Source organism: Burkholderia sp. BCC1972 (genome assembly GCF_905339605.1).
Classification (GTDB): domain Bacteria; phylum Pseudomonadota; class Gammaproteobacteria; order Burkholderiales; family Burkholderiaceae; genus Burkholderia.
Window position 1 is genome coordinate 110,951 of record NZ_CAJPGH010000007.1, and the last position, 112,214, is coordinate 223,164.

Annotated in this window: 106 protein-coding genes and 2 pseudogenes (2 of these 108 running past the window's edge); 52 read left to right on the forward strand and 56 right to left on the reverse strand. The window is 68.9% G+C overall.

From position 1 onward, the window contains the following. The 6 genes from U5798_RS13140 to U5798_RS13165 all read left to right on the forward strand — a co-directional run. On the forward strand, positions 1-208 hold the end of the coding sequence (locus U5798_RS13140; RefSeq protein ID WP_322082270.1) for a TonB family protein. 626 nt of this gene lie to the left of the window's left edge; only the last 208 of its 834 coding nucleotides appear in the window; the start codon falls outside the window, past its left edge; the stop codon is at positions 206-208. Between the two features lie 41 nt (positions 209-249). Then, positions 250-966, forward strand: a complete 717-nt coding sequence (locus U5798_RS13145) for a MotA/TolQ/ExbB proton channel family protein (RefSeq protein WP_124451391.1) — start codon at positions 250-252, stop codon at positions 964-966. After that, entirely contained in the window at positions 966-1,376 is a 411-nt protein-coding gene (locus tag U5798_RS13150; RefSeq protein ID WP_124451389.1) for an ExbD/TolR family protein, read from the forward strand. Before U5798_RS13145 ends, U5798_RS13150 begins: the two co-directional genes overlap by 1 nt. Positions 1,377-1,411: 35 nt before the next feature. Then, positions 1,412-2,476 (forward strand): ABC transporter substrate-binding protein, encoded by a 1,065-nt coding sequence (locus U5798_RS13155; protein WP_322082271.1) that lies wholly within the window; start codon positions 1,412-1,414, stop codon positions 2,474-2,476. After that, entirely contained in the window at positions 2,473-3,690 is a 1,218-nt protein-coding gene (locus U5798_RS13160; RefSeq protein WP_322082272.1) for an MFS transporter, read from the forward strand. Before U5798_RS13155 ends, U5798_RS13160 begins: the two co-directional genes overlap by 4 nt. A gap of 192 nt (positions 3,691-3,882) precedes the next feature. Beyond that, positions 3,883-6,198, forward strand: coding sequence for a TonB-dependent receptor (locus U5798_RS13165; protein ID WP_322082273.1), 2,316 nt, complete (start codon positions 3,883-3,885; stop codon positions 6,196-6,198). Positions 6,199-6,265: 67 nt separating this feature from the next. Here the strand turns inward: U5798_RS13165 and U5798_RS13170 are convergent, their stop codons facing one another. Then, positions 6,266-7,285 carry an NAD(P)-dependent alcohol dehydrogenase gene (locus U5798_RS13170; protein WP_322082274.1) on the reverse strand — a complete coding sequence of 340 codons (1,020 nt, stop codon included), beginning with the start codon at positions 7,283-7,285 and terminating at the stop codon, positions 6,266-6,268. A 126-nt stretch (positions 7,286-7,411) separates the two neighbouring features. Here U5798_RS13170 and U5798_RS13175 point away from each other — a divergent pair, with 126 nt between their 5' ends. Then, positions 7,412-8,341, forward strand: a complete 930-nt coding sequence (locus tag U5798_RS13175) for a LysR family transcriptional regulator (RefSeq protein WP_322082275.1) — start codon at positions 7,412-7,414, stop codon at positions 8,339-8,341. 211 nt (positions 8,342-8,552) lie between these two features. Here U5798_RS13175 and U5798_RS13180 read toward each other — a convergent pair whose 3' ends face one another. Then, entirely contained in the window at positions 8,553-8,756 is a 204-nt protein-coding gene (locus tag U5798_RS13180; RefSeq protein WP_322082276.1) for a hypothetical protein, read from the reverse strand. Between the two features lie 488 nt (positions 8,757-9,244). Here U5798_RS13180 and U5798_RS13185 point away from each other — a divergent pair, with 488 nt between their 5' ends. From U5798_RS13185 to U5798_RS13210, 6 genes are all read left to right on the forward strand, one after another. Further along, positions 9,245-9,964, forward strand: coding sequence for an SDR family oxidoreductase (locus U5798_RS13185; protein WP_124451373.1), 720 nt, complete (start codon positions 9,245-9,247; stop codon positions 9,962-9,964). Positions 9,965-10,100: 136 nt separating this feature from the next. After that, complete coding sequence (locus U5798_RS13190) at positions 10,101-12,059, forward strand: arylsulfatase (protein WP_322082277.1); 1,959 nt, start codon at positions 10,101-10,103, stop codon at positions 12,057-12,059. A 16-nt stretch (positions 12,060-12,075) separates the two neighbouring features. Then, positions 12,076-13,125 (forward strand): formylglycine-generating enzyme family protein, encoded by a 1,050-nt coding sequence (locus tag U5798_RS13195; RefSeq protein WP_322082278.1) that lies wholly within the window; start codon positions 12,076-12,078, stop codon positions 13,123-13,125. Between the two features lie 11 nt (positions 13,126-13,136). Next, on the forward strand, positions 13,137-13,934 hold the full coding sequence (locus U5798_RS13200; protein WP_415859495.1) for a MetQ/NlpA family lipoprotein: 798 nt from the start codon (positions 13,137-13,139) through the stop codon (positions 13,932-13,934). Next, complete coding sequence (locus U5798_RS13205) at positions 13,928-14,914, forward strand: YkgJ family cysteine cluster protein (RefSeq protein ID WP_322082280.1); 987 nt, start codon at positions 13,928-13,930, stop codon at positions 14,912-14,914. Before U5798_RS13200 ends, U5798_RS13205 begins: the two co-directional genes overlap by 7 nt. 78 nt (positions 14,915-14,992) lie before the next feature. After that, positions 14,993-15,319 carry an antibiotic biosynthesis monooxygenase family protein gene (locus tag U5798_RS13210; protein ID WP_124451363.1) on the forward strand — a complete coding sequence of 109 codons (327 nt, stop codon included), beginning with the start codon at positions 14,993-14,995 and terminating at the stop codon, positions 15,317-15,319. A 10-nt stretch (positions 15,320-15,329) separates the two neighbouring features. On the opposite strand, the gene U5798_RS13215 is transcribed toward U5798_RS13210, so the two are convergent. Both U5798_RS13215 and U5798_RS13220 read right to left on the reverse strand, forming a co-directional pair. Beyond that, the gene (locus tag U5798_RS13215; protein WP_322082281.1) at positions 15,330-16,196 is read right to left on the reverse strand and encodes a hypothetical protein; all 867 of its coding nucleotides are present in this window, start codon (positions 16,194-16,196) and stop codon (positions 15,330-15,332) included. A gap of 154 nt (positions 16,197-16,350) precedes the next feature. Further along, a complete protein-coding gene (locus U5798_RS13220) occupies positions 16,351-17,283 on the reverse strand; it encodes a LysR family transcriptional regulator (protein ID WP_124451359.1) in 933 nt (310 codons plus the stop codon). Between the two features lie 206 nt (positions 17,284-17,489). On the opposite strand from U5798_RS13220, the gene U5798_RS13225 reads away from it, so the two are divergent. The 4 genes from U5798_RS13225 to pdeR all read left to right on the forward strand — a co-directional run bounded on the left by U5798_RS13225 (position 17,490) and on the right by pdeR (position 25,978). Then, positions 17,490-18,263, forward strand: coding sequence for a putative hydro-lyase (locus U5798_RS13225; protein WP_322082282.1), 774 nt, complete (start codon positions 17,490-17,492; stop codon positions 18,261-18,263). 82 nt (positions 18,264-18,345) lie between these two features. Next, positions 18,346-19,644, forward strand: a complete 1,299-nt coding sequence (locus U5798_RS13230; protein ID WP_322082283.1) for an MFS transporter — start codon at positions 18,346-18,348, stop codon at positions 19,642-19,644. A 129-nt stretch (positions 19,645-19,773) separates the two neighbouring features. Next, the gene (locus tag U5798_RS13235; protein ID WP_322082284.1) at positions 19,774-23,412 is read left to right on the forward strand and encodes a hydantoinase B/oxoprolinase family protein; all 3,639 of its coding nucleotides are present in this window, start codon (positions 19,774-19,776) and stop codon (positions 23,410-23,412) included. A gap of 562 nt (positions 23,413-23,974) precedes the next feature. Then, positions 23,975-25,978 carry a cyclic di-GMP phosphodiesterase gene (gene pdeR / locus U5798_RS13240; RefSeq protein ID WP_322082285.1) on the forward strand — a complete coding sequence of 668 codons (2,004 nt, stop codon included), beginning with the start codon at positions 23,975-23,977 and terminating at the stop codon, positions 25,976-25,978. A gap of 48 nt (positions 25,979-26,026) precedes the next feature. On the opposite strand, the gene U5798_RS13245 is transcribed toward pdeR, so the two are convergent. Then, positions 26,027-26,890, reverse strand: a complete 864-nt coding sequence (locus U5798_RS13245; RefSeq protein WP_124451348.1) for a crotonase/enoyl-CoA hydratase family protein — start codon at positions 26,888-26,890, stop codon at positions 26,027-26,029. Between the two features lie 402 nt (positions 26,891-27,292). On the opposite strand from U5798_RS13245, the gene U5798_RS13250 reads away from it, so the two are divergent. Further along, positions 27,293-29,263, forward strand: a complete 1,971-nt coding sequence (locus tag U5798_RS13250) for an APC family permease (protein ID WP_124451346.1) — start codon at positions 27,293-27,295, stop codon at positions 29,261-29,263. Between the two features lie 29 nt (positions 29,264-29,292). Further along, positions 29,293-29,817 carry an OmpA family protein gene (locus U5798_RS13255; RefSeq protein WP_415859496.1) on the forward strand — a complete coding sequence of 175 codons (525 nt, stop codon included), beginning with the start codon at positions 29,293-29,295 and terminating at the stop codon, positions 29,815-29,817. A gap of 112 nt (positions 29,818-29,929) precedes the next feature. Here the strand turns inward: U5798_RS13255 and U5798_RS13260 are convergent, their stop codons facing one another. Genes U5798_RS13260 through U5798_RS13270 form a run of 3 tightly spaced genes read right to left on the reverse strand, consistent with a single transcriptional unit; the run spans position 29,930 to position 30,442 of the window. Then, positions 29,930-30,088, reverse strand: a complete 159-nt coding sequence (locus U5798_RS13260; RefSeq protein ID WP_322082286.1) for a hypothetical protein — start codon at positions 30,086-30,088, stop codon at positions 29,930-29,932. A 43-nt stretch (positions 30,089-30,131) separates the two neighbouring features. Continuing rightward, positions 30,132-30,257: a hypothetical protein gene (locus tag U5798_RS13265; RefSeq protein WP_322082287.1), complete on the reverse strand. Its 126-nt coding sequence runs from the start codon at positions 30,255-30,257 to the stop codon at positions 30,132-30,134. After that, positions 30,254-30,442, reverse strand: a complete 189-nt coding sequence (locus U5798_RS13270; RefSeq protein ID WP_124451344.1) for a hypothetical protein — start codon at positions 30,440-30,442, stop codon at positions 30,254-30,256. The genes U5798_RS13265 and U5798_RS13270 overlap by 4 nt, the downstream gene beginning before the upstream one ends. A gap of 294 nt (positions 30,443-30,736) precedes the next feature. Between U5798_RS13270 and U5798_RS13275 the strand changes: the two genes are divergently transcribed. Further along, a complete protein-coding gene (locus U5798_RS13275; protein WP_322082288.1) occupies positions 30,737-32,638 on the forward strand; it encodes a DUF3857 and transglutaminase domain-containing protein in 1,902 nt (633 codons plus the stop codon). 69 nt (positions 32,639-32,707) lie between these two features. Next, on the forward strand, positions 32,708-32,878 hold the full coding sequence (locus U5798_RS13280; RefSeq protein WP_185658156.1) for a hypothetical protein: 171 nt from the start codon (positions 32,708-32,710) through the stop codon (positions 32,876-32,878). Between the two features lie 21 nt (positions 32,879-32,899). Here U5798_RS13280 and U5798_RS13285 read toward each other — a convergent pair whose 3' ends face one another. Then, a complete protein-coding gene (locus U5798_RS13285) occupies positions 32,900-33,949 on the reverse strand; it encodes an AraC family transcriptional regulator (protein ID WP_124451340.1) in 1,050 nt (349 codons plus the stop codon). A 70-nt stretch (positions 33,950-34,019) separates the two neighbouring features. Here U5798_RS13285 and U5798_RS13290 point away from each other — a divergent pair, with 70 nt between their 5' ends. Continuing rightward, a complete protein-coding gene (locus U5798_RS13290) occupies positions 34,020-35,222 on the forward strand; it encodes an MFS transporter (RefSeq protein ID WP_322082289.1) in 1,203 nt (400 codons plus the stop codon). Between the two features lie 53 nt (positions 35,223-35,275). Here the strand turns inward: U5798_RS13290 and U5798_RS13295 are convergent. Further along, positions 35,276-36,154: pseudogene (locus U5798_RS13295) on the reverse strand (aldo/keto reductase family oxidoreductase). Between the two features lie 101 nt (positions 36,155-36,255). Here U5798_RS13295 and U5798_RS13300 point away from each other — a divergent pair. Beyond that, positions 36,256-37,155, forward strand: coding sequence for a LysR family transcriptional regulator (locus U5798_RS13300; protein WP_322082290.1), 900 nt, complete (start codon positions 36,256-36,258; stop codon positions 37,153-37,155). Positions 37,156-37,187: 32 nt separating this feature from the next. On the opposite strand, the gene U5798_RS13305 is transcribed toward U5798_RS13300, so the two are convergent. The 4 genes from U5798_RS13305 to U5798_RS13320 form a co-directional block, all read right to left on the reverse strand. Continuing rightward, a complete protein-coding gene (locus tag U5798_RS13305) occupies positions 37,188-38,033 on the reverse strand; it encodes a helix-turn-helix transcriptional regulator (RefSeq protein ID WP_322082291.1) in 846 nt (281 codons plus the stop codon). 48 nt (positions 38,034-38,081) lie between these two features. Next, entirely contained in the window at positions 38,082-38,639 is a 558-nt protein-coding gene (locus tag U5798_RS13310; protein WP_322082292.1) for a carboxymuconolactone decarboxylase family protein, read from the reverse strand. A gap of 117 nt (positions 38,640-38,756) precedes the next feature. Continuing rightward, positions 38,757-39,518, reverse strand: a complete 762-nt coding sequence (locus tag U5798_RS13315; RefSeq protein ID WP_322082293.1) for an isocitrate lyase/phosphoenolpyruvate mutase family protein — start codon at positions 39,516-39,518, stop codon at positions 38,757-38,759. Positions 39,519-39,653: 135 nt separating this feature from the next. After that, positions 39,654-40,121: a MarR family transcriptional regulator gene (locus U5798_RS13320; protein ID WP_322082294.1), complete on the reverse strand. Its 468-nt coding sequence runs from the start codon at positions 40,119-40,121 to the stop codon at positions 39,654-39,656. 81 nt (positions 40,122-40,202) lie between these two features. On the opposite strand from U5798_RS13320, the gene U5798_RS13325 reads away from it, so the two are divergent. Both U5798_RS13325 and U5798_RS13330 read left to right on the forward strand, forming a co-directional pair. Next, the gene (locus tag U5798_RS13325; protein WP_124451325.1) at positions 40,203-40,571 is read left to right on the forward strand and encodes a YciI family protein; all 369 of its coding nucleotides are present in this window, start codon (positions 40,203-40,205) and stop codon (positions 40,569-40,571) included. A 99-nt stretch (positions 40,572-40,670) separates the two neighbouring features. Beyond that, on the forward strand, positions 40,671-41,288 hold the full coding sequence (locus tag U5798_RS13330; RefSeq protein WP_322082295.1) for a glutathione S-transferase family protein: 618 nt from the start codon (positions 40,671-40,673) through the stop codon (positions 41,286-41,288). 37 nt (positions 41,289-41,325) lie between these two features. Here the strand turns inward: U5798_RS13330 and U5798_RS13335 are convergent, their stop codons facing one another. From U5798_RS13335 to U5798_RS13350, 4 genes are all read right to left on the reverse strand, one after another. Beyond that, positions 41,326-42,048 (reverse strand): HAD-IA family hydrolase, encoded by a 723-nt coding sequence (locus tag U5798_RS13335; protein ID WP_322082296.1) that lies wholly within the window; start codon positions 42,046-42,048, stop codon positions 41,326-41,328. Between the two features lie 23 nt (positions 42,049-42,071). Beyond that, a complete protein-coding gene (locus U5798_RS13340; protein WP_124451321.1) occupies positions 42,072-43,043 on the reverse strand; it encodes an ornithine cyclodeaminase family protein in 972 nt (323 codons plus the stop codon). A gap of 108 nt (positions 43,044-43,151) precedes the next feature. Next, positions 43,152-44,282 carry a DSD1 family PLP-dependent enzyme gene (locus U5798_RS13345; RefSeq protein WP_322082297.1) on the reverse strand — a complete coding sequence of 377 codons (1,131 nt, stop codon included), beginning with the start codon at positions 44,280-44,282 and terminating at the stop codon, positions 43,152-43,154. A 129-nt stretch (positions 44,283-44,411) separates the two neighbouring features. Then, positions 44,412-45,371, reverse strand: coding sequence for a LysR substrate-binding domain-containing protein (locus U5798_RS13350; protein WP_322082298.1), 960 nt, complete (start codon positions 45,369-45,371; stop codon positions 44,412-44,414). A gap of 579 nt (positions 45,372-45,950) precedes the next feature. Between U5798_RS13350 and U5798_RS13355 the strand changes: the two genes are divergently transcribed. From U5798_RS13355 to U5798_RS13375, 5 genes and pseudogenes are all read left to right on the forward strand, one after another. Next, the gene (locus tag U5798_RS13355) at positions 45,951-46,409 is read left to right on the forward strand and encodes an NUDIX hydrolase (RefSeq protein WP_185658155.1); all 459 of its coding nucleotides are present in this window, start codon (positions 45,951-45,953) and stop codon (positions 46,407-46,409) included. A gap of 192 nt (positions 46,410-46,601) precedes the next feature. Further along, positions 46,602-46,814: pseudogene (locus U5798_RS13360) on the forward strand (transcriptional regulator); the annotation flags it as partial. 261 nt (positions 46,815-47,075) lie between these two features. After that, positions 47,076-47,666, forward strand: a complete 591-nt coding sequence (locus U5798_RS13365; protein ID WP_322082299.1) for a DUF2760 domain-containing protein — start codon at positions 47,076-47,078, stop codon at positions 47,664-47,666. After that, entirely contained in the window at positions 47,663-49,504 is a 1,842-nt protein-coding gene (locus U5798_RS13370) for an Hsp70 family protein (RefSeq protein ID WP_124451312.1), read from the forward strand. Before U5798_RS13365 ends, U5798_RS13370 begins: the two co-directional genes overlap by 4 nt. 5 nt (positions 49,505-49,509) lie before the next feature. Then, the gene (locus tag U5798_RS13375; protein ID WP_322082300.1) at positions 49,510-52,254 is read left to right on the forward strand and encodes an Hsp70 family protein; all 2,745 of its coding nucleotides are present in this window, start codon (positions 49,510-49,512) and stop codon (positions 52,252-52,254) included. Between the two features lie 85 nt (positions 52,255-52,339). On the opposite strand, the gene ctlX is transcribed toward U5798_RS13375, so the two are convergent. Both ctlX and U5798_RS13385 read right to left on the reverse strand, forming a co-directional pair. Then, positions 52,340-53,341, reverse strand: a complete 1,002-nt coding sequence (gene ctlX, locus U5798_RS13380; protein ID WP_322082301.1) for a citrulline utilization hydrolase CtlX — start codon at positions 53,339-53,341, stop codon at positions 52,340-52,342. Between the two features lie 59 nt (positions 53,342-53,400). Beyond that, positions 53,401-54,480: an ornithine cyclodeaminase gene (locus U5798_RS13385; RefSeq protein ID WP_322082302.1), complete on the reverse strand. Its 1,080-nt coding sequence runs from the start codon at positions 54,478-54,480 to the stop codon at positions 53,401-53,403. Between the two features lie 294 nt (positions 54,481-54,774). Here U5798_RS13385 and U5798_RS13390 point away from each other — a divergent pair, with 294 nt between their 5' ends. Next, entirely contained in the window at positions 54,775-55,206 is a 432-nt protein-coding gene (locus U5798_RS13390) for an Lrp/AsnC family transcriptional regulator (RefSeq protein WP_059237585.1), read from the forward strand. A 35-nt stretch (positions 55,207-55,241) separates the two neighbouring features. Here the strand turns inward: U5798_RS13390 and U5798_RS13395 are convergent, their stop codons facing one another. The 4 genes from U5798_RS13395 to U5798_RS13410 are packed head-to-tail and all read right to left on the reverse strand — an operon-like array spanning position 55,242 to position 58,841. Further along, positions 55,242-55,835 carry a peroxidase-related enzyme gene (locus U5798_RS13395; protein ID WP_124451303.1) on the reverse strand — a complete coding sequence of 198 codons (594 nt, stop codon included), beginning with the start codon at positions 55,833-55,835 and terminating at the stop codon, positions 55,242-55,244. After that, positions 55,832-56,362 carry a hypothetical protein gene (locus tag U5798_RS13400; protein WP_322082303.1) on the reverse strand — a complete coding sequence of 177 codons (531 nt, stop codon included), beginning with the start codon at positions 56,360-56,362 and terminating at the stop codon, positions 55,832-55,834. Before U5798_RS13400 ends, U5798_RS13395 begins: the two co-directional genes overlap by 4 nt. A gap of 44 nt (positions 56,363-56,406) precedes the next feature. Then, the gene (locus U5798_RS13405) at positions 56,407-57,831 is read right to left on the reverse strand and encodes an NAD(P)/FAD-dependent oxidoreductase (RefSeq protein WP_322082304.1); all 1,425 of its coding nucleotides are present in this window, start codon (positions 57,829-57,831) and stop codon (positions 56,407-56,409) included. Next, positions 57,828-58,841, reverse strand: a complete 1,014-nt coding sequence (locus tag U5798_RS13410) for a LysR family transcriptional regulator (RefSeq protein WP_322082305.1) — start codon at positions 58,839-58,841, stop codon at positions 57,828-57,830. The genes U5798_RS13405 and U5798_RS13410 overlap by 4 nt, the downstream gene beginning before the upstream one ends. Before the next feature lie 60 nt (positions 58,842-58,901). Between U5798_RS13410 and U5798_RS13415 the strand changes: the two genes are divergently transcribed. The 5 genes from U5798_RS13415 to U5798_RS13435 are packed head-to-tail and all read left to right on the forward strand — an operon-like array spanning position 58,902 to position 63,871. After that, positions 58,902-59,183 (forward strand): hypothetical protein, encoded by a 282-nt coding sequence (locus U5798_RS13415; protein ID WP_322082306.1) that lies wholly within the window; start codon positions 58,902-58,904, stop codon positions 59,181-59,183. A gap of 13 nt (positions 59,184-59,196) precedes the next feature. Beyond that, positions 59,197-60,390: an ABC transporter substrate-binding protein gene (locus tag U5798_RS13420; protein ID WP_124451295.1), complete on the forward strand. Its 1,194-nt coding sequence runs from the start codon at positions 59,197-59,199 to the stop codon at positions 60,388-60,390. A gap of 39 nt (positions 60,391-60,429) precedes the next feature. Beyond that, entirely contained in the window at positions 60,430-62,241 is a 1,812-nt protein-coding gene (locus U5798_RS13425; RefSeq protein WP_322082367.1) for an ABC transporter permease, read from the forward strand. A gap of 11 nt (positions 62,242-62,252) precedes the next feature. Further along, positions 62,253-63,110, forward strand: coding sequence for an ABC transporter ATP-binding protein (locus U5798_RS13430; RefSeq protein ID WP_322082307.1), 858 nt, complete (start codon positions 62,253-62,255; stop codon positions 63,108-63,110). Next, complete coding sequence (locus U5798_RS13435; RefSeq protein WP_322082308.1) at positions 63,107-63,871, forward strand: ABC transporter ATP-binding protein; 765 nt, start codon at positions 63,107-63,109, stop codon at positions 63,869-63,871. Before U5798_RS13430 ends, U5798_RS13435 begins: the two co-directional genes overlap by 4 nt. A gap of 21 nt (positions 63,872-63,892) precedes the next feature. Here U5798_RS13435 and U5798_RS13440 read toward each other — a convergent pair whose 3' ends face one another. Beyond that, positions 63,893-65,314 carry a sensor histidine kinase gene (locus tag U5798_RS13440; protein WP_322082309.1) on the reverse strand — a complete coding sequence of 474 codons (1,422 nt, stop codon included), beginning with the start codon at positions 65,312-65,314 and terminating at the stop codon, positions 63,893-63,895. After that, positions 65,301-65,966, reverse strand: coding sequence for a response regulator transcription factor (locus U5798_RS13445; RefSeq protein ID WP_124451285.1), 666 nt, complete (start codon positions 65,964-65,966; stop codon positions 65,301-65,303). Before U5798_RS13445 ends, U5798_RS13440 begins: the two co-directional genes overlap by 14 nt. 47 nt (positions 65,967-66,013) lie before the next feature. Between U5798_RS13445 and U5798_RS13450 the strand changes: the two genes are divergently transcribed. From U5798_RS13450 to U5798_RS13460, 3 genes are all read left to right on the forward strand, one after another. Beyond that, on the forward strand, positions 66,014-66,208 hold the full coding sequence (locus tag U5798_RS13450; protein ID WP_124451283.1) for a hypothetical protein: 195 nt from the start codon (positions 66,014-66,016) through the stop codon (positions 66,206-66,208). Further along, complete coding sequence (locus U5798_RS13455) at positions 66,205-67,221, forward strand: ABC transporter substrate-binding protein (protein ID WP_322082310.1); 1,017 nt, start codon at positions 66,205-66,207, stop codon at positions 67,219-67,221. Before U5798_RS13450 ends, U5798_RS13455 begins: the two co-directional genes overlap by 4 nt. A gap of 112 nt (positions 67,222-67,333) precedes the next feature. Next, the gene (locus U5798_RS13460) at positions 67,334-68,644 is read left to right on the forward strand and encodes an MFS transporter (RefSeq protein ID WP_124451279.1); all 1,311 of its coding nucleotides are present in this window, start codon (positions 67,334-67,336) and stop codon (positions 68,642-68,644) included. 12 nt (positions 68,645-68,656) lie between these two features. Here the strand turns inward: U5798_RS13460 and U5798_RS13465 are convergent, their stop codons facing one another. Then, positions 68,657-69,334, reverse strand: coding sequence for a hypothetical protein (locus U5798_RS13465; protein ID WP_322082311.1), 678 nt, complete (start codon positions 69,332-69,334; stop codon positions 68,657-68,659). Between the two features lie 220 nt (positions 69,335-69,554). Between U5798_RS13465 and U5798_RS13470 the strand changes: the two genes are divergently transcribed. Beyond that, positions 69,555-69,746: a hypothetical protein gene (locus U5798_RS13470; RefSeq protein ID WP_409364420.1), complete on the forward strand. Its 192-nt coding sequence runs from the start codon at positions 69,555-69,557 to the stop codon at positions 69,744-69,746. Positions 69,747-69,791: 45 nt separating this feature from the next. On the opposite strand, the gene U5798_RS13475 is transcribed toward U5798_RS13470, so the two are convergent. Beyond that, on the reverse strand, positions 69,792-71,585 hold the full coding sequence (locus U5798_RS13475; protein ID WP_322082312.1) for a sensor histidine kinase: 1,794 nt from the start codon (positions 71,583-71,585) through the stop codon (positions 69,792-69,794). After that, the gene (locus U5798_RS13480; protein ID WP_124451273.1) at positions 71,582-72,229 is read right to left on the reverse strand and encodes a response regulator transcription factor; all 648 of its coding nucleotides are present in this window, start codon (positions 72,227-72,229) and stop codon (positions 71,582-71,584) included. The genes U5798_RS13475 and U5798_RS13480 overlap by 4 nt, the downstream gene beginning before the upstream one ends. Positions 72,230-72,538: 309 nt before the next feature. Here U5798_RS13480 and U5798_RS13485 point away from each other — a divergent pair, with 309 nt between their 5' ends. Together U5798_RS13485 and U5798_RS13490 are read left to right on the forward strand one after the other, a co-directional pair. After that, on the forward strand, positions 72,539-72,991 hold the full coding sequence (locus tag U5798_RS13485; RefSeq protein ID WP_124451271.1) for a hypothetical protein: 453 nt from the start codon (positions 72,539-72,541) through the stop codon (positions 72,989-72,991). Between the two features lie 102 nt (positions 72,992-73,093). After that, a complete protein-coding gene (locus tag U5798_RS13490; RefSeq protein ID WP_322082313.1) occupies positions 73,094-75,112 on the forward strand; it encodes an LssY C-terminal domain-containing protein in 2,019 nt (672 codons plus the stop codon). A 15-nt stretch (positions 75,113-75,127) separates the two neighbouring features. Here U5798_RS13490 and U5798_RS13495 read toward each other — a convergent pair whose 3' ends face one another. The 5 genes from U5798_RS13495 to U5798_RS13515 all read right to left on the reverse strand — a co-directional run bounded on the left by U5798_RS13495 (position 75,128) and on the right by U5798_RS13515 (position 80,946). Beyond that, the gene (locus U5798_RS13495) at positions 75,128-75,457 is read right to left on the reverse strand and encodes a transcriptional regulator (protein WP_322082314.1); all 330 of its coding nucleotides are present in this window, start codon (positions 75,455-75,457) and stop codon (positions 75,128-75,130) included. After that, entirely contained in the window at positions 75,454-75,786 is a 333-nt protein-coding gene (locus U5798_RS13500; protein WP_322082315.1) for a type II toxin-antitoxin system RelE/ParE family toxin, read from the reverse strand. Before U5798_RS13500 ends, U5798_RS13495 begins: the two co-directional genes overlap by 4 nt. 294 nt (positions 75,787-76,080) lie before the next feature. Continuing rightward, the gene (locus tag U5798_RS13505) at positions 76,081-76,635 is read right to left on the reverse strand and encodes a protein tyrosine phosphatase (RefSeq protein ID WP_124451265.1); all 555 of its coding nucleotides are present in this window, start codon (positions 76,633-76,635) and stop codon (positions 76,081-76,083) included. A 158-nt stretch (positions 76,636-76,793) separates the two neighbouring features. Further along, positions 76,794-79,244, reverse strand: coding sequence for a flavin-containing monooxygenase (locus tag U5798_RS13510; RefSeq protein ID WP_322082316.1), 2,451 nt, complete (start codon positions 79,242-79,244; stop codon positions 76,794-76,796). Then, positions 79,231-80,946, reverse strand: coding sequence for a choline dehydrogenase (locus U5798_RS13515; protein ID WP_322082317.1), 1,716 nt, complete (start codon positions 80,944-80,946; stop codon positions 79,231-79,233). The genes U5798_RS13510 and U5798_RS13515 overlap by 14 nt, the downstream gene beginning before the upstream one ends. 263 nt (positions 80,947-81,209) lie before the next feature. On the opposite strand from U5798_RS13515, the gene U5798_RS13520 reads away from it, so the two are divergent. Next, on the forward strand, positions 81,210-82,241 hold the full coding sequence (locus U5798_RS13520; protein ID WP_322082318.1) for an AraC family transcriptional regulator: 1,032 nt from the start codon (positions 81,210-81,212) through the stop codon (positions 82,239-82,241). A 55-nt stretch (positions 82,242-82,296) separates the two neighbouring features. Continuing rightward, positions 82,297-82,806 carry an N-acetyltransferase gene (locus tag U5798_RS13525; protein ID WP_322082319.1) on the forward strand — a complete coding sequence of 170 codons (510 nt, stop codon included), beginning with the start codon at positions 82,297-82,299 and terminating at the stop codon, positions 82,804-82,806. 20 nt (positions 82,807-82,826) lie between these two features. Here the strand turns inward: U5798_RS13525 and U5798_RS13530 are convergent, their stop codons facing one another. From U5798_RS13530 to U5798_RS13540, 3 genes are all read right to left on the reverse strand, one after another. Beyond that, positions 82,827-83,780: a leucyl aminopeptidase gene (locus tag U5798_RS13530; protein ID WP_124451255.1), complete on the reverse strand. Its 954-nt coding sequence runs from the start codon at positions 83,778-83,780 to the stop codon at positions 82,827-82,829. A gap of 58 nt (positions 83,781-83,838) precedes the next feature. Then, positions 83,839-83,961, reverse strand: coding sequence for a hypothetical protein (locus tag U5798_RS13535; protein WP_006766865.1), 123 nt, complete (start codon positions 83,959-83,961; stop codon positions 83,839-83,841). A gap of 364 nt (positions 83,962-84,325) precedes the next feature. After that, on the reverse strand, positions 84,326-84,781 hold the full coding sequence (locus U5798_RS13540; protein WP_322082320.1) for an Lrp/AsnC family transcriptional regulator: 456 nt from the start codon (positions 84,779-84,781) through the stop codon (positions 84,326-84,328). Positions 84,782-84,898: 117 nt separating this feature from the next. On the opposite strand from U5798_RS13540, the gene U5798_RS13545 reads away from it, so the two are divergent. Further along, a complete protein-coding gene (locus U5798_RS13545) occupies positions 84,899-85,444 on the forward strand; it encodes an RBBP9/YdeN family alpha/beta hydrolase (RefSeq protein WP_322082321.1) in 546 nt (181 codons plus the stop codon). Between the two features lie 174 nt (positions 85,445-85,618). Beyond that, entirely contained in the window at positions 85,619-86,866 is a 1,248-nt protein-coding gene (locus U5798_RS13550; protein WP_322082322.1) for a YbfB/YjiJ family MFS transporter, read from the forward strand. Between the two features lie 11 nt (positions 86,867-86,877). Here U5798_RS13550 and hpaC read toward each other — a convergent pair whose 3' ends face one another. Then, positions 86,878-87,423 carry a 4-hydroxyphenylacetate 3-monooxygenase, reductase component gene (gene hpaC / locus U5798_RS13555; protein ID WP_322082323.1) on the reverse strand — a complete coding sequence of 182 codons (546 nt, stop codon included), beginning with the start codon at positions 87,421-87,423 and terminating at the stop codon, positions 86,878-86,880. Between the two features lie 354 nt (positions 87,424-87,777). Between hpaC and U5798_RS13560 the strand changes: the two genes are divergently transcribed. Then, on the forward strand, positions 87,778-88,413 hold the full coding sequence (locus U5798_RS13560; RefSeq protein ID WP_124451247.1) for a response regulator transcription factor: 636 nt from the start codon (positions 87,778-87,780) through the stop codon (positions 88,411-88,413). Between the two features lie 13 nt (positions 88,414-88,426). Here the strand turns inward: U5798_RS13560 and U5798_RS13565 are convergent, their stop codons facing one another. The 5 genes from U5798_RS13565 to U5798_RS13585 all read right to left on the reverse strand — a co-directional run bounded on the left by U5798_RS13565 (position 88,427) and on the right by U5798_RS13585 (position 92,590). Further along, positions 88,427-89,170, reverse strand: coding sequence for an SDR family NAD(P)-dependent oxidoreductase (locus U5798_RS13565; protein WP_124451245.1), 744 nt, complete (start codon positions 89,168-89,170; stop codon positions 88,427-88,429). A 59-nt stretch (positions 89,171-89,229) separates the two neighbouring features. After that, the gene (locus tag U5798_RS13570; RefSeq protein WP_322082324.1) at positions 89,230-90,354 is read right to left on the reverse strand and encodes an amidase; all 1,125 of its coding nucleotides are present in this window, start codon (positions 90,352-90,354) and stop codon (positions 89,230-89,232) included. Positions 90,355-90,385: 31 nt separating this feature from the next. Beyond that, entirely contained in the window at positions 90,386-90,907 is a 522-nt protein-coding gene (locus U5798_RS13575; RefSeq protein WP_124451242.1) for a nuclear transport factor 2 family protein, read from the reverse strand. 8 nt (positions 90,908-90,915) lie between these two features. Then, positions 90,916-91,293 carry a hypothetical protein gene (locus U5798_RS13580; RefSeq protein WP_124451240.1) on the reverse strand — a complete coding sequence of 126 codons (378 nt, stop codon included), beginning with the start codon at positions 91,291-91,293 and terminating at the stop codon, positions 90,916-90,918. Between the two features lie 103 nt (positions 91,294-91,396). Next, the gene (locus U5798_RS13585; RefSeq protein WP_322082325.1) at positions 91,397-92,590 is read right to left on the reverse strand and encodes an acyl-CoA dehydrogenase family protein; all 1,194 of its coding nucleotides are present in this window, start codon (positions 92,588-92,590) and stop codon (positions 91,397-91,399) included. Between the two features lie 147 nt (positions 92,591-92,737). On the opposite strand from U5798_RS13585, the gene U5798_RS13590 reads away from it, so the two are divergent. After that, positions 92,738-94,291, forward strand: coding sequence for a sensor histidine kinase (locus U5798_RS13590; protein ID WP_322082326.1), 1,554 nt, complete (start codon positions 92,738-92,740; stop codon positions 94,289-94,291). A gap of 44 nt (positions 94,292-94,335) precedes the next feature. On the opposite strand, the gene U5798_RS13595 is transcribed toward U5798_RS13590, so the two are convergent. From U5798_RS13595 to U5798_RS13605, 3 genes are all read right to left on the reverse strand, one after another. Continuing rightward, positions 94,336-94,722, reverse strand: a complete 387-nt coding sequence (locus U5798_RS13595; RefSeq protein ID WP_322082327.1) for a 2-hydroxymuconate tautomerase family protein — start codon at positions 94,720-94,722, stop codon at positions 94,336-94,338. A 67-nt stretch (positions 94,723-94,789) separates the two neighbouring features. Continuing rightward, on the reverse strand, positions 94,790-95,290 hold the full coding sequence (locus U5798_RS13600) for an aromatic-ring-hydroxylating dioxygenase subunit beta (RefSeq protein ID WP_322082328.1): 501 nt from the start codon (positions 95,288-95,290) through the stop codon (positions 94,790-94,792). After that, positions 95,290-96,573 (reverse strand): aromatic ring-hydroxylating dioxygenase subunit alpha, encoded by a 1,284-nt coding sequence (locus tag U5798_RS13605; protein ID WP_322082329.1) that lies wholly within the window; start codon positions 96,571-96,573, stop codon positions 95,290-95,292. Before U5798_RS13605 ends, U5798_RS13600 begins: the two co-directional genes overlap by 1 nt. Before the next feature lie 139 nt (positions 96,574-96,712). Here U5798_RS13605 and U5798_RS13610 point away from each other — a divergent pair, with 139 nt between their 5' ends. Continuing rightward, positions 96,713-97,633 (forward strand): LysR family transcriptional regulator, encoded by a 921-nt coding sequence (locus U5798_RS13610; protein WP_322082330.1) that lies wholly within the window; start codon positions 96,713-96,715, stop codon positions 97,631-97,633. Positions 97,634-97,657: 24 nt separating this feature from the next. Here the strand turns inward: U5798_RS13610 and U5798_RS13615 are convergent, their stop codons facing one another. After that, complete coding sequence (locus tag U5798_RS13615; RefSeq protein ID WP_124451226.1) at positions 97,658-98,647, reverse strand: PDR/VanB family oxidoreductase; 990 nt, start codon at positions 98,645-98,647, stop codon at positions 97,658-97,660. Between the two features lie 151 nt (positions 98,648-98,798). Next, positions 98,799-100,196: an MFS transporter gene (locus U5798_RS13620; RefSeq protein ID WP_322082331.1), complete on the reverse strand. Its 1,398-nt coding sequence runs from the start codon at positions 100,194-100,196 to the stop codon at positions 98,799-98,801. Between the two features lie 410 nt (positions 100,197-100,606). Between U5798_RS13620 and U5798_RS13625 the strand changes: the two genes are divergently transcribed. Then, a complete protein-coding gene (locus U5798_RS13625) occupies positions 100,607-101,725 on the forward strand; it encodes a porin (protein ID WP_322082332.1) in 1,119 nt (372 codons plus the stop codon). A gap of 44 nt (positions 101,726-101,769) precedes the next feature. On the opposite strand, the gene U5798_RS13630 is transcribed toward U5798_RS13625, so the two are convergent. Both U5798_RS13630 and U5798_RS13635 read right to left on the reverse strand, forming a co-directional pair. Further along, entirely contained in the window at positions 101,770-102,807 is a 1,038-nt protein-coding gene (locus U5798_RS13630; RefSeq protein ID WP_322082333.1) for a LysR family transcriptional regulator, read from the reverse strand. After that, positions 102,804-103,772, reverse strand: coding sequence for an AraC family transcriptional regulator (locus U5798_RS13635; RefSeq protein ID WP_322082334.1), 969 nt, complete (start codon positions 103,770-103,772; stop codon positions 102,804-102,806). Before U5798_RS13635 ends, U5798_RS13630 begins: the two co-directional genes overlap by 4 nt. A gap of 149 nt (positions 103,773-103,921) precedes the next feature. On the opposite strand from U5798_RS13635, the gene U5798_RS13640 reads away from it, so the two are divergent. Then, a complete protein-coding gene (locus tag U5798_RS13640; RefSeq protein ID WP_322082335.1) occupies positions 103,922-105,028 on the forward strand; it encodes an NAD/NADP-dependent octopine/nopaline dehydrogenase family protein in 1,107 nt (368 codons plus the stop codon). Then, positions 105,025-106,035: a 3-hydroxybutyryl-CoA dehydrogenase gene (locus tag U5798_RS13645; protein WP_322082336.1), complete on the forward strand. Its 1,011-nt coding sequence runs from the start codon at positions 105,025-105,027 to the stop codon at positions 106,033-106,035. The genes U5798_RS13640 and U5798_RS13645 overlap by 4 nt, the downstream gene beginning before the upstream one ends. A gap of 11 nt (positions 106,036-106,046) precedes the next feature. On the opposite strand, the gene U5798_RS13650 is transcribed toward U5798_RS13645, so the two are convergent. The 6 genes from U5798_RS13650 to U5798_RS13675 all read right to left on the reverse strand — a co-directional run. After that, complete coding sequence (locus U5798_RS13650; RefSeq protein WP_322082337.1) at positions 106,047-107,387, reverse strand: MFS transporter; 1,341 nt, start codon at positions 107,385-107,387, stop codon at positions 106,047-106,049. Positions 107,388-107,551: 164 nt separating this feature from the next. Next, positions 107,552-108,598, reverse strand: coding sequence for an ABC transporter substrate-binding protein (locus U5798_RS13655; protein ID WP_322082338.1), 1,047 nt, complete (start codon positions 108,596-108,598; stop codon positions 107,552-107,554). Continuing rightward, the gene (locus U5798_RS13660; protein ID WP_124451207.1) at positions 108,595-109,746 is read right to left on the reverse strand and encodes an NAD(P)/FAD-dependent oxidoreductase; all 1,152 of its coding nucleotides are present in this window, start codon (positions 109,744-109,746) and stop codon (positions 108,595-108,597) included. Before U5798_RS13660 ends, U5798_RS13655 begins: the two co-directional genes overlap by 4 nt. Next, positions 109,739-111,172 carry an NAD(P)/FAD-dependent oxidoreductase gene (locus U5798_RS13665; RefSeq protein WP_322082339.1) on the reverse strand — a complete coding sequence of 478 codons (1,434 nt, stop codon included), beginning with the start codon at positions 111,170-111,172 and terminating at the stop codon, positions 109,739-109,741. Before U5798_RS13665 ends, U5798_RS13660 begins: the two co-directional genes overlap by 8 nt. Continuing rightward, a complete protein-coding gene (locus U5798_RS13670; protein WP_322082340.1) occupies positions 111,169-111,516 on the reverse strand; it encodes a (2Fe-2S)-binding protein in 348 nt (115 codons plus the stop codon). Before U5798_RS13670 ends, U5798_RS13665 begins: the two co-directional genes overlap by 4 nt. After that, a protein-coding gene (locus U5798_RS13675) for an ABC transporter permease (RefSeq protein WP_124451201.1) crosses the window boundary here: on the reverse strand, positions 111,516-112,214 show its 3' portion. Its footprint extends 96 nt past the window's final position; the window shows 699 of its 795 coding nt (coding positions 97-795); its start codon lies off the right edge, out of view; it ends in the stop codon at positions 111,516-111,518. Before U5798_RS13675 ends, U5798_RS13670 begins: the two co-directional genes overlap by 1 nt.

Below are 112,214 nucleotides of genomic sequence, written 5' to 3' on the forward strand. Positions count from 1 at the left end.
GGGCTGGGAAGGGCGCGTCGTGCTGCGCGTGCACGTGCTCGCGAACGGCACGCCCGATGCCGTCGACGTCCGCACGAGCAGCGGCCGCCGCGTGCTCGACAACGCGGCGGTGGCCGCCGTGAAGCGCTGGACGTTCGTGCCGGCGAAGCGCGGCGACGAAGCCGTCGACGGCTGGGTCAACGTGCCGATCGATTTCAAGCTGGGCTGACCCGCCGGGCCGCCCGCCACATTTTTCAAGGAACTCACATCATGAACGGTATCCCGACCACCTTCATCGTCCAGGGCGCGCTCTGGCTGCTCGTCGTTTTCTCCGTCGTCACGTGGACGCTGATCGTCGTGAAGGCGATCCAGAGCCTGCGCTCGAGCGCGCGCAACCGGCGTTACGTCAGCGCGTTCTGGGCCGCGAACAGCTTCCACGACGCGGCCGCGCTCGACGGCGCGAACAGCCCGGTGGGCGAACTCGCCGCGACGGGCTTCGACGCGCTGCGGCGCGCCGACGAGAGCAGCGCGCACGATCTCGAACACAGCTGGAGCCGCCACGACCTGCTCGAACGCCATCTGCGGCAGCAGATCCACAACGCGCGCCGGCGTGAGGAAGCGGGGCTCGCGGTACTCGCGTCGATCGGCAGCACCGCGCCGTTCGTCGGCCTGTTCGGCACCGTGTTCGGCATCATCCACGCGCTGACCGCGATCACGCACAGCGCATCGGCGAGCATCGACGTCGTCGCGGGGCCGATCGGCGAGGCGCTCGTCGCGACCGGGATCGGCATCGCGGTCGCGGTGCCGGCCGTGCTCGCGTACAACTTCTTCGTGCGCCGCGTGAAGGCTGCATCGGCCGATCTCGACGCGTTCGCGACTGATTTCGTCACGCTCGCGCAGAAGGCCGGCTTCCGCGTGCCGGCTGCCGTGCCCGCTGCCGCACCGGCACGCCGTGCCGGCGACACCCGTCAGGAGGCCTTCGCATAATGGCTTTCTCGTCCTCTTCCGACAACGACGACGTGCTCAGCGAAATCAACATCACGCCGCTCGTCGACGTGATGCTCGTGCTGCTCGTCGCCTTCATCGTCACCGCGCCGCTGCTGAACAACGCGGTGCACGTGAACCTGCCGAACACCGTCGCCACCGCGCCGGCCGACCGCAAGCCGAACGTGACCGTGAGCGTCGACGCGAAGGGCGTCGTGTATCTCGACAAGCGCGCGGTCGCGCTCGCCACGGTGCCGGCCGAGCTGGCCGCGCTGAAAGCGGGCCGGCCCGACGTCGCACTCGATCTGCAGGCCGACGAGCACGTACCGTACGGCACCGTCGCGAAACTGATGGCCGCGATCGAGCACGCCGGCATCACGCGCCTGTCGGTGCTGACCGCGCCGCGCGGCTGACGCGCCTTTCACGACTTCTTCTTGCGAACGCATCCATGAGCACCACGGCTTCACACAACGTTCAGTCGATCTGGTACACGCGCTGTCCGGTGCCGACGCCGCTCGGCATCGCCGCGCATCTCGGCTGGCTGGACAGCGAATTCGCCGACGACGGCATCACCGTGCGCGCGCTGCAGGAAAGCCAGCACGCGGCGCTGCATCACGCGCACGTCGATCATTCGCTCGACAACGCGTTCCGGCAGGGCGGCAGCATTCCCGCGCTGTGGGCACGCGCGGCCGGCGCCGACACGCGGGTGGTCGCGCTGACCTGGGTCGACGAGGCGCAGGCGATCGTCGCGCTGCCGGAAGCCGGCCTGACGCGGCCGAAGGACCTGCGCGGGCGCCGCGTCGGCCTGCCGCGGCGCGACGGCGAGCGCATCGACATCTTCCGCGCGGCCGCGCTGCGCGGCTTCGTCAGCGCGCTGTCGCTCGACGGGCTCGGCCCCGGCGATGTCGAATGGATCGACGTCCCGGCATCGAACCTGCGCGCGCCGGTGTCGACGCCAGCGACGCGCGACGCGGCGTTCAGCCATCCCGCGAGCCTGTCGAGCCGGCGGCTCTATGCGGCCGAGGCGGCCGCGCTCGTGCGCGGCGACGTCGATGCGATCTACGTGAAGGGTTCGCTCGGGCTGGAAACCGCGCACCTGATCGGCGCGCAGCCGGTCGTCGACATCGGCTTTCATCCCGATCCGCAGATCCGCATCAACAACGGCTCGCCGCGGCCGCTGACCGTCAATGCGTCGACGCTCGAGCGCCATCCGGACATCGTCAGCCGCTTCCTTGCGCGCGTGACCGACGTCGAAGGCTGGGCGCGCGAGCACGAGCAGGAAGTGCTCGGCTATCTCGGCCGCGAGACGGGCTCGGGCCACGACTGGCTGCGGCTTGCGTACGGCGCCGACGTGCACCGGCGGCTGCGTACGGATCTCGACGAAGCGTCGATCGCCGCGCTCGACGATTTCAAGCGCTTCCTGGTCGACTGGCGGTTCCTGCCGGCCGATTTCGACGTGCGTGCGTGGATCGACCGGCGCGCGCTCGACGGCATCGCGACGCTGTCGCGGTGAGTACGCCGGCGCGCGTCGCCGACGCATGGCGGCGCGAGCGCTTCACCGGCGGCTTCATGCTGCTCGCGCTCGCCAGCGGCACGACGATCAGCATGGCGCAGCTCGCGACGACGCTGTATGCGCTCGCGCTCGGCGTCGACAGCGCGCGGCTCGGCATCATCGCCGCGATGGAGCCGCTCGGCATCGCGCTGATGACGTTGCCGGCCGGGCTGCTGGTCGCGCGCTACGGCGCCCGGCGCGTGTACTTCGTCGCGAGCATGGGGCCGATGCTGCTCAATCTCGTCGTGCCGTTCACCGGCGCATGGCCGCTGATCGCGCTCACGCAGGCGCTGATCGGGCTGTGCATCCCGTTCCGGATCGTCTCGATCAACGGTGTGTTCCTCGCGCGTCTCGAGCGGATCGGCCTCGCCCGCGCAGGCTGGTATCGCGCGGCCATGTCGGTCGGAACGGGCATGGCCGGGCCATGGCTCGCGAGCTGGCTGATCGGCGCGCATGGCGCGGTCGCGACGTTCTGCGCGGCGTCGGCGAGCTTCGCGGGCATGGCGTGGTTCAGCCGGGTGCTGCTCGGCGACGCGCAGCCGCCGCCGCGCGGCGCGCAATCCGAAACCGGTGGCCTGCGTGCGTTGCTCGCGCTTGCCTGGAGCCGCGATGTGCGCGAGAAGCTTGCGCTGGAAGCCGTGAACAGCGCGACGCGCTTGCTCGCCGGCACCTATACGGTCGTGCTCGCCATCCAGTCGCTCCGGTTGTCGCAATCGGGCGCCGTCGCGCTGCTGACGCTGCAGGGCGTCGTCGCGGTGATTGCGCTGTTCGGGCTCGGGCATGCGGCGCAGCGGATGACGGCGCGCCGCTGCCATGCCTTCAGCCTCGCGGGCGGCGTGGCCGGGCTGCTCGCGCTCGGCCTTGCGCATGACGCGTGGACCGTCGGCGCAGGGCTCGCCGCGCTGTGTGCCGGGTCGTCGCTGCTGCATCTGGTCAACATGCAGCATCTCGGCCGCCACCCGGCCGACAAGAGCCAGGTGTCGAGCCTCTACAACCTCGCGTCGATGACCGGTGCGTTCTGCGGCCCGCTGGCCGGCAGTGCGCTCGTGCCGATCGTCGGGTTGCAGGCCGTGTTTCTGTGCTGGCTGCCCGTCGTCGTGCTGGTTGCGCTCGCGCTGCGGATCGCTCATCGGCGTCGTGAGGCAACGCAGCAGATGCCTGTAAAGCTGTCCTGACGATTTTCGGCACCGGTGTTGCGTGACAAGCAGTTTGCTTCCCTTCACAGATGCGCATGCAGCAACACCGGCATCGCATGCGCGCCGGAAGGCCCGTACGACGGGCTCGTCGATGCTGGCATCCGAATTGCAAGAGAGAACCCGTGCGCAGATCGCACGTGCGTTCAACCGATCAAACAGGATGACTCATCGATGTTCAGAAAAAAACTCATCGTCACCACGCTGGGGGGACTGCTGACGGGCGGCGCCGTATCGTTGCCGGCGTGGGCAGAGGACGGCGCAGCGACGGCGGCGGTACCGGACGCGAAGCCGGCGCAACAGGCACCGGACGACGCAGCCGCGGCTGCGACGAAGCCGGCACGGGCGAACCGCGGCGCGGCCATCCGCGAAACGAACCTCGGCACGGTGACCGTGACGGCGCGCCGGCGCAAGGAGAGCATCCAGGACGTGCCGGTCGCGGTGAGCGCGTTGAGCGGCGATGCGATCAAGAACAACGAACTGCGCGTGATCAACGACGTGACGAAGTACGTACCGAACTTCACCGGGCAATCGACCGAGGGCCGCGAACGGCCGCGCTGGTTCCTGCGCGGGGTCGGCAGCAACGATCCGTCGGACCTGTCGCTGAGTCCGATCGGCGTGTACTTCGACGACGTGTACATCAACAGCGTGTTCGGGCAGGGCTTTCCGCTGTTCGACCTCGATCGCATCGAAGTGCTGCGCGGGCCGCAGGGCACGCTGTGGGGCAAGAATACCGTCGGCGGCGCGCTCAGCATCACGTCGCAGAAGCCGACCTTCGACGTGAGCGGCTACGGCAAGCTCGGGCTCGGCCAGTACAACAGCCGGCTCGCGGAAGCCGCGATCGGCGGCCCGATCGGCAAGAACGACGTGCTGGCCGCGCGCGTGTCGGTGTATCACGAGAATGCCGACAGCTTCTACACGAACACCGTTCAGCACGGGCGCTTCGGCGGCTTCCACGACAACGCGGTGCGCTTCCAGGTGCTGGCGGTGCCGACGTCGGACACCGACTTCCTGTTCAACATCCACGGCCGCAACTACACGGGCGGCGGCAATGCGTGGCACGCGCAAGGCGCGGGACGCGGCGGCGCGAACCAGTTCGGCTTCGTCGGGGCGAGCGATCCGTACACGGTGTCGCTCAATGCGCCGTCGAGCGATCACATCTCGTCGTGGGGCACGTCGCTGACCGCGCACTGGCGCATCAACCCGGCGGTGTCGCTGACGTCGATCACCGCGTTCGAAGGGCTGCATCGCTGGTACCAGGACGACGAGGACTATTCGCCGTTCGATGCGGCGCGTTCGCATGACCGCCTGTCGAGCCGCCAGTTCTCGCAGGAATTCCGGCTCGAATCGCCGCAGAGCGACCGCCTGAGCTGGCTGGTCGGCACGCACCTGTTTACCGAGCAACTGGCCGAGCAGGGCGCCGGCGGCGGGCTACCGGGTTCGCCGTCGCCCGCGTACTACCACCTGACGGACCTCACGCAGCACACGCAGAGCGCGGCGATCTTCGGCAGCGTGAAGTACCGGTTCACCGATCGCTTCAACGTGACGGGCGGGCTGCGCTATACGATCGAGCGCAAGACCATCAACCTGACCGGGCTGCAGGATACCGGCAACGTGACGTTCAGCGATCCGAACAGCTGGTGGGTGCCGTCGTCGGTGTCGTCGCCGCTCGCGGTCAGCGCGCGGCAGAACCAGACGAACACGTGGCGCGCGCCGACCTGGGATCTCACGCCCGAATATGCGCTCAGCAACAACGTGCGCGCGTATTTCCGCTACGCACGCGGGTTCCGTTCGGGCGGCTACAACGGCAATGCGTATACGCAAAGCACGCTGTCGACCGTGTCGCCGGAGTACCTGACCGATTACGAAGCCGGCATCAAGAGCGAATGGTTCGACAAGCGGCTGATCGTCAACGCGAGCGTGTTCCACTACGACTATCGCGACATCCAGGTGTTCGCGCTCGCGCCGAACCCGTTGGGCGGGCCGCCGGTGTCGACGCTGTCGAATGCGGGGCAGGGGCGCGCGGACGGCTTCGAGCTGGAGCTGAAGGCGCAGCCGGTCAACAGCCTGTACCTGTTCGCGAACCTCGGGATGCTGAACACGCGCTACACCGAGTTCCGCTACGTGCCGACGGCCGTCGGCAACTCGTTCGCGCGTTCGCCGCACACGACGCTGAATGCGGGCTTCGACTATCGCGTGCCGGTGTCGTTCGGCACGCTGACGGCCGGCGGCGACGTGAACTACCGCAGCCACGAGTACTTCAGCGCGACGCGCCAGACGATGCCGCAGCTGTGGCAAGGCGGCTATACGGTGCTGAACGCGCACGTGTCGTACACGACGCCGAACCAGAAGTACATCGTGACGGGCTACGTGACGAACCTGACGAACAAGGTCTACAAGAAGCTCGAGCTGCTGCCGTCGTACGGCGCGTATCCGGCGCTGTACGGCGATCCGCGCACGGTCGGGATCACGCTCACCGCGAAGATCTGACGCGTGAGGCATGCCGCGGCACCGGCGTGGGACGGGCCGGTGCCGCGGCAGCCGATTCGGTCGGCGGCTATTGCGCGACGCGAATCACGACCTTCCCGAAATGCTGCCCCGACTGCAGGTGCGCATACGCCTGCGGTGCTTCGTCGAAGCCGAACGCGCGATCGACCACCGGCTTGATCCGCTTCGCCTCGACGAGCCTGACGACGTCGTCGAGCATCGCACGACTGCCGACCATCAGCCCGTGCAGCTGGCGGATGCCGCCGATCAGCGACAGCAGCCCCAGTTCCGGCCCGCTGAAACTGCTGAGGCCGCCGATCACCGACACGATGCCGCCCATCCTGGTCGCCGCGACCGAGCGCGGCAGCGTATCGCGTCCGCCGACTTCGACGACCAGATCCGCGCCCACGCCACCGGTGAGCCGCAGCACCTCGTGCTGCCACTCGGGCGTGGTGCGATAGTTGATCGTTGCGTCCGCACCGAGTGCGCGGGCGCGTTCCAGCTTCGCGTCGCTCGACGAGGTCACGATCGTGCGCAGCCCGGCCGCATGCGCGAGCTGCAGCGCGATGATCGACACACCGCCGGTGCCGAGCAGCACGACGGTCGCGCCCGGCCCCAGCCCGCCATCGACGAACAGCGCGTTCCACGCGGTGACGCCCGCGCACGACAGCGTTGCTGCTTCGTCGTAGTCGAGATGCGCGGGAATCGCGGCCAGCGCGGCTTCGTCCGACACGAAGCGTTCGGCGAGCACGCCGTCGAATTGCGCGCCGGGCGAACCCGATACCTTGTGCGGCGTCGGCGGCCCGTCGATCCAGTGCGGGAAGTAGGTGTTGATCACACGGTCGCCCGGCTTGAAGCGCGTGACGTCGCGGCCGGTTTCGACGACTTCGCCGGCGCCGTCGGCGACCGGAATCAGCGCTTCCTTGCCGATACCGAGATAGTCGCCGCGCGCGAACATCAGGTCGCGATAGTTCAACGCGGCCGAATGGATCCTCACGACGACGTCGGTCGGCCCGACCGCGCGCTGCGTCGCGTCGACGCGCCGGAGCCCGGCAATGCCGTCGCCCGGTTTCACTTGCCATGCATGCATGTCCGCTCCTTTTCGAGATAGTCAGGACTATCATAGTGTTGCGTGAGGGGACGCATTGGCGAGAATTCGGCCAACGATTGTCGCCGGCGCGGACACAAGCCAGTCATCCCACCGGAGCGGAATTGCATGGACGAGCGGTTGAGGGGCGTCGCCGAATTCGTCGACGTCGTGGAGTCGGGCAGCTTCGCGGCGGCGGCGCTGCGTCTCGGCATGACACGCTCGGCGGTCGCGAAGATCGTCGCGCGGCTCGAACAGCGTCTCGGCGCGCGGCTGCTGCAGCGCACGACGCGCCAGCTCGGGCTGACCGACGAAGGGCTCGTTTATTTCGAGCAATGCCGGCGGCTGCTGGCCGAACTCGGCGAGACGGAGGCCGCGCTCGACGCGGGGCGCCGCGAGCCGGCCGGGCGCGTGCGGATCAGCGTGCCCGTGCTGTTCGGGCGCCAATGCGTGGCGCCCGTCGTGCGGCGTCTCGTCGAGCGGCATCCGCGGCTCGAAATCGACCTGTCGTTCAGCGATCGCGTGGCCGACCTGGTGAACGACGGCTTCGACATCGCGGTGCGGATCGGTGAATTGGCCGACACGAGCGCGCTCGTCGGCCGGAAGCTGGGCGTGCAGCGGATGGGCATTTGCGCATCGCCCGCGTATCTGGCGCGTCACGGGCGGCCGTCGGGGCTCGACGAACTCGCGTCGCACGTCGGCATCGCGTATTCGCGCGGCGGGCAGCCGACGCCGTGGCGGGTCATCGGCGCGGACGGCGGCGTGCGCGAGCATCGCGCGGCCGGCCGGCTGCGGTTCGACGACCTGCAGGCGATCGCCGACGCCGCCGCCTCCGGCGCAGGCCTCGCGTGGCTGCCGTGCTGGCTGATGGCGCCGTATGTGCGCGACGGCCGCCTCGCGCTCGTGATGGACAGCAACAGCGTGTCGGGTGCCGAGGTGTATGCAGTGCGGCCGGCGTCACGCCATGTGCCGTCGAAGGTGCGGGTGGTCATCGATGCGCTGATGGACGAGATTCCGGGCATGCTGGCGTCGGACGATGCGAACGGCGAGCGCGGATGACGGCGACCGATTCCCCGGCCACGACGCGACAACCCGGCTGGCTGCGGATCGCGTCGCGGCGGGCCGATCGACGGGGCTGCGACGACGGTGAATCGACGGCGGTGGTTGGATGCGTTTCACGACGCCGCGGCCCACTCGGGCGGGGCTGTGCGTTTTGCGCATGGTTGAAGAAATGCCCGTCAACATGCAACGGGATTTTTTGCGCGAGCGACTAGCGCTTGCGTCGCCTCGGATCGATACCGTTTTGTTCGAGCAGCTTGCGCAGCCGCGAGTTGTCGATCCAAAGCGTAGCGAATGCGGCCACCGTCATCAGGGTGGGGAACCATTCGCCTGTCGCGCTGATGATCGCCCAACCTACGGCCGTGACAATCAGTGCCGTGACGATGAGAAGCAATCGGTCTGCAAGCCACTTCATTGCGCACCCCTCAACGCGATCATGTTTGCATGGAGGACTGTGGAAAAACTCGGACATTTCGACATCTGGATTTTCTCGGGATAAGTCGCAAAATTCTTACATATCCCTTTCTCCGGGTCGATCGGTAACTCCAGCAGGTTGTCGCGCAGACCGATCGAGTTTCGATCGCGTGATTGTGCCGGTGATGCCCCGCCAATCGTGGCGGGTAGCGTTGATGCTGGCATGTCGACCGGTTGCGGCAACCTCCGCGATTGTCGCAATCGGAGTAGTTTTGCAGATCTGTTTAACTGCCTTGAGACCTTTCCTGACGTTTTCAGGACAAGGATGGCGAGGGTATGGCGCACGTTGCAGCGACCGCTCGACGCAACGCCGCCGACGACCATACGCGTTTCGCGTCACTGCGGCACAATCGGCCGGAGCACGCGCGCGCCGGGTGACCCCAGGCGCGTCGCGCCGTTTCCTCCGGATTCCTCGTCAAAGGCATGCCCATGTCATCCCGCACTTTTCTCGTCACCGGCGCATCGCGCGGCATCGGCCTCGCGATCAGCGCCACGCTCGCGCAACGCGGCCATCGCGTCATCGGTCTCGCGCGACATGCGCAGGGCATCGACTTCCCCGGCGAATTGCTGGCGTGCGATCTTGCCGACATCGAACAGACGGCCGCGACGCTCGCGCGGATCGGCGAGCGGCACGATGTCGACGGCATCGTCAACAATGCAGGCATCGTGTTGCCGCAACCGCTCGGCAAGATCGATTTCCAGTCGCTGCAGACCGTGTTCGATCTCAACGTGCGGGCTGCGATCCAGGTCACGCAGCACTTCGCCGATACGATGAAGGCGCGCGGCTACGGGCGCATCGTCAACATCTGCAGCCGGGCGATTTTCGGCAGCCTCGATCGCACCGCGTATTCCGCCGCGAAGAACGCGCTGGTCGGCTGCACGCGCACGTGGGCGCTCGAACTGGCCGAACACGGCGTGACCGTCAACGCGGTGGCGCCGGGGCCGATCGAGACGGAACTGTTCCGCCAGACGCGGCCGGTCGGCAGCGAAGCCGAGCGCATGGTGCTCGCGACGATTCCCGCACGCCGGCTCGGCACGGCCGCCGACGTCGCGGCGGCGATCGCCTTCTTCCTGTCCGACGAAGCCGGCTTCGTCACGGGGCAGGTGCTGTCGGTGGACGGCGGCGGCAGCCTCGGCGGGCGCAGCTGACGCACGGCGGCGCGCTGCGCGCCGAGCGGTGCGCAGCGCATATTCCCGCATCCCGTTAGCATGTGACGAATCCGACTTTGGGCGCCGCGCGGGCGACGCTAAGATCGCCGATCCCGTAGATCGAGCGTCAACAAGAATGAAAAAGTCCGCTTCGCCGTTGCATGCTTTCCGTTTCCGTGTCGTCTGCGCCGCGATTGCCGGCGCGGTGTCGCTCGCCTCGTGCGGCGGCGTCGACAGCGATTCGCCGCCGCCGCAGGCCAATACGACGCCGCCGCAGGCCGCGAAACGCCCGAACATCCTGTACATCATGGCCGACGACCTCGGCTATTCCGACATCCATGCATTCGGCGGCGAAATCAACACGCCGAACCTCGACGCGCTCGTCGCATCGGGCCGCATCCTGTCGAACCACCACACGGGCACCGTCTGCGCGATCACGCGCGCGATGCTGGTGTCCGGCACCGATCACCATCTGGTCGGCGAAGGCACGATGGGCGTGCCGACCGACGAGCGGCGCGGGCTGCCCGGCTACGAGGGCTACCTGAACGATCGCGCGCTGTCGTTCGCACAACTATTGAAGGATGCGGGCTATCACACGTATATCGCGGGCAAGTGGCACATCGGCTCGGGGATCGTCGGCAGCGCGACGGGCAGCGGGCAGACGCCGGACCAGTGGGGTTTCGAGCGCAGCTACGTGCTGCTCGGCGGCGCGGCGACGAACCACTTCGCGCACGAGCCGGCCGGCTCGTCGAACTACACGGAAGACGGCCGCTACGTGCAGCCTGGCCAGCCCGGGCAGCCGGGCGGTACGGGCGGCAGCCCGGCCGTGTTCTATTCGACCGACTTCTACACACAGAAGCTGATCTCGTACATCGATTCGAACCAGCGCGACGGCAAGCCGTTCTTCGCATACGCGGCGTACACCTCGCCGCACTGGCCGCTGCAGGTGCCCGAACCCTGGCTGCACAAGTACGCGGGCGTGTACGACGCCGGCTACGACGCGATCCGCAACGCGCGGATCGCGCGGCAGAAGGCGCTCGGCCTGATTCCCGCCGACTTCAAGCCGTTCGACGGCCTGCCCGAGACGACGGCCGCGTCGCCCGCGACCGCGAACAACGGCACCGCGAACGCGAAGTACATCAGCGCCGTGCATACGGCCGCGGACGGCTACAGCGACTACGGCCCCGGCAAGGTCGACAAGCTGTGGGCGAGCCTGTCGCCGGCCGAGCGCCGTGCGCAGGCGCGCTACATGGAGATCTACGCGGGGATGGTCGAGAACCTCGACTACAACATCGGCCTGCTGATCCAGCACCTGAAGGACATCGGGGAATACGACAACACGTTCATCATGTTCCAGTCGGACAACGGCGCGGAAGGCTGGCCGATCGACGGCGGCGCGGACCCGACGGCGACCGATACCGCGAACGGGCAGGACCCGATCTATTCGACGCTCGGCACCGACAACGGCAAGCAGAACGCGCAGCGTTTGCAGTACGGGCTGCGCTGGGCCGAAGTGAGCGCGTCGCCGTTCCGGCTCACGAAGGGCTATTCGGCCGAAGGCGGCGTGTCGACGCCGACGATCGTGCGGCTGCCGGGCCAGTCGCAGCAGTTGCCGACGCTGCGCGCATTCACGCACGTGACCGACAACACGGCGACGTTCCTCGCGGTCGCGGGCGTCACGCCGCCGTCGCAGCCGGCGCCGCCGCTCGTCAACACGCTGACGGGCGTCGACCAGAACAAGGGCAAGGTGATTTACAACAACCGCTACGTGTATCCGGTCACGGGCCAGTCGCTGCTGCCGGTGCTCACGGGCTCCGCGACGGGTGAAGTGCACACGACGCCGTTCGGCGACGAAGCGTACGGGCGCGCTTACCTGCGCAGCGCGGACGGCCGCTGGAAGGCATTGTGGACCGAGCCGCCGCTCGGGCCGCTCGACGGTCACTGGCAGCTGTACGACCTCGCGTCGGATCGCGGCGAGACGACCGACGTGTCCGCGCAGAATCCGTCGGTGATCGGCACGCTCGTCGACCAGTGGAAGACCTACATGAGCAACGTCGGCGGCGTCGAGCCGCTGCGTCCGCGCGGCTATTACTGATCGCGGGGACGACACGATGCGGTTCCGCTTCTGGACGACCGGCGCGGCGCTTGCCGCCACGCTGTTCGCCGCCGCATTCGCGGTGGGCTATGCGAATTCGGCGGCGCCGCCAGGCGGCGCATTCGACGACCTGAATCGCGGCCGCGCGCTTGCGCCGCTCGGTTCGGAACGCCAGTGCGAACGTTATTCCGGACTGCCGGCGAAGTGGCGCGACGACCCGCAGGCGGGGATGGTGCACCTGCGCGGCGGCGCGTTCGTGTTCGGCAGCACGCGCGGCTATGCGGACGAGCGTCCGGTCGGCGACGGCCGCACGCGCGTCGGCGGCTTCTGGATCGACCAGACCGACGTGACGATTGCGCAGTTCGCCGCGTTCGTGCAGGCGACCGGCTACGTGACCGAGGCCGAGCAGCAGGGCGGCGCGGCGGTGTTCCACGTGCCGACGCGCGACGAGATGAACGCGCGCGACCTCGCATGGTGGTCGTGGGTGAAGGGCGCGTCGTGGCGTCATCCGCGCGGGCCGGGCAGCGACGTCGAAGGGCTCGGCAACCTGCCCGTCACGCTCGTCACGCAGCGCGACGCGCTCGCGTATGCGCGCTGGCTTGGCCGTGACCTGCCGACCGAGGCGGAATGGGAATACGCGGGCAAGGCCGGCCGCGACGATGCATCGCTCGATGCGGCGCCGCGCGATGCGCGGGGCAAGCCGGCCGCGAATTACTGGCAGGGTGCGTTTCCGGTGCTCGACACGGCCGAGGACGGTCATGCGGGGCTCGCGCCCGTCGGCTGCTACGCGGCGAACGGCTTCCGGCTCTACGACATGATCGGCAATGCGTGGGAATGGACGAAGGACGCGTACACGGGCCCGCATCAGTCGCACACGAACGGCGACACGGCGGCCGTCGCGCCGCCGACGCGCCGTCACGATACGCCGATGGTCATCAAGGGCGGCTCGTTCCTGTGCTCGCGCGATTACTGCGTACGCTACCGCGCGTCGTCGCGCGAGCAGCAGGAAGCCGATCTCGGTGCGTCGCATATCGGCTTTCGCACGATTCTGAGGGATGCTTCATGACGAAGGGCTTCGTGCGATTCGCTTCCGTGTGGTTGCTGGCTGCGTGCGGTGTCGTGCATCAGGGCGCGGCCGTTGCGGCCGAAACCGTTGCACCGGCGGTGCGCGTCGGCGTCACGCGCGGCGTGCATGCGCAGATCCTGGACGAAGTGAAGCGGGTCGCCGCCACGCGAGGACTGGGTATCGACGTCGTCGAATTCGACGATGCATCGCGTATCGACGCGGCGCTTGCCGACGGCCGGATCGACGCGGCCAGCTTCGAGGACGCGCAACAGCTTGCCGCGACCCGCGCGCAGAAGCGCTACGCCTTGTCCGAAGTCGCGCCGACCGTCACGCTGCCGATGGCGTTTTATTCGCGCAAGCTGACAAGCCTGAGCGCGTTGCAACCGGGCGCGACGGTCGCGATTCCCGCCGATCCGCGCGGCATGGCACGCGCGCTCGTGCTGCTGCAGAACGACACGCTGGTGACGCTGCGCGAAAAGGCCGGCCTGCACGCAACGCTGCGCGACGTGACCGGCAACCGGCTCGGGTTGAAACTCGTCGCGCTGCGCCGTGATCGTCTGTATGCGGCGCTCGATACGGCCGCGTTCGTCGCGATCGACAGCGACGATGCCGCACGCGCCGGGCTGCAGCCTGCGCGCGACAGCATCAGCCTCGAGGATGCGCGCTCGCCGTATGCGAACGTGCTGACGGTGCGCGACGCCGATCGCGCGAAGCCGTGGGTCACGCAGCTTGTCGCCGCGTATCACTCGGACGACGTCGCGCGTTTCATCCTCACGCGCTACCAGGATTCGGTGCGGCGGCCGTGGTAGATAGCTACCTGCTTGCATGCAGCGCATGCGGACGCTGCTGCAACAGCCCCCCGACGCTGTCGTTGCGCGAATTGCTCCGGCATCGGCATCGCTTCGTCGGTGCGCTGACGATCCGCCGCGTGCCGAAGCGGCGGATCGGCGAGCGCTGGAGCGCGGGCGGACGCGAGCACGTACTCGATGCCGACGATGTCGCGGCAGCCGATGCGCTGGCCGACCGGCTGTTCCATCGGATCGGCGGTGCGAATGGCGAATGGATCGCGCTGACGCTGCAGGGCTACGACTATCCGTCGCTCGACCGTTGCGCGGCGCTGGCCGACGACGGCCGCTGCAGCGTGCATGCGAACAAACCGTCGATCTGCAGCGCGGTGCCGCTCGATCCGATGCTGCCGGACCGGTTGCAGTCGCGCGTGCTCGCTGCGCGGCGCGACGATGCGGGATGGCTCGGCGCGAACTGCATCGTCGAAGCGGGGCGTGCGCCATCTTCTGTTGAATCGTCATTCCCGATTCCGATGGTAACGGCCGGACAGGTCGCGGACCGTGCGGCGCTCGACGCCCATCGTCATGCGCTCGCGTTCGAGCGTGCGGTGTGGCGCGATGCCGTGTTCGCGTCGTTGACCGATGACGGGCAGGACGTGCGTCACGCGCTGTCGCGGCTCGCACCGGGCGGCTACCTGACCGTGTCGATCGTGCCCGTGCTGCTGGCCGTCGCGTCGATTTCCGCGCATCGCCGCGCGCTGTGTATCGACTTCATCGACGCGCAGCTTGCATTGATCGGCGCAAACATAGAAGCGGCGCTCGCACGCCGACGTACCGACGACCGGCCCGCGACGCACGAGCTGCGCGGCTTCGCGCAGGCGCTCGAGCGCGCACGACTCGCGCTCGCGGCGATGCCGTCGCCTGCAGCCGGCGCGCATGCAGATGCACTGCGAATCGACGCATGGCTCGACGACCGGCTCGCCGCCGATCCGCGCGCCGCATAACGACCGTCGCATGACGATCGCGGCACGCCGCGCGTGCCGTACACTTGCGCTCTTTCAACCGTCTTCGATGGAGCGTGCATGTACGCGTCGACCTTCATTTTCCGTGCCGGGCAATACGACGACGAATTCCACCGTCTCGACCGGCAGATCGCCGACATGGCGCGCGCGACGCCCGGCTATCTCGGCGAGGAAACGTGGGAGAACGCCGAAGCGGGGCTGATCCAGAACGTCTACTACTGGGAATCCGAGGCGGCGCTGCAGCAGTTGATGCAGCATCCCGCGCATCTCGAAGCGAAAGCGAAGCACGCGCGCTGGCTGGACGGCTATCGCGTCGTGATTTCGAAGGTGCTCCGCGAGTACGGCGACGGCAAGCTGACGCAGCCGCATGCGGGGCAATCGGCGTGAGTGTCGGCGGTTAAGCGGTCGCTCCGGTTTCACCCGGCGTGGCCGATTCGCTTCCCGCGCGCGCCCAGACCGGAAACGTCGCATTCCGGATCGACGTCTGCGCGTCGATGACCTTGCGGTGATCGATGCCGGGCAGGTCGAGCAGCCGGTCGACCGCCGCCTTCGCGCCTTCGGCGTCCTGCGGGAATCCGCACGCGAGCTGCTCGTTCGCGTCGAACAGGAGCCACCAGACATCCGACACGAACGGCCCCTGGTCGTTGGTTTCGATCACGACGGCACCGAGGTCGGACAGCGCGATCCCGTGCGTTGCACCGGTCTGGTCGGTCGATTCGATGCGTGTGCCGGTCGCCGTCACGGTCCAGCCGCTTTGCCGGCCGGGCGGGCGGCCCGGTGACGGTGCGATATCGGGTTGTACCGGGCGGCGCGTGCTTGCCGCTTCGATAGCGACCATCGCTTCGGCCGCAACACGTTCCTTCCGTTGGCGCCCGTCGATCCACGGCAACACGGCGCCGCCAATCATCGCCGCGATCCACAGGTAGTACCCGGCGCCGAACGTGCTGATCTTTTCGTAGTTCGCGTCGGTCGGTATCGTGTGCCACCCGATCGCAAAGGCCACGGCCGCGGCGAGCAGCGCGGATACGGTGCGGTTCGGCCTGATCAGCGCGACGACGAACAGCGGATTGCCGAGCCACGCGAACTGGAGGTCGAGGATCGCGAGCGGCCCGAGCGCGAGCACCATGTAGCCGCGCCACCAGCTCACCGCGCCGGCCGCATTCGGCGGTTCGGCCGCGACGGGCAGCAGCAGCGACGCGACATACAGCGCGACGATCACGGCGCGCGCAAGGTTCAGGCGGGTGGAAGCGGAGCGGATCTGCATGTTGCCTTCTGTCGAGCACGGGCATGCGAAGCGATGAATGCCGGACGGCCGCGCCGTCATTCACGATGCGTGGCGCGAAGGTGCCCACGCGCCGAAGGCGATTGTGGGCGATTCCCGGCGCGATGTCGAACGCGCGTCGATCCGCGCGGCACCGTCAAAGCGCTTCGACCAGCAACCGCTTGCTCTTTTCGCAGTACTCGTGACACGCGGCCCGCGCGGCGATCGACGCGCCGTGCACGAACCGCGGCGCGTCCGCGCGCCGCGACATCGACACGACGATCGACGGCGGCGACGGCTGCAGCGGCAACTCGACCACTTCGCCGCTTTCGATCAGCGCATCGACGAACAGCACCGGAATCGCGGCGACGCCGAAACCGTCGCGCACCAGCTGGACGATCACCGAGATCGACGGCGAGCCGGTGATGCGTGTTTCCGACAGCGGCACGCCGTGCGCATGCGCGAGCGCGCGGACGATGTCTTCCAGCGCGCGATGCGGCGCGGTGCCGCGCCCGTACGTGAGGATCGGCTGGCGCAGCACCTGCCGCGCGAGGCCGGTGCGCGTGTTCGGCAGCAGCCCCGCGCGCGCGATCCAGCGCACCGGGTAGTTCGCGAGCGCGTCGCACACGACCGACGCCTCGTCGCTGCCCTCGACGCGGATGATCAGGTCGAGCTCGCCGGCCATCAGCCGGCGCTGCAGCACGACGCTCACGTCGACGGTCAGGTCGATTTCCAGCTGCGGATAGTCGGCCGCCAGCCGCCGCATGTAGTGCGGCAGCCAGCTGTGCACGACGGTTTCGATCACGCCGAGCCGCAGCTTGCCGCGCAGCGCGCTCTCGCCGGACGCGGCGGCCTGCAGCTCCTGCGTCGCCTCGACCACGGCCTTCGCATAGCCGAGCAGGTACTCGCCGTTCGGCGTGAGCCGGAATTCGCGACTGTCGCGATCGACGAGCACCGTCTGCAATTCGTCTTCGAGCGCCTTCAGGCGCTGCGAGATCGCGGCCGGCGTCGCGTGCAGCGCGGCCGCCGTCGTCCGGAAATTGCGCAGCTTCGCGAGCGTGACGAAGGTTTCTAGAAAACGCGTGTTCATGGCGGATCGGGCGAGCAGTGGATGCGCAGCTTGCCGGCGACGAAAAATGAACGGGACCGGGGAAAACCCGCGGATCCGTTAAGAAATTCTATACAACAGACGCAAAAAAACTCGTTGGCGTCAAAATTTTTTCCTTTCTATTCTTCGCCATATCCGATGACACACCACCGTCATCCCGACGACATCCCGATCTGCGACGACTCATCATGACGCCTTCCGAATTCCGCCAGTCCGTGCGCCGCGGCGCGTTCCGGGGCCCGACCGCCGGTCATTGCGGCCCGTTCGCGCAAGCGAACCTCGCGATCCTGCCCGACGCGTACGCGCACGATTTCCTGCGTTTCTGCCAGGCGAACCCGAAGGCCTGCCCGCTGCTGGGCGTCGGCGAACCGGGCGCGTTCCGGATCGACGCGCTCGGCGAGGATCTCGACATCCGCACCGACGTGCCGAGCTACAACGTATACAGGGACGGGCGCCTGACCGAGCGCGTCGAGTCGCTCGAAGCGCTGTGGCGCGACGATTTCGTCGTATTTGCAATCGGCTGCTCGTTCTCGTTCGAGGACATGCTCAGCCGCGAAGGCATCGGGCTGCGCCACGTCGAGGAGGGTCGCAACGTGCCGATGTACCGCACGTCGATCGCGAATCGCCGCGCGGGCATCTTCGGCGGCCAGCTGGTCGTGTCGATGCGGCCGATGCGCGGCGCCGACGCGATCCGCGCGGTGCAGATCACGAGCCGGTTTCCGGGCGTGCACGGCGCGCCGATCCATATCGGCCACCCGCGGGAACTCGGCATCGCCGACCTGAATGCGCCCGAATTCGGCGACGCCGTGACGATCCGCGACGGCGAGCTGCCGGTGTTCTGGGCGTGCGGCGTGACGCCGCAAACCGCGCTGATGGACGCGAAGCTGCCGATCGCGATCGCGCACACGCCCGGCCACATGCTGATGACCGACATCACGAACGCGTCGCTGGCCGTATTCTGAATTCCGGGCCGGCAGACGGCCACGCAAGACACACCGCACGCACGATCGCCATTCGAACGCGCATAACGACAGGAGCACCACCATGGAAAGCAAGACCCTCGCGGCACCCGCCGCCGAGCCCGCGAGCCGAGCGAGCAGCGGCCTGTTCTCGTGGTACGCCGATGCGCAGCCGCGCGAGCGCCGCGCATTCTGGAGCTGCAAGGTCGGCTACATGCTCGACGGGATGGACACGCAGATGCTGTCGTTCGTGATCCCGACGCTCGTCGCGACGTGGGGCATCTCGCTCGCGGACGCGGGCTTCATCGGCACGGTCACGCTGCTCGCATCGGCGCTCGGCGGCTGGATCGCCGGCATCCTGTCCGACCGGATCGGCCGCGTGCGCACGCTGCAGCTCACGGTGCTGTGGTTCGCGGTGTTCACCGCGTTGTGCGGGCTCGCGCAGAACTACCACCAGCTGCTCGCGGCGCGCGCGCTGATGGGTTTCGGCTTCGGCGGCGAATGGACAGCCGGCGCGGTGCTGATCGGCGAAGTGATCCGCGCGCGCGATCGCGGCAGGGCGGTCGGCCTCGTGCAGTCGGGCTGGGCGATCGGCTGGGGGCTGTGCGCGCTGCTGTACGCACTGCTGTTCTCGGTGCTGCCGGCCGAGCAGGCGTGGCGCGCACTGTTCCTCGTCGGCCTCGCACCCGCGCTGCTGGTCGTCGCGATCCGCCGCTACGTGAAGGAGCCGGACGTCTACGAGAAGGAGAAGGCCGCGCAGGCAAAAGTGGCCGATGCGCCGCGCCTGACCGAGATCTTCGCGCCGAAGCTGATCACGACGACGCTGCGCGCGGCGCTGCTGACGACCGGCGCGCAGGGCGGCTACTACGCGATCACGACGTGGCTGCCGACCTTCCTGAAGACCGAGCGGCACCTCACGGTGATGGGCACCGGCGGCTATCTCGCGATGATCATCATCGGTTCGTGGGTCGGCTACCTGACGAGCGCGTACCTGACCGATCGACTCGGCCGCAAGCCGAACTTCATCCTGTTCGCGGTCGGCTCGATGGTAATCGCATTCGCCTACACGTCGCTGAACCTGACCAACGCGTCGATGCTGTGGCTCGGCTTCCCGCTCGGGTTCTTCGCATCGGGCATCTTCTCCGGGATGGGCGCGTTCCTCACCGAACTGTTCCCGACCCGCGTGCGCGGTTCCGGCCAGGGCTTCTGCTACAACGTGGGCCGCGCGATCGGTGCGCTGTTCCCGTTCCTGATCGGCGCACTGTCGAAGCAGTACGGGCTCGGCACGAGCATCGGCATCTTCGCGGTCGCCGCCTACGGCGTGGTGATCGTCGCCGCGCTGACGCTGCCCGAGACCCGCGGCCGCGAACTCGACGCCGCCTGACCGACGGCAGCGGCGGGCCGGCCGGCCCGGCGTTTTTCTTCCCCTTTCATCGAGACCGTGACACGGCGTGCGACGCGCGCCGTGCGGCGGCGCTCGTCCCTCGATTCAACGACGCCTCGACCCGACATCATGACTGACCGACACCTTTCCCCCGTTCCCTCCGACGCCGCGCGCTGGCAATTCTGGATCGACCGCGGCGGCACGTTCACCGACATCGTCGCGCGCCGGCCCGACGGCACGCTCGTCACGCACAAGCTCCTGTCGGAGAACCCCGAGCAGTACCGCGACGCGGCCGTGGCCGGCATCCGCCACCTGCTCGGCCTCGCGGCAGGCGAGGCGATCACGCCCGCGCACGTCGACATGGTGAAGATGGGCACGACGGTGGCGACCAACGCGCTGCTCGAACGCAAGGGCGAACGCACCGCGCTCGCGACGACGCGCGGCTTTCGCGACGTGCTGCGTATCGCGTACCAGAACCGGCCGCGCCTGTTCGATCTCGACATCGTGCTGCCCGATGCGTTGTACGAGACCGTCGTCGAGATCGACGAGCGCGTCGGCGCGCATGGCGACGTCGTCGTGCCGCTCGATGTTCAGGGTGCCGAAGCGTCGCTGCGCCGTGTGTTCGACAGCGGCGTGCGCGCGCTCGCGATCGTGCTGATCCACGGCTACCGCTACACCGCGCACGAACATGCGCTGGCCGAACTCGCGCGCCGCATCGGCTTCACGCAGGTGTCGGTGTCGCACGAAGTGTCGCCGCTGATGAAGATGGTGTCGCGCGGCGATACGACCGTCGTCGACGCGTACCTGTCGCCGATCCTGCGCCGCTACGTCGAGCAGGTCGCGCACGAGATGCCGGGCGTGAACCTGCAGTTCATGCAAAGCAGCGGCGGGCTGACGCGCGCCGACGCGTTCCAGGGCAAGGATGCGATCCTGTCGGGCCCGGCCGGCGGCATCGTCGGGATGGTGCGTGCTGCGCGTGCGGCCGGCTTCGGCCAGGTGATCGGCTTCGACATGGGCGGCACGTCGACGGACGTGTCGCACTACAACGGCGAGTTCGAGCGCGAGTTCGAGACGCAGGTGGCCGGCGTGCGGATGCGTGCGCCGATGATGAGCATCCATACGGTCGCGGCGGGCGGCGGGTCGGTGCTCGGCTTCGACGGTGCACGGCTGCGCGTCGGGCCCGAATCGGCCGGCGCGAACCCGGGGCCGGCCGCGTACCGGCGCGGCGGCCCGCTGACGGTCACCGACTGCAACGTGATGCTCGGCAAGATCCAGCCCGACCATTTCCCGCGCGTGTTCGGCCCCCATGCGGACGAACCGCTCGACCGCGACGGCGTGGTCGCGAAGTTCGCGGCGCTCGCCGACGAGATCCACGCGGCGACGGGGCGGCGCGAGACGCCCGAGACGCTGGCCGAAGGCTTCCTGGACATCGCGATCGGCAGCATGGCGAACGCGATCAAGAAGATCTCCGTGCAGCGCGGCCACGACGTGTCGCGCTACGTGCTGACGACGTTCGGCGGCGCGGGCGGCCAGCACGCGTGCGGCGTGGCCGATGCGCTCGGGATGACGCAGGTGTTCGCGCATCCGCTCGCGGGCGTGCTGTCCGCCTACGGGATGGGCCTTGCCGACCAGACCGCGATGCGCGAGCGCGCGGTCGAGGCCGTGCTGTCCGACGCGTCGTTGCCGGCGCTGAATGCGGCGCTCGACCGGCTGGCCGACGAGGCCGTCGGCGCGCTGCTCGAACAGGGCGTGCCGCCGGAGCGGATCGCGACCGAGCGGCGCGTGCACCTGCGCTACCAGGGCACCGACTCGGCGCTCGACGTGCCGGCCGGCAGCGTCGACGCGATGCAGCAGGCATTCGAGGCCGCCTACCGGCAGCGCTACGCGTTCCTGATGCCCGGCACGCCGCTCGTCGCCGAGCTCGCGTCGGTCGAGGCGATCGGCCGCTCCGACGCGCCGGTCGACATCGCGCCGCTCGCACCGCGCGGGGCGGGCGCGGCGCCGCAAGCGCACGCGGCCGTGCGCTTCTATTCGGGCGGCCAATGGCACGACGCGGCGCTGGTCGTGCGCGACACGCTGCTTGCCGGCGACGCGATCGACGGCCCGGCGATCGTCGCGGAGAAGAACGGCACGACCGTCGTCGAACCCGGCTGGCGCGCCGACATGACCGCGCAAGGCAACCTCGTGCTGACGCGCACGACGCCGCTGCCGACGCGCCGCTCGCTCGGCACCGACGCGGACCCGGTGCGGCTCGAGATCTTCAACAACCTGTTCATGTCGATCGCCGAGCAGATGGGGCTGCGGCTGCAGAACACCGCGTACTCGGTGAACATCAAGGAGCGGCTCGACTTCTCGTGCGCGATCTTCGACGGCGACGGCAACCTGATCGCGAACGCGCCGCACATGCCCGTGCACCTCGGCTCGATGGGCGAAAGCATCCGCACGGTGATCGAGCGCAACCGCGGCCGCATGCGCGACGGCGACGTCTTCATGCTGAACGACCCGTATCACGGCGGCACGCACCTGCCGGACGTGACGGTCATCACGCCGGTATTTGCCGACGGCTCGGACACGCCGCTGTTCTACGTCGGCTCGCGCGGCCACCACGCGGACATCGGCGGCACGACGCCGGGCTCGATGCCGCCCGATTCGACCCATATCGACGAGGAGGGCGTGCTGATCGACAACTGGCAGCTCGTGTCGGCCGGCGTGCTGCGCGATGCCGACACGCGCGCGCTGCTCGCGTCGGGCCGCTACCCGGCGCGCAACGTCGAGCAGAACATGGCCGACCTGCGCGCGCAGGTCGCCGCGAACCAGAAGGGCGTCGACGAACTGCGCCGGATGGTGGCGCAGTTCGGCCGCGACGTCGTGCTCGCATTCATGGGCCATGTGCAGGACAACGCCGAGGAAGCGGTACGGCGCGTGATCGGCGCGCTGCAGGACGGCGCGTACCGTTACCCGCTCGACAACGGCGCGGAGATTCGCGTCGCGATCCGCGTCGACCGCGCGGCGCGGCGTGCGGAAATCGATTTCACCGGCACGTCCGCGCAGCTCGACAACAACTTCAACGCGCCGAAGGCCGTCTGCATGGCCGCCGTGCTGTACGTGTTCCGCACGCTGGTCGGCGACGACATCCCGCTGAACGCCGGCTGCCTGAAGCCGCTGACGGTCATCGTGCCGGCGCGCTCGATGCTGAACCCCGAGTATCCGGCGGCCGTCGTGTCGGGCAACGTCGAAACGTCGTCGGCGATCACCAACGCGCTGTACGGCGCGCTCGGCTGCGTCGCGTCGAGCCAGGGAACGATGAATAACTTCACATTCGGCAACGCTCGCTACCAGTACTACGAGACGATCGCGGGCGGCAGCGGCGCGGGTGACGGTTTCGCGGGCGTCGGCGCGGTGCAGACGCACATGACGAATTCGCGGCTGACCGATCCGGAGGTGCTCGAATGGCGCTACCCGGTGCGGCTCGATTCGCACCGGATCCGCGCCGGGTCGGGCGGCAGCGGGCGCTGGCGCGGCGGCGACGGCGCGGTGCGGCGGATCCGCTTCCTCGAGCCGATGACCGCGTCGATCCTGTCGAACAACCGGATCCACGCGCCGTTCGGCGCGGCGGGCGGCGGCGCCGGCGCGCTCGGCCGCAACACGATCGAGCGGGCCGACGGCACGGTCGAGGCGCTCGACCATATCGGCCGCGCGCAGATGGCGCCGGGCGACGTGTTCGTCGTCGAGACGCCGGGCGGCGGCGGCTACGGCGTGGCGGGCTGACCGCTGCAACCGGCGCGGAGGCCCGCGCCGGTTGCACGGGAAACATTGCAACGGACTGTGGAATAAAACAACGAATTAACGCACAAACGGAATCAAAAATGACCGAGATCCGGATCGTCGGAACGTGATCCGACCCTGTCCGGACGGCACCGGGAGCACCCTCGTCCCGATCGCTCGGAACCGACCGCAAACCCACGACCACAAAGGCGCTCAGCCGATTCCGCCGATGCCGTTCCACACGGCGCGTCCGGTCTTTTACTTGCCGCCAATCATGAAAAATCCGGCTTGCCAATCGAGTCCCGATTCCTTGACACTCCGCTCTAAATGTGAGTGCCAATCTTCATCGTCATTTGATAAGATGGCTCTCATCATTCGTTAGGCAGAACCTGCGCGCATCGCGCGCGAACGCCGGGTCGCATTAGCTGGAAACAAGTACGGGACGAGGACTGTTGTCACGGCAATCGCGGCTGCCCTGCCGGGCACGCACACTGTACGTGCCCGGCAGGGCGGGTGGCCTTCTCCTCCGTCTAAACTGTGCGTTTTTTCTGGATCGGGGCGCTCCATGGATGACGAAAACGATAGCGCGGTACTCGAGGCGCACGTCGGTACGCGCAGCCCCTGCTGGCGTCTCCGCAGCGACAGCAATGCGCTCGAGCTGGCCGCCGTGCGCGGCCTGACCAACGTCGCCATTGCGCTGACGGGCGAGCAGGCCGCACGCATCCGGGCGCTGACAGGCGTCACGTCGCACCTCGTGCTCGACATCGTGCTGTTCGGCAGTCCGGTCAGCCTCCATCTCGTCGGCAGGAAGGTCAACACGACAGACTGGGCCGGCACGGCCTCGGCCTATTCCGATACGGTGTCCGTCGCGGGCGACCTCTCGCACGGGCTCGCGTTCGCCGAGCAGGTCGTGTCCGAGGTGAATTCGCTCGTCGTGATCCTCGACCGCAACGGGATGGTGCAGCGCTTCAACCGCCTGTGCGAGGAAGTGACGGGCAAGCGCGAGGTCGACGTGATTGGCCGCAGCGCGTTCGAGCTGTTCATGAGCCCCGAGCAGGGCGCGCAGTCGCGCACCAACATCACGGGCTTTTTCGCGAGCAACCAGTCGTACGCGGTCGAGCGCTACATCAACACGGTCAACGGGCCGCGCCTGTTCCAGTTCCGCAACAAGTTCGTGCAGAGCGGCAGCGGCATCGAAGAGCAGTTCCTGATCTGCTCGGGCATCGACATCACCGAGGAGCGCAACGCGCAGCATCGGCTCATCGAGCTCGCGAACACCGACGTGCTCACCGGGCTGCCGAACCGCCATGCGATCAGCGAGCGGATCCGCGCGGCGATCGACGCGGAGAGCCCCGACACGCGCGGCCAGGTCGGCATCCTGTTCCTCGACCTCGACAACTTCAAGCGCGTCAACGACCACTACGGGCACATCACCGGCGACCGCCTGCTGCAGGACGTGTCGGCGATCATCAGCGGCTGCCTGCCGTCCGGCGCGACGCTCGCGCGGCTCGGCGGCGACGAGTTCCTCGTGCTGTTCGAGCACGGCACGCGGCCGTTGCTCGAAGCGACCGCGCAGATCATCCTCGAACGGCTGCGCACGCCGATCCACCTCGGGCTGATGGAGGTGTACACGAGCTGCTCGATCGGCATCGCGATGTATCCGCAGCACGGCGATTCGCTGGAGACGCTGATCCGCAGCGCCGACACCGCGATGTACGTCGCGAAGGAAGAGGGCAAGCATACGTACCGCGTGTTCTCGCTGGAGATGAACCAGAAGGTCGCGAAGTACATGTGGCTCGACACGAACTTGCGCAAGGCGCTCGAGGAAGAGCAGTTCGTGCTGCACTACCAGCCGGTCGTCGACATCGCGACGGGCGACGTGCACGGCGTCGAGGCGCTGATCCGCTGGCAGTCGCCCGATCGCGGGCTCGTCGCGCCGGTCGAGTTCATCCGTTTCGCGGAGGAGTCGGGGCTGATCGCGCCGCTCGGGCGCTGGGTGATGCGCACCGCGGCCGCGCAGGCCGCCGCGTGGAAGGCGAAGGGGCTCGGCATCCGGATCGCGGTGAACCTGTCCGCGCGGCAGTTGCAGGACATGAACATCGTCCACCAGTTCGCATCGATTCTCGACGGCGCGGGGCTGAAGCCCGGCCTGCTCGACATCGAGCTGACCGAGAGCTGCTTCATCGAGGACGAGGAGGCGGCGATCGGGCTGATGCGGCAGTTCCGCCAGCTCGGCGCGGAGATCCACCTCGACGATTTCGGCACCGGCTATTCGTCGCTGTCGCAGCTGTCGCGCCTGCCGCTCGATGCGATCAAGCTCGACCGCACCTTCATCACGGGCATCGACCGCAACCCGCGCTCGCAGGCGCTGGTGCGTTCGGTCGTGTCGCTCGCGAAGGCGCTGAATTTCGCGGTGATCGCCGAAGGCGTCGAAACGCATGCGGAAGCCGATTTCCTCAAGCAGCTCGACGTCGATCACGCGCAGGGCTACTACTACGCGCGGCCGATGCCGGCGCAGGCGTTCGAGGCGTGGCTCGCGGAGACGAGGAAGCTCAGGCTGATCGCCTGAGCCTCGTGCCCGCCCAGGCGCCGCCGGCACGCGGTGGCGCCTGTTCCGTTACACCGTGCGCAGCTTCGACACGCGCCGGTTCTGCAGCATCACCAGGCGTTCCATGTACGCGAGGTCCTTCGGCTCGATCGTGAACGCCGCATGGACCCACGCTTCCGTGATGTCCATCAGCTCCGAGCGCGACAGCTGGAACACCCGCTCGCGGGCGCGCAGCATTGCACGGATGCCGTTCAGCTTGGGCTTCGCCACGTCGATGAAGGTCCGCGTTGCCAGATACGCATCACCGGCGTCGAACGTCTCGTCGATCAGCCCCTGGTCTTCGTACCACTCGGCCGCATGCGCTTCGCCGGTCGCGATCAGCGATTCCGCGAGGCCGCGGTTCGTCTTGCGCGCGACCAGCGAATAGCCGCCCATGCCCGGGAACAGGTTGAACGCGATCTCGGGAAACCCGAGTTTCACGCCCTTCTGCGCGAGCACGTAGTGATGCGCGAGCGCGGCCTCGAAGCCACCGCCGAGCGCGCTGCCTTCGACCATCGCGATCGAGATCGCACCGGTGCCGAAGCCCGTGTAGATCTCGTACACGCCGTCGATGCACGAGCGCGCGTAGGCCATCAGCTGGTCGCGCCGGCCGCTGCGGATCGCGTCGACGAAGAAGCTCAGGTCGCCGCCGACGTTGAACAGCTCGGGGACGAGCGAGCCCGTCACCCAGAAGTCGAACGTGAGGCCCGAGTCGCGTGCGACGCGCGCGAGATGGATGATGTCGGTAACGAGTTGTTGGTTGAAGCACGGCCGCGGCTCCGATCGCAGCATCATCCACATGACATTACGGCCTTCTTCGTAAAAGGCGGTCAGTTGCGACAGTTCGCCGGCTTCGTAAAACGGGCGGCACGCCGGATGGGATTGGAGTTGCATGGTATGTCCTCGTGAGATGTGGTTTTTGAAAACCATCGCGCCCGGTGTCATGCAGGGAATCGGGTTGCCCGCAGGGCGCCGGGCGCGAGGCATCGCCATTGTTGCGCGCGCACAAAAGACGAACTGCGGGGAACAACGCACGACCGGGACGCGGGCAGCGATTGCGTTCAGGCGGACGGGACGGGCAGGACGCACGGCCGGCGGCGGGTTCGCCGGCTCGCGCCCGCGTGTTCAAACGGGCGTTCCGGCGCGTGGCCGCCGGCGCCATGCGCTTACACGCTGAAAGCGGCGCCGTGCCGTCGGCCGCGGCTTATGGAATGTGCGGACTGGCGCCGCGCGCGTGCGTCGATTAGCTTTAAAGGATCACGCCGCGCGTGGCGCCCGGCGTTCCGGGAGGGGACCATGACCGCATTCCAGAAGGTGTGGCAGCTGCTGGTCGGCAAGCCGCTGGATCCGCTCGATCCGCGCACGCGGCATGCGATCGCCGTGACGCCGCTGCTGGCCTGGGTCGGGCTCGGCGCCGATGGCTTGTCGTCGTCGTGCTACGGCCCGGAAGAGGCGTTTCTCGCGCTCGGCCAGCACCATGCGCTCGCGCTGTTCCTCGCGCTGGCGACGGCCGCCACCGTGTTCATCATCGCAATCGGCTACAACCAGGTGATCGAGCTGTTCCCGACGGGCGGCGGCGGCTACCGCGTCGCGACCTCGCTGCTCGGGTCGAAGCCGGGTCTGGTATCGGGCGCCGCGCTGCTGGTCGACTACGTGCTGACGGTTGCGACGTCGCTCGCGAGCGGCGTCGACGCGTTCTTCAGCCTGCTGCCGGTCAGTGCGCAGGCGTTCAAGCTCACGACCGAAATCGTGCTGATCCTGATGATGACGGGGCTCAACTTCCGCGGGATGCGCGAGTCGATCATGGTGCTGCTGCCGATCTTCATCGGCTTCGTGATCCTACACTTCGGGCTGATCGTGTATGGCGTCGCCGCGCACGGCAGCAGCCTCGCGATGGTCGTGCCCGACGCCGTGCACGAGGCGCACGGGATGTCGCAGTCGCTCGGCCTGTTCGTGATGCTCGCGTTGCTGATGCGCGCGTTCTCGCTCGGCGGCGGCACCTATACGGGCCTGGAGGCCGTATCGAACAACGTGAACATGCTCGCCGATCCGCGCGTGCCGAACGGCAAGGTGACGATGTGGTACATGTCGACGTCGCTCGCGTTCACGGCCGGCGGCATCATCCTGCTGTACATGCTGTGGCACGCGCGGCCCGTCGAAGGCCAGACGCTCAACGCGGTCGTGTTCGGCAGCGTGATCGACCATCTCGGGCTCGGTTCGGCGTTCGCGCGCCACGCGCTGCTCGCGGCCGTGCTCGCGTTCGAGGCCGGGCTGCTGCTGGTCGGCGCGCAGACGGGCTTCCTCGACGGCCCGGCCGTGCTGTCGAACATGGCGTCGGATTCGTGGGTGCCGCGCCATTTCCGCGACCTGTCGACGCGCCTCGTGCGGCAGAACGGCATCATCGTCGTCGGCCTGTCGAGCCTGCTGATCCTGCTGTGGACGCACGGCAACGTCGACGTGCTCGTCGTGCTGTACAGCATCAACGTGTTCCTCACGTTCAGCATGTCGCTGCTCGGGCTGTGCACGTACTGGTGGCGCCACCGCAGCGAGCGCGGCTGGTTCAAGCACTTCTTTCTCTCCGCGCTCGGGCTGAGCGTGACGGCGACGGTGCTCGTCATCACGCTGGTCGAGAAGTTCACGGCGGGCGGCTGGCTCACGGTGCTCGTGACGAGCGCGGTGATCGCGCTGTGCTTCATGATCAACCGCCACTATGCGGATACGCGCACGCAGCTCGCGAAGGAGGACGCGCTGTTCTCCGGGAAGCCGCCGGAAGTGGACGAGGCCACCGCGCCGGGCAAGCCCGATCCGTCGCAGCCGACGGCCGTGCTGCTGGTCGGCAAGCATCGCGGCGCGAGCATGCATGCGCTGCTGTGGGTCAACCGGCTGTTTCCCGGCCACTTCCGCAACGTGATCTTCCTCGCGGTCGGTGAAGTCGATGCGAAGGCGTACGACGGGCACGAACATCTCGAACGGCTGCGGCACGCGATCACCGAATCGCTCGACTACTATGTCGCGCACTGCCGTCGCAACGGCATCGCGGCCGACTACCGGATCGCATTCGGCACGAACCCCGTCGTCGAGTTCATGAATCTTGCGTCGTCAACGCTCGACGACTATCCGAACGCGGTGTGCTTCGCGAGCAAGCTGATCTTCCGGCGCGTGAACTTCCTGACCGCGTGGCTGCACAACCAGACGCCGGTCGAACTGCAGGCGCGGCTGCACGTCGAGGGCAAGCAGATGGTGCTGCTGCCGATGAACGTCGGGTAGCGGTGCGGGCGAAGCGACGTCGTGGATCGATGACGAACCTCGCGAAGCTGCCGCGCGCGTCGGGCGATGCGTACGTGTTCGTTCACGTGATGGACGATTCGGCATCGAACAAGCGCACGCTCGTCTACGAGGAAGTCGTGGAGGTGAAGCCGATGCAGACGGGGCAGGTGAAGGTGCTCGATGCTGGTGCGCTGCAGAAGGGGCTGGCCGCGACGGGCAAGATCGCGCTGTACGGCACCTACTTCGACACCGACAAGGCGCAGGTGAAGCCCGAGTCGAATGCGCAGCTCGACGAGATGGCGAAGCTGCTGGCCGCGAACCCGGCGCTGAAGGGCTACATCGTCGGGCACACCGACAACCAGGGGCAGCTCGCGCACAACGTCGACCTGTCGCAGAAGCGCGCGGAGGCCGTCACGCAGGCGCTCGCGACGACGTACCGCGTCGCGCCGGCACGCCTGGTCGCGAAGGGCGTCGCATCGCTGCCGCCGGTCGCGTCCAATGCCGACGACGCGGGCCGCGCACAGAACCGCCGCGTCGAACTCGTGCAGCAGTAATTCTCGACGTCAGCCGGATGCCCGCGTCGCCACGCGGGCGTCGCTCGATCGGGACGGCGTGCGTCGCACGATTCGACCGACGAATTGCCGGGTGCGTGCCGAGCCCGCGCGATCACGGGCGGTGGTGCGGATGCGAGCGCGCCGAGCGCCGCGAGGCGCGGTGGATCAGCCGGTCGCGCGTGCGGTCGCGGCTGCGCTGGATCGAGAAGAACAGCACCGCGAACACGAGGACCGCGAGCAGTACGAAGGTCTGGACGATACCGTTTCCCATGTTGCCTCCGGCACGGTAGGGACGGGAAATGCGCAACCGGCCGTCAGCCGGCGGGCATCGCGACGCCGGCGAGCGGCGTCGCGATGAAGCGCCTGGCCAGCGCATGCGGCGTGGCGCGTTCGGCGCGGCGATCGTTTCCGACCCCGTACGAATGACGGATTGCCGTCACGTCAGCATCGGCACGGCTTCGACCAGCAGGAGACCGATCAGCGCGCCGATCGCGGCGCCGATGAGTCTCGGGTGCCACCGTTCGAGATGCAGCTTCGTCAGCAGCGCGCCGAACAGGATCACGCCCAGCAGCGTGAACAGCACCACGAGGAAGCCGGTTTCGAAATCGCTGTTGATCACCGCCATGATGCCTCCTTGCCCATGTCGGGCGCGCCGCGTTCGTCGAGACGGCGCTTGTCCTGGCGAGGTCGCGATGCAATGCGTGCCTGTCTTGATTATAGGTTGCGCCAGGCCGTCGATCGCGCGTGGCCGAGGCGCTTCGCGGCGCCGCCGTGCCGCATCGCCGCGCGTGGCTTGACGCTCGCCGGTGCGTCACCCACACTGGGTTGCAAGGCGGTGCGCGACTGGCTCGCGTGAGCGTCGCGCGGCGCGGATCGTCCGTGCCGGTGTGTTGCCGCCGTGTTCCGAGACGAGTGCGACGTGGTGCGTTTTCTTTCCCGATCGGCCGGTTTTGCGTTTGCGTGCGCCGTTGCATTCGGCGTTGTTGCGGCCGTGCGGCCGGCCGCGGCCGACACGGTCGATGCGGGCGGCGAAGCGCCCGTCACGCTCGTCAGCGACGTCCACGAATTCGTGATCCAGCACGACGGCTCGCTCGACGAGCACGACGATTCGACGCTGCGCGCGAACAACGCGAACGGCATCGACGCCGTCGCGCAGCGCTACGTGTGGTTCGACAAGAATCTCGAGAAGGTCGACCTGCTCGCGGCCGAGACGATCGATCGCGACGGCGTCGCGCATCCGGTCGGCGCGGACGGTATCCGCGACGTGCAGGAGCCGCGCTCGGCCGGCGCGCCGACCTTCCAGGACGGGCTGTTGCGCACCGTCGTGTTTCCCGGCGTCGAAGCCGGGTCGAGCACGCGCGTCGCGTTTCGCAAGACGCGCACGAAGCCCGTCAACCGCGGCTACTTCGGCTACTACGTCGAGCCGTCGCGCGAGCCCGTCGACAGCCAGCGGCTGATCTTCGACGTGCCGGCCGACATGCCGCTGCATGCGGATGCGCGCGGCTACGTCGCGCTGCCGCCGGTCACGGAGAACGGCCGCACGCGCTACGAATTCGACTACCGGCACGGCCCGTACGACCGCATCGAGAGCGGCGCGGTGGGCTACCCGACCTACGGCGACCGGCTCGTCGTCTCGACGCTGCCCGACTATGCCGCGTTCGCCGCGCGCTACCGCAACGCGGCCGTCGACCCGAGCGTGAGCGATCCGGCCGTCGTGCAACTGGCGCGCGCGCTCACCGCCGATGCCGCCGATCCGCGCGACAAGGCGCGCATCCTGTACGACTGGGTGCAGGCGAACGTGCGCTACGTCGGGCTGTTCCTCGGCGAAACGGCTGCCGCGCCGCATCGCGCGACGGACATCCTGCGCAACCGCTACGGCGACTGCAAGGACCATGTCGCGCTGTTCGGCGCGCTGCTCGCGGCGGTCGGCATCCGCAGCGAACCGGTGCTGATCAATCTCGGCTCCGTGTACACGCTGCCGTCGGTGCCCGGTTACGGCGGCGGCGCGATCAACCATGCGATTACGTGGCTGCCCGATCTCGCGCTATACGCGGATACGACGACGGCCGGCATCGCGTTCGGCTACCTGCCGCCGATCGTGATGGATCGCCCGGCGCTGCTGATCGACACGGGCGTGCTGTCGCGCACGCCGGCCACGCAGCCGCGCGGCCGCATCGCGCGGGTCGAGATCGACGCCGCGCAGCCGGGCGCCGCGCGCTTTCATGCGTACGTCGAGGACAGCGGCTGGACGGCCGAACTCGAACGCAACCTGTTTCGCCGCGCACCGCACGACCGCATCGAGCAGCTTGCGACCGAACGCCTGCGGCAAAGCGGCTTGCGCGGCCGCGCGCAACTGTCGACCAGCGACCGGCGCGTGACCGACGGGCCGTTCGACGTGACGGTCGCCGGCACGCTCGATCATTTTGTGTGGCCGGACGGCACGACCGCGCTGCCCGCGCTGTCGAGCCTCACGGGCGGGATCGCGACGCAGGTCGAGGGCTGGCTGGCCGAGCCCGTGCGCACGCAGCCGTGGGGCTGCCTGGGCGGCACGTTCGACGAGACCGGCCAGATCGCGCTGCCGGCCGGGGTCGTCGTGACCGACCTGCCGGCCGACGCGGCCGTGCACGACCGCTTCGTCGACTTCACATCGCATTACGTGTTCGACGCGGCTGCGCGCGTCGTGCAGGTCACGCGGCGGATGAAGGCGGATTTCGGCCGCCAGGTGTGTACGGCCGACGAATTCACCGCGCTGCGCGCGTCGCTCGAGCGCATCGAACGCGACACGCAGGCGCAGATCGTCGTGCGCGCGAACGGGCGTTGAGCGGGGCGGGCACGGCATTCGCTACGCACGGGCGAACGGCCGGAACCGGCCGACGTGCAGGAGGACATCATGACGGAACGGGATCACGAGATCGCCGAACTCTCGAAGGAATTGCTGGGCCGGATCGTGCAGGGCACGGTCGCTACCGGTGCGGCCGTGAACGCGCAACAGTGCGCGGCGCTTGCCGTGCAGTGCGCAACGGCGCTGGTCGACGCGCTCGAGGCACACAGCGGCCGTTGAGCGCTGAAGGAGCGCCGGGCGTTACGCTTCGGCGCGCACCTCGCCGTCCGCGCGCACCGCGCCCGGCGGCTTGCCGACCACGCGCTTGAACGCACGGCTGAACGCGGCCAGCGAACCGTAGCCGAGCCGGTACGCGACGGCTTCGATCGTCTCGTGGTCGCGCGCGATCCACTGCGCGGCGAGCCGCATCCGCAGCTCGGTCAGGTAGCGTACGGGCGTCATGCCGGTCGCCGCGAGAAACCGTTCGGCGAACACCGAGCGCGACACACCCGCTTCGGTCGCGAGTTCCGCGACGCTCCAGTTGCGGCCCGGGTCGCGATGCAGCGCGACGATTGCGCGGCCGAGCTTCGGCTCGCGCAGCGCCTGCACCCAGCCCGTCGCGTCGCCGCATCCGCATTCGACCCAGCCGCGCACGATGAATGCCGCGACCACATCCGCGAGCCGCGCGAGGATGCCCGCGAAGCCCGCGCGCGCCGTGCACGCTTCGCGCTCCATCGCGTCGAGCATCGGGCGGATTTCCGGGTAGCGCGCAAGCAGCGTGCCGACGTGCATGAACTCCGGCATCGTGCCGACCAGCGGCTGCATGCCGCCGAGATCGAGTTCCATGCACGCGCTGAAGATCAGCGCATCGCCGGCGCCCGGCTCCGTCGTCGCGCAACCGGCCGGCGACGCGCCGGCCGATGCCACCGACGCGACCGTATCGCAGATCTTCGCGATCTCGAAGCCGTTGATCTCGCGGCACGGCACATCCGGATCGGACACCAGCGCGTGCATGCCGCCGTGGGGCAACAGGATCGCGTCGCCGGCCTCGAGCCGCATCGTGTCGCCCGACGCGTCGCGCAGCAGCACGGGCCCGCGCACGATGAAATGGAACTGCGCGCGGCCCGTTCCGTGGCCGAAATTCAGCCCGAACGGCCGTGCCACCTGGATGCGGCGGTACTGGACGCCGCTCAGGCGCATCCCCAGCAGCAACTCGCTGACGAGGTCGTGCGTGTCGGGAATCGGGGGCAGAAGCGGCTCGGACATAGCGAGATTCGGACGAACGATCAATAACGACGGATTGTATGTCATAGACCGTCCTGCCGCTGTTCCTTACGATACGCTCTCATCAGTACTTTCCCTAACCGACACGGAACCCCGCATGAATCCCGGAATCTCCTCGGCCGCCTCGACGGCGGCCCCCCGCGAACCGGCCTGGGGCGCGGTATTCGCGATGACGCTCGGCGTGTTCGGGCTCGTCACGGCCGAATTCCTGCCGGCGAGCCTGCTGACGCCGATGGCCGACAGCCTCGGCGTGACCGAAGGCGTGGCCGGGCAGGCCGTCACGGCCACCGCGACGGTCGCGCTCGTCACGAGCCTGCTGATCTCGGCGCTGACGCGCACGATCGACCGGCGGCGCGTGCTGCTCGTGTTCTCGGTGCTGCTCGTCGCGTCGAACCTGGCGGTCGCGTTCGCGCCGAACCTGGCCATGCTGCTGGTCGGCCGCGTCGTGCTCGGCATCGCGCTCGGCGGCTTCTGGACGATGGCAACGGCCACCGCGATGCGGCTCGTGCCGACGGCGATGGTGCCGCGCGCGCTATCGATCATCTTCAGCGGCGTGGCCGTCGCGACGATTGCGTCCGCGCCGCTGGGCAGCTACTTCGGCCACCTGATCGGCTGGCGCAATGTGTTCCTGATCGCGGCCGTGCTGGGCGGCATCGCGTTCGTGTCGCAGATCCTCACGCTGCCGTCGATGCCGCCGAGCGGCACGACGCGCCTGCGCACGCTGATCGACGTGCTGCGCCGGCCGACCGTCGGCCTCGGGATGTTCGCGACGATCCTCGTGTTCACCGGGCATTTCGCGTTCTTCACGTATCTGCGGCCGTTCCTCGAGCAGGTGGCCGGTGTCGGCGTGAACGGGCTGTCGGCGATCCTGCTCGGCTACGGCATCGCGAACTTCGTCGGCACATCGCTGGCCGGCCGCGTGCTCGAACACCGGCTGCGGCCGATGCTGATCGGCATGCCCGCGTTGATGGTCGTGCTCGGCATCGCGCTCGTCGCGCTCGGCCGCGCGCCGATGATCGACGCGGTGCTCGTCGCGTTGTGGGGCATGGCGTTCGGCGGCGTGCCCGTCGCGTGGTCGACGTGGGTCACGCGCACCGTGCCCGATGAAGCGGAGAGCGCGGGCGGGCTGATCGTCGCGGCGATCCAGCTGGCGATCGCGACGGGCGCGGCGGCCGGCGGCGTCGTGTTCGACGCGAACGGCGCGGCCGGCGTGTTCGTCGGCGCGGCCGTCGTGCTGGCCGTCGCGGTCGCGACGATCGTGACCGGCGTGCCGAAGCGGGTTGGCGTGGTCGCGTCCTGACCGGCCTGGCGGCGCGCGTGGCGCGGGCCGCCGGGCAGGCGATCGTCCGCGCGTCAGGCGGCGTCGGCGCCCGCGATACGGTCGAGTTCCGCGAGCGCCCCTGCCGGCAGGTCGAGGTCGGCTGCCGCGAGATTCTCGCGCAGATGCGCGACCGACGACGTGCCGGGAATCAGCAGCAGATTCGGCGCGCGGCGCAGCAGCCACGCAAGGGCGACCTGCATCGGCGTCGCGCCGGTACGGGCCGCCACGCCGGACAGCGTCGACGACTGCAGCGGCGAGAAGCCGCCGAGCGGAAAGTACGGCACGTACGCGATGCCGTCACGGGCAAGCGCGTCGATCAGCGCATCGTCGCCGCGGTGCGCGACGTTGTAGTGATTCTGCACGCAGACGATGTCGCAGATCCGCCGGCCTTGCGCGACCTGCGCGGGCGTGACGTTGCTCAGGCCGATGTGCCGTACGAGCCCGCGCCGCTGCAGCTCGGCGAGCGTGGCCAGCGGAGCTTCGATCGATCCTTCGGCCGGCCCGTGCGGGTCGAACATGATGCGCAGGTTGACGACGTCGAGCACGTCGAGTCCCAGGTTGCGCAGGTTGTCGTGCACGGCTCGTTCGAGTTCGTCGGGCGCGAACGCGGGCAGCTACGATGCGTCGTCGCCTCGACGCGCGCCGATCTTCGTGACGATCACGAGATCGTCGCGATACGGATGCAGCGCGTCGCGGATCAGCCGGTTGGTGACGTGCGGGCCGTAGAAGTCGCTGGTGTCGATATGGTCGACGCCGGATTCGACGGCTTCGCGCAGGACGTTCAAGGCGGCCTCGCGATCTTTCGGCGGGCCGAATACACCGGGGCCTGCAAGCTGCATCGCGCCGTAGCCGATCCGTTTGACGCGGCGATCGCCGAGCTTGAAGGTGGCGGTATGGCGAATATCGGGCATGGCCGTACTCCTGTCGATGGGATGAATGCGTTCAGCATAAGGAGGAGCCATCTGCGCGATAAGCCGTCATAATCCGTACGGGTTGTACGAAAAGGCGAACAATGCAAGCCGATCTGGGTGATCTGAATGCGTTCATGGCTGTCGCGCGCGCCGGCGGGTTCCGCGACGCCGCCCGCGTGACGGGCCTCAGTGCGTCGGGGCTGAGCGAGGCCGTGCGCCGGCTGGAGGCTCGGCTCGGCGTCCGGCTGTTGCACCGCACGACGCGCAGCGTCGTGCCGACCGAAGCCGGCGAGCGTCTGCTCGCGCGCCTCGGTCCCGCATTGACCGAAGTGGCGGCGGCGCTCGACGGCATCGGCGAATTCCGGGGCCGGCCGACGGGCACGCTGAAGCTCAATGTGCCGCTCAGCGCGTCGCGGCTCGTGCTGCCCGCGATCGTGCCGCGCTTCCTCGATGCGTACCCGGAAATTCGTCTGGAAGTGATCGCCGACGAAAATTTCGTCGACGTGCTGGCGGCCGGATGCGACGCGGGCATCCGCTACGACGATCGGCTCGAACAGGACATGATCGCGGTGCCGATCGGCCCGCGCATCCAGCGGTTCGCGACCGCGGCGGCTCCCGGCTATCTCGTCCGCCATGGCCGGCCGCGCCATCCGCGCGACCTGCTCGGACATCGGTGCCTGCGTGGGCGCTTCGCGAGCGGCGTGATGCCGGCGTGGGAATACGAGCGCGACGGCGAGCTCGTGCGGATCGAGCCCGCCGCCGGGCCGCTGCTGGTGCAGATCGGCGGGGCGACGGAGTTGCTGGTCGATGCGGCGATCGCCGGTACGGGCATCGTGTATCTGTTCGAAGACTGGCTGCGCCCGCACCTGGAGAGCGGCGCGCTCGTACCCGTGCTCGAACCGTGGTGGCGGCCGTTTTCAGGTCCGTTTCTCTATTATCCGGGGCACCGCCTCGTGCCGCCGGCCCTGCGCGCGTTCGTCGATTTCATCAAGGCGTCCTGAACGTGGCGGGCGGGCGATGCCCGGCCCGCCGCTCAGCGCACCGGTGCGTGTGCATCGAGCAACTGCCGGTGGCGCGCGTCGGTCGCGTCGTCGGCCGGAAACATGCACTCCATGCGCAGTTCCTGCGCGGCCGCGCTGTGCGGCGTACCGACCGTCGTGATCAACGAGAAGTAGCGCAGCACGACGCCTTCGTGGATGAAGCCGATCGGGACGACCGGCAGCGACGGCGCGGCGGCCGGCGCCGGCGGCGTCTTCCAGTCGCGCGGGGTAGCGGGGCAGGCGAGCAGGTCGTCGAGCAGCTGCCGGGTTGCGTCGTCGATCACGCGGCCGACCGATTCGCGATGCACACGCTGCAGCAGGCTGCGCGACACGGTGCCCCAGTCGGCGACGAACGGCTGCATGCCGAGCGGATCGAACATCAGGCGCAGCAGGTTGCGCGGGCCTTCGCGTGCCGCCATGTCGATGAAGCAGCCGAAAAAGCGCGGTGCCGCATCGTTGGTCATCAGCACGTTCCAGTGGCGGTCCATCACGATCGCCGGGAACGGCTCGTGCTGGCGCACGACGCGTTCGAGCGCGCGAATCACGCCGTGCATCTCCTGCGCGTCCCACGGCGCTTCCGAATACACCGGCGCATAGCCGGCCGCGAGCAGCAGCGCGTTGCGCTCGCGCAGCGGCACGTCGAGCGTCTGCGCGAGCGTCAGCAGCGTATCGCGGCCCGGCACGCTGCGCCCGCTTTCGATGAAGCTGATCTGGCGCTGCGAGATCCCGGCATCGAGCGACAGGTCGAGCTGGCTCACGCCACGCACGTCGCGCCAGTAGCGCAGCAACCGGCCCAGTTCGTGCGGCGGCGAGTCCGGATCGCGGCGGGTGGCGTTCATCTGGTGTCCCTGGTCGTTCCGTGATCGACGCGAACGACTATATCGGACTCACGCGGCCCGCGCATGCCACGCGAATGCGTCGAACGGCGCTTCGAGCGCGGGCCGCGCGACGCTGCCGACGTAGTTCGTGATCGTCGAGGCGGCGACGACCGCGATCACTTCCAGCAACTGCTCGGCGCTGAATCCGGCGTCGAGGAACGACTGCCGGTCCGCGTCGGCGATGCGGCCGCGCGTGTCGATCAGCGTGCGTGCGATGGCCGACAGCGCGGCCAGTTGCGTGTCGGCGGGCAGGTCGCCGCGCCGGATCGCATCGACGTCGGCGGGCGCCACGCCTTGTTTCAGCGCGAGCGCGGTGTGGAACGCGACCGGCCATTCGCTCGCGTTCGTGACCGCGTTGGTGAGCAGCAGCGTCTGGATCTGCGGCTCGGTGAGGCTGCTCGCGTGCACGCGCTCGAACAGGCCGATGAAACCGTTGATCAGCACCGGCGACGCGGCCATCGCCGCCGCGATGTTCGGGACGCTGCCGAAGGCTTGCTGGAGTTGCTGGAGGACGGGCTTCGATTCGGCCGGCGCGGAATCGATCGTGTGAAGCGGATAGGCGGACATGATGTCTCCCGGCTGATGAGCGCCGCCGGAATGGCGGCGCGACATCCGAAGCGTAGGAGCGTGCGCGTCGTGCGCCAATTACATGGGATGTAATCGGTTGATGGGCACGCGAATCCGCTAGCTACCTTGCTTGACCATCGCAGCCAGCGTCTTCATCGCCTGCAGGTACGGATACGGCCCGTGACTGATGCGCGCCACGCCGTAGTCGGCGAGTTCGGCAAGCGTCGGCGTTTCCGACACGCGCATCACGTTCACGGGCAGCGGCGACGCGGCCGTCAGCGCGCGGATGAGCGCCGGCGACCGCAGGCCCGGCACGAAGAGGCCGTCTGCGCCGGCGGCTGCATACGCGCGAGCACGAGCGAGCGTCGCGTCGAGCAATCGTTCGTCATGCGTATCGGCGGCTTCAACGAAGAACACGTCGGTGCGTGCGTTGATGAAGTAATCGGCGCCCGCGCGGTCGGCCGCCTGCCGTGCCGCCGCGATACGGGCCGCCGCGTCTTCGGTATCGCGCAGTGCGCCCGTCGCCGGAATGCTGTCTTCGAGATTGCAGCCGATCGCGCCGGCCTGGATGCTCAGCGTGATCGTGTCGCCGACATCGTCCGGGCGCTCGCCGTATCCGCTTTCGAGATCGACGGTGACGGGCAGGTCCGTCGCGCGCGTGATCCGCTCGAGCACCTCCATCATCAGCGCGCGCGGCATCTGCTCGCCGTCGGCGAAACCGTTCGCGACCGCGACCGACCAGCTGCCCGTCGCCAGCGCGACGGCGCCGGCGTCGGCCACCGTGCGCGCACTGCCGGCGTCCCACACGTTGAACAGCGCCAGCGGCTGGCCCGCGCGGTGTAGCGACCGGAAAACCGCACCTTTCTCGTTGCTGCTCATGCTCGCTCCTCCTTGTGAATACCGGATCGGTTGTCGTGCCGAGCGATATTGCCACCGAATCGGGCGCCGCGACGGATTCGTACGATCACAACTGACAAGGAATGGCAGGAGGCACGCGGCCGGCCGCGCACCGGCTCAGCCGCGTGCGGCCGGATCGACCGACAGCGCGCGCAACTGGCCGCGCAACTGATCGACTTCGCCGGGCGCGAACGGACGCTCGATGTCGGCATGTGTCTGCTGCCACAGCGGGAATGCTTCGGCGAGCAGGTCGTGGCCGGCCGGTGTCAGTTCGAGCAGGCGGCTGCGCCGGTCGTCCGGGTCCTGCGCGATCGTGACGAGGCCGCGCCGCTCGAGCGGCTTGAGGGCGGCCGTGAGCGTGGTGCGGTCCATCGCGAGCAGCGACGCGACCGATTTCATCGGCGCCGGTTGCGGCCGATTCAGCGACATCAGCAGCGAAAACTGGCCGTTGGTGAGGTCGAGCGGGCGCAGCACATCGTCGAAGATGCGCGCAAGATTGCGTGCCGCGCGCTGCATGTGCAGGCACAGGCAGCAATCGCGCACCATCAGCGTCGTTTCGAAAGGAAGCTTTTCTTTGCGTGCCATGTTGCAATTGTGTTGATATCAACCTATCTTGTCAAGGTCGAGGCGCGGCAGCCCGCCGTGCCCGTCATCGGAGGAGAAGGCATGAGTGCGCAACAGCAGTTGTATCTCGCCGTATTTCTCGGGAGCAAGGATAGCCCGGCCATGAAGGCGTGGGTGGCGCTTCCGGAGGAAGAGCGGCGCACGCGCGAGCGCGACGGCATTGCCGCGTGGCATGCGTGGGTCGACCGTCACCGCGACGCGATCGTCGAGATGGGCGGGCCGCTCGGCAAGACCAAGACCATCGACGCGGGCGGCATCGAGGACACGGCCAACGCGCTGAGCGGTTTTACCGTCGTGCGCGCGGCGTCGCACGATGCGGCAGCCGCGCTGTTCGAAGGCCATCCGCATTTCACGCTGTTCCCGGGCGAGTCGATCGACGTGATGCCGGTGCTGGCAGTTCCCGGCGCGTGAGCGGCCCGTGGTGCCGGGCGTCGCGTCTGCGCATCGATGCATCGACGCGCCGTGGCCGGCATGCGGATAGTGTTCCGACATTCTGGATGGAGACTGGCGATGAAGCTTTACGGTTTTGCCGGCACGCGTTCGCAGCGCGCGCTGTGGGGGCTGAAGGAACTCGATGCGGATTTCGAATTCGTGTCGGTCAACCTGCTCCAGGGCGAGCACAAGCGGCCCGAATTCCTGCGCCTCAATCCGGCCGGCAAGGTGCCCGTGCTGGTGGACGGCGACCTCGTGATTCCCGAGTCGGCCGCGATCGTGCTGTATCTCGCCGACAAGTATCCGGAGAAGGCGCTGCTGCCCGTCGATCCGGCGCTGCGTGCGGAGGCCTATCGGTGGGTCATGTTCGCGGTGACGGAGCTGGAGCAGCCGCTGTGGCGGATCACGCGGCATATGTTCCTCTATCCGCCGGAGAAACGTTCGCCGGCCGACATCGAACTGGCGCGCGAGGATTTCACGACGATGGCCGCGATCCTCGACAAGCATCTCGAAGGCCGCGAATTCATCGTCGGCGATTCGCTGACGGTGGCCGATTGCGTGACGGTGTACCTGATCGACTGGGCGAGCGAATGCCATCTGATCGAACCGTTTCCGCAACTGCGCGCGTATCTCGAGCGGCTGTATGCACGGCCGAAGGCGCCGCAACGCATCGCGGACGCACGCAAGGCGGCGTGACGGCACGCATGAAGACATGCGCCGCACCCGGTTGCGGTCACGACGCGCTGTCGGGGCCGCCGAGCGCGCGACACAGCATCGACAGGTCGCGCAGCGTGAGGTGCGGCGTCGCGGCATGTTGCGGCGCATGTTCTTCGTTCGGGCGGGGCTCGCGAACGACCCATGCGGCCTGAAGCCCGGCATTCAGCGCGCCGACGATATCGAGGTGGAAATCGTCGCCGACATGCAGCAGTTCGGCCGGACGCACGTCGAGTGCGTCCGCCGCCGCATGGAAGATCTCGGGTTCCGGCTTCGCGAAGCCGAATGCGCGCGCGCTGAGCGTCGTGCGGAAGAATTCGCCGCCGCCGGTCAGCCGGAGATCCGCGTTGCCGTTGGTCACTGCAATCAACGGAAAGCGGGCACTCAACCACGCGAGTGCAGGCAACGCGTCGTCATAGAATTCGACACGGTTGCGCGCGGCATAGAAGACGTCGTACGCCGCGTCGGTCAGCGAAACATCTTCGTTCGCGCGTTCCAGTGCCAGCCGGATCGAGCCGAGTCTCATCGCGCGAAAGTCGCCGGCGAGGTCCGGGCGCAACCGTTCGTATTCCTCACGTAGTTCGCTCAATGCCTGTTGCGTGGGCAGCACGCTCGCGGTATCGGGCGCGTGCTCGATCAGCCACGCGCGCAGCATCGCCTCGGCTCGTATGACGGACGGCCCGAACGGCCACAGGGTGTCGTCGAGATCGAACGAGAGGGCGGAAACTTTGGCGAGACGCATGGCGGTTGAACGAGGAGGGTGGCTTACCAGGGCCACGGAACGGAAGTGCCGGTGCCGTTGTCGAGGGCGTGCCGATACAGGAAGCGTGCAACGGTCAGGTCCTGAAGCGCGAGCCCCGTCATGTCGAAGACGGTGATCTCGTGCGCGGCCCGGTCGACCGGCGCCGCACCCGCGAGGATGTCACCGATTTCGGTGCGCGGCAAATCGGGTGCCCACTGGCACTCGCCGATGCTGCGCGCCTGATCGTGGTCGTCGACGAAAATGCGCGCGCGTTCCAGTACGCCGGCCGGGAGTTCGCGCTTGCCTGCCGTATCGGCACCCACGCAGGTCAGGTGCGTGCCCGGCTGCACCGCATCCGCGTCGAACAATGCGCCGCCGCCGGGCGTGGCGGTGATCACCACGTCGCTCGTGGCCACCGCGTCGTTCCGGTCGAGCGCGACGCCGATCGCGCATCGGTCGACGAAAGCCGATTCGAACCGCCGGTCCGGCTCGCCGCTCACATTCACGTACTGCACCGTGCAGCGTTGCGGCAGCAGCCTGAGCGCGTAGTCGAGCTGGACGCGCGCCTGCACGCCCGTGCCGAACACGCAGATTCGCGTGCTGTCCCGGCGCGCCAGCTGTTGCAGCCCGAGTCCGCCGGCTGCGCCGGTCCGCGCGGTGGTGATCGCGTTGCCGTCCATGATGCACAGCGGGCGCCCCGTGGCCGGGTCGAACAGCGCGACGGTGGCCTGATGCGGCTCGCCGCCGCGCGCGCGATTGCCTGGCCAGAATCCGGCCGCCTTGAAACCGAGCAGGTCCTGGCCCGCGACGTCGCCCGACTTGATGCCGAACACGCCGCCGGTGTGCAGCTTCTCGCGTACCACCGGGAACACGCGTCCGGCCCGCCGGCTGTGCAGCACGAACGCTTCGCGGACCGCCGCCATCACCTGCTCGGCCTGAAGGGCGGGTTCGACGGCATCGCGGTCGAGAAGAAGGAGTCGGGCGTCTGTCGGCATGTCGGGTACGCCTTTCCGGCGCAAGGCGAAGCAGGGAGGTTTAAAGTGTGTCCAGATTTAGACAAATAGTCAATTCTAGTGCAAGGCGGTGTGGATGACGCGATGCGCCTACCACCCGTAGAAGCGTGGCCAGGTCTGCGCGATACCGCCTTCGCCGATGGCCTGATACTCCGGGTGCTGCGCGCCGGTGGCGCACGCGTGATTCGGCAGGATGCGCAGGCGCGTGCCGATCGGCAACCGCTGCGCGATGCCCAGGTCCGGCGTGCCCGTGCGCGACACGATCCCGTGCTCCTGGTTGGCCGCGCTCATCACGTAGTCGCCGAGCACGTCGCCGCCTTCGGTGCAGACCAGCCCGTAGCCGAAATCGCGCGCCTGGCGCTGGGTGCCGCGGTCGCGGCTCATCGCCATCCAGCCCGCGTCGACGATCGCCCAGCCTTTCTCTTCCTGGTGGCCGATCACGGTGGTCAGCACCGACAGCGCGATATCGGACAGGTCGCACACGCCGATGTTGTGCATCACGAGGTCGAACATCACGTACACGCCGGCGCGTACCTCGGTCACGCCGTCGAGGTGTTGCGCCGACAGTGCGGTGGGCGTCGAGCCGGTGCTCACGACCGGGCAGGGCAGCCCGGCCGCCCGCAGGCGCTGCGCGGCCTGCACGGTGCGGCTGCGCTCCTGTTCGGCGATCGCGGCCAGCGCTTCGTGCGTGTCGTACTCGTAGCTGGAGCCCGCATGGGCCAGCACGCCGCCGAGCACCATTCCGCCGTCGACCAGCGCACGGCCGACGTCGATCAGCAGGTCGGCATCGGGCGGGATGCCGGAGCGGTGGCCGTCGACGTCGACCTCGATCCACACGTCGAACCGCTCGCCGTGTTCGCGCCCGAACGCGGCGATCGCGCGCGCGGCCGGCAGGCTGTCGGCGACGATCTTCAGGTCGCAACCCTGCCGGCGCAGCGCAAGCGCCTGGCCCAGCTTGGCGGGCACCATGCCGACCGCATAGACGATGTCGCGCACGCCGCCCGCGAAGAACTGTTCGGCTTCCTTGAGCGTCGACACCGTGATGCCCTGCGCGCCGGCCGCGATCTGCGCGTCGACGACGTGCCGGCATTTGGTGGTCTTGACGTGAGGGCGGAACGTGACGCCGAGCGCGTCCAGATACGTCTGCATGCGGTCGATGTTGGCGCGCATGCGGCCGACATCGATCAGGGCGGCCGGGGTGTTGAGGGTTTGAAGGTCCACGATGCGTTCGATGATGAGGTGGTCGACGCGGACACTTTAGGGCGATCGATGCGCACCGTGTTTAACGCAGCACTAATCCGCCATTAAGCCGCATTTAATCTGCGCGAATCGAGCGGATCGTGGCGCCGTTCAGGCTTTGCCACGCCACGGCGGCGGATCGAGAAACTGCCGCGCGGCGTCGAGAAACACCCGTTGCCGCGCGGAACGGCCGGTGCGGGACGGCAGCAGCGCCGTGACCGGCGCGGGCGGCAGGCGCCAGTCCGGCAACAACCGGACGAGCTTGCCGCTCGCCAGCAGCGGGGCGACGTCCCACTCGGAGCGTTCGACGATGCCGAGGCCGGCCAATGCCCATTCGGTGATGACGGTGCCGTCGTTCGACGACAGCGCGCCGGTGACGCGAATGACGGCAGCCCGCCGCGGCTCGCCCTTGACGTCGCCGTCGGGCGAGAAACGCCAGCGCGGAATGTCCTCGTCGTTTTCGCGCAGGCACAGGCAGTCGTATCGCACGAGATCGGACGGGTGATTCAGGTCCTTGATGCGGCGCGCATAAGCAGGGCTCGCACACAGGAAGCGCTCGTTGGGGGCGAGCGGATAGCCGACCCACGACGACGACTTGAGGCTGCCGACATGGACGACCACGTCGGCGCCCGACGCGCTGGTCAGCGGGCTGTCCGACAGGTGCAGCGAGATTTCGAGCTTCGGATGCGCACGCTGCACGTCGCGCACGATTCGTGCGACATACTTGCGCCCGAAGCCGAGCGGGGCGACGACGCGCAGCGTGCCCTGCACGTCGCCGGGGTCGCCCGCGATGCTGACCGGCAGCGCCTCCACGCGCTCCAGGATGCCGACGGCTTCCTGGTACAGCCGCTGGCCTTCGTCGGTGAGCGCGATCCCTTTCGGCTGCCGCACCGCGAGCCGTGCGTTCAGGCGCGCTTCCATCCGCTGCAGGCGAATCGTGACCGCGGGCGGCGTGAGATCGAGCAGGCGCGCGGCAGCGGCCAGTGAGCGCGACGCGCCGATCGCGCGGACGAGTCGCAGGTCGTCGAGGTCGAGCATTTCATCGGCGTTAATGCTTGGGATGTCGAGCATTAAACCGCACATCGTGCGGCGAAGCCAGCGATGCGGCGCTGGCCCGCGACGACGACAGCCGGACCCGTCAGTCCCGTTCGCTCGATACATCGAGTCTTCCGGTCGCGCGTGACGCCCGAAGATCAGCGACCGGTGCGCACCCACGCCGGCCGCGACGCCCGACGCGGATGCGAACGTCGCGTCGGTCGTCAGGCTCGACGCGTGTCAAGGTGGCATGCGACGAATTCGAACGTAAAGCGGGCGTCAGGTTCTCCGCACTGTGCGGTATTGGTGATCTATCATTTGGCATGCTGAGGAAAGAAGGCAATGATTAAAGCCGCGTTCATAGCAATTGAAGGATGTGATGAACGCAGACAATTTCGCGGACTTCGTTCGACGTGTTGATGTGGCGCTGGACTTGGGTGAATCGAGCGGAAAGACGACAGCGCATACTTCGGCAGTGACGCTGAGTTGGGCACCGATCCTTGATTCGGTGACTGGCCAGGGCGTCTCTGCGGAAGCGCAGCGACCTGGATAACCGATCAATGCGACGAGTCCCTGTCCCATCGGGATGGGGGGACTTCGACCAGAAGAATTATCGTGCAAATCAAGAATAAAGTACTTGTCTATCTTACATGGCGAGATAAATTGCTCACTTTCACGCAGCCTAAGTTCCCGGAAGCCGGGCGGCAGGTGATCGCCGGAACGATGGAACAGAACGAAACGCCAGAAGCCGCTGCGCTACGTGAGCTACGCGAGGAAAGTGGCATCGAAGATGCAGAAGTTGTTCGCGTCCTCGGTGACTACTTCTATTCGATGAGAAAATTCGGAAGAAGCGAGATCCAGCACCGGCATGTTGTGCATGTCATGGCGAGTGACTCCATTGCCATGAAGGAATGCTGGACGCATTTCGAGACCCATCCAAGTTCCGGTGGCGAACCAATTGAACTCAGCCTGCAGTGGCTTCCCCTTTTTGAAAAAGAATTCGCGCTGATCGGTGGACACGATTTCTTCTTGCCCATGCTGAAACATTTCATGCGCGAGCATTCGGAGATTTGAATAAGATGTGTTGCCGATCACGTCGACAAAAGCGCGCTGTTTGACGAGCCCACGACCATCCACTTCGCATCGGCGAGGCTGGACGGTCGTGCGATCCACCACTATTTGATGTTTATCGAACCGGTGCTGGAAACCCATCACGCGAAGTTCAGCGAGGGAGAAAGGGGGAAAACTCCCGAAATTCCTCGATTGGTCTATCGCGCGGTGGGCGAACCGCCGCTGTTCTCCGACCTGGTGCCCGAGGACGCGCCCGAATGCCTGGTCGAGCAGGCCGTCAACGCGCATCTGTCGGCCACGCTGAAGGACGCCGAAGCATCGCTGCCGACGCGCTTCGGCGCAGTCACGCTCGGCATGCTGTCGCGCGATTTCGAAGCGAAGGCGGCCCGGCTGCGCAAGCCGCGCTGACGCGCCGCAGCATCACAATCCATCGCGCGCGACGTGCGATCGGGCACGATCCGACCCGGACGAAACCTCCGCGCCGCGACGTTCTGTCCCCCAACTTCTGCCCGGTTCGCCCGCCACAGGGCAAAATACGGGTTTTCCGCACCCGCGAGGGCGCGACCGAATCACGCGCCGGGCGGCGGCGGTGCGCCATCCGCACGCCACCACCCGGCGCCCAGGCAAGAAACGCTCGCCATGTTGCGAGCCCACAGGAGTCCAGACCCCATGCCCGAATCCAACCTGTCCTTCTTCGGCCGGCTGTCGCTTGCCGTCGGCACGTTCTTCTCCGTGCTCGGCAATCGCGAGTTCGCAGCCGGCGTGCTGCGCGTGCGCGATGGCGCCCCGGCACCGGTCGTGCCGACCCCTGCCCCGGCTGCCGCGCCCGTCGCACCGGCGCCCGCACCCGTGAAGGCGCCGGCGCCCGAGCTGCGCGAAGCGAGCCCGCAGGCTGCGCTGCAACTGCTCGGCCTGCTGCAGCGCGATGCGCGCTTCATCGACTTCGTCGAGGAAGACATCGCCGGCTACGCGGACGCCGACATCGGCGCGGCCGCGCGCCTCGTGCACGACGGCTGCCGCGCCGCGCTGCGCGAACATTTCACGATCGTGCCGGTGCGCGACGAAGCGGAAGGCAGCCGCGTGACGCTGCCGGCCGGCTTCGACGCGACGGCCGTGCGCGTGACGGGCAACGTGGTCGGTTCGGCGCCGTTCACGGGCACGGTCAGCCATCGCGGCTGGCGCGTGGCCGACGTGCGCCTGCCGAAGCTGACGGGCAGCCACGACGCCTCGGTGGTCGCACCGGCGGAGGTGGAACTGTGAGCGATCCGCGCTATTCGATCGGTATCGACCTCGGGACGACCCACTGCGCGCTGTCGTATGTCGACAGCAGCGCAAGCGACGGCGAAACGATCACGCAGCAGGTGCTGCCGATCGCGCAGCTGACCGCACCCGGCGCGCTGGAATCGCGCGACCTGCTGCCGTCGTTCCTCTACCTGCCGCATGAAAGCGAACTGACGCAGGGCGACCTGACGCTGCCGTGGACAGCCTCGCGCGCGTTCGCGGTCGGCGAGATGGCGCGCACGCGCGGCGCCGGCACGCCGATCCGCCTCGTGTCGAGCGCGAAGAGCTGGCTGTGCCACCCGGGCGTCGACCGCCGCGCGGCGATCCTGCCGAGCGATGCGCCGCCGGAAGTCGCGCGCGTGTCGCCGCTGGAAAGCTCGATCCGCTACCTGACGCACCTGCGCGAAGCGTGGGACCACGCGCATCCCGACGCGCCGTTCGCCGACCAGGACGTGACGGTCACGATCCCCGCGTCGTTCGACCCGGCCGCGCGCGAACTGACGGCCGAAGCGGCACGTGCCGCCGGCTATTCGCGGATGACGTTGCTCGAGGAGCCGCAAGCGGCGCTGTACAGCTGGATCCAGAAGAGCCAGGGCGGCTGGCGCAAGCAGGTGCAGGTCGGCGACCTGATCCTGTGCGTCGACGTCGGCGGCGGCACGACCGACCTGTCGCTGATCGCGGTGGTCGAGCGCGACGGCAATCTCGAACTGCATCGCGTGGCCGTCGGCGAGCACATCCTGCTCGGCGGCGACAACATGGACCTCGCGCTTGCGCACGTGGTCGCACGCAAGCTCGCGCAGCAGGGCACGCAGGCCGATCCGTGGCAGCTGCGTGCACTCACGTACGCGTGCCGCTCGGCGAAGGAAACGCTGCTGTCCGACCCGACGACCGACGCGGTGCCGCTCGTCGTGCCGAGCCGCGGCTCGAAGCTGATCGGCGGCTCGATCCGCACGGAACTCACGCGCGCCGAACTCACGCAGACGATCCTCGAAGGCTTCTTTCCGCAGGTCGATGCGGCCGCGCGCCCGGTGAGCCGCGCGCGGGTCGGCCTGACGCAGCTCGGCCTGCCGTATGCGCAGGACGCGGGCATCACGCGCCATCTCGCGGCGTTCCTTGGCCGCCAGGTCGCGGCGCTCGACTCGCTCGAAGGCGTGCAGCGCACGCTGCCGCAGGGCGCGACGTTCCTGCATCCGACCGCCGTGCTGTTCAACGGCGGCGTGTTCAAGTCGACGCTGCTCACGCAGCGCGTGCTCGACACGCTCAACAGCTGGCTGGCCGCCGAAGGCGCGCCGCCCGCGCGCCTGCTCGAAGGCGCCGATCTCGACCTCGCGGTCGCGCGCGGCGCGGCGTACTACGGCTACGTGAAGCGCGGCCGTGGCGTGCGCATTCGCGGCGGCACGGCGCGTGCGTACTACGTCGCGATCGAATCGGCGATGCCCGCGGTGCCGGGGCTCGAACCGCCGGTGCAGGCGCTGTGCGTCGCGCCGTTCGGGATGGAGGAAGGTTCCGACGCGGCACTGCCGCCGCAGGAGTTCGGCCTCGTCGTCGGCGAACCGGTGCAGTTCCGCTTCTTCGGTTCGTCGGTGCGCCGCCAGGACCAGGTCGGCACGCTGCTCGACTACTGGTCGCCGGAAGAGCTGCAGGAGCTGGAGGAAATCCAGGCGACGCTGCCCGCCGAAGGGCGCACGGTCGGCGAGGTCGTGCCCGTGAAGCTGCATGCGCGCGTGACCGAAGCCGGCACGCTCGAGCTCGAGGCGATCCCGAGCGGCACGAACGAGCGCTGGAAGGTCGAGTTCGACGTGCGCGGCGCCGCCTGAGCGCGATGAAGCGTTATACGGTCGGCATCGACCTCGGCACGAGCAATACGGTCGTCGCGTACGTCGAGGCCGGTTCCGACGCGATCCGCGTGTTCGACGTCGAGCAGCTGGTCGGCCCCGGCGCGGTGGCCGCGCAGCCGCTGCTGCCGTCGGTGCGCTATCACCCGGCGGCCGGCGAACTGCCGCCGGACGCGCTGCGCTTGCCGTGGGCGGCCGATGCGAAAGCGAACGCCGCCGGTGCGCCGCCGGCCGTGATCGGCCGCTACGCGCGCACGCTCGGCGCGCAGGTGCCGGGCCGGCTCGTGTCGAGCGCGAAGAGCTGGCTGTCGCACGCGGCGGTCGACCGGCTCGCGGCGATCCTGCCGTGGGGCGCGGCCGACGGCGTCGACAAGGTGTCGCCGGTCGATGCGAGCGCGAGTTATCTCGCGCATGTGCGTGACGCGTGGAATACCCGCTTTCCCGATGCGCCGCTCGCGAAACAGGACGTGATCCTGACGGTGCCCGCATCGTTCGACGACGGCGCGCGCGCATTGACGGTCGAGGCCGCGCGGCGCGCGAAGCTGCCCGCGCTGCGGCTGCTGGAAGAGCCGCAGGCTGCGTTCTACGACTGGCTGTATGGCCAGCGCACCACGCTGCGCGAGTCGTTTGCCGCGCCGCGCCGCGTGCTGATCTGCGACGTCGGCGGCGGCACGACCGACCTCACGCTCGTCGATGTCGCGCCGGGCGACGACGGCGAGCCGTCCTTTACGCGCGTCGGCGTCGGCAATCACCTGATGCTCGGCGGCGACAACATGGACCTCGCGCTTGCGCGGCTGGTCGAGACGCGGCTGACCGAGCCCGGCACGCGGCTGTCGGCCGCGAGCCTGTCGCAGCTCGTCGAGCGCTGCCGCGCGGCGAAGGAGCGGCTGCTCGGCGACGATGCGCCGGCGTCCGTCACCGTCACGCTGCTCGGCGCGGGCAGCAAGCTCGTCGGCGGTGCGCGCTCGGCCGAGCTGACGCGCGAGGAAGTCGAGCGGATCGTCGTCGACGGGTTCTTTCCGCAGGTCGAAGCCGGTGAGCTGCCGCGCCGTGCGCGTGCGGCGATCGTCGAATTCGGGCTGCCGTATGCGAGCGACGCGGCCGTCACGCGGCACGTCGCCGCGTTCCTCGATCGTCATGCGGAAGGCCCGCTGCCCGACACGCTGCTGCTCAACGGCGGCGTGTTTCGCGCGGGCGCGCTCGCCGGCCGTCTCGCGCAGACGCTCGGCGCATGGCGCGGCGCGCCGCTCGACGTGTTGCACAACGCGCATCCGGACGTGGCCGTCGCGCGTGGCGCGGTCGCGTACGGGCTTGCGCGCGCGGGGCACGCGCCGCGTATCGGCGGCGGGTCCGCGCGCAGCTATTTCCTCGTGCTCGACGACGGCGCGGCCGACTCGACCGCGCGCGGCGTCTGCCTGCTGCCGCGCGGTGCGGAAGAGGGGCACGAGATCCGGCTCGACGATCGCACGTTCGCGCTGCAGCTCGGGCAGCCGGTGCGTTTCCACCTCGTGTCGACGGTGGCCGAGACGAAGTATCGACCGGGCGATCTCGTCGATCTCGATGGCGGCGATTTCGTGCGGCTGCCGCCGATCGCGACGGTCGTCGATGCGAAGGCGGGCAGCGACGCCCGCGAAACGCCGGTGAAGCTCACGGCGTCGCTGACCGAGGTCGGCACGCTCGAAATGCACTGCATCGCGACCGACGACGCGGCGCGCCGCTGGCGGCTCGAATTCCAGCTGCGCGGCGATGCGCCGGTTCAAGGCGACGATGCGGGGCCCGCGCGGCATCCGCGTCTCGACCAGGCGATCGAGCTGATCGAGCGCTCGTTCGGCAGCAAGGCCGCGGGCATGACGCCGAAGGACACGCGCCGGTTGCGCGCGCAACTCGAACAGGTGCTCGGTGCGCGCGACGAGTGGGACGTCGCGCTCGCGCGCGAACTGTTCGATGCGCTGCTCGCACGCGCGCGCCGCCGCCGCCGTTCGGCCGATCACGAACGGGCGTGGCTGAACCTTGCCGGTTACTGCCTGCGTCCGGGTTTCGGTCATCCGCTCGATGCATGGCGCATCGAGCAGCTGTGGCCGCTGTTCGACGACGGGATTCAATACGTGACCGACGGACAGGTGTGGTCCGAGTGGTGGACGCTGTGGCGGCGCGTGGCCGGCGGCCTCGACGACGATGCGCAGACGCAGGTGCGCGACGCGATCGCGTTCCTCGAACCGTCCGACGACAAGCGCCGCAAGCTGCCGTTCGATCCGGGCAAGGTCGGCCCGGCCGACATGACGCGGCTGTCCGCGTCGCTCGAACGGCTGCCCGTCGAGCGCAAGGTCGAGCTGGGCGAGCGCCTGATCGCGCAGTTGCAGAAGCCGGCCGAGCGGGCGCTGTGTGCGTGGGCGCTCGGGCGCATCGGGGCGCGCCGGCCGTTCTACGGCAGCGCGCACAGCGTCGTGCCGGCGGAAGTCGCCAACGGCTGGCTCGACGCGTTGTTCGCGCTCGACTGGAAACAGGTCGAGCCGGCCGCGTTCGCGGCTGCGCAGATTGCGCGGATGACGGGCGACCGCTCGCGTGATTTGCCGGACGACACGCGCGAGGCCGTCATCAAGCGCCTGTCGGCCGCGCATGCATCGGCGGCGTGGATCGACATGGTGCGCGAGGCAATCGCGTTCGACGAAGCCGACACGGTGCGCGTGTTCGGCGAGACGCTGCCGGCGGGGTTGAAGCTGCTGGGCGGTTGAACGGCGTGCAGGATGCTTCGGCCTCGTTCGCAGGACGAAGCATCCGATTGCATCGGCCGTGACGTGAGGCCGATGCGCTTTCCCTTCAGGCGTGCGATTCCGCTTCGCGCTGCGGTTCCGCCGCTTCGGCTTCCGCTGTATCGCACGCCGCGTGACGGCGCGCGAGATGAATACCCGCGAGCATGCAGCGCACCGACCCGCCGGCCAGTTCGATCGTCGGCACGTCTAGCGGCAGCAGCCGCGCGGAGCGCTCAATCACCGTGCGCTGGTCGGGCGTGAGGCAATCGAACGCGCGTCGCGACAGCGCGAGCACGCGGCCGTCCTTGCCCGACAATTCCAGCGTATTCCCCGCGAAATTTTCGATTTGCGATGGATCGAGCGCGATCACCGCGCGCCCCGTTTCGGTCAGGCGTTGCGCGATTTCGCCGCGGCGCCGGCTGTCGACGATCAGGTCGAGGCCGACCATCGCGAACTCGGTCGCGACGCTCATCATCACGTTCGTGTGATAGATCGGCCGCCCGTTCGCATCGGCCGTATCGAAGCAGATCGGCTCGAAATTGAAGTTCGTGCAGAAGCGTTCGAGCGCGACCGGATCGGCGCGTCGCGAGCGCGCGGTGTACGCGATCCGCGCGACGTGGTCGAGCACCATCGCGCCGGTGCCTTCGAGGAACACGTCGTCGTATTCGAGCCCCGAGTAGTCGATCACGTCCTGCACGCGGTATTCGGCCTTGAGCATCTCGATCACGTCCGCGCGCCGCTCGCGGCGGCGGTTCGGACTGCACATCGGAAACAGCGCGACATGGCCGCCCGGATGCGTCGAGAACCAGTTGTTCGGGAACACGGAGTCGGGCGTGTCGCGCTCGCCGGGGTCATCGAACACGTGCACGCGCACGCCCGCATCGGCGAGCACCTGCGCGGCGGCCGTGACTTCGTCGCGTGCGGCGCCGGATACCGAGGCCGTGTCGATGGCGCCGCCGCCGGCCGTGCGCTGGAACGCGTTGTCGGCCGCGGTCTGCGGGTTCGGCAGGAAGCGGTGCGGCCGGATCATCACGACGGCGGCCGGCGCCTGGATCGATACGAGATTCATGAAAGGCAGGAGCGAAGGGCAGGAAAGCGGGCGGCGCACGGGCCGCCCGAGGATGACGGTCAGCGCGCGAACGCGGCGACGGCTTCGGTCACGAATGCCGCGTGACCCTGCGCGATCGCGGCCGGGTCGTCGATCAGCGCGAACAGGTTCTTCGGGTCGACGGCTGGCGGAATCAGCGCGATCTCGACGCCCGCGTTGTGCTGCTGCGCGAGCGCGTACAGATAGCGCAGCGCCGAGTAGTCCTCGAGCGCGAAGCCGACCGAGTCGAACACCGTGACTTCGTCCGCACGTTCGCGGCCGGTCGTCTCGCGCTGCAGCACGCGCCACAGCTCGGTGACGGGGAAGTCGGCCGGCATCTGCTGGATCTCGCCCTCGATGCGCGACTGCGGCTCGAATTCGACGAACACGCGGCCCGCGTGCAGCACACCCGCCTCGAGTTCGGTCTTGCCGGGGCAATCGCCGCCCACGGCGTTCAGGTGCATGCCGGGCTCGATCATGTCGGCCGTGACGATCGTCGCGTACGCCTTGTCGGCGGTGACGGTCGTCACGATGTCGGCGCCGCGCACGGCGTCGGCGGTCGAGGCCGCGCGCACGACGCGCAGACCGGGATACGCGGCGAGGTTCCGCACGAGCTTGTCGGTCGCTTGGCGGTCGACGTCGAACACGCGAATCTCGTCGATGCCGAGCAGCGTGTGGAACGCGATCGCCTGGAATTCGCTCTGCGCGCCGTTGCCGATCAGCGCCATCTTGCGCGCATCGGGGCGCGCGAGCAGCTGGGCGGCGAGCACCGACGTGGCGGCCGTGCGCAACGCGGTGGTCAGCGTGAGTTCGGCGAGCAGCAGCGGGTAGCCGGTATCGACTTCGGCGAGCGCGCCGAACGCCATCACCGTATGCATGCCGCGCGCCGCGTTGACGGGGTGGCCGTTCACGTACTTGAACGCGAACAGCGACGCGTTCGCGACGGGCATCAGCTCGATCACGCCGTCGCGCGAATGGCAGGCGACGCGCGGCGACTTGTCGAACTCGGCCCAGTGCAGGTAATCGGCGCGCAGCGTGTCGACGAGTTCGCGCAGGAACGTCGTCACGCCGGTCCTGGCGATCAGGCGGGCGGTGGCGGGAACGTCGAGGAAGCGGGTCATCGGTCTGTCTCCATATTCAGTGCCGGTACGGGTGTCCTGGCGTTCTGGTCGACCGGGCGGTGTTTCGGCGCGGGCGTCGGGCTTCCTGGAAAGCGCGGCGCGGCGTGTCCGGCCGGTCGATGGAGTCATTATTTCCGCGAGTCGAGCCAACAAAAAGACAGCAAAAGTGGCATATTTCTCGATAGACTTGGCAAATTGCCAGCCAATTTAGGCAGTTTGTCCAGTTCACACTAGCCGGAATGCGTCGCCTCCGGCACGCTGGCGGCCGGCTCACGCTCTACAGAAGGCCCGTTCATGATCACGCTCGACGACGTCGACCGTCAGCTCATCGCACTGCTGCGAGACAACGCGCGACTGCCCGTCGTCGCGCTGGCGAAGGCATTGCGCGTCGCGCGCGCGACCGTGCAGAACCGCCTCACGCGGCTGGAGAAAAACGGCGTGATCGTCGGCTATACGGTACGGCTCAAGCCGGCCGCCGAACGGCACCGGATTCGCGCGCTGATGTCGATCGCGGTGCAGGGCAATCGCGGCGCGGAGGTGGTGAAGGTGCTGCGCGGGCATCCGAACGTCGCGTCGATCCACAGTACGAACGGGCGCTGGGATCTCGTCGCCGAACTGCATGCCGATTCGCTCGAGCACTTCGATCGCGTGCTCGGCGCGATCCGGCTGATCGACGGGATCGCGAATACCGAGACGAGCATCCTGCTGTCGACGCACAAGGCGTGACGCGGGCGGAACCCGCGTCACGCCTGTCCGTGCGGTCAGGCGCCGGCCGCCGGCGCCGGAAACACCGGCTCGCCGAGCGTCAGCATCAACCGGTTCGCCCACGCGAAGATCGCGACCGCGTGCGACAGGTCGAGAATCTCTTCATGCGTCAGCCCTTCGGCCTCGAGTGCGGCGATCGCGCGTTCGTCGATCGCGTCGGGCCGTTCGGTCAACGCGATCGCATAGCGGATGATCGCGCGTTCGCGTGCCGTCGTGCCGGCCGTCGCGGGATCGTCGAATACCTGCTCGATCGCATCGGTGCGTTTCGCGAGCTGCGCGAAGCGCTGCGCATGCACCGACGCGCAATACACGCAGCCGTTCACGCGCGACACGGCCGTGCTGGCCAGCTCGCGTTCCGCACGCGACAGGCCGCCGGGACCGTACATGATCGCGTTGAACACGCCCGAGCGTTGCCGCAGGATCTCGGGCAGGTGCACGAGCAGCAGGTAATAGTCGGAGGTCTTCGCCTGCGGGTGGCTTGCGTCGAGCACGGCGAGCTGATCGGGCGTCGCGGCATCGAGCGACACCGTGTCGAGCCACGCGCGCCAGCCGAGCGTGTCGGATGTGAAGCCGTGAGCGCTCGTCGTCATGCGGCCTCCTTGCCGGCGCGGGACTGAAGCGCCTGCGCGGCAACGGCGACGCGCAACTGATAGGCGACGAACGCCACGAGCTGCGACAGCGCGACGATCGCGGGTGTCGTGAGGCCGGCCGACTTCAGTGCGTCGAGATCGGCTGCGCGTGCATCGACAGGGGAGAGCGTCAGGCGCTTCGCGTGCGCGAGCAGCGCGCCGAGGCGTCGAGGCAGCGCGTCGAACGCGTCGGCATCCGCGTGTTCGATGTCGCGTGCCGTGCCGCCCGCGTCGAGCAGTCGGGCGCGATACGTATCGGCCAGCGCGTGTGCATTCGACTTCCGCGCGACATACCGCGCCGCATGCAGCCGCTCGACCAGCGAAAGATCGGGCAAGGCGGGATCGAACAGCGCGGCTTCGCTCAGCTGCGTATGCAGCAGCACCTTGTCGCGCGCGCGGCGCAGCGCGGCGACGGTGTCGCCTTCGCGCAGGCCGGCCACCGCGTCGATCGTATCCGGCACGGCGGCCGGCGTGATGGAGTCAGTCATCGTTTCGGTTTTCCTTCTTCGTCGGTGTGATCGATGGCGTGCGCTCACGCATCGGCGTCGTGCCATTCGTCGCCTTGCAGTTCGGCGTTCGCGTACGCGACGAGCGCGTCGTAATGCCGGTCGCGATCGGCGTCGAACAGCCGGCTCGCGATGCCGCGCGCCAGCCGCTTCGCGCCGGCGCTGATCACCGGGATATCGCCGGACAGCTTGCCGTGGCTCAGGCTCGCCGCATGGTTGAAGCAATGGATATGCGTGACGGCCGGGCATGCACCGCGCTCGCGCTCCTGGAACGCGAACGCGGGGCCGAGGTCGGGCGACTCCGCGAGTTCGTCGAGCCACAGATCCGGTTCCGGTCGATAACGATCCTTCCAGCGCCGCACGTGCGCGCCGAACGACGCGAATTCTTCGCGCGTCGTCCAGTCCGAATGAAAGCCCGTCGCGAAGATCAGGAAGTCGACGGTGTAGCGCCCGCGCGGCGTCGTGACGTCGAGGCCGTCCGCGTGGTCGGCAAGCGTCTCGATCGGGCTGCCTGCATGGAAATGCGCATGCTCGTGGCGCGATACGCGCAGCACGCTGTCGCGCGGCGGCGGTGTCTGCGACGTCAGCGCGTAGTGCATGAAGCGCCACTTCGTCGCGTCGTCGAGATCGGCGTAGCCGTGCACGAGCCCCGGGCTGCCGATGCCGGTCAGCTTGTTGATGCGCGGAATGTCCGCGCGGCGGAAGAACAGGTCGACGCGCGCGGCGCCGGCTTCGAGTGCGGTGCCCGCGTTGTCGAACGCGGACGCACCCGCGCCGACGACGCCGACGCGCTTGCCCGCGAGCGCCGCGAAGTCGATCGGCTCCGACGAATGGGCCCAGCGCGTGCGTGGCACGCGGTGCGCGACGGGCGGTACATACGGGCCGCCGAGACCGTCGCGGCCGGTCGCGAGCACGACGTGTCGCGCGAGCAGCGTCTGCGCTTCGCCGTTGCCGCGCACGTCGAGCGCGAGCAGCCCGTCGTCGCGCGGGCGCAGCGCGACGAGCGCCGTGTCGTTGCGCACCTGCAGGTCGAGCACGCGTCGATACCAGCGCAGGTAGTCCATCCATTGCGTGCGCGGAATCTTGTAGAGCGCGTCCCAGGCGTCGCGGCCGAATTGTGCTTCGAACCACGCGCGGAACGTCAGCGCGGGCAGGCCGAGCGCGGGGCCCGTGAGCTGCTTCGGCGAGCGCAACGTCTCCATCCGCGCGAACGTGATCCACGGCCCTTCGTAGCCGGCCGGCGCACGGTCGATCACGCACTGGTTGTCGATGCCGAGCAGGCGCAGTTCGGCGGATGCCGCGAGCCCCGCCATGCCGCCGCCGACGATCGAGACGTCGAGCACGCGCGCGCCGTCCGCTTCGCGCGGCGGCACCCACGATGGCGCGGGCAGGTCGAGCCAGCGCAGGTCCTGCGCGAGCCGTGCTTCGAGTGCGTCGAGCGGTGTCGTCATGCGGCCTCCGGGCGCGTGCGGCGTGCACGTGCGGTGCGTGGCGGACGTGGCGCCCGCTCGTTGCGCAGACGGTCGCCGCGCAGCAGTGCGTCATGCGCGGCCGCGTCGTGAAAGATCACGTCGTCGAGCAGCGCGCCCGTCGTGCGGTGCAGCGCGTCGAGCAGCGCGTCGACGGCTGCCGTGCGCGGCTTGCCGGCCGGCGTTGCGACGCCGAACGCGAACGGGATGTCGACGTCGAGCGGCCGCGCGACGACGCCGTCCACCGGCAGCGCGACGCCCGTTGCCGGATCGACGATGCCGATCCCGATGCCCGCGCGCGCGGCCATCACCGCATTCAGCGATGCATTGGTCTCGATGAACACGCGCGCGTCGACACGGGCAGCCGCGAACGCGGCGTCGATGCGCTGGCGCAGCCGGTGCCGGTTCGCGACCGTCACGATACGGCGCTGCGCGAGATCGCGCAGCGCGATGCGCGGCTTCGCCGCGAGCGGATCGCCGGCGGGCAGCACGGCGACGCACGGCGTCTGCGCGATCCAGTGCACGTCGAGCCCCGCATGCGCCATCGGCAGCGTGACGACGCCGACGTCGGCCGTGCCGGCCAGCACTTCATGCACGACATGCTCGGCCGATTCGCTGCGCAACTGGTATTGCGGCGCGTGCGCGTCGTCGGGCAGCGCGGCGAGCGCGGCCGGCACGAGCGTGGCCGCGAGCGACGGCGTCGCCGCGATGCGCACGGGTTCGGCCGTTTCGTCGCCGAGCGCGCGTGCGCGTGCCTCGATCGCACGCAGGCCGACCAGCGAGCGTTCGACTTCCTCGTACAGCAGGAACGCGCGGCGCGTCGGCGTGACGCGCGGGCCGTGGCGGTCGAACAGCGCGTAGCCGAGATCGGCTTCGAGCTCCTGGATCTGCCGCGTGACGGCCGGCTGCGAGCGGCCGAGCAGTTCGCCCGCGCCGGTCACGCTGCCGGCCGACATGACCGCGGAAAAGGCTTCGAGTTGATGCAGCTCCATGACGCGTTCCAATGATGCGATTTGCGCATTGTAGGAGCGCGACCATGCGTGATTCATATAATGATTCCTGCTATCGACAGCGTGAAACCTGCGAAGCGTGCGATGGCGGCGGCGGCCGGTGGCGCATGCATGCGCATCGGTTGTGCGTGGCGGCGCGAAGGAAACGTCAATCGAATCAACGCGATGCGACGTGTGCCGATGGATCGCGCAAGGCGGCGCGAACGGATGCGCGTTCGCGAGCGCGATCCGCTTCGCGCCGCGCGCGATATCGATATGCGCAAAACTTCGTTGGATCGCCCTGAGCCGGATGGTTACATGCCCTCACTCTTTTCGACTCACTGAAGCTGGGGGACGCATGAACGTTTCGGGGAACGACGCACGCGGCGCATGGCGGCGCGTGCTGGGCACGGTAGCGGCGCTTGCTGCCGCATGGGGCTTGTCGGCGGGCGGTGCGCTCGCGGCCGGCGTGTCGGGCGAGCCGGTGGTGGTCGGCGTGAGCGGGCCGCTCACGGGCCAGGACGCGCAATACGGCGAGCAATGGAAGCGCGGCTTCGATCTCGCGCTCGACGAGATCAACGGCAGCGGCGGCATTCACGGCCGGCCGCTCGCGATCGACTTCCAGGACAGCCGCAGCGATCCGCGCCAGGCGGTGGCGATCGCGCAGAAGTTCGTCGCCGATCCGCGCATCGCGATCGAGCTCGGCGACTTCTCGAGCGCGACGTCGATGGCCGCGTCGCCGATCTACCAGCGCGGGCAACTCGTGCAGTTCGGCTTCACGAACTCGCATCCGGATTTCACGAAGGGCGGCGACTATCTGTGGAGCACCGCGCTGAGCCAGGCCGAGGAGCAGCCGCTGCTCGCGCGCTATGCGGTGAAGGAACTCGGCTTCAAGCGGATCGCGGTGCTGTACCTGAACACCGACTGGGGCCGCACCAGCAAGGACATCTTCGCGAAGGCGGTCGCCGGGCTCGGCGCGCAGGTCGTCGCGGCCGAAGGCTACCAGCCGGCGGAGAAGGATTTCCGCTCGACGCTCGTGCGCATCGGTGAATCGAAGCCCGATTCGATCGTGCTGATCTCGTACTACGCGGACGGCGCGCAGATCGTGCGCCAGGCGCGTACATCGGGGCTCACGCTGCCGATCGCGGCGGTCGGCTCCGTGTATTCGCCGAAGTTCCTCGAGCTGGGCGGCACGGCCGTCGAAGGCGTGTATACGGAGTCGAACTTCTTCCCGGCCGAACCGCGCCCCGAGGTGCAGGCGTTCGTGCAGCGCTATCGCGCGAAATTCCATACCGATCCCGATTCGTTCGTCGCGCGTGCCTATGACGCGCTGATCCTGTCGGCGGAAGTGCTGCGCCGCTACGGCACGACGCGCCAGGCCGCGCACGACGGCTTCGCGAAGGTCAGCGACGTGCCGAGCGTGATCTTCGGCAAGGTGCGCTTCGATCCGCAGACGCGTCGCGTCGCCGGTGCGCGCACCGTGTACCTGGTCGTGAAGCAGGGGCAGTGGGCGCTGTGGGATGGCGCGAAGCCGCAGCTCGCGGCGCGTTGAGCCTGACATGAACCGCATGCACGTGACGGACGCATCGTGATGGCTTCCTGGCTCGACTACACGCTCAACGGCCTCATCGTCGGCAACATCTACGCGCTGCTCGCGGTCGGGCTCGCGCTGATCTTCGGCGTGTCGCACCTGATCAACTTCGCGCACGGCTCGGTCTACATGGTCGGCGCATTCATCGGCTGGCTGTGCCTGACGCGCTTCGGGCTGCCGCTGCCGGTCGCGCTGGCGGCGGTCGTCGTCGGCTGCGGCGCGCTCGGCGTCGCGATCGAGCGGATCGGGCTGCGGCCGCTGCGCCATGCGGCGCGCATCGCGCCGCTGCTCGCGACGATCGGCATCAGCTTCATCCTCGACCAGCTCGCGCAGCTCGCGTTCGGCGCGGACCCGCGCGCGGTGCCGACGCCGCTGCCCGACTGGCACGTGCGGATCGCCGGTGCGACGCTCGGCTCGCTCGACCTGCTGATCGCGGGCATCGGCATCGCGGCGGCCGCGCTGCTGTACGGCTTCCTGCGCTTCACGCGGCTCGGCTGGGCCGTGCGCGCGACCGCGCAGGATCGCGACGCGGCGCTGCAGATGGGCGTCGACGTCGATCGCGTGAACCAGACCGTGTTCGCGATCGCGTGCGCGCTCGGCGGCGTGAGCGGGCTGCTGGTCGGCATGTACTACAACAGCATCGATCCGGCGATGGGCTTCCAGGCGACGCTGAAGGGCGTCGTCGCGCTGCTGATCGGCGGGCTCGGCAACGTGCCGGGCGCGATCGCCGGCAGCCTGCTGCTCGGCCTCGTCGAAAGCTACGGTGTCGCGCTGTTCGGCACGAGCTATCGCGACCTGTTCGCGTTCGGACTGCTGATCGTGTTCCTCGTATGGCGGCCGAACGGCCTGTTCAGCGCGAACCGCGCGCTGCCGCCCGAGCCGATGACGGGCACCTTCCTCGCGGCCGCGAAAGCCGTGCGCGTGCCGCGCCCGGTGCTCGTCGTGCTGATCGCGCTGGCGGCCGTACTGCCGTGGCTCGGCGCGTCGCCGTACGTGCTGCAGACGCTGACCAACGCGTGGCTGTACGGATTGCTCGCGCTGAGCCTCACGCTCGTCGCGGGCACGGTCGGGCAGATCTCGCTCGGCCACGCGGCATTGCTCGTGATCGGCGCGTATGCGTCGGCGCTGCTGTCGTCGGATCTCGGCTGGTCGCCGGCCGTGACGATTCCATGCGCGGGCGTCATCACCGCGGTGCTCGGCACGCTGCTCGTCTATCCGGCATTCCGGCTGCGCGGGCACTATGTGTCGATTGCGACGCTCGGCATCGGCGAGGTGGTGAGCCTCGTGATCCTGAACTGGGACGGCTTGACGCGCGGCCCGCTCGGCGTCACCGGCATCGCGCCGCTGCCGTGGGCGACGACCGCGCGCGCCGCGTACTGGTTCACGTTCGCGGTGCTCGTCGGGTTCGCGCTCGTACAGGTGAGGCTGCTGCGCTCGCACCTGGGCCGCACGTTGCGCGCGGTGCGCGAGGACGACGTCGCCGCGCGTGCGCACGGCATCGCGCCGAACCGCTACAAGGCGATCGCGTTCGCGGTCGGCGGTGTCGCGGCCGGCGTGAGCGGCGGCATTGCCGCGCACCTGTACAGCTACATCAATCACCAGACCTTCGATTCGCAGGTGTCGATCCTCGCGCTGACGATGGTGATCCTCGGTGGGCTCGGCAACGTGCTCGGCGGCATCGCGGGCGCGATCGCGCTGATCGGGCTGCCCGAGCTGTTCCGCTGGGCGGCCGACTACCGGATGCTGATCTACGGCGTCGTGCTGCTGCTGCTCGTGCGGTTCCGGCCGCAGGGCCTGCTCGGCACGGTGTGAGGAGGAATGCGATGACGACCCACCGACCCTTGCTCGACGTGCAGGGCCTGACGCGCCGCTTCGACGGCGTGACCGCGCTCGACGGCGCGAGCCTGACGCTCGCCGACGGCGAGCTGCTGAGCGTGATCGGCCCGAACGGCGCGGGCAAGTCGACGCTGTTCAACCTGATCGCGGGCGCGGACCGGCCCGACGCCGGCCGCGTGACGTTCGACGGCCGCGACATCACGGGCACGGCGCCCGAGCGCCTCGCGGCGCTCGGCATCGCGCGCACGTTCCAGCATGGCCGCGTGTTCGGCAACCTGAGCGTGCTCGACAACGTGCTGATCGGCGCGCATGCCAGGCTGCGCGCGGCGCGGCCGGGCTGGCCCGCGCTCGGCGCGGCGGCCGAGGTGCTGCGCGCGCTCGTGCGGCCCGCGTCGGTGCGCCGCGAGGAAGCCGCGCTGCGCGAGGAGGCGCGCGCGATCGTCGCCGGGTTCGGCGAACGGCTCACGCCGCGCATCGATCATCCGGCGCACAGCCTGTCGTATGCGAACCGGCGGCGCGTGGAGATCGGCCGCGCGCTCGCGCTGCATCCGCGCCTGTTGCTGCTCGACGAACCGACGGCCGGGATGAACGAGACGGAGACGGCCGAGATGCTGCAACTGATCCAGTCGCTGAAGGCGCGTGGCCTGACGATCCTGCTGATCGAGCACAAGCTCGAACTCGTGATGCGCGTGTCCGACCGCGTGATGGTGCTCGACAACGGCGAGAAGATCGCCGAAGGCGCGCCGCGCGACGTGCGGCACGATCCGCGCGTGATCGAAGCCTATCTCGGCCGCCGCCATGCGGGCGGCGCACCGGCCGACCGCACCGCGCAGGCGGCCGCATGACCGCGCTTTCCACCGGACCCGATACGACGATGACCGACGCGCTGCTGAAACTCGAACACCTCGACACGTTCTACGGGCCCGTGCAGGTGCATTTCGACGTGAACTTCGAAGTGGGCCGCGGGCAGATCGTCAGCCTGCTCGGCGGCAACGCGAGCGGCAAGTCGACGACGATGAAGCTGATTCTCGGGCTGATGCGGCCGAAGCGCGGCGTCGTGCGTTTCGACGGCGCCGACGTGACGGCGCTCGCGACGCCGCAGCGCGTGCGGCGCGGGATCGCGGCGGTGCCCGAGGCGCGGCGGCTGTTCGGCGACATGAGCGTGCGCGAGAACCTGCTGATGGGCGCGTACACGCGCGGCGACCGCACGGCCGTGGCCGATGACTACGAGCGTGTGCTCGACCTGTTTCCGCGCGTACGCGAACGATTGACGCAGCGTGCGGGCACGCTGTCGGGCGGCGAGCAGCAGATGCTCGCGATGGCGCGGGCGTTGATGGCGCGGCCGAAGCTGATCTGCATGGACGAGCCGACGATGGGGTTGTCGCCGCTCTACGTCGACAAGGTGCTGGAGCTGATCGACGCGATCAACCGGCAGGGCGTGACGGTGTTCATGGTCGAGCAGAACGCGAGCCTCGCGCTGGAGATCGCGCACTACGGGTACGTGCTGCAGACGGGGCGCGTCGTGCTCGAAGGGCCCGCGAAAACGCTGCTCGACGACGAGCGCGTGCGCGATGCGTATCTGGGCGGGGAGGCCGTCGCGGCGTAGCATTGCCGCGCACGGGTCGACTCACGCGTCGCTTGCGTGCGTCCCCGCTGCCCGCGGAAACGTCAGCACCACTGCGAACCCGCCCGCATCGGGAAACGCAAACCCGACGCGCCCGCCGTGCGCCTTCATCACTTCCTGCACGATCGCGAGCCCGAGGCCCGACCCCGTGCGCCGCTCGCTGCCGTCCGGCGCGATCCGCACGAACGGTTGCAGTGCCGCGTCCCAATGCTCGCGCGGTATCCCGCGGCCGTTGTCGGTCACGGTCAGCGTGACCGCGCCGTCGACGTTGCCCGTGGTCGCGACCGACACGACGATGTCGTCCGCGTGACCGTGCAGCAGCGCGTTGTGCAACACGTTCGACAACGCTTCCTGCAGGCTGATCGCGTCGCCGTCGATCCACGCCAGCGGCGCATCGCTCGCGAACGCAACGGCGACATCGCGCTCGCCCGCGAGCGGAATCGTGCGGCCGAGCACCTCTTTGGCGAGCGCGATCAGTTCGACGGGTTGCAGCGGCACGGCCTCGGTACGATGAATCACCATCGCGTGATTGAGCAGCTGGCCGGTGAGCCGCCCGACATCCGAGGACGTCGCGCGCAGCGCATCGAGCCGCGCCGCGTGACGCGCGGGATCGGATTCGCCGTCGAGCAGCTCGATCTGCGCGTCGAGCCGCGCGAGCGGCGTGCGCATCTGATGCGCGGCGTCGGCGATGAAGCGCTGCATCGCGTTGATGCGTTCGGCGAGACGGTGCATCAACCCGTTGATCGAGCCGATGATCGCGTCGATCTCGCTCGGCGTATCGACGGCCACCGGCCGCAGGTCGGCCGGGTCGCGCGCGGCGATGATCATGCCGATCTGCGCGAGCGGGCGCAGCCCGCGCCGGATCGCGAGGCCGCTTGCGCCGATCGCGAGCACGCTCATCAGCAGGATCAGCGTCCACACCTTGAAGCTCATGTCGTTCGTGAGCTGCTGGCGCGCGTTGGTGGTTTGCGCGACCGTCACGAGCGCCCAGCCCGGCGTGCTCTCCTCGGGCATGTAGCGGGCGATGGTCGCGGTGCGGATCCGGTGCCCCTGGTAGACGCCATTCGCGAACGCCGGGCCCTGTTTCGCGGCGGCGAGCGTCGCGGGGCTCGCGAGATCGTTGTAGCCGGCCACGACGATGCCGCGCGAATCGACGACCTTGTAGTAGACGAGGTCGTAGCGCGACAGCGTCGACAGTGCGGCCACCGGCGGATTCAGCGCAAGCACGCCGCCCTGCACGTAGAGGTTTTCCGCGACCTGGATCGATGCGCCTGCAAGCAACTGGTCGTATGCGCGTTCGGCTGCGACGCCCGCGTAGTAGCGCGCGATCACCGCGAGGGCGAGCGCGCCGCTTGCGACGACGAGCGCGACCAGGAGCAGTGTGCGCCCGAACAGCGTCTTCGGGAACCAGTCAGTGCGCGGCAATCTGATACCCCATCCCGCGTGCGGTGCGGATCTCGACCGAGCTGCCCTGCAGCTTCCTGCGCACGCGCGTCACGTACTGTTCGACCGCGTTCGTGGTCGGCTCGTTGCCGAAGCTGAACAGCTGGTTCAGCAGCTCGTCCTTCGAGAAGATCCGCTGCGGCCGGCTCGCGAGGATTTCGAGCAGTGCGAACTCCTGGCGCGACAGCGACAGCGGCTGGCCGTCGAGTTCCGCGAGGCGGCTGCTGCGGTCGATCACGAGGCCGCCGAGCGTCAGCACGTCGTTCGCATGGCCGCTGTTGCGGCGCAGGAGCGCCTGCACACGGGCGTCGAGCTCGCGATAGTCGAATGGCTTCACGAGATAGTCGTCGGCGCCGAGGCCGAGGCCGCTCACGCGGTCGTCGATCGCCGAGCGCGCGGTGACGAGCAGCACGGGCGTCGTGCTGCCCGACGCGCGCAGGTGGCGCAACACCGTGAAGCCGTCCATGCCGGGCAGGTTCGCGTCGAGCACGACGAGGTCGAAGCGCTCGACGCGCAGCAGCCCGTGCGCGGTCGCGCCGTCGGCTTCGAGGTCGACCGCGTGGCCGAGCCGCGCCAGGCGGCTGCGGATCGCCGCGCCGATTTCGGCATCGTCCTCCACGACGAGAATGCGCATGGTGCCGTTTTGCAGGTAGGTGGGTTAGGGGTTTTCCCGAGGGCCGGATGTCAGCATTTTCTCAGACTCGGTCGATAACCTGTGTCGAGCCGGAAGCAGCAGGCAAGGACGGCATTAATACCAGAATTATTCAAGGAGACGGCAACATGCAGCATGTCACGGGCGCGACGAACGCGCGACGCGGCGCGACGGCAGCCTTCGCGGGGCCGTTTTCCGTCCGTCGCATGGCAGCACGCGCATGACGACGCTGCCGCGCCGCCGCGCACTGATCGCCGCCGGGCTCGGCGCGTTCGCGGTGCCGTCGCTCGTGCGGGCGAAGCCGCGCACGGTCCGGATTTCCAAAGGCTATGGCGTGCTGTACCTGCCGCTGCTCGTGATGGAGAAGCAGCGGCTGTTCGAACGGCACGCGGCACGTCATGGCGTGCGCGACGTCGCGGTCGACTGGGTGCTGCTCGACGGCGGCAACTCCGTCAACGACGCGATGATGGCCGGCACGCTCGATTTCGCGGGCGCCGGCGCACCGGGTTTCATCGAGCTGTGGGCGCGGGCGCGCGGCATTCCGAACGTCGAGGTGATCGGCATCAGCGGGCTGTCGACCACGTCGCTGTCGCTGAACGCGAACCGTCCGGGCCTCGTGTCGCTGCGCGATTTCACGCCGTCCGACCGGGTCGCGGTGCCGGGCATCCGCACGTCGCTGTCGGCCGTCGTGCTGCAGATGGTCGCGAGCCGGCAGCTCGGCCCGACGCATTTCGCGCAGCTCGATTCGATCACCGTGAACCTGCCGCATCCGCAGGCGATGCAGGCGCTGATCCGTCGCGAGAACGGCGTCACCGCGCACTTCACGTCGCCGCCGTTCTCGACGCTCGAATTGCGGCAGCCGGGCATACACCGCGTGGTGAGCTCGGTCGACGTGCTCGGCCCGCTGACGCTCGACGTCGTGTTCGCGCCGAAGCGGCTCGTCGATACGGAGCCCGCGCTCGCCGTCGCGTTTCTCGGCGCGCTCGACGAAGCGAACCGCCTGATCGCGCAGGACCCGCGTGCGGCGGCCGCGCTGTATGCGGCGTCGTCGGGCGTCGGCGTGTCGCACGACGACGTGATGCGGATGCTCGCCGCACCCGACACGCGCTTCTCGGTGCTGCCGAACCAGCTGATGGACTACGTCGAATTCCTGTACCTCGCCGGCACGATCAAGGCGAAACCGCGCGCGTGGCACGAGATGTTCGCGCCGATGCTCGACGACTACCGGTCGGGCTGAACGCCGCCGCGTCCATTCATCGAGACACCCCGCGCCCGCGTGTGTGCTGCGCGCGGCGCGGATTCAACCGATATGCAACCGATATGCAACCGATTCACGCAAGGAGCCTGAAGTGAACGCAACCGACACCCTGGACCCCGCGTCCGCCGAAGAACAGCGCATCATGTCGAAGATGGCGCGGCGCCTGCTGCCCATCCTCGTCGTGATGTTCCTGATCGCGTTCATCGACCGGCAGAACGTCGGTTTCGCGAAACTGCAGATGGTGCATAGCCTCGGGATGACGGAGGCCGCGTTCGGGCTCGCGTCGTCGCTGTTCTTCATCGGCTACCTGCTGTTCGAGGTGCCGAGCACGCTCGCGCTGCATCGCTACGGCGCGCGCGTGTGGCTCGCGCGGATCATGCTGACGTGGGGCCTCATCACGGTGCTGATGGGCTTCACGACGTCGATGCCGGCGTTCTGCTCGCTGCGTTTCCTGCTCGGCATCGCCGAGGCCGGCTTCTATCCGGGCGTGATCTACTACCTGACGCTGTGGTTTCCGCAGAGCTACCGCGCGAAGGTGCTCGGCATCTTCACGCTCGGCAGTGCGCTCGCGAACATGCTCGGCTCACTGGTCGGCGGCGTGCTGCTGAGCCTGAACGGCGTGTGGGGCCTCGCGGGCTGGCAGTGGGTGTTCGTGGCGACGGGCATTCCGGCCGTGATCGTCGCCATCGTCGTGTTCCGCGTGTTGCCGGCTTCGTTCCGCGAAGCGCCGTTCCTCGACGAACGCGAGAAGGAGATCGTCGCGGCCGCGCTGGAGCGCGAGAAGCCGGCGCAGGCCGAGCACGGCCAGCCGTGGAAGGCGCTGCTCGATCCGCGTGTGATGCTGTTCGCGGCGACCTACATGCTGATGTCGACGTCGCTGTACGGTGTCACGTACTGGCTGCCGACACTCGTCAAGTCGTTCGGCGTGTCGAGCAGCACGAACGGTTTCCTGAGCATGCTGCCGTGGGCGCTCGCGGTGGTGCTGCTGGTGTGGCTGCCGGCGAAGCTGCGCCGTGCGAAGAGCATCCTGCGCACGATCGCGATCGTCGCGGCGCTCGGCGCGCTCGGCTTCCTCCTGAGCCTCGTGCTGCCGTCGACGCCGCTGCGCTTCGTCGCGCTCGTGCTCGGCGGCGCATGCATCCCGCTGCTGTATCCGTGCTTCTGGTCGATGCCGCCGCGTTATTTCACCGGCGCACGGGCGGCGGCTAGCGTCGCGGCGATCAACTCGATCGGCAACCTCGGCGGCTTCTTCAGCCAGAACCTGATGCCGTTCGCGGGCAAGGTGACGGGCACCGCGTTCGGGCCGATGATCGTGCCGATCGTGTGCCTTGCACTGCTCGGCGTCGGCGCGCTGGTCGCGTGGACGCGGTCGGAGCGGGCGATGGTGGCGGCTCGGGTGTGATGGGGTGCGCCGCTATCGCATCATCAACTGGTCCCCGACGAACTTGAAGTTGGCCGACGCGTTCGTGTTCGACAGCAGGTACTTGAGCGCGTGGATGTCCGGCGCGGTCGTCGTGAAGCGGTTGTCGCCGTCGAAGATGAAATCCCACGTGATGATGCTGCGGCTGCCGCCGGGATTGTCCACGTGGATTTCCTTCAGCGACGCAAGCGGATACGCGCGTTCGTGCCAGTCGAACAGGTGCCGCACGTAGAGGTGATCCGGCGTGACAATCTCGTAGCGACGCAGGAAGGGCGTCGCGATGACGAGCACCACGGTGGTCAGGATCAGCAGCGAGCGGGCCGCACGCCACACGACGGCCCGCGACGCGCGGCCGCGTGGCTTGGTACGGTAGCGCTGGTATGCGGACGGTACGATCAGGCCGACGCCGAACCACCAGGCGATCGCAATGAATCCGATCGGCACGTTCAGGAAAGGCACTGAAAAGGCGCCGACGAAGTTGGTCGGAAAATCCGTGAGCCGCGCGGTCGACACGAACCCGAGCGCGATGTAGCTGCCGGCAGGATGCGGAATGAACACGGCTGTCGTCAGCGCCTGCAGCGCGAGCAGGACGGGCCAGCACAGCAGCGATACGGCCAGCCAGCCGACTGCGGCGATGAAGAAAGAAAGGATATAGGTGCGGAGGGTTTTCATCGGGGCGAAGGGGTGAAGTCCGGTCGGCCGGTGCAATGGAACGGCTGATGTAGCGACCCGCGACGAATTGTAGCGTCGTGGGAAGGCCGGTACGGACGATGTCGCGCCGGGTGATGGCAGCGCGAAGTGCCGGGCAGCACATGAATCGCAGTCGGTGAACCGTTGCGTATCATGCGCGATGCGCTACCACGCGTTGCAAATGCGACGTTTGGAGCGAGCAATGAAATTGACGATGGCGAATATGTCTCGAGATGGCGTTGCGCGTCGACGCGTGCAGCGCGAGTTCGTGGCGCGCGGCTTGGCATCGCGCCACGAGGCGCGGCGGACCGGTGAATATATCGAAGCGGCAGACGTTCAGGCGGAACTCGAGCGCATGTTGAAAGTGGCACGTGCGACAAAGGCTGCCGGCTAAGCCATCGCGGTTCAGCGCTTTCCATTGCCGCGGGGTTTCCCCGCTCTATCTCGGCGTCCCCCCATCCGCCCCATGCGCGACCGCCACCGGCGCATGCGTCAGCGGAATCTCGACCTCGACCGTCGTGCCTTCGCCGAGCGTTGTCGCGATCCGCAGCGTGCCGCCGACCAGATACGCGCGCTCACGCAATCCCACCAGCCCGAACGACCCCGACTTGCGCGGTACGCCGGGATCGAATCCCGCGCCGTCGTCGCGGATCGTCAGCGCGATCACATCGCCGCCGTGCACGAGTTCGACGTCCGCGTGCGACGCGGCCGCATGCCGCGCGACGTTCGCGAGGGCTTCCTGCGCGATGCGGAACACGGCCGTCGCATACGGTTCGTCGAGCTGCAGCTCGGGCGGCTCGACGTGCAGCGCGCACGCAATCCCGTGACGGTGCCGGAAATCCTCCACGAGCCATTGCATCGCCGCGGCGAAGCCGAGGTCGTCCAGCATCAGCGGGCGCAGGTCGGACGCGATGCGCCGTGTCGCGGCCACCGCGCCGCGCGCGAGCACATGCATCGCCGCGATCTTGCGCGCGAGTTGCGCGTCGTCCTGCGGCACGCGGTCGATCAGCCATTCGAGATCGTTCTTCAGCGTCGCGAGCGTCTGCGCGAGTTCGTCGTGCAGTTCGCGCGCGATGCGGCGCTGCTCGGCTTCGCGCGCGCTGGCACTGATCGCGGCAATCTCGCGCAATTCCTCGCGAGACGCCTGCAGCGCCCGCTCGGCGCGCACGCGCTCCTCGACTTCGCGCCGCAGGTCGCGGTTCGACGCGCTCAGTTGCGCGGTGCGCGCAGCGACGCGCTGTTCGAGCCGTTCGTTCGCGTCGTTCAACTGCGCGCTCTTCTGCACGACGAGCAGATGCTGGTAGCGCGCGCCGGCCAGTGCGCGCACGGTCTGCGCATGCAGCCGGCCGTTCTCGAACAGCATCGCGAACAGCACGACGCCGGATGCGACGAGGCCGTACGCGCGTCCCGCGTAGAAGCCGAGATCGTAGCGCCCGTGGTTCAGCATCGACGACAGCGCGATGTCGAACAGCCATGCGACCAGCGTCGTCATCACCCACAGGTCGAGCACGGAATGGCGGCGCCGCTGCCACCACATCAACATCAGCGCGACCAGGTTCAGCCCCCAGACGACCGTGATCGCGTTCGTCATCGTCGCGGTCATCCGGTTGCCGTTCATGATGCGCGGCAGCAGGTCGTGGCCGGCCGTCGCGAGCAGCGCGAGCGCGACCGTCGCGGCGACCGCCGACGCGATGCAGAACCCCACCGAAATCGCCGCACGGCGCTGCGGGGCCGGGATCGGGCGGGCGCGCGTCTTCGCGCGCAGCAGCGCATAGGCGGACACCGCCAGCGGAAAGCCGCCGTGCCAGAACAGGTACAGCCACGCGGTGGTCTGGTCGCCGCCACCGAGCAGGCCGTGCGGCGCAAACAGCCCGGGGAAGGTCAGCATGTGCGTGCCGGCCATGAAGCCCGTGAACAGGTAGCCGCCCGCGAGCGCGAGCAGCGGCTTCTGGCGCAGGATCGCGTACTGGCCGAGCAGCAGGCCGGCCGTCACCATGTCGTTGACGACGATCGCCGACTGGTACACGGGAATGAACGCCCAGCCCGGCGCGAGCGGCATGCCCGCGAACGGCGCGAGCGCGGCGAAGATCACGGCCGATACGAGCACGGTCGCGAGCGCGAAGCGCCGTTCGCGCCGGTCGGGCGGCAGCGACGACATGAACAGGTGCGATGCGTCCGGATCGTCGTCGGGCGGCGCGGACGGCGCGGGCGGGAAGCGGGAGGCGGCTGTCATGCGTCGTCGGCACCGGGATAGAGATCGTGGCGCACCGCGTAGCGGACCAGTGCGGCTTCGTGCGGCAATTCCATCTTCTCGAGGATCCGCGTCTTGTACGTGCTGACCGTCTTCGCGCTCAGCGCGAGTTCGGACGCGATCTGCGTGACGGTCTGGCCGGCGACGATGCGGCCCATCACGTCGAGTTCGCGCGCGGACAGTCGCTCGTGCGGCAATGTCCGATCCGGCGCGCGCAGCGTGCGCGCGAGGCTTTCGGCTGCCGACGGGCTCACGTAGACGCCGCCCGCCGCGACCTTGCCGACCGCTTCGACGAGTTCGGCGGTCGCGCTGTCCTTCGTCAGGTAGCCGGTGGCGCCGGCCTTGAACGCGCGCGCGGCGTACTGCGCCTCGGCGTGCATCGTCAGCACGAGCGTGCGCAGCGACGGCGCATGGCGCTTGACCATCCGGATCAGCTCGATGCCGGTCGGCGCGGGCATCGACAGGTCGAGCAGCAGCACGTCGGCGACCGCGCGCTCGGCGAGCGCGAGCGTGGCCGAGCCGTCGCTCGCTTCGCCGACGATCTCGAAGCCGCCGGCCGTTTCCAGGATGTATCGCAGTCCGTCCCGCATGACTGCATGATCGTCAGCCAGAATTACCCTGATCATCTAGCGGCCCTCTCCGGGATGACGCCGCGAACGGGTTGTCCGGTTATCGTCGCGGCGTTCTTCCGACCAATATATTCCGCCGAATCCGAAAACGGTACTCATTCGGGAAATTTTCGAGATGGCTGGTCTCGGAATGTGTACTGAAACGAAATAATCGACGGGAAACGGCGCGGCGGGTCGTGCACGGCGATCAGGGTATTCCCTGATCGTTGCCGTACCCGGCATGGACCGGCAACGCGCGACGCGAACCGCTGCGAATCGGGACTAAACTGGTGCCCGATACCACACCACCCGCCGGGGAGCCTTGCGATGATCGATCTTGCCGAAATCCTGCCGACCGCCTTGCCCGCCGCCGTTGCGTGGGCCGAAGCGGAGGCGGCGCGCGGGATCGCGCAGGGCGCGCCGCTGACGCCGGCACAGGCCGACGACGCGCGCACGGTGGGCGTTGCCCGGCCGGAGCAGATCCGTGTGGTGATCGTCGACCGCATGCCGTTTCCCGAGACGCCGTCGCTGGCCGCGATCGCGCGCGACACGGGTTTGCTGTCGCCGGGGACGATCGGCCTGACGCTCGGTCATGCGGTGTACGTGCTGCGCGGGCAGGACACGCGCCGCCTGCTGACCCACGAGTTCCGTCACGTGCATCAGTACGAGGCCGCCGGTTCGATCGGCGCATTTCTTGCGCGTTACCTGCAGGAGATCGCGACGGTCGGCTACCACGATGCGCCGCTCGAGGCCGACGCGCGGCAGCACGAGTTCGATTGACCGTTCACGCCGGCGCGACCGCGCGCATTTCGCCATGACCGTTCCCCCTGCCATCGCCGATCCGGTGTTCGTTCGCCGGGTCGTTTCGCCGCGGGGCATGCGATGAGCGACACGATCCACGCGTGGATCGGCGCGATCGGCGCGCATCCGCTGCTCGTGCTGGCGATCGTGTTCGTGACGGCGTGCGCCGAGGCGATTGCGCTGATCGGCACGGTCGTGCCGGCCGGCGCCGTGATGTTCGCGGCCGGTGCGCTGATCGGCGCGGGCGCGCTCGACGGGTGGACGACGATCGGCGTCGCGGCCGCCGGCGCGGTGCTCGGCGACGGGATCAGCTACGAGCTCGGGCGGCACTATCGCGGGATGATCCGCAACGCCTGGACGCGCTTCGGCCATGCGAACGCCTATGCGCGCGGCGAGGAGTTCGTGCTGCGTCACGGGATGAAGAGCATCGTGCTCGCGCGCTTCCTTGCGCCGGTGCGTGCGGTCGTGCCGGTCGTCGTCGGCTGCGCGACGCTGCCGCGCCGATCGTTCTATCCGGTCAACGTCGTGTCGGCGCTCGTATGGGCGCCCGTGCACGTCGCGCCGGGCATCCTGTTCGGTGCGTCGGCCGCGCTGGCCGCGGCGATCAGCGTACGGGTCGCCGCGATCCTGCTGGTCGTCGCCGCGCTGGTCGTGCTCGTGTGGATCGGCGTACGCGTCGCGCTGCGGCGCGGCTGGCCGCTGCTGCGCCGCACGCTCGCCGAAGCCGTGCACGCGTGCACGCATCGCTGGCCGCGGTTCGGCGCGCGGCTGCACGACGCGATCGCATACGTGCGCGGCCTGCCGGGCGCGGTGCCCGTGCTCGCGCTGCTGTTCGTCGGCTGCGTGTGGCTGTTCGCGGGGATCGTGCAGGATGTCGTCGCGAACGATCCGCTGATGCACGCGGACATCGCGCTGTATGCGTTCCTGCAGAACCTGCGCACGCCGCCCGTCGATGCCGCGATGAGTGCGCTTGCCGTGCTGCACGGGCACGATACGGGGCTGATCGTCGCGGCCGCGTTTCTGGTCTGGCTGATGATCCATCGCTGCTGGTGGACGTCCGCATGGTGGCTCGCGACGGTCGGCGTCGCCGTCGTGCTCGTGCCGGCGTTCGGCTCGGGCATACCGGGCGCGACGCCTGCGAGCCTGCCGCCCGGCGCGCCGCACGTGCCGCTGCCCGATGCGGACGCCGCGTTCGCGATCCTCGCGAGCAGCGGCATCGGCTGGGTGCTCACGCGCGACCGGCCCGCGCTGTGGCGCATTCCGGTCGTGACGGCGGTCGTACTGTGGATCGTGCTCGGCGGTTTCGCGCGGCTGTACGTCGGCGGCACCTGGCTGTCGGGCCTGCTCGGCGGCTGGAGCCTCGGGCTGGCCTGGTTCGCGCTGCTCGCCGGCGCCTATGCGTACTGGCGCGTGCGCGAGCATGTGCAGCCGCGCGGCGCGCTCGTCGCGGTGCTCGTGGTGCTCGCGACGGCCGGCGTATGGCGGGTTCCGGTGCAATGGCAGCTCGATCGCGCGGCGCGCCCGCATGTCGGCGACGTGGTCGCGATGACCGTCGATCAGTGGCTGCGCGGCGGATGGCAGCGCGTGCCGACGCGGCGCACCGAGATCGGCGGCGATCGCGAGGAGTACCTGCCGCTGCAATGGAGTGCGACATCGGACACGCTCGACCGGCATCTCGCGCAGGCCGGCTGGCAGCGCGCGACACCGTGGTCGCCGACTACCGCGCTGCGCTGGCTGTTGCCGCAGGCGCCGGCCGACGCGCTGCCCGTGCTGCCGCGCTACACGCACGGCGAAAGCACGCGCCGCGTGTTCGTGCGCGTCGATCCGGCCCACCCGGACAGCCGCCTCGTGCTGCGGTTGTGGCGTTATCCGTACGTGCTGCAGGACGCGCTCGGCATGCGGCCGCTGTGGTACGGCGCGCTGTATCGCGAGGCGCTGCACCGGCCGGCGCGGCTGATGACGATCGTGCGCACGACGCCGATCGACGATGCGGCGGCGCTCGCGCAGGCGCTGGCGGTCGAGCCGACGATCGAGCGTCCGCCGGCGGGGATGACGGCCGCGCCGGCCGCGATGCTGCTCGTGTGGATGGTCAGGCCGTGAGGGGGAGCGTGTCGCTCAGGCGTGCGCGGGCTGCGCGGGGACGACGGACAGGCGCAGACCGACGGTCTTGAGCACCGCGAGCAGGGTTTTCAGCGTCGGGTTGCCGTTCGGGGACAGCGTGCGATACAGCGATTCGCGGCTGATGCCGGCTTCGGCCGCGACTGCGCCGAGCCCGCCGTAGGCTTCCGCGACCGTGCGCAGCGCAAGCAGGCCGGCCGCACGATTGTCGGGATCGTCGAGCGATTCCATCGCGACGCGCAGATAGGCGACCGCGAGCTCGCGGTCGGCGCCGAGTTCGGCGACTTCGGCGTCGTGGTGCGATACCGCGCTCTTGAGCTTGTTCATGTTTGCCTCCGTTTCCAGTTCGACCAGTGTTCCTTGGCGCGCCTGATGTCGTCGGGTTGACTGCCCTTGTCGCCGCCGGACAGCAGCAGCACCAGTGCACTGCCGTGCCGCCCGAAGTACACGCGGTAGCCGGCGCCGACATGGACGCGCAGTTCGATCACCCCTTCGCCGACCGGCTCGCAATCGCCGAAGTTGCCGGTCTGCACGCGGCGCAGGCGTTCGCGAATCCGTGCCTGCGCGATCTTGTCGCGTATGGCGTTCAGCCATTCGGTGAAAGGCTCGCGACCGTCGTCACGTTGATAGCGAAGCAGTTCGAACTTGGAAAGCATTGTAACTTATAAGCTACATGAGTGGTGACTGGAATTGGGCCGATCCGCATCGCAGTGGCGCTGCGGCCGACGCGCATGCGGTGTCTTCGTCGTTCGGGGTTTCGGGCAGTGAAGCCGGCTTCCCGGACGACGATCATTCTTTCATCCGGTACGAAGGGTGGCGACTCGGCCGAATGGCCGGTGTCGATGGCGCGATGACGGGGCAGGCGCCGTAGAGGCGGGACGGGAGGGGGACGCAGGGGCCACTGCCGGTGCCGGCGCATTGCGCGTCCGGCGACCGGCAGGCCTTCCGCGTTACTGCTTCGCCGGCGCGATCGTCGCGACCTTGTCGAGCGCGGCCGGAATGTACGCGTCGAGCTGCGTGGTCACCGATTCGTAGAAGTCCATCGGCTTGCCCCACGCGTCGGGCACGTCGAGGTGCTTTCCGGTCGCATACTCGGCGAGCGTGAAGACCTTGCCGGCGGCCGACGGATAGAGTGCGAGCACCTTCTCCTTGTGCTTGTCGGTCATCGTCAGGATCACGTCGGAATGCCTGACGTCGTTCGCGTTCAACTGCACCGAGCGGTGCGCCGACGTGTCGATGCCGCGCCGCTTCATCAGGATCACGCCGTTTTCTTCGGGCTTTTCGTCATACGGATCCTCGTCGACCGCGCGCGAGATCACCGCGATGTGCGCATGGCGCTGCGCGATCAGCTGGCCCGCGATCGCTTCGGCCATCACGCTGCGCCCGGTGTTGCCCGTGTCGACGAACGCGACTTTCTTCGGTTCGTCGGCGAACGCCGACGTCGCGCACTGGATGCCGACGCAGCAGAGCAGCGCCAGCGCATTGAGGGTGTGCCTTCTTTTCATGATGTCTCCGCCAGGTGGGGGCCCCGGCGGCGCGCCGGGGCTTGCGGGAGATCATGACGGCCGCGCGTGGCGGAAAAATATAAACGGCCGGTTTTCGCAAGACGGTGTCGCTTCGCGGCAAGCGGGCCGCGCGATCGTTTCGCGTTGCCGCTGCATCGTCATGCCGTCGCGGCGACCCGTGCCGACGCGAACCGCGCGAGCGTGCGCAACGCATCGCGCGCCGAGCGCAGGTAAAACGCCTGCAGATGAAACACGTGCCAGCGCGCCGCATGAATTTCCAGCCGGCACGGCACGCCGCACGCGCTCGCATGATCGGCCAGCCGCTGTGCATCCGACAGCAGCACCTCCTGGTCGCCGGCCTGGATCAGCATCGGCGGCAGGCCGCGCAGGTCGGTGTCGAGCGGGCCGCGCGCGGCGGCCGAGCCGGCGCCGTGATACCAGCGCAGCCCCTGTTCGAGCCAGCCGCGCCGGATCATCGGATCGTCGTGGCGGCGCGAGGCGAGTGTCGCGCCGCCGAGCGCCGGGTCGGTCACGGGCGAGATCAGCAGCAGCGCCGCGGCGGCCGGTTCGCCGCGCTCGCGCAGCGCGATCGCGAGCGCGAGTGCCAGTGCACCGCCGGCCGAGTCGCCGGCAATCACGATCCGGTGCGGCGCATGGCCCTGCGCGCGCATCGCGTCGTACACGGCCAGCGCATCGTCGAGCGCGGCCGGGCTCGGGTGCTCGGGCGCGAGCCGGTAATCGGGCACCCACACCGGCAGGCCGGCATCGTTCGCGAGCCGCGTCGTCACGCCGCGATGCGTATGCGGCCCGCCGAGGCAGAACGCCCCGCCATGCAGATACAGGATCGCACCGCCCGTATCGCCGCGCTTCGGTGCGACGACTTCGACCGGCACGCGGTGCGCTAACGTGCGGTAGCGCAGCGTGCCGCCTCCGCCGGGCATCAGCGGCGCCAGCAGCGCGACGACGCGGCGCTGCACGCGCGCACCGAACGGCGGCCCGATCAGCGGCCGGAACGCGACGCGCAGGAAGCCGCGCAGCGAAGCGGCGGCGAGCGCCTCCAGCCTGCCTGCCGGCGCCGCGACCACCGTGCCGTGCGTCGGCGCGGCCGATTCGGGCAACGGACGCGTGAAGCGGTACGCGGCCATGCCGGTGAAGCGCGTGATCCAGCGGTAGGTCAGCGTGAAGCCCGGCCAGTTCGTGCTGTTGAGCCCTGATGCATCGACGTACCAGCTCTTGCAGCCGCTCCACACCGAACCGGCGAGCCGCTGCTGCACGTGCGCGTTGAAGCGCCTGTAGCGGCGCGCGTCGACGTCGATCTCGCGCGCACCGTCGCGCCGCATCGCCTGCACGCAGCGCATCACGTGCGCGATCTGGCTTTCGAGCATGTAGACGATCGAGTTGTGACCGAGGTTCGTGTTCGGGCCGTACAGCATGAAGAAATTCGGAAAGCCGGGGACGGTGAGCCCGAGATACGCCTGCGCGCCGCGTCGCCACGCGTCGTTCAGGTCGAGCCCGTCGCGGCCCGTGATGCGCATCGGCGACAGGAACTCGGTGGCCGCGAAGCCCGTGCCGTAGATGATCGCGTCGACCGGATGATGCACGCCGTCGACGGTCTCGATCCCGTCCTCGGTCACGCGCCGGATCCGCTGCGTGACGAGCGCGACGTTGTCGCGGCTCATCGTCGCGAGGTACTCGCTCGACAGCAGGAGGCGCTTGCAGCCGATCGGGTAGTCGGGCGTGAGCCGTGCGCGCAACGCGGGGTCCGGCACGTCGCGCGCGAGCAGCTTGCGGAACGGCCGGCCGACCGCCGCTTTCATCAGCCCGTGCAGGCGCGTGAAGGCGATCGCGCGCGATTCGTAGCGCAGGTAGATCGATGCGCGGTGCAGCTTCATCGCCCACGGCATCCGGCGAAACAGCGCCTTTTCCCACGGTCGATACGCGCGATCGGGGCGCGGGATCACGTAGGCCGGCGAACGCTGGAACACGGACAGGTGCTGCACGCTGCCGGCGATCGCCGGGACGAACTGGATCGCCGATGCGCCGGTGCCGACCACGGCCACGCGCTGGCCGGCGAGCGCATGGTCGTGATCCCAGTGCGCGGAGTGGAATGCCCGGCCGCGGAACGTGTCGATGCCGGGCAGGTCGGGCATTGCCGGACGGCTCAACTGGCCGGTGCCGCTGACGAGCAGCGCCGCGCTGAGCGTCGTGCCGTCGGCGAGCGTGACGTGCCACAGCGCGCGGGCCTCGTCGTAGCGCGCGTGCTCGACTTCGGCGCCGAAGCGCAGGTGGCGCGCGAGCCCGTACTTGCGTGCGCAATGCTGCAGGTACGCATGGATTTCCGGCTGCGGCGCGAACACGCGCGACCAGGCCGGATTCGGTTCGAACGAAAACGAGTACAGGTGCGAGGGCACGTCGCACGCGGCGCCCGGGTAGCTGTTGTCGCGCCAGACGCCGCCGACGTCGTGCGAGCGTTCGACGATCACGAAATCGTGGATGCCGGCGCGTTGCAGCGCGACGGCCATGCCGATGCCGGCGAAGCCGGCGCCGATGATGATCGCCGCCAGCGGTACGGCGGCGTCGGCGGAACGGGAACGGTCAGGCGACAGCATGGCGATTTTCCTCGGGTTGGACGGCATCATGCGTGGCGCACGCGGCAAGAGCGGCGTCGCGATCCTTCGCTGTACCGACGGTTTCGGCATGCGACCTTGCGGGTACGCGGCGCACGCCGCGCATCAGGTCGACGGCCTTCTCGGCGATCATGATTGTCGGCGCGTTGGTGTTGCCGCCGATCAGCGTCGGCATCACCGACGCATCGACGATGCGCAGCCCCTGCAGGCCGCGCACGCGCAGTTGCGGATCGACGACGGCCAGTTCATCGTGACCCATCCGGCACGTGCCGACCGGGTGATACACGGTGTCGGTGCGCCGCCGCAGCACGTCGCGGATCTCGTCGTCGGTCGTCACGTTCGCCGTGAACAGGTCGCGCGTGATCCAGCTCGCGAGCGCCGGTGCTTCCATCAACCGGCGCGTGATGCGGAAGCCCGCGACCATGTCGTCGACGTCGCGCGGATCGTCGAAGAACGCGGGATCGATGCGCGGCGCCGCGAGCGGATCGGCGCTGTCCAGCGTGATCGAGCCGCGGCTGCGCGGCCGCAGCAGGCACACGTGGCACGACAGCCCGTGGCCGGCATGCAGCTTGCGCGCGTGATCGTCGACGAGCGCGACGACGAAATGCAGCTGGAGGTCCGGCGCGGCGAGATCGGCACGCGTTTTCAGGAAACCGCCGCCTTCCGCGAAATTCGACGTCAGCATCCCGCGCCGTTCGCGGCGAAAGCGCGCGAACTCGCGCAGCATCCGCAGGCCGCCGCGCGCGGACACGCCCATCGTGTCGACGCTGCGCGTGCGGTAGCCGAAGATGAAATCCGGATGATCCTGCAGGTTGCGGCCGACGCCGGGCAGGTCCGCTTGCACCGCGATGCCGTGCTGCTGCAGTTCGCGACCCGGGCCGACACCCGACAGCATCAGCAACTGCGGCGTCTGCAGCGCGCCGGCCGCGAGCACGACTTCACGCCGCGCGCGCAGCGTGCGGACCTCGCCGTGCTGCCGCACCTCGACGCCGATTGCGCGCGTGCCGTCGAACAGGATGCGCAGCACCTGCGCGTGCGTCTCGACGGTCAGGTTGTCGCGGCGGCCGAGATGCGGCAGCAGGTATGCGCGCGCCGCGCTCCAGCGTTCGCCGTGCTTCTGCGTGACCTGGTAGATCCCGATGCCTTCCTGCTGCGCGCCGTTGAAATCGTCGGTGAGCGGCAGGCCGGCCTGTTGCGCGGCTTCCAGGTAGCGTGCATGAAACGGGTTGCCGGTGCGCAGGTCGCTGACCCACAGCGGGCCGTCGCGGCCATGCCATGCATCGTCGAAGCGCTCGTTGTGCTCGCTCAGGCGGAAGTACGGCAGCACGTCGTCGTACGCCCAGCCTTCGTTGCCGAGCGTGGCCCAGCCGTCGTAGTCGACGCGATGGCCGCGGATGTAGACCATTGCGTTGATCGCCGACGAGCCGCCGAGCGTTCTGCCGCGCGGCTGGTAGCCGATCCGCCCGCCGAGCCCCGGCTGCGGCACCGTGTCGAACGCCCAGTTGTTCAGGCGGGTCGGCATCATCGCGACCGCGCCGGTCGGCACGTTGACGACCGCGCCGTCGCCGCGGCCGCCGGCCTCGAGCACGCACACGGTCACGGCCGGGTCCTCGGTCAGCCGCCCCGCGACGACGCAGCCGCCCGATCCGCCGCCGACGACGATGTAGTCGAAAGTCTTGCTCATGGAATCGTCTCGTTTCTTCGGTGGTCGGCGGGTCAGGCGGTGCGCGCCGGCATGCGGGCGCAAGCGGTGCGCCGGTGCGCGAGGCGGGCGGCGGGATCGGTCGGGCGACTCGGTTGCATGGTGTCTCCTCCTGGGGCGATGGGGTCGTTCGGGCGACGACTGGATGACGCCGATGGTGCGGGCCGCATGGGAAAACACCAATGCTGCTTGGGGACAATTGTTTTAGTATTTGGGCCAAATCGGCGCTTCGAGGGTTTCTCCGCATGAGCTTCTGGGACTTCACCCGGAGTCCGGCCAGCGCCCGGCTGCTGGTCGATTTCGGCGACGAACGGGGCGTGCCGCACACGGCGCTGCTGGCCGGCACGGGGCTCGCGGACGCGCAGCTCGACGATCCGAAAGTCGAGGTGACGGCCGCACAGGAGCTGCGGCTGACCGGCAACCTCCTGCGTGCGCTCGGCCGCGCGCAGGGCCTCGGCTTCGAGGTCGGCCTGCGCTATCACTTCTCCGCATACGGCGTGTGGGGCTACGGGCTGATCGCGAGCGCAACCGGGCGCGACGCGCTTGCGCTGGCGATGCGCTTCCTGCCGCTCACGTATGCGTACACCGTCATCACGTACCGCGAGGCGCCCGATACGGGCGTGCTCAACTTCGGCGCGCCGGAACTCGACGGCGACTTGAGCCGGTTCCTCGTCGAGCGCGACATGACGGCCGCGGCCGTGCTGCTGCAGGAAATCGCCAGCGGCGATTTCACGTTGTCGCGCTTCACGCTGCAGGCCGCGCGCTCGCCGTCGCTTGCCGCGCCGCGCATCGCCGGTGTGGAGCCGGCGTTCTCGGCGCGCGCGAACAGCCTCGCGTTCGACCGCGCGTTTCTCGACCGGCCGCTGCCGCATGCGAATCCGCTGACGGTGTCGATGTGCGAGCAGATGTGCGGCCAGCTCGTCGAAGCGCGGCGCGCGCGCGTGGGTACGTCGGAGATGGTGCGCCAGTACCTGGGCGCGACGCCCGGCAGCGCGCCGTTCTCGCTGGAGGACATGGCGCGGCTGATGAACACGAGCCCGCGCACGCTCAAGCGCCGGCTGCAGGAGGAGGGCACGACGTTTCGCGCGCTGCTCGCGCAGGCGCGCGGCGCGATGGCCGAGACGCTGCTCGGCGACGCGCGGCTGTCGCTCGCGGAAGTGGCCGAGCGGCTCGGCTTCAGCGACCTGTCGAGTTTTTCGCAGGCGTTCAAGCGCTGGTACGGCGTGCCGCCGGGCGCGTATCGCAGCGCGGCATTGCGAGCGGACGACCGTCGATGAATCGCGGTACGATCGCCGGCGTGCCTGTCGACATCACCCTCACGAGAGAACCCGCATGATCACGATTCGCCCGATGACCGAGGACGATTTCCCGCGCTTCTGGCCGACCTATCGCGCCATCGTCGCTGCTCAGGAAACCTACGCTTTCGATCCGACGCCGACACAGGAAGCGGCACGCGCATTGTGGCTCGCGGCACCGCTCTGCACGTGGATCGCCGAAGAAGACGGCGTCGTGCTCGGTTCGTACTACCTGAAGGCGAACGCGGCGGGGCCCGGCAAGCACGTGAGCAATTGCGGCTACATGGTGAGCGAGGCCGCGCGCGGCCGCGGCGTCGCGCGCCTGATGTGCGAGCACTCGCAGCAGGTTGCGCGCGAGCGCGGTTTCCTCGCGATGCAGTTCAATTCGGTGGTGGCGACGAATGAGGTCGCGGTCGCGCTGTGGCAGAAGCTCGGATTCGAGATCGTCGGCCGGCTGCCGCGCGCCTACCGTCACGCGCGGCTCGGCTTCGTCGACTGCCTCGTGATGTTCAAGTGGCTCGGCGACACGCCTGCCGCCGAAGCCTGAGCACGCGGCCAGCCACGTCGTCAGACGGCGAACGCGCCGTCGAACACGATCCGCTCGTCGAGTGCGAGCGTGCCGCGCGCGAAGATCAGGTCGAGGTGGTGGCTGCCGTTTTCACCGCCGCCGAGCCCGAGGTGCAGGCCCGGATGGCGTTCCTCGAACCCCGCGTTGCGGCCATAGAGCCCGCGGATGCCGAGGTTCGTGCCGATGCCGAATTCCTCGATGCGCCGGTGATTCGCGTGCCGGTCGAGATAGGTCGAGAAATCGCGCCGAAAGCCGGCATCGTCGGTGTCGAAATCGACGATCGTGCTGTTCTCGACCTGCAGCGTCGCGAGTTGCTCGGCCACCTTGTACTTGATCGCGAACGGCACGGTGCCGAGAAACGTGCCGCTGAACACGACCGAGCCGCTCAGGTCGGTCACGTGCGTCGCGATCTCGCCGGGCACGACGTCGAGATTGCCCATGCCGTCCACGCTCGTCCATTTCTGGTCCGGTGCGAGCGAGCCCGTCAGCGTGTTGCCGGCTTCGTCGATGAAGCGGATCTGCGATGCGTGCGTGGCCGCGTCGATCAACCGGCCGTTGCGTGCGGCGATGTCGTCGAGCGATTCGGCGAACGCCTCGTCGAGGTGCGGGCCGTAATCCTTGAACAAGACCGACTTGCTCCAGTGCTCGACGATCGCCGGGCGAATCGCGGCGAGGAACGGCGGACCGCTCGGCGACGGTGTCGGCAGGCACGACGAGTCGTACAGCAGTACGAACAGGTCGGCGTCGTTCAGCGCGGCGGCGATGTCGGCGGGTGCGGTGCTTTCGAGGCAGAGGGTCGTGGCGTCGAGCGATTCGGGCAGGGCGGAAAACGCGCGCAACGCGATGTCGCGGTTGCGGGTGTCGTAGCCGACCAGCAGTTTTCCCGATTCGCCGCGGGCCAGCTTGTCGCGCAACGCGGGGTGAAACCCGAGCGCGCGGTGCAGGTTCAGCATGCGTGTCTCCGGAAGCGGCGGAAGGGCCGCGGCCCTTCCGCGAGAACGGGTGGCCCGCTCAGACCGGCCAGAGCGCGGTGCCGAACGGCACCACGGCGTCCTCGACCATCATGTCGACGGCCTCGGGGTGCGTGTCTTCCTGCATCCAGTCAAGCAATTCGATCTGCTGGGTGTCCTGCATGTCAATTCTCCTGTGGTGAACATGAGTGATTCAACATGGAAGCGCGGTAAAAAACATTCCCGCTCCTCGTTCAGCATTTTGTGAATGCCGGACAAGTGGCGTCGATATTAGTCTGACGAATTTGCGAATGCAATGCGTTGCAAGGATTTTAGCCAGGGCGTGCTAAACACGCGGAATTTCCCGTCCGTCGCGTTTTCGACGCGAATAAGCTGAATCATGAGCGGCGCCGAATTTTTATCGAATATTGGGGCCGTGATCGATTGCTTGATTAACGCGATTTTTCGAATCGGGAATCCAATTGCATCGATCGTTTCTTTTTCCGTCATTCACGAACGATGCATGCGCCGCGGGACCGTTGCCGGCTTCAGCCCAACAGGGCCTTGCCGAGCGGCTTGACCGGCTCGGACCGGAGTACGAGGGAAGTCGTGACCGCGCCGAAGCGGGCGATTGCGTCGATGAGGGTCTCGAGCTGGCCGGGCGTCGGCACGAGCACCTTCAGCAAGAAGCAATCCTCGCCGGTCATGCGATGAATCTCGATGACGTGCGGCATCTCGGCGAACGCACTCAACGCCGGTTTGATGTGTTCGTGCGTCGTTTTCAGCCGGATGATGGCCATCATCCCCAACCCGAGCGCGACGGGATCGATCCGCGCGGTGTAGCCGGCGATGATGCCGCGCTCCTCCAGGCGCTTGACGCGCTCCGACGTCGCCGGCTGCGACAGGCCGATGCGCCGGCCGACTTCGGACAACGGCGTGCGCGCATTCTCCTGCAACGCTTCGATGATCGAAATATCCTGGCGATCCAGTTCTCCATCGGGCATCTCGGTGTTCCTGTTCCGTTGATTCATCGGAATTCTGTCTCAATATCCGATGACTTGCCATTCCGTGTGGAAGCCCGGCGGGTCAGACTGGGAGCCCTCATGTTCAGGGAGACGGGAATGGATCGAAGCATCGTCATCGTGCCGGGGATCGGCAATTCGGGAGCGGATCACTGGCAGACCCACTGGGAGGCGGCGTTTCCACATGCCACGCGAATCGCGCCGGCGTCGTGGGACACCCCCGACTTGACGGACTGGATCGGGGCGCTGGATGCGGCCGTCGCGGAGGCCGGGACGCCGCCGATCGTGGTGTGTCATTCCCTCGGGTGCCTGTTGTTCGCGCATTGGCGTGGCGCCGCAACGCGCGCTGTGCATGGGGCGTTTCTCGTGGCCGTGCCGGATCCGGACGGTCCGCGTTTTCCGGTCGAGGCACGGGCGTTCGCACGTGTGCCGGATGAGGATTTCGGCAACCGGCCGGTGGTGGCGATCGCCAGTTCGGACGATCCGTATGACCCGTCCGGGCGAGCCATCGCATGGGCGGCGGCACGCGGCGCGACGCCGCTGGTGCTCGGCGCGCGTGGCCATTTGAACGCGGCTTCCGGGGTGGCGCAGTGGCATGAGGGGCGCGCGCTTTTCACCGCGTTTGCCGCCGGACTGGGCGCGTAGCGCACGCGTGCCGGGCGCGCGGCCGGTCAAGTATCATGGGCCGATCGGCGCACCGGTTCCGGCCATCGGGATCGACGCCCACCACAACACGGTTTCCGTATCGGCCACGCCACGCGCGTCGTCGGTGCGGGCCCGAGGTCCGCACCGGCCTCGAACCACGATGGAGACACCGCGATGCGCGCAGCGCCGCAACCGGAGCATGCCGGCCCCTCGCGGCCGGACGCCGGCGCAACCGATCCCGACCGCATGGCCGCGTGGCGGCTCGCGATCGGCCTGTCGCTCGGCAGCGCGATCGCGCTCGGCCTCGCGCGCTTTTCGTATGCGTTGCTGTTGCCGCCGATGAAGGCCGATCTCGGCTGGACGTTCGCGCAGGCCGGCGCGTTGAACACCGCGAACGCGGCCGGCTACCTGATCGGTGCGCTCGCGTTTCCGTTGCTGTCGCGGCGCTGGCGCGCAGGCACGCTGCTGGCGGCCGGCTGCGTACTGACCGTGGTGCTGATGGCGACGTGCGGGCTCACGTCGGGCATGCACGCGCTGCTCGTGCAGCGGCTGGCAACGGGTGTCGGCAGCGCGTTGATCTTCATCAGCGGCGGCGTGCTGGCCGCGCGGCTCGCGTCGGCTTCGCCGCGCGATGCGGGGCTGCTGCTCGGCCTCTATTACGGCGGCACGGGGTGGGGCATCGTCGCGTCGTCGCTGCTCGTGCCGGCCACGCTCACGCAGGGCGTGCACGGCTGGCAGCCGGCATGGTTCGCGCTCGCGGCCGCATGCGTGCTGTTCTCGGCGGTGGCCGTGTCGGCCGCGCGCCGCATCGAGCATGGGCATGCGGCGCCGGCCAGGCCGCAAGGCGCGGTGCCGGCGCCAACCGCGAGCGCGGCCCGCTTCGCACTCGCGCTGGCCGGCTACGGCCTGTTCGGTGTCGGCTATATCGGCTACATGACGTTCATCGTCGCGCTGCTGCGCGGCGCGGGCATGAACGGCACGGTCGTCTCGGCGTTCTACGTGATGCTGGGTGTCGCGACCGTCGTGTCGGCGCGGCTGTGGTCGGCGCTGCTCGACCGGATGCGCGGCGGCCAGGCGCTCGCCGTGCTCAACGCACTGCTCGGCATCGCGACGCTGATGCCCGCGATGTTCGTGCATCCGGCCGCCGCGTTTGCGTCGGGTGTGCTGTTCGGCGCGACGTTCCTGTCGGCCGTCGCGTCGACGACGGCCTTCGTGCGGCACAACCTGCCGCCCGACGGCTGGGCGAAGGGGATCAGCGCGTTCACGACGGTGTTTGCATTCGGCCAGATCGCGGGGCCGGTCGCGATCGGCTGGGTGTCGGACAGCGCGGGGCTCGCGCGCGGGCTCGTGTATTCGGCGCTGACGCTGTTCGCGGGGGCGGTGCTCGCGGCCGGGCAGCGCGCATTGCGGCCGCCCGCGTAGTCACACGAACGTCACCGCACGCAGGCGGTGCGCGACACGCGATGAAACGCGCGGCTGAAGTAGATGAGACTGTCGCCGTCGTCGCGCACGCGGATCGACGTCGCCTCGATGAACATCACCGAATGCGAGCCGACCTCCTTCATCTCGGCGATCGTGCCCTGCAGGCTCGCAAGCGCGTCGCGCAGCACGGGTACGTCCTGCTCGCCCCGATCCCACACCGGCAGGTCGAAACGCCGCTCCATCGGCAGGTCGGTGAGCCCTGCGAAGTGTCGTGCGAGCTGCTCGTGCTCGGCCGGCAGCACGTTGATGCAGACATGGCGGTTGCGCTCGAAGGTCGCGTGCATCGCGCTCGACCGGTTCAGGCACACGAGCAGCGTCGGCGGCGCATCGGTGACGGAGCACACGGCGCTCGCGGTGATCCCGCAGCGGCCGTGCGGCCCGGCCGTGGTGATCACGTTGACGGCTGCGCCGAGGTGGGCCATCGCCTGGCGGAAGGCCTTCTGCGCATCGGTCGGTTCGACGCGGGCCGGTCGCTGGATATCGGTCGTGGAAGACATGGGCGCTCCTGGTTGGACTAAAGCGGCGATTGCACAACGCTGCTTGGGCAGCGCCGGATCGCCGACGATGACCCAAGCGTACGTCGCGAAAATGCGGCCGACCATTCGCACGATTGACGATGAAGATGGCGTTCTCGCCAACGCGTCTAAAGGTTCTACCTAGATGCGCGCCGCATGGCCCGGAAAAAAACCGCGATTGTGCATTCATGCAGCACGTGAAGGGGTTTCCAGCGGGTTTTCGGCTCGTTATGATGTGCCGCACACCCCCAGCGAACGACGCGCGCGGCATGCCGGCCACCGGCCTCTCGCGCAGCGCGTGCGATACCCATACCGATATTCAGCGAGACACCCGCGATGACGACGTCACCCGCACCGATCGTATACATCGTCGACGACGACAGCGGCATGCGGACGTCGCTCGCATGGTTGCTCGAATCGGTCGGCATCGCGTCCGAAGGGTTCGCGAACGCGGCCGATTTTCTCGCGCGCTTCGACGTGAACCTGCCCGCGTGCCTGGTGCTCGACGTGCGGATGCCGGAGAAGAGCGGCTTCGACGTGCAGGCCGAACTGAATGCGCGCGGCGCGACGCTGCCAGTGATCTTCGTCAGCGGGCACGGCGACATTCCGATGTCGGTGCGCGCACTGCAGAACGGCGCGATCGATTTCGTCGAGAAGCCGTACAACTCGCAGCAGATGCTCGAACGCGTGCAGCGCGCGCTGCGGCTCGCGCAGCAGCGGCATGCGGTGAGCCAGCGTCACCGCGAGCTGCGCCAGCGGCTCGATGCGCTGACCGCGCGCGAGAAGGAAGTGCTGCGCGGCGTCGTGGACGGCAAGGGCAGCAAGCAGATCGCGGCGGACCTGTCGATCAGCGTGAAGACCGTCGACGTGCATCGCGCGAGCATCAAGGAGAAGCTCGGCGCGACGTCGATCGCCGCGCTCGTGCGCGACGTGATGGTCGTGTGGGGCGACGACGGCGAGTCGTCGCGATGAGGCGCCGGCGGGCTCAGCGCATGTACAGCCCGCCGTTGATGTCCCAGCATGCGCCGTTCGCGAAATGCGCATCGCCCGATGCGAGCAATACGGCGGCATCCGCCACGAAGCCGGCCGATCCGAGCTTGCCGCCCGGCAGGCTCGCCAGCACCTGGCGCAGCTTTTCCGGCGCGACGCTTTCATACACGATCGGCAGGTCGAGCGGGCCCGGCGAGATCGCGTTGACGGTCACGCCCTGCGCGGCGAGATCGCGTGCGAACACCTTGGTCAGCGTCAGCGTGCCGCCTTTCGCGGCCGCGTAGTGCGCGCCCGTCGCCGAGCCGCCGTTCTGCCCCGCGAGCGACGCGATGTTGACGATGCGGCCCGCGCCGCGTTCCGCGAAATACCGGCCGAACACCTGGCAGCCGAACAGCACGCTGCGCAGGTTCACGTCGATCACCTGGTCGAACTGCTCGGCCGTGATCTCCATTATCGGCACCACCTTCGACGCGCCCGCATTGTTGACGAGCACGTCGATCGTGCCCCAGCGCGCGACGAGTGCATCGCGCGCGGCTTCGAAATCGCGTTTCGACGTGACGTCGAGCGGCAGCGCGATCGCGCGTTCACCGCTCGGGTCGAGGTCGCGTGCATGCGCGTGAATGGCGTCGGCGGCGATATCGGCCAGTGCGACGCGGTAGCCGGCTGCATGAAAGCGCTCGGCGATGACGGCGCCGAGCCCGCGCGCGGCGCCGGTGACGAGGACGACTCGATCTGACATGGTGTGTGGTTCCCAGGTTCGCGGGCGCACGCCGGTTGAAGCGGCGCCCGCATCGTGATTCATGCGGCGAGTGCCGCTTCGAAATGTGCAGCGATCGCGCAGACCTGTTCGTCCGCGCCCTTGCGCCCGACGATCTGCAGCCCGGCCTTCAGCGGCGAGCCGGCGAGCGGCAGCGGCAGGCTGAGCGCCGGATGGCCGCTCAGGTTGAACGGCCGGATCAGCGACGACATCGCGATGACCGACATGCCGTCGCGTGCCTGCTGCAGCGTGATCGGCAATGCGGGCAGCGTCGGCAGCACGAGCACGTCCGCGTGGTCGAGCGCCGCATCGACCTGCGCGGTGAAGCGTGTGCGGACGGCCTCGGCGTCCTCGATTGCCGCAGGTGTCGTCGTCGCGGCCGTGCGCAGGCGCGCGTCGAGATCGGCGCCGAGCTGGCCGGTTTCGACCAGATGACCGAACGCGCGGGACGTTTCCGCATTGATGACGGTGAGCCCCGCGGCAAACGAGGCCGGCATGGCGTCGAGCACGACCTCGTGCGAGCGCAGGCCCGATGCACGAACGGCCGCGTGGAGTGCGGCGGCGATCGCCGGATCGGCTTCGACGGTGATTTGTGCGACCGTGCAGCCAGCCACGGAGGCCGCCGTTTGCGCGCGATCGAAGCCCGGCGCGATCGCGGCCATCACCGCGACGAGCGTGCGGATATCGCGGGCGAACGGCCCGACGCAATCGAGCGTCGTGTCGGCGGGCGCGACGCCGCGCCGCGATACGCGGCCGAACGTCGGCTTCAGCCCCGCCACGCCGCAGCACGCGGCCGGCCCGCGAATCGAGCCGCCGGTGTCGGTGCCGAGCGCTGCGTCGACGGCGCCGAGTCCGACGAGCGATGCGGAGCCGCTCGACGAGCCGCCGGGAATGCGCGTGGGATCTTGCGGATTGACGGGTGTGCCCGTGTAGTCGTTGATGCCGGTCATCCCGAACGCGAGTTCGTGCATGTTCGCCTTGCCGGCGATCTGCCAGCCGGCGTCGAGCAGCAAGCGGACCACGTCCGCATGCCGGGCGGCCGGCGGTGCGCCGGCGAGCGCGCGGCTCGCCGCGCGGGTCGGGTGGCCTGCGATGTCGATCGTGTCCTTGATCGCGATCGTGGGGCCGGGGCCGCCGAGCGTGAAGGTGTCGATGAAGCCTGTCATGGTCGGTATCGTGCGAAAGCAGGGGGAAGCATCAGGACCGTGGCGCGGCGGCGAGCGGCCAGGGGCCGTCGAGCACGCGCTCGGTGCGGAAATGGCGGATCAGCCACGCGGAGCCATTGGCGGCCGGCGCGAAATCGACGGTCAGCCGCGCGGCGATCAGTTCGGCCGTGCCGCTCGCATAGCGCGATGCCTGCAGCATGATCCAGCGGCCGCGCGCGCTCGCGTTGCCGGCGCCGATCTCGATCGATTCCGACGTCAGGAAGTGCAGGTTCGCCGAGAAATGCGGATCGGGCGGCAGGTAGCGGCCGAGCATCGCGACGATCGCGGCCGTACCTTCGAGGCGGCCGAACTTCTGCGCGTACTGCGGGCCGATGCCTTCCCACACCGCGTCGGCGGCGAACAGCTCGGCGAGCGACGGGCCGTCACCGGCATCCTCGGGCACGTCGCACAGCGCCATGTAGCGCGTGATCGTCGCGCGCACCGCGCGCTCGGCGTCGAGCGCCGCCATGCGCTGGACGAGCGCGTCGATCAGCTCCGGTGACAGGTCGGCCATCGCGCGCCTCACGCGGCGGGCTTCGCGGCCGGCGGCACGGCCAGCGCGCGGCCGACGCGCGCCTCGATCTTGCCGTAGCGCCACAGGTTGTATTCGCCGACGGGCGTCGTGCGGTACAGGTTGCACACGGCGACCGTCGTGTCGAAATCGGCGACGTCGGCCATGATGTAGAAGGTCCACGGCGCGCCGTCGGCCTGGCCGACCACGAGGCGGTCGTCGTCCATCACGCCGAGCACGCGCACGCCGGGCATCGCCTCGACGGCCGCGAGCATCGCGCCGTACGCCTGCCACACTTCGCCGATCTTCTCGCGCGGCAGGTCGAAGAAGTTCTGCGACACGCCGCAGCAGAACAGGACGCGCAGCGGCAGCGGATTCGAATCGGACATATCAGGTTCTCCAGAGGAATCGGTGGAGCGCATGAAGCGGCCGGCAGCGACGTTTCGGCATCGGCTTCATGCGCATTCGAAAAATGGCTTGGGTCGACGCAGGTTACAGATAGCCGGGAAACGGCGTCACGCCGGTGAACACCGCGCCGGCGCCGTCGAAGTTGCCTTCGCCGAGAAACGCGTGCTGCGTGACGACCATCGCGTCGCGCAGCAGCCGCTGCAACGGATGCGTGCGATAGATCGCCGCCGTGCCGCCGAGACGGTATGCGCGTTCGACGACGCTCGCGCCTTCGCGTGCGATCTGCGTCGCCGCGAGCCGCAGCAGGCTGACCTGGTCGGGCGTCACCGGGTTGCCGGCGAGGATCGATTGCCACACGCCGTCGGTCGCGTCATAGAAGAACGCGCGTGCCGAGCGCAGTTGCGCTTCGGCCTTCGCAAGCTCGATGCGGTAGTACGCGCGATCGGCGAGACGCGGCGCGCCGGTCGTCGTCTGCCGGCCGCCGGACATCCGGTTCACGACGTCGAGCGCCGCACGCGCGAGCCCGAGGTTGACGACGGCCAGCACTTGCGCCGCGTACGCGACGGTCGGGTAGCGGTACAGCGGTTCGTCGACGGTCGGCTCGCCGCCGCGCACGAAGGTCCACGCCTCGGGCACGAAGCGGTCGTTCACGCGCAGGTCGTGGCTGCCGGTGCCCTGCATGCCGACCACGCTCCAGTTCTCGACGATCTCGACATCGGCCGCGCGGAACACGGCCGTGCGCGGCTTGTTCGGCGCGGCGTCCTGCGCGCCCGGCACGGCGATGCCGACGCCGAGCCAGTCGGCGCCCTTGCAGCCGCTCGCGAATTTCCACGTGCCGTTCACGCGCCAGCCGCCCGGCGCGGCCTGCGCGGGCTGCACGGGGAACAGGCCGCCCGCGAACACCTGGTCGGGGCCGCTCGCGTACAACTCGGCCTGGGTCTCGAGCGGCAGCGCGGCGAGATAGACGTTCGCGGAGCCGAAGCTCGCGACCCACGCGGCCGAACCGTCGGCGGTCGCGACCCGTTCGATCATGTCGAGGAACGCGGTCGGCGCGAGCGCATCGCCGCCGAAGCGGCGCGGCGTGCCCGCACGATAGATGCCGGCCTGCTTGAACAGCGCGATTACGTCGCGCGGCACGTGCGACAGGCGATCGAATTCTTCGCGGCGCGCGGCGACGGTCTCGATCACCGCGTCGAGCGGCGACGACGGCGCGGCAACGATGCCTGCCACGGGCGGCGAGGACGGCGCGGGTTCGACGGCGAGGGCGGCTTGCGGCATGGTTGTCTCCTGGGGATAGGGGGCGATGTCGGTTTCGATTACGGGGCACACGATGGAGCCAGTCTAGAAACGCCGAAAACACGCAGCAATTGGTGCGTTGGGCCGCGCGACTGGTGAGGTTCCGTGCCGGCCTAAAGAAATCTTCAGATGCGATCGGCGCGCGCCGGTGCTATGTTGGGTGTCCGGCCGCGCGATGCCGCGCGCCTTCATCCGAATCCGATCATGAGTTTTCCCGACGAAGACGATTTCCACCGGCTGCTCGACGCGCTGACGACCTGCGTGCTGCTGCACGACGCGCAGACAAAGGCGATCGTATGGGCGAATCGCGCCGCGTGCATCGCGCTCGGCTTTTCCGTCGAGGAATTGCTGCCGCTGAAGGCGCCGGACATGACACGTCCCGAACCGAAGTACCAGCGCGAGATCGCGGTGAGTGCATGGGATCGCGCGCTCGTCGACGGGCCGCAGGTGTACGAATGGTGCTATCGATCGCGTACGGGCGTCGACATGCTGTCCGAGGCCACGGCGACCTACGTGCCGCTGCGCGGGCACGACGTCGTGATGGTGCAGTTCCGCGACATCAGCGCGGAAGAGGCGGTCCGCCAGCAACTGCGCCGCTACGAGGCGCGGCTGCGCGAATTCATGCAGGATCTCGACGAAGGCATCGCGGTCGTGACGCCGCACGGCGGCGTGCAGTTCATCAGCGAGTCGGGCCGCCGCGTGCTCGGGCTCGCGCCCGACGAATCGCTCGGCGAAGTGCTCGACTACTGCTCCGAGGCCGATCGCGACCGCCTCGTCGCACAACTGCGCGATGCGCCGTCGGCGTACCCGTCCGCGCCGCAGCGCTACCGGATCGTGCGGCGCGACGGCTCGCCGTGCTGGCTGCGCATCCTGTGCCGGCAGGTCGAGATCGAAGGCGATCTCGACGGGCTGCTCGTGCAGTTCCGCGACGTGAGCGACGAAGTCGCGATCGAGGACGCGCGGCGCGCCGAAGCGCGGATGCTCGAATACGCGGGGCGCTACAACGCGATGGGCGAGATGGCGAGCGTGATCGCGCACGAGTTGAGCCAGCCGCTCGCGGCCGTGCGCAACTTCATCGAAGGCGCGGTGCGGCGGCTGAACGGCAATGGCGCCGTCGACGACGCGATCTGGGGGCTGCGCAGCGCCGACCGGCAGGCCGAGCATGCGGCGCTGATCATCAAGAGCGTGCGCGAATTCATCGTGAAGCGCGAGCCGGTCGTCGCGGTTGCCGACCTGCGCGACATCCTTTCCGACGCGGCTTACTTCATCGAGCTGCGTGCGAAGGAAGCCGGCGTGACGGTCTCGATCGTACAGGCCGACGTGCCGCTGCCGATCCGCTGCGAGCGCGTGCTGATCGGGCAGGTGATCCTGAATCTGGCATTCAACGCGATCGAGGCATTCGCCAGTTGCGAGCGCGTGCCTCGCATGCTGACGCTCGGTACGGCAAACGTGGCCGGGCACGCGGAGCTGCGCGCGATCGACAACGGCCCGGGCATTGCGGAAGATGCGCACGACCGGCTGTTCGACGGCTTCTCGTCGTCGAAGGCCGGCGGCAACGGGATCGGGTTGTCGCTGTGCAAGAGCATCGTCACGCGTCACGGCGGGCGGATCGCGGCGAGCCCGGCCGACGGCGGCGGGCTCGACTGCCGCGTGACGTTGCCGCTCGCCGGCACGCACGCGTAGCCGCTGTGTCGCGTCACGGCCGGGCAGCGACGTGCGGCGCACGATCAGCGCCCCAGCGCCCGCGCGGTCCGGCCGCCGATGCCGAAATCGGTGTTCGGAATGTCCTTGATGATCACGCGGGTGGCCTGCAGCGGCGCATCGAGCACGTTCGCGCCCACATCGGACAGCGCAGCGATCAGCGCGCGTTTCTGTTCGTCGGTGCGGCCGGCGATCAGGATCGCGACGATCACCGGCAGCGACGGCGGCGCGCCATCGGCGGCACTGCGGCCGCCGAGGCCGACATGCGTCGCGGGCAGTTCGGTGAGCAGCACGCGCACGGAGTCGACCGGTGCGCCGATCGCGTCGACGGTCGCACCGGTCAGCCGCGCGATCAGCTCGGCCTTGCGTGCGTCGTCATGGCCGGCCGGCAGGAAAACTTCGAGTGTGGGCATGGTGGTCCGGAAAGGTGAAGGTTGCCGGCTCACCTTTGCACTTTTGCAGCGGTGAACCGGCGACGGCTTACAGCAGGAAGCCGATCGCGCTGAGCGCTTCGGTCGAGTCGATCAAGCGCACGACCTTCTCGGCGATCCGCAGCTCGCCTTCGACATCGACGTGCAGCTTGTGCGTGACGTCGGCCGCGAACAGCGTCGCGACGCCGCGCTTGTACGCGACGACGACCTGCGCCGATTTCAGCTCGACGGTGTCGGCGCTGCTGCTTTCCAGCGTGAAGCGCGACACGGTGCGCACCGTGCGCGCCGCGTCGGTCGCCGATGCCGAATAGCCGGACACCATCCGCTGCACGCGCTTCTCGCGCATGTCGCGATCGTCGAACACGTAGTTCAGCGTCGCCGCGAAATCGGTCGTGTCGGGATCGATCGGCACCACGTAGTGGCCGGCCGGATCCCACAGGTCGAGCCAGGCGCGGTAGTCGCGGCGGTCGAGCATCTCGGCTTCGCGCCACACGAATTCGACCGCGCGGGCGAAGGTCTGCTCGGAAAAGAGGGCGTTGCGGTCGTCCATTACTGTTGCTCCATCATCTTGCGCCATTGCTGGTAGGCCTCGCGCATGCCGGTCTCGTCGGTCGCATGGGCGGTCTTTTCGCCGTTCGCGGCGGTCGTCTCGCGGTTCAGCCCGCGGTTCACGAGGATCGGCACGTCGGGGCCCGCATGCGCGCCGCGCTGCACGCGCTCCCACGCTTCCGCGTCGTCGGGGCTGCCGAAGCCGAACGGGCCCTGGAAATGCTCGTGGATGCGCAGCCGCTCGCGGTTCGCCTCGTCGGGGCCGCCGTCCATCGCGAGCGCGACGTGGCGGATCTCGGTCTCGTTCGCGGCGATCGGCCGCAGCACGCGAAAGAACGCCATCGACAGCGCGAGGTTCGGGAACAGGTTCAGGTTGAAGCCGACGCCCATCAGCGAGCGCACGATGCGGCGCACTTCTTCCGGCGCATGGCGCTCGGCGAGCTTCGCGGCGAGCGGCGCGAAACGCTCGGGCAGCGGCGCGCCGTCGTCGTCGTCGAGGTCGATCAGCTCGGGCATCAGCACCGCGAGGCTGTGGCCGTTGCCGAGCCCGCGGCAGAACGCGTCCTCGCTCGTCATGAAGCTCGTGATCGCGGCGGCCGTCTCGTCGTCGATCGATTTCATCCACGACTTGTGCACGACCGGGAAGTGGTAGAGGTCGGTCGTATTCTCGAGCTGGATCTTCCAGTTGCCCTTGAACTTGAACTTGTGCTCGCCGTTGGCCTTGATCGGGTAGCCGGCGCCCTGTTTCATGAACAGGTCGATCCACGGCTTCGCACCGCCGAGGAAATCCTCGAGCGATTCGATGTCGTCGTTGAAGCTCGCGAAGATCAGCCCCTGGTACACGCCGACGCGCAGCTTCACGAGCGGCAGGTCGCCTTTCTCGCACACGCCTTCGTAGCCGTCGCCGTACGGCAGCGCGCGCAGCGTGCCGTCGAGCGCGTACGACCAGCTGTGATACGGGCACGTGAAGCCCTTCGCATTGCCCTTGTGCGATTCGCACACGGTCGCGCCGCGGTGGCGGCAGCGGTTCTGCAGCACGTTGATCTCGCCGGTCTTGTCGCGCACGACGATCACCGGCTGGCGGCCGATCGTCGTCGTGATGAAGTCGCCGGGGTTCGGCAGCTCGCTTTCGTGCGCGACCCAGATCCAGGTGCGGTAGAAGATGCGGTCGAGCTCGGCTTCGAACAGCGCGGGATCGTGATACATCGCCGGCGCGATGCGGTCGGGCTGCGCGAGACCGTGCAGCGCACTGGTGTCGATCGTCTGGTAGGAAATGTCGCTCATCGTTGTCGTGGGGAAAGAGTCGCGAAATCGGGCCGCGTCATGCGCGGTATCGAGTACCCAGTCTCGTCTTCCGCTACATATCCGTCAAATTGATCTAAAATTAGCCGGTCAATAAATACGGCAAATAATGGAGGCAACGATGACGTCGGTCGATCATCTCGATCTGAACCTGTTGCGCGTGTTCCAGGCGATCGTCGAGGAACGCAGCCTGACGAAGGCCGGCGAGCGGCTCGCGCTATCGCAGCCGGCCGTCAGCTATTCGCTCGGCCGGCTGCGCACGCTGTTCGACGATCCGCTGTTCGTGCGCACGCGCGCCGGCATGCAGCCGACGCCGGTCGCGCTCGAGCTCGCGGGGATCGTCGGCAAGGCGCTCGACATGGTGCGCGTGGCGTTGCGCTACGCGGAGCGTTTCGATCCGGCCACCAGCACGCGCACGTTCCGGGTGTCGCTGTCGGATGCGGGCGAGATGGCGTACCTGCCGGCGATCTGCCAGGCGCTGCGCGAGCGCGCGCCGCGCGTGACGCTGAGCGTGCAGCCGCTGCCGGTGGAGGAGATCGAGGAGGCGCTGCGCGCGAGCCGGCTGGATTTCGCGATCGGCAACCTGCCGGAACTGATGCCGCGCACGCGCCACCAGGTGCTGTTCGAGGAAACCTACGTGTGCATGACGGGCCGTCGGCGCGGGCTGCCGGCCGGTGCCACGCTGAGTCTCGAGCCGTTCGTGCGCGCCGCGCACGTGAACGTGAAATCGGTCGAGCACAGCCACCACGCGCTTGACGACGCATTGCGCGCGCAGGGCGTGGGCCGCAACATCGCGCTCGAAGTACCGCACTTCGTCGCGCTGCCGAGCGTGCTGTCGGTCACCGATCTCTACGCGACGCTGCCGAAGCGGCTCGCGCAGATCCTGAACCGCGACAACGCGTTCCGCCTCTATGACCTGCCCGTCACGCTGCCGCCCGCGCCCGTGACGATGCACTGGCACGAGCACTTCCACGAGGACGAAGGCAACGCGTGGATGCGTGCGCTGCTCGCCGAGCTCGTCGAGCGATTCGACGACGCGTGACGGCGGCGGCGCGCGTTAGCCGCCTCAGAGATCCAGCACCAGCACCGCCGAGCGCGCGCGCGACACGCAGCAGCAGATCACCGTGTTGCTCGCGCGTTCGGCCTTGCTGAGGCAGTGGTCGCGATGATCGGGCTCGCCGTCGACGACGGGCACCATGCAGGTGCCGCACACGCCCTCGCCGCATGACGTGTCGACTTCGATGCCGATCCGCGCGAGCGCGTCGACGATCGACGTGTCGGGTGTCACGCGCACCGATTGCCCGCTACGCTGCAACCGCACTTCGAAGCCGCCGGCCGGGCCGGTGCCGGCTTCGGCGTTGCCAGCTTCTGCGGCGACGGGTTCTGCGGCGAAGCGTTCGAGATGGATCGAATCTTCGGGCACGCGCGTCGCGGCCGCCGCGACGACCGCATCCATGAACGGCGCCGGGCCGCACGTATAGACATGTGCGTGCGCATCGATCGATTCGACGCAACGGCCGAGTTCGGCCGCGAGCGCAGCGGGTTCGACGCCGTAGTGGAACGTCACGTGCGGCGCGAACGGCTCGGCCGACAGTGCGTCGGCGAAGGCCGCATGCTCGCGGCTGCGTGCGAAATAGTGCAGCCGGTAGCGCGCGCCGCGCTTGTGCAGCGCGTATGCCATCGACAGCAGCGGCGTGATGCCGATGCCGGCCGCGATCAGCACATGTTCGCTTGCGTCATCCGTCAGACGAAACAGGTTGCGCGGCGCGCCGATCGACAGTTCGGCGCCGACGGCCACGTCGTCGTGCAGCGAACGCGAGCCGCCGCGCGACTGCGCCTCCTTCTTCACCGCGAACAGGTAGCTGCCGCGCTCGTCGGGGTTGCCGCACAGTGAATATTGGCGCGTGATGCCGGACGGCGCGGTGACGTCGATATGGGCGCCCGGTTCGTACGCATCGAACGGCTGGCCGTCGACGCGCGAAACCCGGAAACAGCGGATGTCCTGCGCCGCGTCGATCAGCGCGTCGATCCGGACCTGGTGGCGGTTCGCTTGCATGGGAAATTCCGTGGGGTAGGAAGAAAGCGGCGCCGCAGGCACCGCGCCGTCATGCGATCGAGAATAGGGACGGGCATCGCATAAATCAAATCGATTAAAAAGTGATGCCTGAATCAGCGGAATAAATAATGGTCGGGTGGCGGGCTTGCGCTCAGCGCACGGCGATCGCGTCGCCCGCATCGGCTGCCAGCGGCGCCGCTGCCGACGCGTGACCGCGTTCGCGATCGAGGCTGCGGCGATAGTGCCGGCAGCCGGCGGCGAGCAGCAGCGCGGCGAGCGTGGCCGCCGCGACGTTGACGATCGACATCGAATGGCCGACCGCGGCAGGCGCGCCGAACACGCGATCGGTGAACAGCGCGACGACGGTCGTGCCGATGCCGAGCGCGATCAGGTTCGACACGAGCAGGAACAGCGCGGAGATCTGCGCGCGCATCTGGTTCGGCGCGAGCGTCTGCATCGCGGCGGTCGACGTCGGCATCGGGAACGATGCGAAGAACATCGCGACGACCAGCATCGCCAGCGACGCGGGCAGGCTGTCGAGCTGCGTGAACAGCGTGGCGGGAATCACCATGCACGCGGCACCGATCGCGCCGGCGCGCATCGGTGCATCGGCCCGGCCGCGCCGCAGCAGCCAGTCGTTGAGCCAGCCGCCGCAGAACACGCCGGCCGTGTTCGCGACCAGCAACACGATGCCGAGCGTGTAGCCGGCTTCGACGGCCGTCATCCCGAAGCGGCGGATGTAGAACGCGGGCGTCCAGCTCAGCAGGCAGTACAGCGTCATCGCGTAGAACGAGAAGCCGAGGTAGTGGCACGAGAAGGTCGCGCGATGCGTGCCGACGAAGCGCAGCGAATCGCGCATCGACACGCGCCGCACGGCGCCCGAGCGATCCTGCGCGAGCCCCTTGCGCTGCGGGTCGCGCACGGTCGCGGCGAACAGCAGCGCGACGAGGATTCCCGGCAGCCCGACGATCAGGAACGTGACCTGCCACGCGTGCACCTGCCCGACGACCGGCAGCGTGAACGCGCTCGCATGCTTGAGCAGCGCGATCACGTAGCCGCCGATCAGGAACGCGACGCCGCCGCCGACGAACGAGCCGAGCGAGTACACGGCGATCGCGCGCCCGAGCTTCTCCTTCGGGAAGTAGTCGGCGAGCATCGAATACGCGCCGGGCGACAGCGCGGCTTCTCCGACGCCCACGCCCATCCGCGCGATGAACATCTGCACGAAATGCTGGCTGAGCCCGCACGCGGCTGTCGCGACGCTCCACAGCGCGATGCCGAGCGAGATGATGCGCGGACGCGCGTAGCGGTCGGCGAGATACGCGACGGGCAGCCCCATCACCGCATAGAACAGCGAGAACGCGAAGCCGTTGAGCAGGCTGAACTGCGTGTCGGACAGGTGCAGGTCGCGCTTGATCGGCTCGATCATCAGCACGAGGACCTGGCGGTCGACGAACGAAAAGACGTACGCGAGCATGCAGATGACGACGACATACCATTCGTACGTATAGCGCTTGCCGTCGGCAGCGCGGGCCGTGGATGCGGACATGCGGGTTCTCCAGGAGCGGGCGGTGGAAACGCGCGGCGGCGGCCTGGCGGGCCGGGCGCCGTCGCGGCGCGAAAGCGTGCGGGTGACACGATCGGAGACGCAGCGTAGTCGGCCAAATTCGGCCGCCATAGCCGGAGTGACAGCGGCGCCACACGGACATTTACCGACCCGGATAAAGAAAACACCGAGGCCGTGCGCGCGGGCCGCCGCGCAGCGCGCGTGCGGCGGGGCGCGCGCGCCTCATGCGGCGCATCTATAAGCGTTATAGAGCGCATTGCGTCGACGTCCGAAATTGTCGTTCCTAGACTCGGCCCGTTTTTGATCGGCAGCGTTGGCCCGTTGCGGCGGACGCGCATGACATCACACGGCGCGACGCCTACCGGCGCCGGCATTTCTACGGGACGACGAAGATGAACCAACCGAACGGGCGAGCCGACCGGCTTGCCGCACCGCTTGCCGCGCTGCTCGCGTGCCTCGCACTGCCGGCCGCCGCGCAATCGAGCGTGACGCTCTACGGCCGCATCGACACCGCGATCGAATACGCGAACGCCGGGCCGAACCACGTGACGCGCATGGGCAGCGGCAACCTGTGGGCGTCGCAGTGGGGGCTGAAGGGCGTCGAGGATCTCGGCGGCGGCTACGCGACGATCTTCAAGCTCGAGGACGGCTTCAACGCGGGCAGCGGCGCACTGTCGAACAGCAGCGCGCTGTTCGGTCGCGAAGCGTGGGTCGGCATCACGGGGCCGTTCGGCGGCGTGCAGTTCGGCGAGCTCTACACGATCCTGCACACGACGCTCGTCACGTACAGCCTGCCTGGCCTCGGCGCGGGGCTCGCATGGGGCAACGCGACCAACAACTTCGTCGGGCCCGCGTTCCTGCGCGTACGCAACTCGATGCGCTATACGTCGCCGCGCTATGCGGGCTTCCTGCTGCGTGCGATGGCCGCGCGCGGCACCAACGGCGCGGCCGGGCAGCCGGCGACGCTCGGCGATACGTATGGCGCGGGCATCAACTACGTGCGCGGCGGGCTGTCGGTCGACGTCGACTACATGCAGCAGAAGTTCAGCCCGGTGGCGGCGTCCGCGCTCGGCGGCACGAGCCCGGCCGCGAACGGCAACTACACGCTCGGCGCGATTTCGTACGACTTCAACGTCGTGAAGGTTGCCGCGCTCTACATGCGCCATCGCGGCGGCCCCGACGTCGCGACCGCGATCGATAGCCAGAGCGCGTATCCGCACAGCGACATCATGGAACTCAGCGCGACGGTGCCGATCGGGCGCGCGTCGCTGCTGTTGAGCGTCGGCCATTACCGGAAGGTCGCGGACAGCGACGGCAACGCCGATTCGTACGGCATCCGCTTCGACTATCCGCTGTCGAAGCGCACGGTGCTGTATACGGGCGCCGCGATGGTGCGCAACGGCGCGCATGCGCGCTTCGTCGTCAACGGCGCGGCGGGCGGCGGTGTCGCGGTCGCCCGACCGGGCGCGACCGCGAGCTCGCTCGTCGCGGGCATCCTCACGTCGTTCTAGGCGTTCCAGTGGGCGCGCGCCCGTGCGCGGGCCCGCTTGCACCGCTACGCGCAGGCGGGCGGCTGCGGCGCGAGCCATGCGTCGAACGGTGCCTGTTCGCCGATGTTGAACAGTTCGAGCAGCAGCGCGCGCAGCCAGCGATGGCCGGGGTCCGCGTCGAAGCGCCGGTGCCAGTACGCATTGACGGCCCATTCGCCGGCGCCCGCGATCTCGTACAGCACGCACGGTTGCCGCGCGGCGAACGTGATCGCGATCGTCTCCGGCAGGATCAGCGCGTAGTCGCCGTCCTGCAGCAGCGCGGGCACCACCATGAAATCGGGCAGCGCCGCGCGTACGCGCGGCATCAGTGCATGCCGTTCGAGCAGCTGCATCGACTGCGGGTGCGACGTGACCGCGACGAAGCGCAGCGCGTCGGGCGCCGCGCCGTCGAGCACGAAATCGTCGGGCAGCCCGATGCGCTGCGCGGTGCGGCGCGGCATCAGCAGCACGCAGCGCTCGTGCAGCAGCGCGGTGCGCTGGAAGTGGCTCGACGCATCGGCGAAATGCCCGAGCGCGAAATCGATGCGCCCCGATTCGAGCGCGACGTTGAGCTGGCATTCGTCGACGTGCAGCGTCTCGATCACCGCGCCCGGCGCGCGCCGGTCGAACGCGGCGAGCAGCGTCGGCAGGAATGCGCTCGCCGCGAAATCGCTCATGTGCAGGCGGAACACGCGCTGCGTGCTGTCGGGTGTGAAGCGCGAGCCTTCGTCGAGCACGTCCTGCAGGATCGCGAGCGCCTTGTCGACGGAAATCGCGAGCCGCTGTGCGCGCGGCGTCGGCTCGACGCCGGTGCCGGTGCGCACGAACAGCGCGTCGCGGAACATCAGCCGCAGCCGGCCGAGCGCGTAGCTGACCGACGGCTGCGTGACGCCGAGCCGCAGCGCCGCACGGCCGACGTGCCGCTCCTCGTATACCGCACGAAACGTCTTCAGCAGGTTGAGATCGAGGTCCTGCACGCGCAGGCCGTCGGGCGAGTCGGCGTCGTGCGCGGAAGTTTCGGCGCGGACTGGGGCCGCCGGGCGGCCTGAAGCGGTGGGCGTCATCGTGGTTGCCTCGCGGTGACGGAAGGCGCATGGCCGTAGCGTCGCGCATACGCCTTCGCGAAATGGCCGAAGCCATGGATGCCGTGCGCGATCAGCACGTCGGTCACGCTGCGCGTGCCGCCGCGTTGCAGTGCCGCGTGCACGGCTGCAAGCCGGCGCTCGCGCACGTACGCGGCCGGCGTGGTGTGCAGGAACGTGCGGAACGCGTGCTGCAGCGTGCGCGGCGCGACGCCGGCGATCTTTGCCAGCGGCGCCAGCGCGAGCGGTTCGCCGAGATGCGCATCGACGTGATCGCACGCGCGCCGCACGTGCGCTGGCAGCAGCGGCGTGCCGCGCGCGAGTGCGTCACTGTACGAGTGCGGCAGGTGCGTGAGCAGCAGCGACATCAGCCACGCGGTGAGGTCGGCACCGAACACCGGCCACGCCGTGCCGATGCCCGGCTGCGCGCCGAGCCGGCACAGGTACTCGAAGGTCGGCAACACGAGCGCGGCGCCGGTGCCGCCGCTCGCGAGTTCGAACTGCAGCGGCCGCGTGAGTGTCGCCTTCAGCATGTCCTGCAGCTTGCGTTCGAGCGCGTCGCGTTCGAGCCGCAGCACGAGGTTGCGGCAATCGGGGCTCGTGCGCAGGCGACTCGCGAGCGCCGGCGACGATACCGTCAGCTCGCCGGGGCCCGCGTGTGCGACGGCGCTGCCGGCCCGCAGCTCGCACGTCCCGGCGAGCGTCAGCCGGAACAGGAAGTGATCGGCATCGTCGCCGAAATCGATACGCGTTTCGCGGCCGTAGCAGAGTTCGAGCAGCGCGCCGTGGTGCAGCGGCACTTCATACAGCTCGGCATGAAACGGGTCGCGGCCGTACGCGGCCATCCGGTGCGGCCCGAGCCGGTGCGCGACCGCGCGTTCGACTTCGTCGGGCGCCTGCAGCGTGCCGAGCCGGTTCGGCGCATGGTGGGAAAGGGCGATGTCCATCGATAGACCTCGTAGCGGATGCACGGGCGCGGCGGGATGCGCCGCGCCGCGATTGCGTTGCGCGAACGGGCGTGTCGTTGCGCGTTTTGAAGCGACGCGGCGAGGGCGGCCGCGTAGTCTCGGAAACACTCAATCACCGGGAGAAAACGATGAAGGCATGTGTTCTGGGCGGCGGCCACGGCTGCCATGCGGCAGCGATCGACCTGCTCGAGAAGGGCCACGACGTCACGTGGTGGCGGCGCGACCGCGAGCCGCACGCGCGGCTGCGCGAGCTGGGCGTGTTGAACGTGACCGACCATCGCGGCAAGCGGACGGTGCCGCTCGGCGACGCGCCCGGTGCGATCCGCCTGACCGACGACCCCGCGGCCGCGCTGCGCGGCGCGCAGCTCGTCGTGGTGCCGCTGCCGTCCACGTCGCACGACGCGCTCGCCCCGCAGGTCGCGCCGCTGCTGGAGGACGGTCAGGTCGTCTTCCTGCCGCCCGGCACGTTCGGCAGCGTCGTGTTCGCGCGTGCGGCGGCCGAAGCCGGCAATCGCTCGCGCGTCGCGTACGCCGAAACGGGCACGCTGCCGTACCTCGTGCGCAAGCACGGCGACAACGACGTCGTGATCAGCGCGTACGCGACGCGCCTGCCGACCGGCGTGTGGCCGGCGAATGCGGCTGGCTGGGCGTTCGATGTGCTGCGCGCGGGCTATCCGTCGATCGAGCCGGTCGAGGATGCGTTGTCCGGCGCGCTGATGAATGCGGGCCCCGTGATCCATCCGCCGCTGATCCTGATGAACGCCGGCCCGCTCGAACACTTCGATGCGTGGGATATCCACAACGAGGGCACGCAACCGTCGATCCGCCGCGTGACGAATGCGCTCGACGCGGAACGCATTGCGGTGCGCGAAGCACTCGGCTACCGTGCGCCGCATTTCCCGCTCGCCGATCACTACGCGACCGAAGGCGACGAATGGATGTACGGGCGCGGCGCGCACGGCAAGCTGACCGATAGCGGCGACTGGCGCGAGAAGATCGATTTGCGTACGCATCGCTACATGCTCGAAGACACCCGGCTCGGGCTGTCGTTCATCGTGTCGTGCGGGCGCTGGGCCGGCGTGCCGACGCCCGTCGCGCAGGGGCTGCTGAGCATCGCGAGCGCGGTCGCCGCGCGCGACCTGTATGCGCAAGGGCGCACGCTGGAACGGCTCGGGCTTGCAGCGCTGTCGAAGGACGCGATGCGCGCGCTGCTCGACAAGGGGTACACGGCATGAAGGCGGCCGCCGATGTGATGCGCGTCCACGTGCTCGGCGCGGGACGCATGGGGCAGGGGATCGCACTCGTGTTCGCGTTCGCGGGCCTCGACGTGACGCTGATCGACTTCAAGCGGCGCGATGCGGCCGGCTGGCACGCGTTCGAGGCGCGCACGCGCGACGAGATCACAAGGCCGTTGCACGCGCAGGTCGCGCTCGGCCGCATCGATGCCGCACAGGCCGATGCCGTGGTTGCGCGCATCGCGCTCGTCTCGCATGGCGGCGCGGCGGAAGCGGTGCGCGATGCCGATATCGTGTTCGAAGCGCTGCCCGAAGTGCTGGATGCGAAAGCCGCCGCGCTGCGCTGGCTCGGCGACCACGTCGATGCCCATGCAACTATCGCGTCGACCACGTCGACGTTCGTCGTCACCGAGCTGCAGCGCCATGTCTTGCACCCCGAGCGGATGCTGAACGCACACTGGCTGAATCCCGCGCTGCTGATGCCGCTCGTCGAGATCAGCCGCAGCGAGGCGACGGATCAAGCCGTCGTCGACACGCTCGCCGCGCTGCTCGAACGCGTCGGCAAGAAGCCGGTGATCTGCGGGCCGGCACCCGGCTATATCGTGCCGCGCATCCAGGCGCTCGCGATGAACGAAGCCGCGCGGATGGTCGAGGAGGGCGTCGCGAGTGCCGAAGACATCGACACGGCGATCCGCACCGGCTTCGGGCCGCGTTTCGTGGTGCTCGGGCTGCTCGAATTCATCGACTGGGGCGGCTGCGACATCCTGTACTACGCGTCGAAGTACCTGGCCGGCGAGATCGGCCCGCGCTTCGCACCGGCCGCGAGCGTCGTGCGGAACATGGAAGTCGGGCGCGACGGCGTGCGCACGGGCGCCGGCTTCCACGACTATGCGGACGTCGATGTCCCCGCGTACATGCAGAAGCGGCTCGGCGAATTCGCGCGGCTGCTCGATCACCTGGGACTCGCGCCGGCGTTCGACAGCGCACGGCACGAAGCCGGGCGCTGACCGTCGCGCGATCATGCGGCGTCGCCGCGCGAACCGTCGGCATGCGTGGTGCGCGTCTCGCGCATCACGCACAGCGTCGCGACCGTCACGAGGCCGAGCGCGACGAGGAACAGCGACACGGGCCACGACGCGTGATAGCGTGCGAGCAGCGCGGTTGCGATCAGCGGCGACATCCCGCCCGCGAAGATCGACGCGACTTCATGCCCGAGCGCGACGCCCGAGTAACGCACCTCGGTGCTGAACAGTTCGCCGACGAGCGCGGGCAGCGTGCCGATCATCGCGCCGTGGCTGACGGCCGTGCCGACCGTCAGCGCGAGCCACACGAGCGGCGTCACGCGCGTATCGAGCAGCCAGAAGAACGGGAACGCGCACGCGACGAGGCTCAGCGCGCCGATCAGGTACACGGGCTTGCGGCCGATCCGGTCGGAGAGCCGGCCCCACGCGAGCATCGCGCCCATCTCGACGATCATCGCGAGCATCACGCCGGTCAGCATCACGCCGTTCGGGATGCCGACGTACTTGCCGTAGACGAGCGAGAACGCGAGGAAGATGTACGCACCGCCGTTCTCGGCCACGCGCAGCCCCATCGCGAGCAGGATTTCCTTCGGATGACGGCGGATGCACTCGACGACCGGCAGATGCGTGCGCGCGCCGCGCTTGCCGGCCTGCTCGAAGTCGCGGCTCTCCGGCAGGTGGCGGCGGATGTAGATGCCGATCGCGAAGATGACGATGCTGGCGAGGAACGGCAGCCGCCAGCCCCAGGTGCGGAACATCTCGTCCGGCAGCGTTTGCGCGGCCAGGAACGCGGCGGACGACAGCACGAAGCCGCCGCCCACGCCGAGCTGGCTCCACGCCGCGTAGTAGCCGCGCTGCTCGGGCGGGGCGTTCTCGCTGATCATCAGCACGCCGCCGCCCCATTCGCCGCCGGAAGCGATGCCCTGCAGCAGGCGCAGCACGACGAGCGCCGCCGGCGCCCACAGGCCGATCTGCGCATAGGTCGGCAGCAGGCCGATCGCGAAGGTCGAGGCACCCATGATCAGCAGCGTCCACACGAGCGACGCCTTGCGTCCGTAGCGGTCGCCGACGTGGCCGAACACGATCCCGCCGAGCGGCCGCGCGACGAAACCGAGCGCGAACGCCGCGAACGCGGCAAGGCTGCCCGCGAGCGGCGAGGCACCGGGCGGGAAGAACACATGGCCGAACACGAGCGCGGCGGCCGTGCCGTAGACGAAAAAGTCATACCATTCCATCGCGTTGCCGGCGACGGAGGCGATGACGATCCGGCGCAGTTGCCGGTCGGCGAGCGGCGCGGCAGCGGCGCCCGGGGATTGCACGGTGTCGGTCGGGTACATGGCGGACTCTGAAGGGGGAGGCAGGCGCGTGCCGTCTTTCGCGGCACTGCGGACTAGTGTTGTCGGCCCCGCTGGCCCCGGTCAAATCCGCAGAAAAAGGGGAGTGTCATCACTCCCGCAAATGATGGTCGGTGCGCGGCCGTGCCCGCGCGCGCCCGGCGGCGTTACCGCTCGATCTGCCGATTCCACCGCGTATCCCACTGCGCACGCCGCGCGTTGATCGCGGTCCAGTCGACCACGGTCACCTTGCGCACGAGATCGTCGACGTTGCCGAGGCTTTGCTGCATCGGGGCCGGCATCTTGGCGAGACGGTTGGTCGGAATCTGCTTGCCGGCCTCGGCCGCCTTCGTCTGCGCGGGCGCGGACAGCAGGAACTGCGCGAGCTTCTGAGCGAGCTGGGGATCGGGGTTGTTCGCGACCACGCACAGGTCGACGAGCAGCAGCACGGGGCCTTCCTTCGGGTTCGCGTATGCGACGGGGATGCCCTTGTCCTGCAGGTCGCCGACGCCGGTCGGCGTGAGCGGGAACAGGCCGGCTTCGCCGGTCTGCACCATCTCCGAGATCTTCGCCGAGTTCGGGATGTACTCGACGACGTTCGGCCCGACCGTGCTCGCCCACTTGCTGAAGCCCGGCTCGACGTTCTGCTCGTTGCCGCCGAGCAGCCGGTTGATCGCGAGGAAGCCGTGCAGCCCGAACGTGCTGCTCGACGCCGACTGGAACACCACCTTGCCCTTGTATTTCGGATCGGCGAAATCCATCCACGACGTCGGCGGCGTCCAGCCTTTCTCGGCGAACAGCTTCTTGTTGTACGCGATGCCGGTCATCCCGAGCTGCACGCCCGCGCCGATGTCGTCCTTCATCCGCGCGAACGGGTACAGCTCCTTCAGCACCGGCGAATCGTCGAGCTTCTGGCACACGCCGAGGCTGACCGCGCGCGCCATCACGCCGTCGTCGAGGAACGCGACGTGGATCTGCGGCTTGTTGCGGTTCGCGAGCAGCTTCGCGAGCACGTCCGACGACGTGCCGGGCACGATCACCACCTTCACGTTGTTGGCCTTCTCGAAGTCGGGCAGCACCTGGCTCGTATAGGCCTTTTCCATCGGCCCGCCGTTCATGCCGACGTAGATCGTCTTCGTTTGCGCGAACGCGGGCGCGCCGGCGCCTGCGATACAGAGGGCGGCGGCCACCGCGATCGTTCCGAGCAGTTTCATCTGTGGGTCTCCTCTTGACGGAAAGGGGCGGTCGGCGCGGCTTCGCGGGCGAAGCGGCCGATCGAGAATGCATCGAGTGGCGTGGCGGTTTCGCCGGTCGTGACGAGATCGGCGAGCACGTCGCCGACGCCCGGCGCGAGCAGGAAGCCACCGCCGGAAAAACCGAACGCATGCAGCAGGCGCGGCGTCGTGCGGCTCGCGCCGATGATCGGGTTGTGGTCGGGCGTGCAGCCTTCGACGCCGCTCCACGTGCGGATCAGCAGCGCATCGCGCAGCGCGGGCAGCAGCGTGCACGCGTCGCGCATTACCGCGCGCGTCGTATCGACCGACGGCTGGCCGAATTCGCCGTCGCCATGGCCGCGGCCGCCGCCGATCACGCAGTTGCCGCGTGCAACCTGCCGTGCGTACACGCCGCCGCCGTACACGCCGAGGTTGTGCGTGATGAACGGCGGCAGCGGTTCAGTCACCCACATGTTCGGGTAGATCGGCTCCATCGGCACGGCTTCACCGAAGCGTTCGGCGATCGTGTTCGCCCACGCGCCGGCCGAGTTGATCAGCCACGTCGCGGTGCAGGCGCGGCCGCCTGCCTGAAAGTGAAAGCGCGCGCCGTCGTGGTGAACGTCGTCGACGGGCGTGTGCTCGAACACGTCCGCGCCCGCCGCGCGGGCCGCGCGCGCGAACGCGGGCGACACGAGGCGCGGGTTGGCGTGCCCGTCGGTCTCGCACAGCGAGCCGCCGAGCGCCGCGCGGCCGAGCCACGGGTAGCGGCGCCGGAACGCATCGCCGCGCATCACCTTTAGCGGCAGGCCGTGTTCGCCGGCGAGCGTCGCGTAAGCGTCGAGCGCGTCGAGATCGGCGTCGCTGCGCGCGAGCCGCAGGTGGCCCGACACGACGAATTCGCCGTCGATGCCGATCAGTTCGGGCAGGCGGTCCCAGATGCGCCGCGCACGCAGCGCGAGCGGCAGCTGCTCGGCCGGCCGGCCCTGGCAGCGCACGCCGCCGTAGTTCACGCCGCTCGCCTGCGCACCGCAGTCGCGCCGTTCGAACAGGCCGGTGCGCAAGCCGCGCCGCGCCAGCGCGAGGGCGGCCGATGCGCCGACGAGGCCGCCGCCGACGATCGCGACGTCGTAATGCCGGATCTCATTCATCGCGCGCCTCGTCGGGAATCGCCGCGACCTCGTCGCCCGCGAGCGCGGCCGAGATCGGGAACGGCTTCACGGGCGGTTGCGCACGCAACCGGCCGATATCGGCGAGCGGGCGGCCGGTTGCGGCGGCCAGCACGAGTGCGGCCGCGTCGCCGCACATGCGGCCCTGGCAGCGGCCCATCCCGACGCGCGTCAGCGCCTTCAGCCGGTTCAGCTCGGTCGCCGCACCATCGCGGACGCAACGACGCAGCGTGCCCGCGTCGATTTCTTCGCAGCGGCACACGATCGTGTCGTCGGGGCAGCGTGCGGCCAGTTCGACCGGCGGCGCGAACGCCGCTTCGAGGCCCGTGCGGAATGCGCCGATGCGTGCGAGCGTACGTTCGAGCGTCGCCGCATCGGGTTTGCCAGACGGCGCGGGCGACACGATGCCGGCGTCGTCGAGCAACGCGAGCGCTGCGCGCCGGCCCGATGCTTCGGCCGCGTCGGCGCCGGCGATGCCCGCGCCGTCGCCCGCGACGTAAACGCCGCGCACCGACGTGCGGCCGGCCGCGTCCCGCTCGGGCAGCCACGCGCGATTGAGCGGGTCGAACCCGAACCGGCAGCCGGCGAGATCGGCGAGCTGCGTTTCGGAGCGCAGGCCGAAGCCGAGGCCGAGCGCGTCGCAGTCGAGCAGGCGCGGCGGTGAGCCGTTACCGGCGGCGCGCCATGCGATCCCCGTCACGTGCTGGTCGCCGAGCACGCGCTCGAGCGTGACGCCCGTTTCGATTGCGACGCCATGCGTGCGCAGCCAGCCGAGGTAATAGAGCCCCTTCGCGAAGGTCGACGGCATGCGCAGCAGCGCTGGCGTGGCAGCGGCCTGGCGGCGCAGCGGGCTCGTATCGAGCACGGCCGCGACCTGCGCGCCGGCCTTCGCATACTGGTAAGCGACGAGATAGAGCAGCGGGCCCGTGCCCGCGAACACGATGCGCCGGCCGATCGCGCAGCCCTGCGCTTTCAGCGCGACCTGCGCGCCGCCGAGCGTGTAGACGCCCGCGAGCGTCCAGCCCGGCACGGGCAGCAGGCGGTCGGTCGCGCCGCTCGCGATGATCAGGTGCGAGTACGGCACCGTCACTTCGCGGCCATCCTGGAGCGTGTCGACGCGGCCTGCGCCGCATGACCACGCGAGCGTATTCGGCCGGTAGTCGACATGCGGCAGCAGCGCGGCCATCGTCCCGTGCACGGCATCGGCCTTCGCGGCCTCGAAGCCGTACAGCGTGCGCTTGCCGCGCGTGAACGCGCCGTCGGTCGGCGGTTGCCGGTAGATTTGACCGCCCCAGCGCGCATTCTCGTCGATCACGACCGGGCGCAGCCCCGCGTCGACCAGCGCTTCGGCCGCGCGCACGCCGGCCGGGCCGGCGCCGACGATCACCGGTTGCGGTACGGCGCTCACGACGCGTCTCCGGTCGCGGCCGGCCGGACGGCCGTGAGAATCCGCATGCCTTCGACGATCGGTGTCGAGCATGCGCGTACGCGTGCACCGGCCTCGGTGCGCACCCAGCAGTCCTGGCACGCGCCGATCAGGCAGAAGCCCGCGCGCGGCTGGCCGCTGAATTCGCTGACGCGCACGCGGCGCTGCGCGACGAGAATCGCGGTGAGCACGGTGTCGCCGGCGAGCGCCTGCGCGGGGCGGCCGTCCAGCACGAACGCGACGGCGGCGCGCTCGCGTTCGGCGACGCGCACGAACTGCGCGCCGTCGTCCGCGATGCCGGTGGAACGGGAAACGGAAGTCGTCATCAGTGTTGGCCGATCAGGATGCGGTTCAGGCCGTACACGCGATCGAGCAGCAGCATCGCGCCGGCGGTGATGAAGATGACGAGCGCCGACACCGACGCCATCATCGGGTCGATCGATTCGGTCGCGTACATGTACATGCGCACGGGCAGCGTGACCGTCTGCGGCGACGTGACGAAGATCGACATCGTCAGTTCGTCGAAGCTGTTGATGAACGCGAGCAGCCAGCCGCCCGTGATGCCGGGCACGATCATCGGCAGCGTGATGCGGCGGAAAGTCGTCCACGGGTCCGCGCCGAGCGAGCACGCGGCCTGCTCGATGCTGCGGTCGAGGCCCGCGACGGACGCGAGCACGAGTCGCATCACGAACGGCGTGATGACGATCATGTGCGCGAGCACGAGCCACGCGAACGAGCCGGTCGCGCCGATCAGCGCGAAGAAGCGCAGCAGCGCGATGCCGAGCACGAGGCCGGGAATCACGAGCGGTGACAGCAGCAGCCCGTTCAGGAACGCGCGGCCGGGAAACGTCGCGCGGCCGATGGCGAGGCCTGCGGGCAGTGCGATCGCGAGCGACAGCGTCGCCGACGCGAACGCGAGCTTCACGCTGTTGAAGAACGCGGTGACGAAGTCGGGATAGTCGAGGATCGCGCGGAACCAGCGCAGCGACAGCCCGCGGGTCGGCAGCGTCAGCGTTTCGTCCGG

Excerpts from the sequence above, each read along its gene's own strand:
- U5798_RS13145 (WP_124451391.1), top strand. The coding sequence starts at position 250 with ATGAACGGTATCCCGACCACCTTCATCGTCCAGGGCGCGCTCTGGCTG.
- U5798_RS13150 (WP_124451389.1), top strand. The coding sequence starts at position 966 with ATGGCTTTCTCGTCCTCTTCCGACAACGACGACGTGCTCAGCGAAATC.
- U5798_RS13155 (WP_322082271.1), top strand. The coding sequence starts at position 1,412 with ATGAGCACCACGGCTTCACACAACGTTCAGTCGATCTGGTACACGCGC.
- U5798_RS13165 (WP_322082273.1), top strand. The coding sequence starts at position 3,883 with ATGTTCAGAAAAAAACTCATCGTCACCACGCTGGGGGGACTGCTGACG.
- U5798_RS13170 (WP_322082274.1), bottom strand. The coding sequence starts at position 7,285 with ATGCATGCATGGCAAGTGAAACCGGGCGACGGCATTGCCGGGCTCCGG.
- U5798_RS13175 (WP_322082275.1), top strand. The coding sequence starts at position 7,412 with ATGGACGAGCGGTTGAGGGGCGTCGCCGAATTCGTCGACGTCGTGGAG.
- U5798_RS13180 (WP_322082276.1), bottom strand. The coding sequence starts at position 8,756 with ATGAAGTGGCTTGCAGACCGATTGCTTCTCATCGTCACGGCACTGATT.
- U5798_RS13185 (WP_124451373.1), top strand. The coding sequence starts at position 9,245 with ATGTCATCCCGCACTTTTCTCGTCACCGGCGCATCGCGCGGCATCGGC.
- U5798_RS13190 (WP_322082277.1), top strand. The coding sequence starts at position 10,101 with ATGAAAAAGTCCGCTTCGCCGTTGCATGCTTTCCGTTTCCGTGTCGTC.
- U5798_RS13195 (WP_322082278.1), top strand. The coding sequence starts at position 12,076 with ATGCGGTTCCGCTTCTGGACGACCGGCGCGGCGCTTGCCGCCACGCTG.
- U5798_RS13210 (WP_124451363.1), top strand. The coding sequence starts at position 14,993 with ATGTACGCGTCGACCTTCATTTTCCGTGCCGGGCAATACGACGACGAA.
- U5798_RS13215 (WP_322082281.1), bottom strand. The coding sequence starts at position 16,196 with ATGCAGATCCGCTCCGCTTCCACCCGCCTGAACCTTGCGCGCGCCGTG.
- U5798_RS13220 (WP_124451359.1), bottom strand. The coding sequence starts at position 17,283 with ATGAACACGCGTTTTCTAGAAACCTTCGTCACGCTCGCGAAGCTGCGC.
- U5798_RS13225 (WP_322082282.1), top strand. The coding sequence starts at position 17,490 with ATGACGCCTTCCGAATTCCGCCAGTCCGTGCGCCGCGGCGCGTTCCGG.
- U5798_RS13230 (WP_322082283.1), top strand. The coding sequence starts at position 18,346 with ATGGAAAGCAAGACCCTCGCGGCACCCGCCGCCGAGCCCGCGAGCCGA.
- U5798_RS13235 (WP_322082284.1), top strand. The coding sequence starts at position 19,774 with ATGACTGACCGACACCTTTCCCCCGTTCCCTCCGACGCCGCGCGCTGG.
- pdeR (WP_322082285.1), top strand. The coding sequence starts at position 23,975 with ATGGATGACGAAAACGATAGCGCGGTACTCGAGGCGCACGTCGGTACG.
- U5798_RS13245 (WP_124451348.1), bottom strand. The coding sequence starts at position 26,890 with ATGCAACTCCAATCCCATCCGGCGTGCCGCCCGTTTTACGAAGCCGGC.
- U5798_RS13250 (WP_124451346.1), top strand. The coding sequence starts at position 27,293 with ATGACCGCATTCCAGAAGGTGTGGCAGCTGCTGGTCGGCAAGCCGCTG.
- U5798_RS13255 (WP_415859496.1), top strand. The coding sequence starts at position 29,293 with ATGACGAACCTCGCGAAGCTGCCGCGCGCGTCGGGCGATGCGTACGTG.
- U5798_RS13260 (WP_322082286.1), bottom strand. The coding sequence starts at position 30,088 with ATGGGAAACGGTATCGTCCAGACCTTCGTACTGCTCGCGGTCCTCGTG.
- U5798_RS13270 (WP_124451344.1), bottom strand. The coding sequence starts at position 30,442 with ATGGCGGTGATCAACAGCGATTTCGAAACCGGCTTCCTCGTGGTGCTG.
- U5798_RS13280 (WP_185658156.1), top strand. The coding sequence starts at position 32,708 with ATGACGGAACGGGATCACGAGATCGCCGAACTCTCGAAGGAATTGCTG.
- U5798_RS13285 (WP_124451340.1), bottom strand. The coding sequence starts at position 33,949 with ATGACATACAATCCGTCGTTATTGATCGTTCGTCCGAATCTCGCTATG.
- U5798_RS13290 (WP_322082289.1), top strand. The coding sequence starts at position 34,020 with ATGAATCCCGGAATCTCCTCGGCCGCCTCGACGGCGGCCCCCCGCGAA.
- U5798_RS13300 (WP_322082290.1), top strand. The coding sequence starts at position 36,256 with ATGCAAGCCGATCTGGGTGATCTGAATGCGTTCATGGCTGTCGCGCGC.
- U5798_RS13305 (WP_322082291.1), bottom strand. The coding sequence starts at position 38,033 with ATGAACGCCACCCGCCGCGATCCGGACTCGCCGCCGCACGAACTGGGC.
- U5798_RS13310 (WP_322082292.1), bottom strand. The coding sequence starts at position 38,639 with ATGTCCGCCTATCCGCTTCACACGATCGATTCCGCGCCGGCCGAATCG.
- U5798_RS13315 (WP_322082293.1), bottom strand. The coding sequence starts at position 39,518 with ATGAGCAGCAACGAGAAAGGTGCGGTTTTCCGGTCGCTACACCGCGCG.
- U5798_RS13320 (WP_322082294.1), bottom strand. The coding sequence starts at position 40,121 with ATGGCACGCAAAGAAAAGCTTCCTTTCGAAACGACGCTGATGGTGCGC.
- U5798_RS13325 (WP_124451325.1), top strand. The coding sequence starts at position 40,203 with ATGAGTGCGCAACAGCAGTTGTATCTCGCCGTATTTCTCGGGAGCAAG.
- U5798_RS13330 (WP_322082295.1), top strand. The coding sequence starts at position 40,671 with ATGAAGCTTTACGGTTTTGCCGGCACGCGTTCGCAGCGCGCGCTGTGG.
- U5798_RS13335 (WP_322082296.1), bottom strand. The coding sequence starts at position 42,048 with ATGCGTCTCGCCAAAGTTTCCGCCCTCTCGTTCGATCTCGACGACACC.
- U5798_RS13340 (WP_124451321.1), bottom strand. The coding sequence starts at position 43,043 with ATGCCGACAGACGCCCGACTCCTTCTTCTCGACCGCGATGCCGTCGAA.
- U5798_RS13350 (WP_322082298.1), bottom strand. The coding sequence starts at position 45,371 with ATGCTCGACATCCCAAGCATTAACGCCGATGAAATGCTCGACCTCGAC.
- U5798_RS13365 (WP_322082299.1), top strand. The coding sequence starts at position 47,076 with ATGCCCGAATCCAACCTGTCCTTCTTCGGCCGGCTGTCGCTTGCCGTC.
- U5798_RS13375 (WP_322082300.1), top strand. The coding sequence starts at position 49,510 with ATGAAGCGTTATACGGTCGGCATCGACCTCGGCACGAGCAATACGGTC.
- ctlX (WP_322082301.1), bottom strand. The coding sequence starts at position 53,341 with ATGAATCTCGTATCGATCCAGGCGCCGGCCGCCGTCGTGATGATCCGG.
- U5798_RS13385 (WP_322082302.1), bottom strand. The coding sequence starts at position 54,480 with ATGACCCGCTTCCTCGACGTTCCCGCCACCGCCCGCCTGATCGCCAGG.
- U5798_RS13390 (WP_059237585.1), top strand. The coding sequence starts at position 54,775 with ATGATCACGCTCGACGACGTCGACCGTCAGCTCATCGCACTGCTGCGA.
- U5798_RS13395 (WP_124451303.1), bottom strand. The coding sequence starts at position 55,835 with ATGACGACGAGCGCTCACGGCTTCACATCCGACACGCTCGGCTGGCGC.
- U5798_RS13400 (WP_322082303.1), bottom strand. The coding sequence starts at position 56,362 with ATGACTGACTCCATCACGCCGGCCGCCGTGCCGGATACGATCGACGCG.
- U5798_RS13405 (WP_322082304.1), bottom strand. The coding sequence starts at position 57,831 with ATGACGACACCGCTCGACGCACTCGAAGCACGGCTCGCGCAGGACCTG.
- U5798_RS13410 (WP_322082305.1), bottom strand. The coding sequence starts at position 58,841 with ATGGAGCTGCATCAACTCGAAGCCTTTTCCGCGGTCATGTCGGCCGGC.
- U5798_RS13415 (WP_322082306.1), top strand. The coding sequence starts at position 58,902 with ATGATTCCTGCTATCGACAGCGTGAAACCTGCGAAGCGTGCGATGGCG.
- U5798_RS13420 (WP_124451295.1), top strand. The coding sequence starts at position 59,197 with ATGAACGTTTCGGGGAACGACGCACGCGGCGCATGGCGGCGCGTGCTG.
- U5798_RS13425 (WP_322082367.1), top strand. The coding sequence starts at position 60,430 with ATGGCTTCCTGGCTCGACTACACGCTCAACGGCCTCATCGTCGGCAAC.
- U5798_RS13430 (WP_322082307.1), top strand. The coding sequence starts at position 62,253 with ATGACGACCCACCGACCCTTGCTCGACGTGCAGGGCCTGACGCGCCGC.
- U5798_RS13435 (WP_322082308.1), top strand. The coding sequence starts at position 63,107 with ATGACCGCGCTTTCCACCGGACCCGATACGACGATGACCGACGCGCTG.
- U5798_RS13445 (WP_124451285.1), bottom strand. The coding sequence starts at position 65,966 with ATGCGCATTCTCGTCGTGGAGGACGATGCCGAAATCGGCGCGGCGATC.
- U5798_RS13450 (WP_124451283.1), top strand. The coding sequence starts at position 66,014 with ATGTCAGCATTTTCTCAGACTCGGTCGATAACCTGTGTCGAGCCGGAA.
- U5798_RS13455 (WP_322082310.1), top strand. The coding sequence starts at position 66,205 with ATGACGACGCTGCCGCGCCGCCGCGCACTGATCGCCGCCGGGCTCGGC.
- U5798_RS13465 (WP_322082311.1), bottom strand. The coding sequence starts at position 69,334 with ATGAAAACCCTCCGCACCTATATCCTTTCTTTCTTCATCGCCGCAGTC.
- U5798_RS13470 (WP_409364420.1), top strand. The coding sequence starts at position 69,555 with ATGAAATTGACGATGGCGAATATGTCTCGAGATGGCGTTGCGCGTCGA.
- U5798_RS13475 (WP_322082312.1), bottom strand. The coding sequence starts at position 71,585 with ATGACAGCCGCCTCCCGCTTCCCGCCCGCGCCGTCCGCGCCGCCCGAC.
- U5798_RS13480 (WP_124451273.1), bottom strand. The coding sequence starts at position 72,229 with ATGATCAGGGTAATTCTGGCTGACGATCATGCAGTCATGCGGGACGGA.
- U5798_RS13485 (WP_124451271.1), top strand. The coding sequence starts at position 72,539 with ATGATCGATCTTGCCGAAATCCTGCCGACCGCCTTGCCCGCCGCCGTT.
- U5798_RS13490 (WP_322082313.1), top strand. The coding sequence starts at position 73,094 with ATGAGCGACACGATCCACGCGTGGATCGGCGCGATCGGCGCGCATCCG.
- U5798_RS13495 (WP_322082314.1), bottom strand. The coding sequence starts at position 75,457 with ATGAACAAGCTCAAGAGCGCGGTATCGCACCACGACGCCGAAGTCGCC.
- U5798_RS13500 (WP_322082315.1), bottom strand. The coding sequence starts at position 75,786 with ATGCTTTCCAAGTTCGAACTGCTTCGCTATCAACGTGACGACGGTCGC.
- U5798_RS13505 (WP_124451265.1), bottom strand. The coding sequence starts at position 76,635 with ATGAAAAGAAGGCACACCCTCAATGCGCTGGCGCTGCTCTGCTGCGTC.
- U5798_RS13510 (WP_322082316.1), bottom strand. The coding sequence starts at position 79,244 with ATGCTGTCGCCTGACCGTTCCCGTTCCGCCGACGCCGCCGTACCGCTG.
- U5798_RS13515 (WP_322082317.1), bottom strand. The coding sequence starts at position 80,946 with ATGAGCAAGACTTTCGACTACATCGTCGTCGGCGGCGGATCGGGCGGC.
- U5798_RS13520 (WP_322082318.1), top strand. The coding sequence starts at position 81,210 with ATGAGCTTCTGGGACTTCACCCGGAGTCCGGCCAGCGCCCGGCTGCTG.
- U5798_RS13525 (WP_322082319.1), top strand. The coding sequence starts at position 82,297 with ATGATCACGATTCGCCCGATGACCGAGGACGATTTCCCGCGCTTCTGG.
- U5798_RS13530 (WP_124451255.1), bottom strand. The coding sequence starts at position 83,780 with ATGCTGAACCTGCACCGCGCGCTCGGGTTTCACCCCGCGTTGCGCGAC.
- U5798_RS13535 (WP_006766865.1), bottom strand. The coding sequence starts at position 83,961 with ATGCAGGACACCCAGCAGATCGAATTGCTTGACTGGATGCAGGAAGAC.
- U5798_RS13540 (WP_322082320.1), bottom strand. The coding sequence starts at position 84,781 with ATGCCCGATGGAGAACTGGATCGCCAGGATATTTCGATCATCGAAGCG.
- U5798_RS13545 (WP_322082321.1), top strand. The coding sequence starts at position 84,899 with ATGGATCGAAGCATCGTCATCGTGCCGGGGATCGGCAATTCGGGAGCG.
- U5798_RS13550 (WP_322082322.1), top strand. The coding sequence starts at position 85,619 with ATGCGCGCAGCGCCGCAACCGGAGCATGCCGGCCCCTCGCGGCCGGAC.
- hpaC (WP_322082323.1), bottom strand. The coding sequence starts at position 87,423 with ATGTCTTCCACGACCGATATCCAGCGACCGGCCCGCGTCGAACCGACC.
- U5798_RS13560 (WP_124451247.1), top strand. The coding sequence starts at position 87,778 with ATGACGACGTCACCCGCACCGATCGTATACATCGTCGACGACGACAGC.
- U5798_RS13565 (WP_124451245.1), bottom strand. The coding sequence starts at position 89,170 with ATGTCAGATCGAGTCGTCCTCGTCACCGGCGCCGCGCGCGGGCTCGGC.
- U5798_RS13570 (WP_322082324.1), bottom strand. The coding sequence starts at position 90,354 with ATGACAGGCTTCATCGACACCTTCACGCTCGGCGGCCCCGGCCCCACG.
- U5798_RS13575 (WP_124451242.1), bottom strand. The coding sequence starts at position 90,907 with ATGGCCGACCTGTCACCGGAGCTGATCGACGCGCTCGTCCAGCGCATG.
- U5798_RS13580 (WP_124451240.1), bottom strand. The coding sequence starts at position 91,293 with ATGTCCGATTCGAATCCGCTGCCGCTGCGCGTCCTGTTCTGCTGCGGC.
- U5798_RS13585 (WP_322082325.1), bottom strand. The coding sequence starts at position 92,590 with ATGCCGCAAGCCGCCCTCGCCGTCGAACCCGCGCCGTCCTCGCCGCCC.
- U5798_RS13590 (WP_322082326.1), top strand. The coding sequence starts at position 92,738 with ATGCGATCGGCGCGCGCCGGTGCTATGTTGGGTGTCCGGCCGCGCGAT.
- U5798_RS13595 (WP_322082327.1), bottom strand. The coding sequence starts at position 94,722 with ATGCCCACACTCGAAGTTTTCCTGCCGGCCGGCCATGACGACGCACGC.
- U5798_RS13600 (WP_322082328.1), bottom strand. The coding sequence starts at position 95,290 with ATGGACGACCGCAACGCCCTCTTTTCCGAGCAGACCTTCGCCCGCGCG.
- U5798_RS13605 (WP_322082329.1), bottom strand. The coding sequence starts at position 96,573 with ATGAGCGACATTTCCTACCAGACGATCGACACCAGTGCGCTGCACGGT.
- U5798_RS13610 (WP_322082330.1), top strand. The coding sequence starts at position 96,713 with ATGACGTCGGTCGATCATCTCGATCTGAACCTGTTGCGCGTGTTCCAG.
- U5798_RS13615 (WP_124451226.1), bottom strand. The coding sequence starts at position 98,647 with ATGCAAGCGAACCGCCACCAGGTCCGGATCGACGCGCTGATCGACGCG.
- U5798_RS13620 (WP_322082331.1), bottom strand. The coding sequence starts at position 100,196 with ATGTCCGCATCCACGGCCCGCGCTGCCGACGGCAAGCGCTATACGTAC.
- U5798_RS13625 (WP_322082332.1), top strand. The coding sequence starts at position 100,607 with ATGAACCAACCGAACGGGCGAGCCGACCGGCTTGCCGCACCGCTTGCC.
- U5798_RS13630 (WP_322082333.1), bottom strand. The coding sequence starts at position 102,807 with ATGACGCCCACCGCTTCAGGCCGCCCGGCGGCCCCAGTCCGCGCCGAA.
- U5798_RS13635 (WP_322082334.1), bottom strand. The coding sequence starts at position 103,772 with ATGGACATCGCCCTTTCCCACCATGCGCCGAACCGGCTCGGCACGCTG.
- U5798_RS13640 (WP_322082335.1), top strand. The coding sequence starts at position 103,922 with ATGAAGGCATGTGTTCTGGGCGGCGGCCACGGCTGCCATGCGGCAGCG.
- U5798_RS13645 (WP_322082336.1), top strand. The coding sequence starts at position 105,025 with ATGAAGGCGGCCGCCGATGTGATGCGCGTCCACGTGCTCGGCGCGGGA.
- U5798_RS13650 (WP_322082337.1), bottom strand. The coding sequence starts at position 107,387 with ATGTACCCGACCGACACCGTGCAATCCCCGGGCGCCGCTGCCGCGCCG.
- U5798_RS13655 (WP_322082338.1), bottom strand. The coding sequence starts at position 108,598 with ATGAAACTGCTCGGAACGATCGCGGTGGCCGCCGCCCTCTGTATCGCA.
- U5798_RS13660 (WP_124451207.1), bottom strand. The coding sequence starts at position 109,746 with ATGAATGAGATCCGGCATTACGACGTCGCGATCGTCGGCGGCGGCCTC.
- U5798_RS13670 (WP_322082340.1), bottom strand. The coding sequence starts at position 111,516 with ATGACGACTTCCGTTTCCCGTTCCACCGGCATCGCGGACGACGGCGCG.